This is a genomic window from Paenibacillus apiarius (assembly GCF_017052585.1).
Taxonomy (GTDB): Bacteria; Bacillota; Bacilli; order Paenibacillales; family Paenibacillaceae; genus Paenibacillus_B; species Paenibacillus_B apiarius.
Window position 1 is genome coordinate 3,503,358 of the sequence record NZ_JAFFHZ010000001.1, and the last position, 115,343, is coordinate 3,618,700.

The following is a 115,343-nucleotide window of genomic DNA, read 5'->3' on the forward strand; positions in this document are numbered from 1 at the left end:
GCTCCGGGAAGTGTGGGCGCAGCAGAAGGGATAGCCACGGCAGACAGGTTAGGAGAGTGAAGCAAATGGCATATGAAACAATTGCAGGCGTGCGGGTATGGGGCAAGCCGGAGGAGAGCGCAGTCGCCCAAGCGAAGACGTGCGCGCGTAACGGCCGCGTCGTGCAGGCGCTCTTAATGGCAGACCATCATAAGGGCTACAGCCAACCGATTGGGGGCGTCGTCGTCTATGACGGCCAAATCTCCCCTTCCGGCGTCGGCTACGATATCGGATGCGGCAACAAGGCGGTGCGGACGAACTTGTCCGCTGCCGACATCAAGCCGCGCATCGGCGCCATCATGGACGAGATAGCGAAGAAGATATCGTTCGGCGTTGGCCGGCACAACGATGAGAAGGTGGACCACGAGCTGTTCGACGACCCGGATTGGAACGTCTATATGTCCATCGGGCGTCAAGAGCATGACAAGCTGAAGGCGCTGGCCCGCGGCCAGCTGGGAACGGTCGGCAGCGGCAACCACTATGTCGATCTGTTCGAGGAATACGGAACGGGCGCGCTATGGATCGGGAATCACTTCGGGAGCCGCGGCTTCGGGCACAAGACGGCCAGCGGATTCTTGAATTTGGCTGCGGGGCGGGACTTTCTGGGCAAGGCGCCCGGCGAAAGCATGGATCAGCCGCCGGTGCTGCTTGAGCTGGAGAGCGAGCTTGGCGATATGTACTATCGGGCAATGAAGCTGGCAGGACGTTACGCATACGCGGGACGGGACTATGTCATCCGTCAGGTGCTGTCTCTCCTCGGTGCGGAGGCTGATTTTGAAGTGCACAACCATCACAACTACGCGTGGAAAGAGCAGCATGGCGGCCGCGGCACGATTGTCGTGCGCAAAGGAGCCACTCCGTCGGCGCCAGGCCAGCTCGGCTTCATCGGCGGCAGCATGGGCGACATCTCGGTCATTATCCGCGGGAAGGATACGGACGAGAACCGGGATTCCTATTATAGCACCGTGCATGGAGCGGGCCGCATCATGAGCCGCACCCAAGCAGCCGGCAAAATGAACTGGAAGACGCGGACCCGAACGGGCGGACAGATTGCGCCAGAGCAAATGCGCGCGGCCGTTCGGAGCTTCGGCGTCGAGCTGCGCGGAGCGGGCACTGACGAGAGCCCGTTCGTGTACCGCAAGCTGCAGGATGTGCTGGACGCCCATCAGAACACGATCGAAGTGCTGCACGTGCTGAAGCCGATTGGCGTCTGCATGGCCGGGGCTGACGAGTTCGATCCGTACAAGGATTAATATGAGCCTTTGAAGCGGCCACTTGGGCGGGACAAGGGCTCATTGCATTGCGGAATGCGCCGGTAAGAAAAAAACTGAGGAGTGGTATTATCCCCTTTAAGTAGACACTCAAAAAAAACCTTGTGCTATCATGAGGAACAAGAGTGAACTTGGAGGGGATTTTTCTATGGCTAGAAAGGGACAAGTGTTTCAACAGTATACCGAAGAATTCAAACTAGCAGCAGTCAAAGCGTATTTAGAAGGGAAGTCCAGCTATAAAACGGTAGCGGAAAAGTTAGAAATCAGAAACTGTACCCAATTAAAAGTATGGGTAAGGAAGTGGCAGCATGGAGAAGCGTTCGATATCCGTAAAGGGGTATCGAATCCTCTTAAGGGACGTCCGCGTACAGCCTTTGACACTGTGGAACAAGAACGGGATTATTTGAAAGCACAGGTCGATTACTTAAAAAAGCGGTATCCAAATCTGGTAAAGGAGGCACGCTCCGTTCGCAGGATAACTACCAAGTGATTGAAGAGCTGCGTGATCTCTATGATGTTACGCGTTTGTTAGCCATTGCGGGGGTACCTAGGGCTAGTTATTACAAGTGGCGAGCGACACGGTCATTAAGGGCCGAAAGACAAACAAGGGATCACGAGATCAAGGAGCACATGATGGCTATTCACTTTGCGCACCCCTATTTTGGATATCCTCGTATGATGACAGCTTTATGGGAGGCTGGTTATCGTATTAACCATAAAAAAGTATGGCGGCTTATGAAGGAATTATCTATCCAGTCCGTCATTCGCAAGAAACGAAAGCGTTCTAGTTCTACGCCTTCCGTCGTGTATCCTAACCGATTGAAGCGTCAATTCCATGCTGTAGGTCCGCAGCAGAAGCTAGTCACCGATATTACGTATATCTCCGACGGCACACGCTTTTATTACCTGTCGGCGATACAAGATCTGTTCAACAATGAAATTGTGGCTTGGCAATTATCCGAGCGAAACGACGTAAAGCTGGTGCTGGATACGATTGAGCAGTGGACACGAAAAAGAGACGTTTCGGAAGCCGTGCTCCATTCGGATCAGGGCTTCCAGTACACGTCTCAGGCCTACAACTCACGATTGGAAGCATTCAGCGTCAAAGGCAGCCACTCTCGCAAAGCAACCTGCCTGGATAACGCCTGCATCGAATCCTTCTTTTCGCATCTCAAAACAGAGAAGTTGTATCTTCACCAGTGTACGTCAGAAGCTGAGATTCTTCAAGCTGTAGAAGAGTATATCTACTTTTATAATTATCAGCGCTTTCAAGCCAAACTCAAACAGCGCGCGCCAATTGAGTATCGGCACGCGCTGGCTGCATAGCTTTTTTCATCTGTCTACTTGACAGGGGTATGACCAGGAGGCAAACAACCTCAGTTTTTTTTCTTATTGCTTAAATCGCAGGAAGACTGGCCGGATTAGTCGGCTCTTGCGGTCTTTCCAGCAATCCGCCAATCCCGTATTCATATAGGTTCTTCACGAACTGCAATGCTTCTGCACGAGTCAATTCTTTATCGCCATTGAAGCTTGTGAGCGACATTTGATTCGGATCACTGCCGTTTGCAAGGCCGAATGCAAGCGTATAATGAATGGCATCATCACCCTTGAAGTTAACGCCTTCGGCAGCAGCAAGCAACTCAGCCACTTGTTGGCGGAGAATCGTCTTGTTTCTCGGCTCAACATCGGCATAGCTTTTTACAGGATAATTCATTTCTTTTGCTTTTTCATAGTAAGCATCTGACCAAATCTGATTTTGTCCGGTTGTCAGGTTTGGCTCGAAAGTGCGGAGCAGCATGGCAAGGAATTCAGCTTCCGTAACCGTTTTGTTGGGTTTGAATGAGCCATCCGCATAACCGGTGACTACGCCTTGCGATAACCCCCATTGTACTGCAGCTTCATACCATGCCCCTTGCGTGCCATCGGCAAATGAGACGGCGCCTGCTGCATGAAGGGCTTGAGGAGCAGCAGCTCCAATAAGAGATATAATAAGTGCTGCAGCGGCTGCCTTAGAGAATGCTGTCGTTTTCATGGTGAAATCTCCTGTCCTGGTGCATAAAATATTCATGAATTCCTTACAAGAGAGCTGGATCGCATCAGCTCTCTTTAGATTTTATCGAGTGGTAAACTCTAAAGTCAGAGGATTTTTCAAGTCGTAGGCAACATTCGAATTTAAGCTTGGTTTGCCTTGTACCGTCTTGTCTATGACAAGGGTGAATGTTTCTTGCGAAGGAAACGTTCCGCTTCCTGGCGTGACGAAAATGCGATTCCACAGGACATAGATGTTGATATCTTTCACCACTTCGCCTTTTCCATTTACAACAAAGACATTTTCGCCCGGTTTAATGGATGACGGATCGATATATTTGTAGTTCGGGCTCTTCATGGCAACTTGAAGACTGACACTGATCGGAGTGTGTGGATGAACCTGACTTTTTGCCGGAATATCTTTCACGCCCAGCTTCTGCTTGATTGTCTCCAATTTCTCTTGGTATTCCTTGCGTTTTTCCTTATTGAATAGAGCTTTAAACGCAAACTTGGCTTCCATGAAGTCAGCAATGGTTGGCTCCTTTTCCGCTTGCTCAGTCTTGGTGGTTCCTGCATGCGACTGTATTTTTTTTGGCTGCGAGGCAACGGAATCACCGCCAGCAGCAGCAGGGGAACTGCCACCCGATGGAGGAGTTGTGCGGTTCATCGGCATAGCTTCTTTGTAGGGAAGCGGTACAGGTGCCGTTGTAACTGGCGCTTGTGGCACGTTTGGGCCGGTTGCAGGAGCTGTAATATCCACTGGCGTCTTGGAAGATATACTATCACTCGTCGTTCCGGCAATGAATTGACCGAAGGATTCTGTTCCTGAAGCATCAACGGTTGTTAACCGGAAGTTATAGGTGGTAGAAGGAGCAAGTCCCCTTACTTCGTATACAGTTCCGGTAACGGAATGAACGAACTCCCCATTCATGTAGAGATGCACTTTGTCGTATTTTGCATGAAGCGGATTCGTCCATGAGAGAGATAGTGTAGTTTCCGTGTTACCCGTCACTTGCAAGTTGGTGACTTCTGCTGGCGGGACTTCGCCGATGTGCGCAAACGTAGCCAAACCATATCCGTAATCATCATCCCGGCCCGGCGCCCCCAGATCAATGGCATGCTTCTTCAATTCTTCACGCAATTGAACGTTTGTCATGAAAGGATACTCCTGCTTCAGCAGAGCCAGCATGCCTGTAACGTGAGGGGCGGCCTGTGACGTTCCGGAAGTAATCCCGTAGCGATTATTGAGATATGTTGAAAGGATGTCATCGCCTGGAGCCGCAAACTCAAGCTCTGATCCTCTGGATGAAGAGGCGGATTGAATATTGTTTTCGTCGATAGACCCGACTGCAATTACGCTATCGTATTTTGCCGGATATTGCACGGGGGTTGTACCTGTGTTTCCTGCCGCAGCAACAATAATGATTCCTTGGGCATAAGCCTGCTCAAGCAGATCGCGAAAAAGCTGAACATCCTTGTCGATTTCAAACGACAGGTTGATAATGTCCATCTTGTTTTGAATGGACCATTCAATTCCCTTCATAACATCGGAAAGGCTTCCTTTACCGTCTTGTTTTACTGATTTTACGGCATATAGTTCGATGTCTGGCGCGATTCCTGCTATCCCCCTGCCGTTATGCTTGGAGGCGATAATGCCTGCAACATGGGTTCCATGACCATTATCATCGTCGTAAGAGGACGTATAGCTTACGGTCGAAATACCGCCTGCAATCGTTAATTCGTCATGTGCGGCAATACCAGAGTCGATTACGGCAACTTTGACGCCTGCTCCCTTATATCCTCTATCCCACATTTTTGTAGGTTGGACAGCTTGGAAGTTCCATTTGAACAGCTCCTGTGGAATAGGCGTTGTTACGCTTGCAGATGCAACATCATCTTCAGCGAGTTGAATGGGGGCATTTCGCTCTATATACGAAATGTTGGGATCGGATGCCAACGCTTTAATGTTCGCGCTTGTAACCGTAGCGGATATGGCTGGAATCAAATCGAACGCATGGTTGATATTTACGCTTTCCTTAATTATGGCGGACTTGCCCGCTTCATTTTTATACATGACAATTACTTTTTGTTCCGTTCCTGCTTGCCGGTCCCTTGCATGCGCGAATCCTGCGTGAAACAGCAGCAGAAAAATCGTGAGGACAGCTGCGGCGATTTTACTTGATCTCCTGCTCATGTGTTCATATTTCTCCCCTCGTTATTTTTGTCTGAAATTTGGTTAGTTCATTTGAATCATCCTTTCTCCTATGAGTTTGGCAGATTCCCTTTATAGATCATAATAGTTTATATAGAAATAAAGGGAGCTAAATAGAGTAATCGGAAGATAAAAGATGCAATTTAAGTGGAATATGTAACCAAATCCCAGTAAATCATGGCAATGACCGCTTTACCTTGTTCGGTTGTCCCCTGACCACAAAAGAGCGGCATCAGCGCGTCCTAATTCGTTGCTGCCCGCGCTTGTTTCAACTCTCATGCATGACCGCATTTCTCATCCGCTGCACATGAAAAAAGACTAACGACGGAAGCCCATCGTTAGTCTTAATCGTTATGGATATATACGTTGGCGTTAATTTACGGCGAGCCATACGTCAGACTTGCCTGGCTCTTCGCCCTGTGTCCACCAGCGCGCTTCATAGGAGACGCCCTTGTGCGTCACCCGGTTGCCGGTGACATACACTTTGCCAGCTTCCCAGGCTGGATAGACACTGCTATCGTTCGACGTCTTGACCGTCAGCCCAGCGGATGGGGCCGACTTGTTCCCGCTTGTGTCCACGGCGAGGACGGTATACGTATATGACGTATTCGCGGTTAGCCCAGAATCGGTATAGGAGGTTCCGGTTGCCTTGCCGACGAGTTGCCCGTTGCGGTACACTTCATATTCCTTAATCCCGTTCGGTGAAGAAGAGGCGGTCCAATTGAGTGTGACGCTTGTCGTCGTGTGAGATGGGGATGCGACATTTACCGGTACTGTCGGCAATTGTCCGCCGGAGCCGTCGTTAACCAAGTTAACGTCGATGACTTGGTAGAAGGCATTGACAGTATCGGCGATCTCCCAGACGCCAAGAATAACATGGTAGCCGCTGCGGTCGGTAGGCACGCTGCATTGATGCGTGACCTTATTCGACGGTTTTGCGCCGCCATCATTGAAGGAACAGAACAGCTCCAGATTGGCGCGGGCGAGCGGCTGATTCGGATTCCAATCTTTTTTTGTAATGTAATATTTCCATTCTCTCGTAGCGTGCGGCGCGGTCAAATGCCATTTGAATGTGTTGGTGCCGCCATTCAAGGTGACTTTGTTCCAACGCGTCGCAGTTTGCGCGTCAAGCTCCGGGAATACGCCGCCGCCGGCGATGTGTCCGTCAGCAGGGCCGCCCAATGGGAACGAGCCCGGCCCTTCTACGCTTTGCGGTTCATATTGCACTTGACCGCAGTTCGTGTTCAGCCCTTGCTTGCATTGAAGAGCGCGGCTGGCAGGCGATTCGATATATCCATGTGCTGATGCGGTGTCTGCGAACGCGAGCGTACAGGCTATACCGAGCAGCATAGCGGCAAAAGCGACGAATAATGGCGATACTTTGGATAACATGTGGTTCCAAACGCGTGAATCAGTCATTTCATTTACCTCCTTGTTTTGGGTGGATTAAGAAACACAAGAAACAGGGTGACTGTTCTCTATGAATACTCTGCTGCATCACCTCCTTCATAAAATTAAAGCGTTTATGTTCGTGTTGCATAACACTTGGCCGTTCTAAGGCGGGAGACAATAACAATAACGATAAGCAACTTGGTGTAATTAAGTAAGCGTTTGCAGTGAGTGCGGCAAGTGAAGAATAACCATTTCTGAAAAAAACGCATGTCAATTGCGGATAATTAGCGAGATTGTTGGATGGGATAGTGCTGCGAAAAAGAAGCTGTTCATAATAGTTGGGTCGTAATCCAGTTATTTCAACACAGATTATACTAAAGTTTAACCGCTTATGCTATAGCTATTTTTGATTATTTTTAAACGGGGTGAAAACGGTTCCACTGCAAGCGGAAGTGCATCAAAATGATGCAGCGGCAGCGGGGCGAGCGTAAGGAGAAATGGGGACTTCGGCACAAGCGCGCTGTCTTGTAGGAACATGGGGATGTTGATATGATGGTGGTATTATTACCCAATCTATTTCATCATTCGAGGCAACCGTCCTGATGAGCAGGGAAGGAGTCGATAAGATATTATGAACGAGTGCCGCAATAAAATGAAACCAGAAGTGCGAGCCTATTTAGAGCGGATCGGATATGAAGGAGCGGTGGACGTCAGCTCTGCCGCGTTGGCTGACTTGCAGGAGTGCCATTTGCATGCGGTTCCGTACGAAAATCTCGATATTTTGCGCCGTGTTCCGCTGTCGTTACATATTCCCGATCTATTCGATAAAATTGTCGTTCGCCGCCGCGGAGGCTACTGCTTTGAGCTTAATGCCCTATTTGGCTGGCTGCTGCGAGAGCTTGGCTATCCGGTGACCGACCTTATGTCCCGCTTTTGGCGCGATGAACCGAATCCGCCGCCGAAACGCCGTCATCATGTGCTGAAAGTGGAAGCGGGAGGGGCTTTTTACCTATGTGATGTCGGAGTGGGCGGCATTGTGCCGCGCCGGCCGATTCAAATGACCGAAGGACTGAAGCACCACCAGGGCGAAGAATGCTACCGCTTGGTTCGCGATCCCCAATATGGCTGGATGCTGTGCGAGCTCAAACGCGGCGAATGGTGTCAGCTTTATTCCTTTACGGAGGAGCCACAGCTTGCCAAAGATTTCATTATGGCCACGTATTGGTGCGAGAATGCGCCGGACTCGATTTTTATTCAGGATGCGATGGTGGCGATCCGTACCCGCGAGGGGCGCAGTACGGTTGCCGGACGGGAATTTCGTATCTATGCCTCCGATCAGGTGAGCACCTTTATTCCACAGACGGAGGCGGAGTATGAGGAAGCGCTGCGGTCTTATTTCGGCATCAGTCTCAATGAAATTACAAAGATGAAGAAACATTAAACAAGCTAAACAGAGAGGAACTTGCTTATGATTTCTATAATGGCCAACATCCTAACTGGTTAGTTGAAATCGCCCAGGTCCCCGATCGAGAAATATTTATCGATGATGTTGCAAGATGGATCGACAAGCAGATACCTAAGTCTTTTTTGAAGTGGAAATATGAGCTTCACGACCTATCGCCGAGGCAAATAGATCCGGATCAATTTGATCATGGGCTAATTTATCATTACCAATTTGATATTAATCAATTTACAGAAAAATACATGCAGAAAATCGAAGAAAATCAAAGATAACGGGAGATCGTAAATGTTGCGATTCGCCCGTTATTTTGTGATGTTCCACGGAAGCAAAATCGCCGCTCACGGCTGAATTTGCCCGAATACGGCGATCGAGGGGCTGGACTATTTCACAAAATCCCGAATTTTGTGAAATAGTCCCGATACGAATACCGTCGTAATTCCCACAATATGGTCAGTCCCTTTTTCTGAAAATATTTTTAATTAAAGAAAACATTTTATCAAAGAAGTCACTTAGATATTTTTTGACTAGAAAACCTACCAGAGCAAAGAATAGTGAAATACCTATTATAAACACAAATAGTTTTAGTCCTATTTCTATAAATTCCATTTAGATACAGCACCTCCTTTTCATTTATTAAGCCTCTCGGAATTTATAATTCCGCATCGGCTCTGGCCTTCGGCCAGGGTCTTTTATTGTTTCACCCCCAGAACGGGAGTGCGAACAAACTTTCCTCTTGACTTTTCCGGATCGCCCCAATAATCGCTGAGAAGGCATTTTTTTGCCTATCTCTTGAGCATTGGGTGATCGTTATGAAGCTTGTTTCTCGCTCTCATCAGGACTACTTGGCCTTTGTAGGCGAACAACTGAGAAAGGAGTATGATGCACCGGAAGCCCTGCTGTTTTTGGAGCACTTCTACAGCGACTTACTCTTTTGGATTACGGCGATTTATCTGTCCGCCACCGCTTCCTTGATGCGTTCGGCTTACTCCGCCAATCCCAGAGGCCGCAAGCCTCATGATCCCGCCGACATGCTCCGCTGCTTGCTCCTTATTACCAAGCTCGGGCTGAGCGTGGATGACGGAGTCGTTGCGCTGCGCACGACGCCCGTCTATGCCATTCTCTGCGGCTTTCAGCCTGGCAAGACGCCGGGGGTCGGGACCTTCTACGACTTCTTTGCGCGGCTTTGGCGGGCATTCACCCCGCATAAAACCGGACGCATCAAACGCCGTTTGAAGAAGCCCCGAAAGAAAGGCAAAAAGAACGAAAAGCAAGAACCGAAAAATCCAAAAATTACAGAGAAACTCGTCTCCCGCGCCCTGCGCCAGGGGAAGATTCACTACTCCCCCAAGGAACACGACCTGTTGCAGCAGCTGTTCCAACACATGTTTCTCCTGCCTTCTGCCGCAAAAGGTTTGCTTGGCGATATGAACGCCTTTCGCGTCATCGGCGACGGTTCCCCGGTTGAAACCGGAGCGCGTTCCTATGGCAAGTTCCTTTGCGATTGCCGAAAGTCGGGCAATTGGAAATGCTCTTGCAAACGGCAGTTTTCGGATCCCGATGCCGATTGGGGCTGGGACAGCTATCGTGAGAAATATTACTACGGCCGTACGCTCTACATGTTCACGGCAGCGGACAGTCCGTACAATCTGCCTGTGTACGCGCGACTGTTCCGCGCCAGCCAGCATGACTCCGTGCGGCTACCGGGAACTGCGTCATTGGTACCGGGATTGGAAAGTGGGAGAGGCGATCTTGGATTCCGCCCACGACATCCTCCCGATCTATACCATGCTGGAACACGATGATGTTAGCAGTATCATCGACCTGAATCTCAGGCGTTCCGGGCATACGGTATACAATGAGATGAAAATTGGCGCCGACGGCGTGCCCGTCTGCCCGATCGGACGCAAAATGGTCTGCTGGGGCAAGTGTCCGGGCCGGCAGCCATCAAGTGGCGCTGTCCCGCCAAAGTCGGTAAATGGGAATGCCCGACTCCGTGTTCGCCTTCCGAGTACAGAAGGACATTCTACACATCCACTGCGGATAACCCGCGATTATTTCCGCGCATCCGCCGCGACAGCAAGGAGTGGAGAAAGCGTTATGCGCTCCGAACCGGGGTCGAACGTTGCATCAAGCGCCAAAAAGTCGACTACAAACTGGAAGCTTCACGCGGGCGCAGTTCCCGCCACTGGAACATTCGCGTGTACTTGATCGCCATGTGCCAGCATGCCGACGCATGGCGGGAAGAAGCAAAGAAGCATCAACAGCAAATGTCCGTACTGGATTGGTTGAATGAAGTTACAGCATGATGCATTTGGATTACATAGCGATTTTTTTAAAACACCCTTCATTAGGGTTCTTTGGCATACACATTTTTGTAAACAGCTTTCATTTAGGCCATTTCATTGACGTTGCTGCCTCTGATTCCCCTCATCCATGCTCGGAACTACCACTTAATTCCGAGCGTCTATTTTATGATTATACACATAACATCCACTTCAAGTGAAATTTACACTTTCGTATTAATAGGTCAGCCAGAATTACGTCTATTTACAATTTGTAAAAATATACTAGAAAATATGTGCATATTGTGATAGTGTGGTAAAAAAAGGAGGATGGTAGTCCAATGGTAAGAAAATCTATTAGTTTATGTATCGCTTTATGTCTATCTATCGCTCTATTTTTACCGGTTGGTGGACTGGCGAGCGCAAGTGGAGCACTATCAACGGACACAATTGTAACTGAAGAGAATGTAAACCAAGTTATTGAATATCTAGGATTAGATCCTAGAGATCTAAAAAAAGCTGAAGCTGATGCTTTTTCAGATGATTCCGTTACTGTTACTGTCGGGGAATTGGAACAAGCCCTTAATCAATTAAAACAACTTCCTAAAGAAGTTACATCAACAGAAAACCCTAATGCAATAGCTCCTCTAGCTTCGTCTGATTTTTGTACTGGATTACAAATGTTATATTATACAACTAATCTTGGTGGATCGTTTGAATTATCTTATGAAGTAAGTGCAAATTACTCGTGGAACAAATTTACTGCTGCAAATAATGCGACCGTTTCAGTAATAGATAACGATGATAATTTATTAACATCTTTCACAATAGCTAGTAAAGATGTTGGAGCTAAAGTTATTGATGACGGCAAAAAAGTTGAACTGAAAGCTAAAGTTAAAGTAGATTCGTGGATATCAGTTGGAAACATAGGACTTGTTAAGGTAACGACAACAACAGTTAATACAACAAAGGAATGGACTACTACATCAATTCCAGGCTGCGTTTAGTAGAATATTAAGCCTTGGTTTGGCTCCAATTGTGGGTTACGATCTGTTAGATCGTAGCTCTTTTTATTGTTTGGAGAAATTTTCAACGATTTTTGGACTGTTAATGACGATTTTTAGGCTAGTAGATGGTACTATAGAATAGACAAGTGAGTTCGGTGGGGTCGCGGCGAAGCCTTTCGCAAGGGAGGTGATAGCCGTGACATTCTTGTTAGGTGTCCTGATGCGGTTGAGAAGACCGTCAGCATCGCAGCTGGCGTGTATGCTTTGTATCAAGCGATTCAAGCGGCGTACAACAAGCGAAAAAACCACCGAGATTAGGTTGGTCTCCTGATCGGTGGCTTTTCGCTTTAGAGTGAATATGCTCGCCGTGGTTGCCCACCGGCTCTTTTGTTAAAGGGGCTACGATCTGGCAGGATCGTAGTCTCTTTTTATTGTATCCAGTAATCGGATCAAGTAGTCCAAATTTTGTATCATATATCCACGTGACATATGATAGGAAATCCTATCTTTAATATACCATTCTGAGGGAAAATGCGCAAATCCGTACAAAGTCACGTAAATACGTCGAATGTCGTTCAAATTTCGTACAGTACGGTTTAAAATCCGCATTTAAAAAATCCCCGTGGTTGTGCAGACCAACGGAGATGCTGATGGAGTATCTATCATAGCATGAAATTCGTTGATCTGTACACTGCATGAGGATTTGCACTATTTTCTTTCGAAACGATGTAATACAAATGTATTACACGCCGTTAATTTGATCGCAATAATGTATTACGGTGTGAATATAGGTATTGTATTGTAAAAATGCTTCGAATCTAGCGATTTTTTCCCGAATTTGAATCGGGAAGAGGTCGCTTTTTTTGACATAGGAAACCAAATTATGACTTTATTTTTGCATTAGGACAAAAGTATTGTGTTTACACAACAAATTTTATTTAGTACAATTCTATCAGTTTCCAAGAGGGAATGAGGAATCTGGAAACAGGAGGGTGAACAAGCATTCATCTGCTATAAAAATTTGATAGATTTGTTGGATAAGGAGGAATTCATCGTGTTTTACAAATCTGTGCTTCATCGATGGTTGGCGCTTGCGTTAACTATCATCCTGTTCGTAACGTCCGCTCCGGGGGCGTTCGCCATGAGCGGAGAGCCGAACGATTCCGCGATGCTGATGATGTCGGAATCCCGGCAAGCTCAAGCGGACACACCAGGCGGCAAGGTAGATGCCGCGCTCTATGAACAATTTGCGAACCAGCGATACGTTACGTATATCGTGAAGCTGAAAGAGCAGGTAAATGTGGAGGCGGCATCGTCTCTTGCGGCGACATATTCCGTTTTCTCCGGAGAGACCTCGGCGAAGCGGAAGCAGACGGTGCGCAGCTTCGTCCTTAATTCCTTGATGGAGACGGCCGACCGCGCACAATCTCCGTTGCTCGATGAATTGGAAGCAGGAGAGCGTTCCGGAACGGTACAGGACTTCCGGCCCTATTACATCGTTAATGCGGTGGCCGTTACCAGCACGCGGGACGTGATGGAGCGACTGTCCGCCCGTTCTGATGTGGAGGCTATTTCTCCTAACCATACATATACGTTGGACACGCTTAAGAGTCCTGAGGAGGAGCCGGTGCAGCCGCAATCCTTCCAAGCGAATGGCATGAATGGTGTGAGTGGCGCTGAGGGCAAGCCGAACATTCCTTGGAATTTACGGAACATTAACGCGCCTCAAGTGTGGGAGATGGGGATTGACGGCACAGGCATCGTCGTCGCGAATATGGACTCTGGCGTTGACTGGACCCATCCTGCGCTGCAGCGCAAGTGGAGAGGATATAACGCTCAAGGCGAATTGGACAAGCCTGAGCTGCATTGGTACGATGCTACGCTCGAACAGAAAAAGCTGCCTTATGATGGCGTCGGACATGGCACCCATGTTATGGGCACGATGGTCGGTTCCGAAGCGGATGGCAACAACCCGATTGGCGTTGCCCCGCAGGCGAAGTGGATTGCGGTGCGCATCTTTGACTCGGCGGGAGCGGCGACCGACGCCGGCATTTTGGCTGCCGGCGAATGGCTGATGGCGCCTACCGACAAGAGCGGGCGCTCCTATCCTGAGCTGGCGCCGGACGTTGTCAACAATTCATGGGGCAACGTGCAGGCCGGGAAGAATGAGTTCTTTCAGGATATTGTGAGAGCATGGCGGTCAGCCGGCATTTTCCCGGCCTTTTCTGCGGGAAATACGAAGCCTCCGGAGAACAATGGCGGACCAGGCTCGATCACGCCTCCGGGGAACTACCCGGAATCGTTCGCGACCGGAGCCATTGATATCGATAACAGACTGGCCAGCTTCTCGCTGCAAGGACCGACTCCGTATGGACAGATGAAGCCGGAAGTGTCTGCCCCGGGCGTTCATATCCGTTCGTCGATGCCGGATGGGAAGTACGGGCTCATGAACGGGACGTCAATGGCCAGTCCGCATACGGCAGGGGTTGCCGCTTTGCTGCTGCAGGCCAATCATTCGTTGACGGTGGAAAAATTAGAGACCATTTTAAAGAATACAGCTGTACCGCTAACAGACGATGAATTCCCTCAGACGCCGAACAACGGCTTTGGCTGGGGCATCGTCAATGCTTTCAATGCGGTATCCACGCTCAAGGGCGGACTCGGCTCGGTGGAAGGGACGATCACGATCGATGGAGAGGATGACGGCAAGCCTGTCATCGAGCATACGCCGATTACACTGACCTTCAATGCGATGGAGCTGGATATCTTTGCTCGTGTCATGGACGATAACAGTGTCGTCGGCGTTGAGCTTATGGTGCGCACGATTGGTGACAAGGACTGGACTGCGCTTCCGATGCGCCGCATCTCGGGCAATCATCAAGATGGGAAGTATGAAGGGAACATCCCAGTGTCTTCGCTTGTGAAGGAGGGCATTGAATATCGGATTCGCGCGGTTGATTTCAGCGGCAACGACGTCGAGACGGATATTTATCCGGTGAAGGTATCAGAAGGGGTTAAGCGGGGATACAAGCAGGATTTCGAACGCGATATTGATGGATTCGACTTTGGCGGAGAGCTAGGCATTTGGGAATGGGGCGAGCCGACAACAGGTCCCGGCAAGGCTTATTCCGGCAGCAAGCTTATGGCTACGCGGCTGCATGGCAATTATCCGGAAGGCGTGAAGGAGACATTCTTCGTGCTGCCGTTAATCGACTTGAGAGACGGCGAGCATGCCATATTGTCGTTCAAGCATTGGCACAAGCTTGGCGATTGGTTTTTCGCCTTGTTCGACAAAGCGGAGGTGTTCATCGGACGTGAATCGAACGGTTTTCAATATGAATTGGTGAAAGATTTCAGAATGAGCAGCAGAGGCTGGCAAACGGAGTACATCGATTTATCACCGTACAAGGGCGATAAAATCTACGTCATCTTCAACTTGCGGGGCGAAAACGGCAGTGACGAAGGCTGGTATGTCGATGACATTGAACTCATTGAGCCGGACCAAACCCAGCCATCTGCGCCAAAGGTGAAAGCAAGAAGCAATGCTCCCGGCCGTGTTATTGTGGAATGGGACAAGGACCCTCAGGGCGATGTGATGGACTATGTCATCTACCGCTCCACGACATCAGGAGGAGGATATGAAGAAATCGGCTCAAGCAAAGGCCGGAATTACGGCGACTATCCGGTGCAGGAAGGCACGTACTACTATATCGTTAAGGCGAGAACGTACAGCCAGGTGCTGAGCGAGGCCTCGAATGAAGTGTCATGGACATTTACGGGCGGCACGCCGATTTTTAGCGACAACTTCGAGGGAGAAGATAAAGGCTGGACGTTGGAAGGAGAGAACAACCAGTGGGAGCACGGCGAGCCTAATCCGAAGTATGGTCCGGAGAAGGCGGTGTCCGGCAGCAAGGCCTGGGGAACGAATTTGTCTGGTTACTATGCAAAAAACACGGATCAAAGTCTTATTTCCCCGGAAATTGACTTGACGGGCGCGCAGCATGCTTCCATCTATTTTCAGCAGTGGTACGATATCGACGCGCCTGACAAGGGAATGGTGGAAATAAGTTCAGATGGCGGAGTGACGTGGCGCCAGCTGAGTTCTTATCCTAAGCCGTCGTATGACAGCAATCACCCGCGCATGTTCTGGTATTTGGAGGAACTCGGGATTGACGATTACGCAGGCAAAAAAGTGAAAATCCGCTTCCGTTTGAAGAGTGGCAACACGACTCTCGGCAAAGGCTGGTATATCGATGACTTCCAAGTTAGGGATACACCGCCGGTGAAGACGGTCATATCCCCGTTGAACGCTGCAGAGGAAGCATCGCCGGGGGATGGACCGCCTATGCCGGATATAACGGATGATCCGAAAACGGCAGACATGCTGAAAACATCTCCAACCGGGCCGAATCGCCTGCATATGGCGGATGTGCTGAATGGTCCGGACGATCAAGAAGGAGCGGCGACGCCAAGCCAGATCATCTCTGCATGGAAAGCAGCGAAGCAGGCTGCGCAAACAGCGCAAACGCAAGGCGCCGGCCAATCTCGTCTGCCGGCAGCGGCGACGGTCACGATTGTAGAGACCGACCGTTCCGCGAAGACGGACTTGGGCACGGGACGCTACAAGCTTCAACACCCGCCTGGGGATTACCAGATGAGAGTGGAAGCTTACGGATATCGGACCGTCAATCAAGACGTAACCATTGCGGACAAGCAGCCGACGGTAGTTGATATTCATCTGCAGCCGCTGCCTAAGGGAACGCTTACGGGCACCGTTACAGATGAGGAGACGGGCACGCCGATTGCCGATGCCAGCGTGCGGGTTATGGAGGATGCCCATGTGCCTTCCGTCATGACCGATGCCAATGGGAATTATACGATCGAAGCATATGAAGGAAACTATCGGCTTCTCGTATCTTCATTGGGCTACTTATCCTCTGAACAGCAAGTAAGCGTAACAGGAGAGCGGAACGTTACGAAGAATATCGCGTTGAAGTCCTTTATGGGAACGGCTGGCGAGCTCGTCTATGACAGCGGCAAGGGAGATAATGCGCTCGCATATTATAGCCCGGGAAATGGTTACGCCGTACGAATGACAACGGAAGGTCCGGCCCAAGTGACGGGAGCCCGTCTGTTCTTCTGGGATGAAGGCTGGCCGCTGCCGGGCGGGACGGAGTTCCAATATGCGATGTACGATGCGGAAGGTCCAGACGGCTTGCCGGGAGCCATGATTGCCGGCCCGCATACGGGGACGGCCCGGTTGGACGGAACGTGGACCGAGGTGGATTTCCCCAATACGCCAGTCGTTAATGGGGATTTCTATATTGCCTACATTCAACCGGGAGTTTATCCCGATGTTCCAGGCCTTGCTGTCGATCAGACAGGAATCAACCACAATCGTTCCTGGAAGCTTGAAAGTGGATTATGGAAGCAGGCGCCTGCCTCGCAAGGCAATTATATGATTCGGGCCCGGATTACGAAGATCGGCGGCGATTCAGCGGCTGCGGAGATCACAGTGGAGCCGCGGGATATAACGCTGTTCGCGGGACAACAGACGCAATTGACTGTGAAGGCGCGCAATCAAGCGGGCTACGAACGAGAAGTGACGCATCTGGCGTCTTACCATATCGAAGCAGATCACGTGGCCGTAGCAGACAGCGTTGGGATAATTACTGCGCTTGCTGAAGGCGAAGCGATTGTCACCGTTACCTATAACGGGCTGCAGGACACGGTTCGCGTGACGGTAGAGAAAGCGCCGGATATTCCGGATGGAGAAGTTCGATCCATTGCGGTACAGCCGTCGAGCTTGACGCTAAGCGAAGGAAAATCGGCACAGTTGAGCGTTACTGCGGTGGTGTATGCCGATGGGGAACTGAAGAGCGTTCCGCTTGTGCAAGGGTTGACATTCGTTTCTTCCGATTCCGATATTGCTGCGGTGAACGATGCAGGATGGGTCACTGCCCGTCAAGCTGGCCACGCAACAATCACCGCCCGGTATGGGGAACTGCAGGATGCCGTGCATGTTACGGTAGAAGAGAATGCGGAACCGCCTCGGGAAGAAGTAAGATCAATCTCGGTTCAACCGTCCGCGCTTGCATTGACGGCAGGAGAATCTGCACAATTGAGCGTTACGGCGTCCGTATATGCCAATGGCGAGTTGAAGACCGTACCGGTTACGGAAGGGCTGAGGTTCTCCTCCTCGAATCCGGAGGTGGCCAAGGTCGGCGGCACGGGCCGGGTCAGCGCTCATCGTTCTGGACAAGCTCGTATCAATGTGGAATATGGAACGTTGCGAACGTCCGCGGCAGTGACGGTGAACAAGCCGGATACATCCGTACCGCCTGCGCCACGGCCTGGTACGGCTGCTCCTGCTTCATCTTCTGGCACCGGCGCCGGAGCTGTGTCCGCTCCCGTTCCGGGCAAAGGGACTCCGATCATTGTAAATGGCAAAACGATCGGCAGCTTGAAAGAGGAGTTAAAAGAGGGAGTCAAGAACGCGCGTGCTGTCATCGCTCAAGCGTGGCTGGACGATGAGCTTGCCAAGGCGAAGCAAGAAGGATACGATACTCTTACACTCGACTTGTCGTCCGTGGCATTTGAGGATTATGGCGCTGTCAAGCTTGAACTGGCTTCATCGTTAGCCAAGCAGCTAAGCGCGCCGCGCAAGACTGTCAAAATTATGGGCGCACGGTTCGCATTGACCATACCTGCTGAAGCGTTGCCGGACTTTATTGGTCAGAGCGGGCTGGGGATGACGATCGCTGTGAATCGGGGCATGGCAGGACAGAACGACAGCATAGCTCAAGGAGACAAAGCGTCTGTCGTGTCGGATATCGTCACGATTGGGGCGGAGCGTGAGACGTTAAGCAAGCCGCTTCACCTTGCGATGAAGCTGGATGACAAAGCTGGCCGAGATGTGCGCAAGGCCGGGATATATTATCGCAATGAGACGAAAGATCGCATTCAGTGGGAGTTTGTCGGATTGGCTGCCCGCAGCGGGCAGCAGGACGGCCAAGCAGAGCTTCTCGTTACGATTCAGCAGCTCGGCTCCTATGCCGCATTGGAGTACGGGAAGACGTTTGCGGATATCGCCAATCATTGGGGCAGAAAAGAAATTGAAGTGTTGGCTGCCCAGCATATTGCCGTTGGCCGGAATGAGTACCAATTCGCTCCGAACGATCAGGTCACCCGGGCAGAGTTCATGACTTTGTTGGACCGCGTTCTGGGCAAGGAAGCGAATTGGGCGAAACGGGCAAGCGAACCGGGAGCGCACGACATCTTGCGGCGTGAGGAGATGATCGTCATGCTTGTAACAGCGCTGGAGGCAGAATTGCCAAGCGGGCAAGTGGATGACGGATGGCTCGTTCAAGACAACGTTTCCCCGGAAGCCCGCGCTGCTGTGGAGTATGCTTACCGCAATGGACTCGTGAAGGGAATCGGGAACAATCGATTTGCGGGTGACGCGCCGACATCTCGCGCACAGGTTGCAACTATCCTGCACCGAGTGTTGGAGATGCTTCATCGACTATGATGTGCGGAGCAATGCGCGGCTCTGTATGGAGTCAATAGTAACAGCAAAGGCACTTCTGAACGAATCGTTCGGGAGTGCCTTTTTTCAGCGCTGGCATCTATCTGGAACATGTCGGAAGCAATGCGGTCCGCCACACCTACTAACGGACTATGTACAGTTAACGATAACTAGCGAACCATGTGCGACCTGCAAACGGGAGGAAGGATGCTTGCTTGAGTGACTTGAGCGAATGTATTCTTGTTCTGACCCTTATGCGCACTCTCCCATTTGCTCAGAAACTGTTTAACCAAGGTTTGCAGTTCCCTTTAGTGCTCGCAATGGAGAACCGTTCTACTATTGAACCGGAAGCCTTCAATCCTCAAGTAAGGATAAGGAGGACAGCCGCAGCCGCTGTTCAACGCTTAAAAAGAACCCGAGGCAGCAACCCCGGGTTCTCTCTGGTAGCTTTATTATTATAAGCGCAACGCGTCGAGATCGAACTGTGGCACGAGCCCCTCTTCCGCTGCACGGCCGAGCAGGGCTGTAATGGCGCCATAGCCGTCCTCGCCGAGATTTCTCGTGAATTCGTTGACGTACAGGTTGATGTGTGCCTGCGCGACCTCCGGGTCCATCTCTTGCGCATGGCTCAGGATGTAATCCCGCGATGCTTCAGGATGAGCCCACGCGTATTCGACCGAGGCGCGGGTCCAGTTAGTGATGGCCGCGAGGTCCATGCCGCGGCGGGCGATAATCGCCCCGAGCGGAATCGGCAATCCAGTGTCGGCTTCCCACCAGTTGCCCATATCAGCCAGCAGGGTCAGGCCATAATTCTGGTAGGTGAAGCGTGCCTCATGGATGACGAGTCCAGCATCAACGTCACCGCTCTGCACTGCCGGCATAATTTCGTTAAATGGCATGACTACGATGTCGCCAACACCTCCCGGCACATGCTGTGCCGCCCACAGACGGAACAGCAGATAGGCGGTCGAGCGCTCGCTAGGCACTGCCACCTGCCGGCCAGACAGCGCAGCCGGATCATTGGAGCCGCTTTTCGTCAGCACGAGCGGTCCGCAGCCTCTGCCCAATGCTCCGCCGCATGGCAGCAGCGCGTATTCTGACAGGACCCACGGCAACGCCGCGTAAGAGATCTTGAGCACCTCGGGGCCATTGCCGCTGGCTGCCAGCCCGTTCGTAATATCAATATCCGCGTACATGACGGCAAGCTGCGGCGCATCCGGGATGAGGCCGTGCACCCAAGCGTGAAAGACGAATGTATCATTCGGACATGGTGAAAAAGCAATGTTCATTATAACACCTCCATTAATACGGCGCTTGCCGCTTCCAATGCTTTCAATGCCTCCGGGATACGCCATGCGTCTCGATTGCGCGGTCCGACGGCGTTGGAGACGGAGCGGAGCTCAAGCACGGGTACGCCGCACGCTTGAGCGGCCACGGCCACGCCGTAGCCCTCCATCGCTTCGGCGGCTGCGCCCGGTACTCGCGCGGCCAATTCGGCCGCCGTCGCGGCAGTGCCGGTCACGGTCGCCAGCGTGAGCACCGGACCGGAAGCGGCCGGCAATCCGGCCGCCCGCAGCGCCTCCGTCAAGCGCGCCGTCAAGCCGGCGTCGACCGGAACGCGGGCGGAGCCGAATCCGAGCTCGTCCACGCTGCAGAAGCCTTCCGGCGTTTCAGCGCCCAGGTCGGCGGCCACGATCTCGCTCGCTACGACGAGCGAGCCCAGGTCGGCCTGACCGGCGAAGCCGCCTGCGATGCCGGCACAGACGACCAGCCTATACTCCGCGGCCGCCAGTGCCCGTGCCGTACTCGCGGCTGCCGCGGCGGTGCCGACGCCGCCGATCGCGACGTCGCAACGGGCGTCGCCCTTCAGTCCGCGCAGCACCGCATCCCGCTCGGCGGGAACCGAGGTCATGATAAGCACGCGCGGGGTCGAATCTTTCGGTATATCTTGATTCATGCTTATATTCTCCTTTAATAGGATTCGTTATGGATTTCTTATATTCCTTACTCCAAATTATCCCGATCTGCGGCTCCGTGTAAAGTGCCCGAGCGGGTTAGGCTGAATCAATGAAAACGGAAGCCTTTGGTGCGCACTGCAAATATATGTTTATTCTAACATATAACATGACCTATGTACTCAGAGGTAAACTTTATTGAATTTCCAGTTTGGGCGTAGCCCACAGAAACATCAAAATGCTCCGGCCAAAACAACTCAAAAAGTCCTCCAAATTGCTGCACGTGTATGTCTCTCTATAGAGATTCGTTGAATGGTCCATGACTTTACGCAGCAGCAATAAAAAATCAGAGTGGCCGCTCTCCCACGGTCACTCTGAATGTCTGCTCCTTCCCTGCATTGTTACTCCGATAGATGCGTTCACGGCCCTAACTCGTAATTGTTACCGCAAGCCTACTCTCCAGTGTTCCAGCGCATGATATATTTACGCAAAGGCCGTATAATCATTTGCTCGATAACGACAATCAGGGCAATGCTTACCGCTGACCAAGCAAATACCTTAGCCGTATCCATATTGACTCTTGCCAGCGCGAGGGAATAACCTATCCCCTTGTCACTGCCCATCAGTTCGGCCATAATCGTAATTCGCACGGCTGAACCGACAGCCAGGGTAATTCCCGTAAACACCGGAACAGCAAGGCCCGGAATAATAATATGCACAAGTCTGTGTATGAACGGGACACGGTAGACCTGAGACATTTCAAGCAGGCCGTGATCAATACTCCGCATCCCGTCTGCCGTATTAAGATACATTGCCGGAAAGATAAGCAAGGCCACGACAAATAGGGGGACCCCGGAGCCGGTTCCGAACCAGACCATAGCCAGGACAACAAGAATAATCGGAGGTACTCCCATGAGTAAAGACAGGACAGGGCGCATTGCTTCATAGACGACCGGAAGCCCTCCTGCCAGAAGTCCACAGAGCATACCCGATCCTACACCCAGTGACAGGCCATACAACATCCGTGAACCGGAGATGAGAAGCTGTGCACCAAACTCCCCGCTGCGGAGAATGTTTCCGAAAGATGCCAGCGTCTCCAACGGTGAGGCAAACAAGATGTCAGGCAGAGACATAGACAAAAGCTGCCAGAGCAGAATGAGAACGGCAATGCTTGCACCCTGAATCCACAGCCGCCGGTTACGGCTTATAATAGAAGTCTTCATCCGGCAACTTCCCTCCGATAATTTCGGGCGAAAGAACGGACAGCTCCGTATAGAAGAATTCAAGCTCCTCTTTGGCATCTTGAGCCGGTACAAATTGCAGGTTAATGGAAGGGAGCAGATTGGCAATCAGTTCCGGTGTCAGGCCGTCCTGATATTTGATGATTCCCTTTGCCGCTTCCTGCGGCTGCTTATTCAAATAACTGACAGATTGCTCAAATGCCTGCTGCAGAGCGGCAACGGTCTCCGGATGTTCCTTGACCAGCTTGCCTGAGACAAGAATACCCGCCTGTGGAATCCGCGCCGGCAGTCCGGTGACCTTGGCCCATTCTTCCTGGAGGTTCATCGCCTTGAAGGTTCCCTTAACCTTTTTCGTAGCCATCGTAGCCAAGTGCTCCGGAATAACGGCATACTTCGCCTTGCCTGTAGCAAGCATCGCAACCAGTTCCTGGGGAGCACTGACATATTCCAGCTTCAAATCTTTAGAGGCATCAAGCCCGTTCTTTTTCAATAAATAACGGAATACGAGATCAGGCATATCGCCTTTCAGCGGCACATATACGGTCTGTCCGCGCAGTGTTTCCCAATCGACAGGCTCACCTTCGGGACCGACGACATAGAGAATACCCCATATGAGCACGTTCAACAGCTTCACGTCCATCCCTCTGTTGTAGAGGTTGGCGCCAACATACGAGGGAACCGCAGATATATCCGCTTGTCCGCTCGTTATTCTCGCCCGCAGCTCATCGGGAGATTTCCATGGCGTGTATTCAATGGTGTCCGCATACGGCTCCAACAGATGCTGCTCCAAAATATGATAAACAGGTGAAGAGATGGAGATGCCAAGCGGAGCCTGAATCGTCAGCTTAGCCAGCTTGGCTGCCTCTGTTGCGGCAGGAGAAGCAGATTCAGCAGCAGACGCTTCAGGGGAAGAAGTCTGCTGTACCTGCTGATGTTCCAATGAGGAAGCCGGCTTCTCTGCGTCTGCCCCGCAGCCAGAGATTAACATGGCACATAAGGAAATGGCTGTAACAATGATGGGAAACCGTTTGATTTTTAATGAATATGACATAGGTTCATGTATCCTTCCATTCACCAATCTTGATTAATATGAGTAAGAAGCACTTGCTTCACTTCCTGGATGTAAGCCTCCGTACGCAGAGCACGGGGAATCCTTAAATCGTCCTCCGGAATAAAAGCTGCCCTGGAGGGTGAAAAGCGGAGAATGCGATCCGCCAGCCGCGCGATTTCTTCAGGATCATGGGATACATAGACAACTCCGGTTTCCCGGTCTTCAATTAAGGTAATAAGCTCCTCCTGCAGCTCCCGCTTGAGTGAAACATCGAGTGCGGAGAAAGGCTCATCCATCAGAATGATTTCCGGATCGGTTGCTAATGCCCTTGCTATGGCTGCACGCTGCTTCATTCCTCCGGATAATTGCCGCGGATAGCTGTTCTGCACATGTGCGAGGCCGACCTTCCGAAGTATATCGGCTGCCTTGTTCATCTTGGATTTATCGTTTGCCTTGTTCATGACGTATTGCACATTATCCAGGACGGATTTCCACGGGATAAGGCGGGGCTCCTGAAAAATATAACCGATGCTGTCGGAATACATTTCAATAGTGCCTGAGGTAGGGTCTGCGAGCCCGGCCGCCATATTCAAAAGGGTTGTCTTGCCACAACCGGAAGGCCCCAGCAAGCCGATAACTTCTCCACTGTGGAGCTTACAGGAGAAGTCAGACAGAACCGTATTTCCGTCAAACATCTTGCTGACCGCGATAAATTCCAACAGAAGATGATTTTGGGCATGTTCCTGCCGCATCGGCCTATTTGACCGCGACAAATGTAATATGGCCGTACAAATCGGCATTGTCGTCAAAGAGGCTTATAAGGTCAAACAACCGCTGCTTGCTATGCTCGTCTTGAACGGCCTTGCTCAGAAGCTGAAGGGTTCCCTCCCAGCCTTCATCGACAATGAGCCCTTTTAACGAAAGCAGCGTCATTGGTCCGGTATGAGCATCGATACTGCTGAATCCTGCCTCGTTGAACAGCGCACTCCAGGCCGATTCCGTAAGAGGCTGAGCATTCACAAACAACACCTTGCGGAGATCACTCAGCCGGGTACGGTTTCCTTCTGCCTCCGGATCAAGCCGCAGCAGCAAATCATGCGTTGCCAACCGTCCTCCAGGCTTCAGCACCCTCCTATATTCTTTAAGAGCTTGCCGCTTATGCTCCAGTGGAAGCATCGATAACATAGCTTCATTAATAACAACGTCAAATGATTCATCGGCAAAAGGAAGAGAAAGCGCATTGCCCAACTCGATCCGGACGGAATTCTCCAGGCCATGGCTCCTGATATTTTCACGAGCCTTCTGCACGCTAGGTTCATGAAGGTCAACTCCAGTCACGTCACAGCCATAGGTTTGTGCTATATGAATGGCAGTCGTGCCCATATTGGGAGCTACCTCAAGCAGCTTGGTATCGGAAGTGATTTGACAGGCTCCCAAAATTCTTTCAGTCGCCGTTTTTCCTCCCGGACGCAATCTGGTTTTCCCCAGTGAAGCCAAAAATAAATGCGCAGCCTTTTCGTTGGCGGTGTTACTCATGGATAGGGCACCTCTTTCATTTTGATTGATAATAATTATCATTATCATTAGTTACAGTATAAAGGCTCTTTATCTTTCACTCATGTGATTTGAATCACTGGTGTTGCCATTATCAGTGTAATAATATGATATTGATTATCACTATCATTAACGGAGGGGATATGAATGAATCTCCAAGCTGATTATAAAAACATGCCCGGGCACTGGGTACTGGCCAGTCTGGGCAAGAAGGTGCTGCGTCCGGGAGGTCTGCAAATGACACGTCAAATGCTCGCCGATCTCAATATCGACGAACAGGACGAGGTTATTGAATTCGCTCCCGGTCTTGGCGTAACCGCGCAGATCACATTGCGCAAGAATCCCCTTAAATACGTTGCCATTGAGCAGAATGAGGAAGCAGCTGGTATCGTTCGATCCTATGTAAACGGCAATAACCGTGATGTCCTTATCGCCAATGCCGAGCATGTGCCTCTTCCCGATGCCTCCGCTACGATTATTTATGGCGAAGCCATGCTGACGATGCAGACTCCGGCACAGAAATCACGAATTATTGCGGAAGCCAAACGTCTTCTGAAACCAGGCGGCAGGTACGGTATCCACGAAATGAATATGACACCGGTTGATCTGGAGGAGTCTGCCAGAAAGGAAATCCGTCAGCATTTGGCTAAATCAATCCGGGTAAATGTTGCTCCATTGACGGAAGCAGAATGGCAGCAACTGCTTATTCAGCAGGGATTCAAAATCATATCCGTGCATACTGCACCTATGCATTTGCTGCATCTCCGCCGGCTGATCCAGGATGAAGGATTAAAAGGTGTTCTAAAGATTGCAGGAAATATCGTGAAAAACCGGCAAGCAAGAGACAGAGTGCTGACGATGCGCAAGCAGTTTGTAAAGCACGCGGCACATCTGCAAGGGATCAGCATTGTAGCTGAGTTATTGCCTGTGGGGCATACAAAATGAGCACATTTTATGAAGTTCTGCTCCCATTTTACGATGAGATCTTTCCTGCAAACGACAAGCAGATCAGCTTTCTGTCCTCCTGCTTTCCGGCTGCCTCCACTTTGCTTGATGTGGGTGCAGGAACGGGCAATACAGCCATTGCCCTGGCAGCGGCTGGCTATCATCTTACGGCCACGGAACCTGAACAAGGCATGCTTCCCAAAATCATTGAAAAGGCAGCTCGGGACAGGCTGCCTATAAGAGTGTTACCGCATAGCATGCAGCAGGTCTCCCGTGTGAACGAAAGGTTTGACGGTATCTACTGCATCGGCAATACTCTGCCTCATCTGGATAATTTGCAGGAAGTGCGCGTATTTCTTCAAGATGCATATCATCGGATTAAGGAGAATGGAAAGCTGGTCATTCAAACTGTGAATTTTGAAAAAGTTCTGCTCCGGCATGCTTATTCCTTTCCTGTGATAGAAAAGGAAACCTTTAGATTTACTCGTCAGTATAAGCTTCAGAATGGCAAAATTCGATTCACTGCCACCCTGGAAGACCATTCGGACATCTATTCGAACACCCTTCTCCTTTATCCCGTTACCAAAAATCAGCTGCAGAGCGAACTGCAAGAGTGCGGCTTTCATTCCATCACAGCATATGGTGATTATGCAAAGTCTCCTTATAATTCAGAAGCACCCGGACTCGTTCTAGTTGCAGTCAAATAGAGATAGCTTTATTCATATTATGGTGTTGCCGCTTCGTTTTCTTGTCGGGAAACGAGCGGCTTTTTCTTTCGACGACATAGAGGAAGCAAATGGTTTATGATATAGGTGAGTATAGAGAATATAGATGAGTAACCCAGCTTACTCTTCGATAAGCACCAGCACCAGTAACTGGAATGAACAAGCAAAGCGGCTGCAGGGCAAGAAGGTGTTGCTGAGTTGAGACACAGAAATCCTGAACAGGAGAGGGATGGACATGGGAACACGTTGGCGCGAAACACATGATATACAATCGGACAATGCCGATTATAAAAGAGATTGCAGGCTGTCGACACTGCTCGAATGGATGCAGCGGGCGGCCGATGCCCAGATTGCGTCGTTCGGCGTCTCGCTGGACGAAATGATACGGCAAGGGATGGCTTGGATGCTGGTGACGGTCGATCTGGAACTGGAACGGTTGCCCCGTTATGGCGAGACGATTGATATCGAGACATGGAACAGAGGGGCCAAGGGCGTCCAGTGGCAGCGGGATTACCAAATTTACGGACCCGAACGCAAGCTGCTTGCCGAGGCCAGAACGATATGGGTGCTGGTCGACTTGAACAAGCGCCGGATTCTCCGCGCGTCAGCCTTGCCTTATGAAATTCCGGTGAATGCCGAGGATTCCGCCGGCGAGGCGCCGCGCAAAACGGACATTCCGGCCGACACCGTGCTGGAGCATGCTTACGACTTGAAGGTGCGGCTAAGCAGCATCGATATGAACGGACACTTGAACAATGCGCGTTTTGCCGATATTTGTCTGGACGCCCTGACGCAGGAACAACTGGATCGCGGCATCGCGCGCTTTCATATCACTTATCACCGAGAGGTCGCACCGGGTGACGAGATGACCGTGCTGCGTTCCGGTGAGAACGGAGCCAGCTGCTTCATCTGCGGAACGTCTGCTGAGGGCAGCCGCTTCTTCGATGCTTGTGTCGTTCTCCGTTAGCGCAAGCAAGCTCACTTATGCTTCGCCCGAACATAGCCACAACCAGCCGGACCAAGGGCAGCGTCGTCCGGCTGATTGTGATGGAAAATTTACAAAAGAAAACCATTGTTCTAAAAGACCAGCATATGGTAACCTGTTCTATGTTTGCACTGATATATAGCGACTTTGGATAGAGGACCTGTGCTCTCGAACAATACACAGCCGCTGAACAAGGAGCAACGAGTACTACGATACTATACATACTTGGGAGCAGAGAGAAATGAAGAGAACAATCATTGCCGCATTGGGAATCACCTTGATTGCGGGGACATTGCTGCAGAGCGGGCAAGCTGAAGCGGGGGCAAGAAGCTACGGATATATGGATCTGAAGTCGAATCGCGCGTTCGTGCCGATCCGTTACCTGAGCGAGCAATTGAAGTACGATGTAAAGTGGGATCCGAATACGAAGGGGATTGAGGTAAGCAAAGGCGAAGATAAGGTATCCTTTACGCTTGGACAGAAAAAAGCGAAGGTCAACGACACCGTCAAGGAGATGGATGCCGTGCCATTCAGGGAAGGCGGAACGACTTACGTGCCGATCCGCTTCGTCAGCGATGCGCTGAAGCTGCAGCTGGAGTGGGACAAGTCTGGATCAGCCCTTATATTCCGGAACGGGCAAGCCGAAGCTGCACAGAAGCTTCCCGTCATTTCGACGGAGCGGAAGATATCCGCGAGCACTCCGATTAAACAGAAGCATCAAACCTTTGCCGTAGGCTCCAGACGGATCTCCGCCACGATTGTGGAAATAGACCTGCTGCACCCTAATATCCAGCTCGGCATCGGCATTGCTAATGGCAAAACCGGATCGGTCGACAGCCTGAAGCATATGGCGAAGGTCAACGGTGCGAAAGTGGCGATGAACGGCACGTTTTTCGATGCATATACGAAATCAAGCGTGAAGGTTCCATACGGATACATCGTAAACAAAGGCAAGATGGTGCATAAAAGCTCGGGAGATAAGCGGAGCGCGCTCATCTTCACGGAGGACAATCAAGTGGAGATTATATCTGGAGAAGCGTTCCCGGAGCGCTTCGAAGAAGGCGGCGTATATGGCGGATTGCAAGCAGGCCCGCGCCTCGTGACGAACGGCAAAGTAACGGTCCATCCCGTGAAGGAAGGCTTCAAGGATCCGAAGATTTTGACCAATGGCGGAGCCCGCAGCGCGGTTGGCGTTACGAAGGACCACAAGCTGATTCTGATGACAACGTCCAGCGCGACGATTCCCCAATTGGCCAATGCCATGAAGCAGGCCGGCGCTTATGATGCGATGAATTTGGACGGCGGCGCATCCAGCGGATTATACTATAACGGCAAATATTTAACATCTCCGGGCAGGGAGATCAGCAATGCGCTGCTCGTATTATAGAGGAAAATAAAAAAACTCTAATTAGGCCGGTCTGGTTTACCCAGGCCGGCCTTTTCGCTCGCCTAAAAGCGATAAGAAATACTTTTTTTACTATTTAACTTTACCTGAGTAAAAAAAGTTTACCATGTACAAAACTTTTTCAATGAGATACAATGGGCATAAGCAACCCATTAAATGTTAAGTTGATTGATGAAAAAGGAGATGAACGAAATGGGACAATTCACACTCCCGGAACTGCCATATGCATACGATGAACTGGAACCTTACTTGGATGCGAGAACGCTGGAAATACATCATGGAAAACATCATGCCGCCTATGTCGCCACCTTGAATCAAGCTTTGGATGGGAAGTCTCCATATCAAAATGCTTCCGTCGAGGAATTGATCTCGAACTTGAACGATGTGTCGGAGGACATTCGCACGACGGTGCGCAATCACGGCGGCGGACACTATGGCCACAGCGTGTTCTGGTCCATCATGAGCCCTAATGGAGGCGGCAAGCCGTTTGGTGATATCAGCAAAGGAATCGAGAAGCATTTCGGAAGCTTTGAGCAGTTCAAGGATGATTTGAGCAAAGCTGCCGTCAGCCGCTTCGGTTCGGGCTGGGGCTGGCTTGTCGTGAACGGAGATAAGCTGGAAGTGATGAGCACGTCGAATCAGGATACCCCATTTATGGAGAACAAGACTCCGATCCTGGTCGTCGATGTATGGGAGCATGCTTATTATTTGCAGTATCAGAACAAGCGTCCCGACTTTGTGTCGGCATGGTGGAATGTGGTGAACTGGGAGGAAGTCAATCGCCGCTATAATGAAGCGTTTGACTCTTAGCTTGAGTGGAGCAGCGGAGGATTCGAGTTAAAGCCGATTGCCGGGATAATCCCCGGCAGGAAGGGGTGTAGATGATGATTGCGCATGAAGCCCGTCTTCTGAAACAATCAACGCGCAGAGACATCCTGATGATACTGAAGCAGCAAGGGCCAATTACTGTTCAGCTGATGGCGGAGCAGCTGCATATTACGGGTATGGCCGTCCGCAGGCATTTATACGAGCTGCAGAAGGGCGGCTATGTCCATATCCAGCTGGTCCGCCAAAGCGTCGGCAGGCCGAACTATGAATACAGCTTGTCGGACAAGGCGAACTCGTTGTTCGTGAACAAGTACGACGCGCTCGCGCTGGACATGATTGAAGAGATGCAAGCCATGGCTGGCCATGCATTCGTGGAGCAGTTGTTCGAACGGCGCAAGCTGAAGCTGGAGCAAAAATATGCGCGCAAGCTGAAGGGGTTGAAGCTCGAGCAGCGGGTGCAGGTATTGGCGGATATTCAAGACAGGGAAGGATACATGGTCAAATGGGGAAGAAACGTGAATGGCTCGTTCTGGCTCGAAGAGGCCAACTGTCCGATCTCATATGTCGCCGCCAAGTACTCCCCTCCTTGCCAGTGCGAGTTGGCGCTGTTTGCAGATTTGCTTGAAGCCGAAGTGGAGCGCACGGAATGTATGGCCCAAGGAGGCAGAAAGTGTATGTACCGCATTACAGAGAAGCAAGCGTGCACGCCTCTTGCCAAGCAGGCAGACGGGGATTCTGGCGGATGACGCCCCGCTGCGCTTTCCGGTCTGCCGATCCTAAATAACGGAAAGGAGCATAACGGAGTGGAGGGAGCTCTATTCGCCAATATGGACGATACGAACCGCCTTATCGTTGACGATCCCTATTTCATGGATATTGTCCAATCCCTGATGAATCTGACCACGGCTTGGAAGGATAAAGTGAAGGGCGGCGGCATCAAGCTGCAGCTTGCCGTTCAGATTGGTTCCAAGCTTGATCCGTACCAGCAGGAGCGGTTCATGGAGTTCATCCAAGAGACGCCAGTGCCGGAGAAGGATATGGGCAAAGTGCTGCATGCCTGCGCGTTGGAAATGCCGGAATGGTCGATTCGGCACATATTGCGCATCTACAGGCTGGCAGAGCGCACGAAGGCCGCCCTTATTATGTTTAACGATCTGATGGAGCGGCTGGAGCATGAGACGAGGCAGTTTGAATTCGATTTTTGGGAAGGCAATCTTCCTCGGGAGGAAGACAGGCTGGAGAGCGTCTTGGAAGAAATGCATAACAAGCTGGCCGCATTGGCAGAGCAGGCCCCACGCCGGGAGAAGACGGCATACAACGGCTCTTACGGCGACAGTTCTTCTCATTCGTGGGAGCATCGGGAAGAACGCGCGAGCGTTTCCTTTTGCGCTTTGATCGGTGTTCCGGAAGAAGCTGATGCCGCGCAGGTTCGGAAGCAGTCGAAGAAGCTGTTGAAGCTGCTGCATCCGGATCACGGAGGCAGCGCCTACCTGTTCGATTGGGTGAAAAAAGCATATGATGCCTACAACGCCAGCAGTCTCAAAGAGCAGTAGAAAGACAGCCATACGGCGCCCTTGAACGGCAGCCGGGCGGATGGAGATGGCCCGGCTGCCGTTATCGTTCCGGGGCCGGCAATGGCCATGCAGATGATTTCCCTTAATCCACTTTAGCGCCGTGAGCGCGCGCAAAGGCGACGGCCTGTCCCATATCGATGCGTACGCCCTTGAGCTCCAACGCTTTCCAATCCATGCCGTCCAGCTTGGCACCTCTCAAGTCCGCTCCATTCCACGACACCTTGGACAGAATCGCATGGGTCAAATCGGCATCTCTCAAATCTGCTTTCATTAAATTGCTGTTGGATAGATCCGCTTCGACCAACCGGACATGGCGTAAATTTTGCTTCACGAGATTCGCATGGCGCATGTTCGTATACGACCAATCCCCGCCCACAATCGTCATTCCGTCCCAGTTCGCATTTGAAAAGTCAGTTCCGACCATTTTGCACTCCTCGAACTTGGCGGAGAATAGATTGACAGAGGTAAAGCGGCAGTTCGTAAAGGCGCTGCGCGTATGCACCGATCCGTTCAAGGCAGCCCCTGCGAAATCGCAATCAATGAATTGGCAGCTCGTCGTCCACGCCTCCTCCAGCCGGGCCGAGCGAAAACGGCAGCGTGTAAAAATACAATTGCGCAATTCGCCTTCTCTCAAGTCGGCTTGGTTGAAGTCAATTTCCTCATATTGCTGATCCGAATACTGATACAATGAGTCAACCTCCTCTACATATATTCCATACTAGCAAGTGTCCATCTCTAATAGCAACGGGACACGTGAATAGGTAAAAGTAGGGTAGCGGCAGAGTTACGCTATCTTATGATATAGTAGGATAACATCATATTTAAAGTATACTATCACGAGAAAGAGGGATTATTTTGTTACGCTTTAACAAGAAAGTACATACTATTCTTGCAGCTATCCTGCTGCTGGCGTTCTGTATGCCTGCATCAGCGCAGCCGTCCTCCGCACATCCGAACAATAATCAATGGTCCAGACATTCGGATTACTCATCACCCGTCACCAAACCGAAAATTGCGTGGGCTGTTCCCATTGATGATAGCATAACGAACATGGTCATTGATTCAAAAGGAACAATATACACGGTATCTTCCACTTCCAGCCACTCAAAAAGCCGGTTGACCGCAGTATCTCCCCAAGGCAAGATCCAATGGAAAGCGGAGCTGGACTCAAAAGGCAAGGATTTGGTTCTATTCCGCGACAACATGCTTATCGTGAGCGGATACAATAGCGCTGAAGAAGGCGTCTTCTCCACCTTGTCCGCCTATTCGACGGATGGGCAGTTGCAATGGGAGAGCACCTTTCCAGGCATGGATAATACCGGACAGGGGAGCATAGGTGTAGACGATGACGGTATGTTTGTGATGTCTGGCTTGCAAGCGGGCGAGGACGGCAATCAGGATATCGTGATTGTCGCTGTGAACACTTTAGGCGGAACGTTATGGAGCAAAACGCATCAACTTAAGTCGCCGCATACGGCAGCTTCATCGCCGATCGTCATTAAGGACGGGATTTATCTTACCGTATCCAAGGACGCATCGGAATCAAGCGGCAAGGGCGCTTCTGCCATCCAATACAACGATGGACGCTTGCTTAGACTGGATAAAGAAGGCAACGTTGTCTGGTCCAGATTTTATCATGGATATCATCACGCTTCGCCGGTGTACGCCGAGAATACGTTGTATGTCCCGGCAGGCAAGCATCTGTATCTATATGATCGGAACGGCAAGCGCAAGCAAAAGATCGAAATAGAAGGCGCCATTAGCAATTGGATAGGGCCGTCTATCGGCAAGAACGGCAACTTCTATTACGGACAGCGGATGATCGCGCCTTCCGGCAACACGCTGTGGTCCTTCAGTCCGCTCGATATCCCGTTCAGCAATGAGCAGCCGGTGAATACGGTGGCGATCGACAGCAAATACAATGTGCTGTACGGGTATAACAGCGTGAAGGGCAAGGGGGGAGGCCTCATATCGGCTAATTCCGCAACGAAAAAGGTCAATTGGAAGCTGCCGCTCTATCAATCGTTGTCTTCGCCTCCGGTTATCGGCAAGGATGGGACGATTTATATCGGCGGAAGCAAGCTGTTCGCCATTAAAGCGGCCGCTAAGTAGAGCCAATCTTTATCATGTTGGACGAACGGGATGGATGAATCAGTCCCGTTCGGCTCCATATTGAGATAGGCGCATGCTGCGAATGCGGTGAAGGTTAGTGTTCTTCAGAATTTCCCCTTTCCTTTCGAAATGGAAATTATGTTTTAACGCTCCATGCGATACGGTCTATGGTCTTTTTTTTCTTTTGTCCAATATCCCCTATAGTCAGGGGAACGGGAACGACGTCGATGATTCAGATACATGCATTTAACATCACGTTGCACTAGAGTGAGCAATTCCAATGGCAGTTATGCAAGCGAGGTCAGAGGAGCGCTGTCTGCTAATGGCGGATAGCAGAGATGTCAGAGGAAGCGCCGTCTGCTGGCGGCGGAGGGATATTGGACAAGAGCAACCCCTTGGCGCGCTGCCTCCTGATCGAAGGGGAGAATGAAGCAAAGGGGCAATTGAAGCGAGTTTATCTACGCCTGAGTTACTCTATATCCCGTTTGCCACCGTCACCCTAGGAGCATGTGATAAAGTATCGCCGCTCTTATGTATGGCATGGCCTTTCGGGAAGAATGATCCCGGGGTGGCCGCCCCAATTCGCGGCGGCCATCAGTGTCCATTTGTCTCGTCGGCACCAGCCGCGCTCAGATTCATCAGCTTCCTCAGCTTGAATTCGGTCGAAGATTCCGGGGCCGGCGTATAGATGCTGCAGCGCAGGTCGGCGCTGCCCTGCACCTGCAGCGAGGTCAGATGGAACAGCATTTTGCCCGCCTTGGCATGCCGGAATTCGATGACGACCTCGGGCGCCGAGCTGACTTGACTCTGGTTCCAGAGATGGTGGAAGTCGGGATGGGCTTCCTTCATTTCTTCGAGAAACCGGTCATACCATCCATCCTCCACATATTGGCCATAGTACGCGCGAAAGATCGACAAAAATCCTTTGACGAAATGCTCCCAATTCACAGCCAGGCTCTTGAATTCCTTGCGTGTGAACAATAATCGAATCATATTCCGTTCTTCCGGCGGGATGAGGGTAAAGTCCAAGAAGACATGGGAAGCCGCCTGATTCCAGCCGACGATATGACAGCGCCTGTCGGATATAATGGTCGGACAATGCTGAAGCTCCTGCACAATCCGCTGCAGAGCCGGACTAATCTGAGCCTCTTCTTCCTGCCTTGCATTGGCTCCGGCACCGCCCTCCAACGCCAAGGCGTACAAGTATTTGCGCTCATCCACGGTCAACTGCAGCGCCGCCGCCACATTGTCCAGCACGGATGAGGACACTTTGATGTCGCGTCCTTGCTCCAGCCACGTGTACCAAGTCGTGCTCACCCCCGCTAATTGCGCGACTTCCTCTCTGCGCAGCCCTGGGGTTCGGCGGCGGGTTCCCTCTGGCAGGCCAACGGATTGGGGGAGAATTTTGGCGCGTTGGGATTTGAGAAAGTCGGACAGCATTTGCAGCCTTGATTGGTGATTCATCGGATCATCCCTTTCCAGTCTTTCATCTGCTTTATGATAGTACATATTATACTAGGATAAACAACAACTTGTAATATGATAATGACTATGCAACGATAGTATTATTATCATTTAGATTGTGCAGGAGGGAAATAAGATGAACAGAGTCGTCATTACGGGAATGGGGATTATCTCGCCGCTTGGCAATGAGGTAGACGTATTTTGGAAGCGGCTCAGCCATGGGGAATCGGGAATTTCTCTTATCGATGCATTTGATACAGCAAACTATAAAACAAAAATAGCGGGCCAAGTCCGGGACTTCGATGCGGACGCGCGCTTCGGCCGCAAGGAGGCGCGGCGCTTGGATCGCTTCTGCCAGTTCGCCTTGGCGGCGGCGGAGCAAGCTTATGAAGATGCCGGGCTCTCCGCCTGGGAACAGCTCGATCGGGAGCGGATGGGCGTATACGTGGGCTCGGGCATCGGCGGCATTCACACGATGATGGAGCAGCAATCCATCTTGAATAGCCGCGGCCCTGAACGGGTCAGTCCGACATTGGTGCCGATGATGATTGCGAATATGGCTGCCGCCCAGATTAGCATTAAATATGGCGCGCTGGGCCCGAGCTTATCGCCCGTGACAGCCTGTTCAATCGGCAACACGGCTATCGGCGAAGCGTTCCGGCTCATTCGGTACGGCGGAGCGGACGTCGTATTTGCCGGGGGCACGGAAGCGGCGATTACGCAATTGTCGCTCTCCAGCTTCAGCAACGCCACCGCCTTATCGGCGCGGAATGACGAGCCTTCCCGGGCGAGCCGGCCTTTTGATAAGGATCGGGACGGGTTCGTGATGGCCGAGGGTGCAGGCATCATGATTATGGAGTCACTGCCGCACGCCTTGCGCAGAAATGCCCGCATTTACGCGGAAGTGATTGGCTATGGAGCTAGCTCGGATGCGTATCACATGGTCGCGACCCATCCGGAGGGGCGCGGGGCGACGCAAGCGATGCGGCTGGCGCTCCGAGAGGCGGGCATCGAGCCCGCGCAAGTGGACGTCATCAGCGCGCACGCGACGAGCACCGGAATCGGCGACCTGTCGGAGACGACGGCAATTAAGCGGCTGTTCGCCGAACAGGCTTACCGAATACCAGTCACCGCCAACAAATCAATGCTCGGCCATATGTTGGGTGCTGCCGGCGGGGCCGAGGCGATCGCGCTCATCAAAACATTGCAGGAAGGCATCATTCCGCCGACCATCAATTTGGAGGAGCCAGATGCCGAATGTGACCTGGACTACGTGCCGAACAAGGCTCGTTCCGCTACTGTCCGCATCGGAATGTCGAATTCTTTCGGATTCGGCGGACATAATGCCGTTATCGTTTTAAAGGCATATGAAGATGATGTCAGTGCTTAATTTCGTTTTGTGCAAGACCGCTCCACAATAGTGGGGCGGTCTTCAGCTTGTCGAGAAACCCTGTCTTTTACAAGACGAGGGTTTCTCTTTGTTTTCATCCAGCTACATGAGTAAAGAAAAGAGGGGGAATTACCCTCTTTCCAGGCGATCCAGGTGGATCGCTATCTTCTTCATATTCTGCACGGCCGCCGTCATCAAGGCTTGTTCCCTGACGTTTTGCAGTCCGCGTAAACGGCAATAGCGAAACCCATGGAGCTCTTTAGCATCCGCGAAGCTTCGCTCAATTGTTTCTTTTCGTTTGCGGTACAACCATTTGCCTGACTTGCTAAGCCGGTTGTTCCGTACCCACTCTTTGCTGTCCTCCCATACATGCCGGGCAATCACCTTTCGGTGATTTCGAGAGCGTGTACATTCGTTCAGTAAAGGGCAGCTCTTGCAATGTTCTGGATCAGAGGCATATTGCCGGTAACCCTCTCGGTTGGTTGTCCGGTAAGAAAGCTCCTGCTTAGCTGGACAGACGTAAATATTCCGCTCAGCATCATAAGTGAATTTCCATTTTGGAAATAATCCTTGCGTAGGATGAAATCTTCGGTGAGCAATCACAGCAAAAATCCCTCGTTTTTGCAGACCTTTACAAATAGGCGTAGTCAAATAACCTGAATCTAAGGCGACAGCTTCTACTTCAAAACCGAATCGTTCACTTTGGCGATCTAAGCGTGACAAATACGGCACAGAATCATGGACATTTCCGGGCGTGACATGTACATCCGTAATCAGATTGTATTTCACATCTACGGTGCGGTGATCTAAATAAAAGAATCCTTCCGGTTTACCGTCTCGAATCATATATCCACTGTCGGGATCCGTCTTGCTCACTTTTATCTCTTTTTCTACTCTCACGTCCTCTCTGGTTTTCAGGGCTTTTTTCCGTTTGCCTTCCGGTCTACTTCAACCGCAGCGTTGAGCTCGCCAATGTAATCTTTGGTGTTTTGCAGCACTTGTTGCTTGGTATACTGGTGTTTATTAGCGTTCGCTTTGACATGTGTGGAGTCGGAAATCAGCACACGTCCTCCGACCATCCGGTGTTGAATCGCTTGCAGTACAATTTCATCAAAGACCTCTTGAAAAATATCCGTATTTTTAAAACGGGTACGTCGATTCCAGCTAATCGTTGTATGGTCAGGAACTCTATCGGTAAGCCCTAGCCCTAAGAACCAGCGATAGGCCAGGTTGGTTTGAATTTCACGTTCAAGTTGGCGTTCGGAGCGAATGCCATAGAAATAACCGAGAAAGATCATCTTGAAGAGGACTGCAGGATCAATTGCAGGCCGACCATTGTCCTCGCAGTACAAGGGACGAACCTTCTTATCTATAAACGAGAAGTCAATGTATCTGTCCACCTTACGCAGCAAATGATCTTGGGGAACCAAATCCTCAATTGAAACGAATTCGTAAGATTGTTGTCTTTCCCGATTGGAACGCAACATAACCAAGCACCTTCCGTCATGAGTATTGTTACCTATATTATACAATATTAACGCGGTGTCGTGTTGAATTAAGTCAAATAAAAATAGCTGTCGAGAACTTTCTCGACAGCCTGAAGACCGCTCCACAATAGTGGGGCGGTCTTGTTCTTGTTTCAGGAGCGCTGCCGCAGACTAAAACAGAGCAATTTAGAAGATCTTCGACAATATCGGAAAATTTTCCAAATAGTGAGAAGGAATTTACAAAAATTTGTTGAAATACTGCGAATGACCCTTTAGGTCTCGATCATACAAAATGTGATAGAGGTGCTGTATGGAAATCCTTCGCAAAGGTATCGCATTAGGGGTGCTCTTTCTTATTATAGGTATTTTGATTCAGTCATCTTGCTTCTGGGCGGCATCGTCAGATTCAGAACAGTTGAAGCTGTCGAAGTGGGACGTGCTGTGGGAAGCAAGCCCTCTGCAATGGGAGGAGGTGGCGAACATGGAGGAAGGGTGGAGAGAGGTGGATCTCGCCCGGGGCATTCCATCGAAGCCGGAACAAATCCATTCGGCTTGGTTCCGCATTGCGCTGCCGGCTACGCCTTGGGATGAGCCCGGACTATTCATCGACAAGCTGTATGCGTTTGATCTGGAGGTTTATACCGAGGACGGACGGAAGGTATTCGAAGCTTCACGTGACTATACCTATGATGTGTACCACATTCTTGTGCCTCTCGTTGCCAATCCCGCAGGGCAGGATATATTTATTCATGCTTCGACATCAAGCGATAGATTTGGCATTCACAGTGAAATCACGATCGGAAATTATCAAGACATGATTCCATTATATGTGAATAAGGGGCTGCTGGATATCATCTTGGGCGGCGCCCTGGTATTTGCCGCCGCCGTCATGTTAAGCTGCACTTTGTTCTTGCGAAATATCGATGTGCCGAGCTGGCTGTCGCTTAGTCTGGTCATTTTATCCTCCGGTGTTCTGATGATCACGTATTCCAGATTTACGTACACCTTCTTCAGTGAGTATGGAAAGATTTTTGCTATTCTGTTCGACCTGGGTTTAATGATATTATTTCCTGCTTTAAGCTACTACTTCGAGATAATAACAGGTCCCGGACCCCGTGGTATTATTACAAAATTCCGCAAATTTCAAGTGGGCTATGCAACATTTATTCTCTTGCTGCTTGTTGCCAATCTGATTTCGGATAATGCCATTTATAGCGTTTATTTTTTTGTGACGGTAACGGTTCTGGCTTTTATCATTGTCATTCAACTTATCGTGCTGCTTAGCTTTTCTGTTTTGTATGTGCTGCGGAAAAATAAAGATGTCGTTCTATTTGCGGTTGGTTTCACCATATTCGCAATGACATCCATCGCAGAATTGATATGGTTTCTCGTACGGTACGCTCAATATGAATTGTCATTGTGGAAGTGGGGGATGGTGTGTTTCGTTCTTTCGCTCATCCTTATTTTGGGAAGACGGATTGCTTTGAATCATGAGCGGGTCATCCAGTATTCGAAAGAACTCGAAATGTATAACGGTAAGCTGCAACATTCGGAGAAGATGGAAATATTAAGCGAACTTGCCGCTTCGGTGGCCCATGAAGTGCGCAATCCGCTCCAGGTGACGCGCGGTTTCCTGCAGCTGCTGGACAGCAAGGCGGTGACGAAGGAGAAGGAATATTTGAAGCTGGCGCTGACCGAGCTGGATCGGGCTTCCGCCATTATTACCGATTTCCTTACCTTTGCCAAGCCGGAGCTGGAGGACATCACGGTGCTGAATGTGGGCGAAGAACTGAGCCATATCGAAGGCATTCTCATTCCTCTCGCCAACATGCAGGGCGGCGTCATAACGTTGAATGTTCCGCCGCACCTGTGCATTAACGGGAACTCCTCCAAGTTCAAGCAAGCGTTCATCAACCTGATTAAAAACAGCATCGAGGCTTTAACCGATAAAGGATGGATCCGCATATGGGGATATGAGCAGGAAGGCGCAGTCACCATTCATATTCAGGATAATGGCGTCGGCATGGACGAACAGGAGCTGAGCCGGTTGGGAGAACCTTATTTTTCGAATAAAACGAAAGGTACCGGACTCGGTCTCATGGTGACGTTGCGGATTATCGAGGTCATGCAGGGGGAAATCAAATTCACCAGCAAGAAAGGCGTCGGCACCGAAGTGGTTGTTCGCTTCCCCTCCGTCTATGAGAAAGCGATGTGAAGCGGGGCAATTAAAAAGAAGAGGGCGCGTCCCTCTTCTTAAAGCATGGATATATGGTTAGTTTACCAATATCCCATCCGCACACGCCCTGCTGTGATGACATCTGTCGGATTCGGAGGGATAACCAAAACGAAACTGTCCGCGGTTTCTTCTACGGCTTTCATGTTAATATGTTCGGGAATGGAGATGCCCAGCACTTCCTTGATAGCGGACTTCGGATCAGATAGCAGCTTCTGCTTGAATGACGGATCCTCCCAAGCCTTCTGTACAATTTGATTTCTGACCAGTTGTTCGGTGCTCATGATACTCATCCCTCCATAAATTGGAATTTTCTTGATTTCTAGTTTATCATGCTTAATTTGTAGAATCCACTACTTTTTTACCGTTTTTCGACAGCCAATGATTCAATCCGCCTAGCATTAAAGTCTCCCGCTCTTGCCGAACGCGGCTGGCTTCACCGACGAGACCATCAACGAGAAATTGATGAAATTGATACAGGTGCGCGATGTCGAGGTTGAACGCCTGCAACCGGTGGTGATGTTCTTGCGCCTGTTCTGCGTAGCCGCCCATGCAGTCGTGCACGGCTATTGCTGTCTTCACCGTATCTGGCGACAACGGTTCCATAGCCGGCAGATTCAGCTCGAAGCGGATCCACGACAAGAGGCAATTGTAGCTCCCTTCCCGCAAATCCTCCTCCCAATCTTCCCAGTCATCGGCCATTTGCAGCGTCACGAGCACGGTGTCAACCGCATTCGTCATCGCGTCGATCAGATGAGTCCGCCCGGCAAGCTGTAGAGCTCCAGTGCTGGCAAATTTGACGGGGGCTGCTTTTCTCGCAACCATGACGCGATGCGTCAGGAAAATATCTTCCTCCCGCTCCTTTGCCACGGCTTCCGCCCATTCGGTAATATATTGATGGAACGATGCCCAGAAGGGAGAATGAGGAGGATAGATCTGACGGTATATTTGCAAAAATTCCAAATAGAACAAGTTCCCGAGAATAAGCTGTTCATTCCGGTTTTCCGGCACCGTATCCATTAAGTCGTCCTGAAGGAAAAAGTATAGCATGACGAATACGTTGGCTATGGACAACTGGCGGCATTGCTCCCGCGTCAAGCCTGCCGTTGCTTGCACCCAGTAAGGAAGCAAGTAGCATATGTAGTTGGTTGTGCTATCCCGTATCAATGGGTTGAATTTCTCCATATATCGTTGCCCCGACACGTTCATGGGAGCAGGAAAGACTTCTATTCTCCGTTCCGCCTCCGCGAAGACTTCGTGCAATTCCGCTTTGTATTCATCGAACCATATCATGCGAATCATTCTCCTTTGCTTAGAGGTTGGGAACTCGCCCGAATGGCTTCCAAGCCGAACATGCGAATGTTCAGGTTCAGGTCCGAATGGTACCACTCGTCCAGCTCCCGTGCCCTTTCTTGAGATAGAACGGTTCCGGTGAACAGTTGAGATACGAGCTGCAGGTAACGAAGAACCTTCCTTCTCATCTGCATGTTGTCGGTTGAGATGTCGTAAGATGTGATGTTGATGGGGTGAAATTGAAAATGTGCCAGCTCCATTTTGAGTATGTCTTTGAGGGCCAGAAGCGAGGGCCTGCGAATGCGGCGGCGAGCTGCTTCATACATGCTGGCGAACAATGGAAGCCCATCTGCATGCAAAATGCCGGCTTCTTCAATATCGATAATGATGATGCGGGCTCCATCATCTGTGCGCTCTTGCAGCCAGCGGAAGAAATGCGCCCTGTCGGGAATGTGATCGATGACGAGCCTGGCGATGATGGTGTCGAAGGTGCCGCTCGCGGGCAACTCTTCGTAGCTGCCGTGATAGCAGGCGATTGGCTGGTTCGGCTGAGCATGGGCTCTGTGCAAAATGGCATCATTGAGGTCGATGCCCGTGCATGCCGATTCGGGGAAGGCTGCTTTGAGCCGATTCAGATAGGCGCCGTTCCCGCAGCCCACATCAAGCACGCTTCCGGGTGCGGAATCGCGGAAATACAGCAGCTTCTCCGTGTCGAACAAGAGGTCCGCGGTCAACTCAAGCATGTCGTCGAAGATGTCGATGATGTCGATTTGCGGCGTCATTGTAAGCCCTCCTCAACATTTGCTGGGATGAAAGTCATATTCAGTATAGATTACAGGGCGAGTGGAAGGCAATATCAGGAAAATAAAAATGCCGTCGATTCATGAGAGCGGAATCGACAGCAATTAGGAATAGGCGTTATTTTCGATAGCCGTTGGCAAACCATTCAACCGCCGTTTGTTCGAATTCTTCGGGCACTCGGCCCAACAGCTGCGTAATCGATGCAGTTACGGCATCTTTATTGCCGTCATGTTGTTCCGTCAGATCACAGAGCAGTTGCAGCTGTCCGGCAAATTGTTGAAATTCGGCTTTGGACAGCGGCAGCTCGTGCGACAGGACATAGATGTCGGCCTCATATTTCTGTATCCGCGCCAGCAGCGCGCGAGTGCCGGGGACGGTATACTGAACCGGATTGCTGTACAAGTCCTGATACAGGCAATCTCCAAGCAGCAGGACGCGCTCTTCTTGGACATAAATGATGGAGGAGTCATGGGCGTGATCGCCGCCGACGTGCTCGATGCTGCAATGCAAGCCGCCCAAATCAAGCTCCAACGAATCTTGGAACGTCATCGCAGGGACCTCGATCGCAACGTCGCGATTGGGGCCGAGCTCTTTTTTTATCATATCTGCGCAAAAAGGAATTTCCGTTCCATTGCGAACTCTTTCATCCAAAGCGTCGTCGGTCCAAGACAGCGGCACGAGCTGCTCAATCGCCTGCTTCGTCGCCTCGTGGGCGATGAGAGGGATACCCATGCGGTGGCTTCCGAAAATATGATCCCAATGCCAGTGGGTAAGTACGGCTGCATACGGTTGTGGCCATTGACGTTCAGTCAACAGAGAAAGGAAGAGAGCAGCGTGTGCGGGCGAATTCCCCGCATCTACGACAAGCGTCCGCTCTGTACCGCGTATCGCCGCGATAATTGGACGGTCGGTCTCCTCCTCTGGAGGCAAGAACACGATATGATCCGTTAATTGTTTCAAAATTCGTTCATGCTTCATTTGTCTTCCTCCTTAGACCGTGTTTTTCCGGATTCGTCGCCGAGAAGGCCATTCAGCTTCGTAAGGGTGTCAAGCACTTGCTGTAATTCCCTCAGTTCGACCTTGGAATAATATTTGCGGACCAGCATCTCGTCAATGTCTTCCAGCACCGCCCGATATTCCTCGCCGCGCTTGCCGAGACGGATGAGCGCTTCCCTTCGGTTGCGCGGATTGGGATCGCGGACAATCATATCCCGGCTCTCCAGCTTCGCCATCGTCTGGCTGACCGCGCTCTTCGTCACGTTCATGTAAGCTGCGATCATGTGTGCGGTAATAGGCTGAGACCGAATGATGTGGAACATAATGAGCTCTTGCTGCGGCGTCAATTTGAAGTCATTCAACCGTTCCACTTCCGGAGAGCCGGACGTAATGTTCATTTTGAAACGTTCGAATTGCTCATTGATCCGATCCATGACGCGGCGATACTCGTCATACATGGACGAACAACCTCCTTCCGCCTCGTTGCAACAAATTGTTTAGTTAACTTAACTTAATTATTGTTTTAATATAAACCGGATTTCTGGAGCTGTCAATTGCGATCACAGGGGTCGGAGACAGATCATGGAGCGGTATCGCGCGGCGCAGCAATGTGAGTGCGATGGCTTGCTGGACGATCGGGAAAAGGCAGAGGCCCAATCGTTGAAGGAATTAATTTACGGCGGGCACGTGTAAAACATACGAAACGATATCCTTCATGCAGCGTACAATTGTTAATCAAACATATGGGTATGTGTGCGCACATCGTGGAGGTTGGAGCCAAGGATGATACAGGAACAACGTGCAGAGCTGGAGCAAGCGCTAAAGGAAATCGAAACGTGGGAGCGGGAACAGCGCGATTTGTCGTTTTTCGAAAAAATCGGGCGGATGCCGTTCACGCTGCTGGATCGATTTACGCCGAAAGGGATCCAGCAGAAGATTGCGGAGCTGCTGGATGAATTGGGCAGCTATTTGCATACCGGCGGCAATTACTTGGTACAGGAGAAGAGCGTGCTCAAGAAGCTGCATGCGAATTGGCAAGCAGCCGCCCCGGCAACGGCTGGGCAGTATGCGGAGCCGGACATTGCGCTCGTTCAGGCCATGCCGCTCGCCGTGTGCGATCGTGTGGCGGAACAGGTGCGGGAAGCGAACAAGACGATGGCGTTCGCCCAAGGGGCGACAACCGGGTTCGGCGGCATCTTTACGCTTGCGATCGATATTCCCGCCGTGCTCGGGTTGGCGCTGAAGGTGCTGCAGGAGACGGCGATTTGCTACGGCTATCATCCGAACGATGTGAGGGAGCGCGTCTTTATCGTCAAGTGCATGCAGCTCGCCACGTCGGACGTCGTCGGGAAGCGGGCGATCTTGAAGGATCTGGCTGATTATGATAATCCGGACCGGGATCGGGACGCTATCTCCGAAGTGCAGGGCTGGCGGGAGACGATGGCCTCGTTCACCGACAGCTTCGGGTGGAAGAAGCTGTTTCAGACGATTCCCGTGCTTGGCATGGTACTCGGATCCTTCATGAACCGTTCCATGATTCACGATATGGCCGAGACGGCGCAGCACATGTACCGCAAGCGGGCGGTTAAAGCGCGGTTGCGGGAATTGGAGTCAAGCCTTTAATATGTTGACAAAATATTTTTACTGCTATTTCATCTCATTTTCAGGTTAATGGATTACAATGGGGCCTTACCTTCAACTATGAAAATGAGAGGATTGGGGCAATGACAACGAAATCACCTATCCCATCAGGCAAAAAAGAACGCATTGATGAACTTACGATTATGCGGGCGCTTGCCTTCTTTGCTATCGTTCTGCAGCATAGCATTGGCGAGTACATCTATCGTGCCGATATTTTGCCTGAGGATGCTATCATGTTGGGGATGCTGTATCACTTTACGCGATACGGAACTTTGACTTTCGTCTTCTTGTCGACCGTCATCTTGTTCCATAATTACGATGCTTCTCTTGATTACGGGCGGTTCGTCAAGCGGCGCGCGCAGTCCGTGCTCGTGCCTTTCGCGGTGTGGACCTTGGTATACGGCGTATTCTCGCTGCAAGGGCAATTGCTGACCAAGGATGGCTGGGTGCTGCTGAGCAAGCAGTTCCTCGTGCCGACTTACGGCTATCAATTGTGGTTTATTCCGATGATATTCCAGTTGTATCTCCTCTACCCATTACTAGTTCGGTTTGTACAGACTATGCATGAGCGGCTGGTCAAGTGGTTCGGAGTCATATCCGTACGCCATGTGACGGGGATATTGCTCGGGCTCGGAGCGGCTTATGCAGGTCTCATGTACTGGTCATATTATAAGGCCGCAGGGTGGGCAGAATCCGTCGGCGGAATCGGACAAGTATTGGCCGGGCACCGGACGATGATCGTCGTGTTTTACTTTTTCTACATTGCGCTTGGCATCGTGTGCGCGCTTCATCTGCAGCGCTGGCGGCATTGGGTGCAGCAGGCAGCTTCTTGGAACTTGTGGATTTTTGCCGTGTGCTATATTCTCATCGGTTACGATCTGCTGTCCGTGGGAGTGCAACCGATTAATTTGAATATTTCGACCTATTTGAAGCCGACTGTTTTCGTGCTTATCGTAGCGCAGATGCTGCTCATCTATGCGATTGCGCTGCACATCCAGAAGCGCGGCGGCATCATGCAGCGGTTCCTGCAGATGGTGGGAACGTACTCATTCGGCGGATATTTGGCGCATGCGCTCGTGTTGGCGCTTGTGTCCCAATTTACCCGCAAGCTGCCTCTGGAAGGCTTGCACCTAATCGCAACCGTATTGACGTTTGTGGTGGTCGCCGCGTTATCGTTAGTTATCGCCAGATGGCTGCAGCGCTCTCCGTTCGCAGCGGTATTTATCGGGGCGAAGCGCAGGAAAGCAAGATCGGCAGAGGGGGCCCGAAACCGGCGGAGCGTGGCGAGTTCTTCTTACTCCTAGCGCGGCATGCTTTCTTTTTTTGCTAAAATAAGGGTTGACATGAACGGCTTTACCATTTTATGATGAATATACATTTTGGAAAAGGAGGCTGATGAAGATGACATGGAATCAATATGTGACGCTGCAACTGCATAATGTTAGTGAACGGTCTCTCGTCGGCCTCTACGGAGTGAGAACAAGATAATCGAGTGATCCCCCTCGGGGGAGGCTTAATCGGTTGCTTGGCCACGGACGATGAAGTCTGTGGCTTTTTTGTATGCTATATGCTGGAATGCCGCATGACGAGAGTCTGCGGCCTTTTTTTGCATTCTTTGTTTGGAGCAAAACAAAACAGACAGAACGGAAACGGGAAGGGAATTTTAAAATATATGTATAAAAACGATTCTTTATATAATTGGCAGGAGCAAGAGCCGGAGTGCTATTATCGAACAATGGAGCTGCCTGCCGGGACGCTGCACGTCTATGCCAATAATGCCCTCTACCATGATTTGGGGGCCAAAGTATTTGAAATGGCAAACAATAATTTGCAAATTCCGAATCGGGTCTATATGAGCTATACCCCGGACGTTCATGTCGGCGTCGGCACCTGCATCGGCACAACGGCGGTTTGGAACGCGAGCGACGGGTATGTATCGCCCTCCATCGTCGGGAGCGATATCGGTTGCGGCATGCGTGTTCATCTAACGAATTTGCACCGCGACACCATGCAGGATGTGAAGCTGCGGCGCAAGCTTGTGAAGGCGATAGAAAAGCTGATTCCTATCGACTCCCATGCGCGCGGTCATTTTTCTGACATCCGCTTGGAGCATGTGCTTGTGAAGGGGCTTCACGGCTTGCCCAAGAAATACGTGCCAGACGCCTATACGCCGAAAAAGGCGACGTCCCTGACCCATGTGGAGCATAGCAAGTTTGCGTTTGACGAGGACGTGCTGGATGCGATGCCGGCAGCGGCGTGGCACCGCTCTCACCGCCAGCTGGGAACACTCGGCAGCGGCAATCACTTTGCGGAGATCCAAGCGGTTGAAATCGACGAGTCGAACCGGGAGGTCGCGGAAGCTTGGGGATTGTTCGATGGCCAAGTCATCGTCATGATTCATTCAGGTTCTCGAGCTTGGGGCGGTGCCGTCAGCCAGCTATGCAGCAAGGAAATGGCGCAGTGGATGCGTTCGATCGGGAGCGGCACGGCCGATCCGAAGCTTGTGTTCGCGCCGCTTGCCGAGCCGGTGGCAGAACGCTATGTTAATTTGATGTATTCGGCGCTCAATTATGCCGTGGTGAACCGGCACCTGATGGCTTACGGCATCCGCGAGGCGTTCCGCGAAGTGTTCGGCACGAAGGTGGAGATGAGCACGCTGTACGACTTAATGCATAACTATGCGTGGGAAGAAAGCCATGGCGGACGCCGCATGTTCGTGCACCGCAAGGGGGCGACCCGCGCGCTGCCGCCGCAGCATCCGGACAATCCGAAGCCGTATGCGGCAACGGGGCATCCGGCGCTCATCCCGGGCTCGATGGGCAGTGCGTCCTACCTTATGGTTGGCCGTGAGGCGGGGGCAGCGAACTATTATTCGATCTGCCATGGCGCGGGGCGCGTCCGGTCTCGCAGCGCCACGAAGCAGCTGGTGACGGTTGACGAGTTCGCGGCTTCGCTGCGGGTCGGCACGGAGGACGAGGTGGTCGTGAACCAGCGCACGCTGGAGTCGATTATCGACGAATCGCCGCAGGCCTACAAAGATGTGGAGCAAATTATAGAGAGCGTCGTTGGGGCCGGACTTGCCGGCGTTGTGGCAAGATGCAAGCCTTTGGCGACGGTCAAAGGCGGGTAGCATACGGCTCGCGCGCCCGCTTTGAACAAGATAACCCGCATTCCTTCTGGGGATGCGGGCTATCGCCGTTGAGAAGCACCCGCCGCCGGCCGAATGCCACCTAGCACAAGGTTCCCCTCCTTGCCCGTCTAGCACAAGGTTCTGCACAAGATAGCGACGGGCGAGGAAGCAGCGCCGGCAATGGCTATTTCTAGCGGGATGGTAAGCTCGCTACGGGCCCTTACCGTTACATTCAAGAGTTCACACGCTTCATGCGGGGCTTTGATGACAGGAACGCCGTATGTCACGCCCTTTATTTTGACGGCCCCTGCAAATGTCCCGCCGCGCGGGTTAAGGTAGACCGCCACTTGCCTCGCTTTGTGCGTGCGGTTGACGAGACGCACGGGCACTATATATTTGGCTCCATATTGCCCTTTATTATCAAAGGCGCGCTCCGGGTCATAGCTTGCGGCAGCTTTGTACAGAAAATCATTCCCTTTGCTCATGATGCTTACACTCTGCTCCCCCTGCCTTACATCGAAGGAAATGGGATTGCCCCGAATATCCGCAAAACCCCATGATCCCCGCGGGTGAGTGGAGTTCGGCGTTACGGGCGGCTCGCGGTGCGTTCTGAGCTCTGCGCACTCGTGGTTCGCCAATACCGAACGCACCATAAACTGCAACGATCTCTTCTTTTTCTTCTTTTGCTTCAATGTAAATTCCACAACAGCACCGCTCAATGTATTGGGCTTCATCGGCATTTCGTACACGATGCCAATGTCCCCGTCTTGAACTGACTTGTCCAAGGGAGGGCGAATATTCCATGTTCCGCCGATGAGCGCTTTGGCCATGCACAATCCTGCCGCAAGAAAGTCTTCCGTGTGAAGCACTTCCTGCACGCTTACTTTGGAAATTTGAATCGGGTTAGAAGCATCGGAAGCGCCATCATTGCTGACCGTGACTGCCGCCCGCAAGGGAATGTCCAACTGATTATAATGCCATACAAACATGCGGTACGATACGCTCCCGCTATGCTTCACCGTATCATGCCATACCGTGGCCATATGGTTGACGAACGGCACGTTGTCATTAATTGATTCGGGATTATCACTCAGAAACAACCGTCTGTTGCCGCTTCCTCGCGCGCCTGAAATATCCGACGGTACCGGCACGGCGCTTAATTCAATCTTTTGTTTGTCAGGCTGTGTGCAAGACATGAATATCCCTCCTTGGAAATAAATGAACGTGCAGTGTACAAGATCATTGTATGAGCGATGCCGGCGAGACAAGACGATAAATCTATTTTTCTTCTCTTGCGGTTGGATAGCAGAGTATGCTTAAGTGAAAGTATCGAAATAGACCGCTCCCTTGGGAAAGGGCGGTCTATAACTTGGTGCGGCGGTTAGTCGTCATTTTGTTCGTCTGGAGGCCTGGGTTCTTTCAGAAAATGCACATAATCCGCACCCGTTTGCAGGAAAAAGGAGTATGCATCGAGCGGGTGCTCGTCCGATGCGAATGAGATGCATATGCGATAATTGCTATCCGTCTTGAATTCGTTGTACGTAAAGGCAATCAGCCTGAGCGGGGCCGTATGTGTGATGGTCGATTCTTGGAGGTCGTGGAACACGGTGGGATGCTTCTTTTTTAATAGGCAGATTCGATGATAGGACAGCTGCTGTAAATAACTGCTGTTGTCTTGTTCAATAATTTCGAATCCGTAATTGAAGTCCCCTTTATGAAGCACAACGATATGTTCATTCCCAAGCATATACATCGCTTTGAATTGGTACCATAGGTGTTCATCCCGTCCATTACACAGCACGACGTCCTGAACGTTATGAATTTTGGGTATCACACGATCACCTCGAAGACTTATATTACTTCTATATTGCCATAATAACATTTATATATTTTAAACACAATAATAGCATTCATAATGGTGTTTTGATCGCGATAGCTTTCTTATATGCTAAGGATGAGGTGAACGGAATGGCGGACTTGAAAGTATTTTTAGGGTATCGGATTCGACAGCTGCGCAAGCTGAAAGGATATACCCAAGCGGAGCTTGGAGACAAATGCGGAATGAAGGCTTCCTACATCGGAGGTGCCGAGCGCGGCAGCATTAATATTTCGCTAGATTCGCTAGAACGGATGATTCGGGCGCTTGACGTAAGCATCGAGGATTTCTTCGCGTTCGATACAGCCAATGTAGATGCCGGACGTCTCGGTATCGCCGGCACACTTGAGCTGCATGTGAAGCTGCTCAAAGGCAGGGAACCGGGCGACGTGAAGCTTGTCCATCGCATTGCCAAAGATATGCTCGAGACATTTGACCGCAGAATGAAACATTAGATAGAGGTAAGAGGCCCGCGCAAGGCCTCTTTTTGGTATTGGCGTGCAGCTGGGCTTGGGGCATGCGTACGGCGAAATCTGCGCAGAAGCGCTATGTGCTCAATTGTAGAGCAATGATTCATGCTTTAGTGCGTTTTAAGTCGCCTCGAAGACATATATTACTTCTATACGGAAATAATGGAACTTATATATATTAAATGTAATAATGGCATTCATAATGGTATTTTGATCGCGATAGCTTTCTTATATGCTTAGGATGAGGTGAACGGAATGGCGGACTTGAAAATATTTTTAGGGCATCGGATTCGACAGCTGCGCAAGTTGAAAGGATATACCCAAGCCGATCTCGGAGACAAATGCGGAATGAAGGCTTCCTACATTGGAGGCGCTGAGCGCGGCAGCATTAATATTTCGTTGGACTCGCTGGAGCGGATGATTCGGGCGCTTGACGTAAGCATTGAGGATTTCTTCGCGTTCGATACAGCTAACGTAAACGCGGAGCGTCTCGGCATCGCCGGCACACTTGAACTGCATGTCAAGCTGCTTAGGGGCAGGGAACCGGACGACGTGAAGCTTGTCCATCGCATTGCCAAAGATATGCTCGAGACATTTGACCGCAGAATGAATACATAAATGGAGGAAGGGGCCCGCAAGGCCTCTTTTTTGTATGGCTTCACTCTCCCCATCATTCAGATGGCGCCTTTCTTTCTCTTCAAACGAAAATGTGATGTGGCGGCGCTCGGTGAGAGGGTTATGTTTCATGCGCTTATGTGCATTCTCCCCTACAATCAGGAAAGAAAACATCTAATGATCATTTGTAGACGAATGCCTCATGCTTTTGCGCGTGTTATGCTGCTGCGCCTTATCTGTTGGATTTCGTACATTAGATTGGTGAGGTTGAGCCTCGAAAGGAAGCTTCCATTGGAAACTGCACAGTCAAATGACCTTACACTCGGCTGCTTCACTGGCGCAGGGCTGATTTGACTGGAATTTTTACAGTGGATTGTACGCTTTCTGCTTAACATGCGAATTACCAATGGATGCTTTCCAATGACAGGCCGGCGCCTCCTTCTGATGAAAGGGGATAATGAAGCAAAGTGCCGGATGAAGCCCCCATCGTCAGTCTGAACATGCAATGCCGCTGCACACAGGGAACATTCATGACATCCTTTACCCGAGATATATGACAATCTTGGAAATGTGAGGCATGCAATATACATAATTTCACTGCAACGACCGATAAAAGAAAGTGAAGGAGCGGCCGCTTCTGAATGATAAATTTCGTGCAAGACGGTAATTTTCAATATTATGTATATGAATATATGAACAGATCTATATGATTCAATGTCTAGGTCGTCTTTTTTATTTTTTGATTCCACAATATGCGCACGATGGAAGGGGAACGACGTTATCATGCGGTTTACCTTTAAAAAGTGGTCTATGTTGCTAATGTCTTGTCTGCTCTTCGTAACTTCCTTCTCAGCAGCCGGCGCGGCAAACCGTCCGACGACGATGGCCCAGAACGGAATGGTAACTACGCCTCACTATTTGGCATCTGCGGCGGCTCTGCAGGCGCTTGAGGATGGGGGCAACGCCGTGGACGCCGCCATTGCGGCCGCATCTACGCTCGCCGTCGTCTATCCGCACTATACGAGCATCGGCGGGGACAGCTTCTGGCTAATCTACAACGCCAAGACGAAAGAAGTGAAGGCGCTGAACGCGAGCGGGCGTTCGGGGGAGAACGTCACCATCGATTTTTATAAAAATAAAGGGTATGACAAAATTCCATCGCGCGGATATCTTGCGGCCAATACCGTTCCCGGAGCGGTATCCGGCTGGGGAGAAGCCTATGAGTACGCCAAAAAGTCGATGGACCGCCATTTGCCATGGGACAAAGTGCTGGAGCGGGCCATTGGATATGCGGAGCATGGGTATCCGGTAACGCCGAACCAGGAGTACTGGACGAAGCTGAATCTGGATACGAGCGACAAGGAATTGAAAAATCTGCAGCGGTTCGAAAGCTTCCGCAACATCTTCCTGAAGCCGAACGGAGAGGCGTATAAACCGGGGGAAGTCATGGTGCAGAAGGACCTGGCCAATACATTGCAGACGATTGCGGACAAAGGGGCGGACGCCTTCTACAAAGGTGAAATCGCCGACAAAATCGTGAAGGACATTCAGGCGAATGGCGGCGTCTTGACGAAAAAGGATTTTGCCGGGCACAAAGCGGATTGGGTCAAGCCGATTTCTGTCGATTATCGCGGGTATACAGCTTACAACGTCCCACCGAACTCACAGGGCATGGCTTCTTTGTCCATCCTCAACATTTTGAATCATTTTGACTTGAAAAGCATGGGCGAAGGGACAGCAGATTACTATCATGTCATCGTAGAGGCGACGAAGCAGGCGTTTGCCGATCGGGACAAATGGCTGACAGACCCTGATTTCGTCGACATTCCGCTTGACCAGCTGCTGTCTAAGCAGCACGGCAAAGACATGGCTGCCCGTATTGATATGAAAAAAGCAGCAGAATCCGTCAAGCCGCTTGATCCAAAAGGGGATACGGTATGGCTCGGCTTCGTGGATAAGGACGGCAACGCCGTATCTTTGATTCAGAGCCATTACTTTGACTACGGTGCAGGCGTCGTTGCCAAGGATACCGGCGTTATTTTGCAGAATCGGGGCAGCTTCTTCTCCTTGGACCCGACTCACATTAACAAGCTGGAACCTAAAAAACGCACCTTCCATACGCTGAATCCGGCGATGCTCTTAAAAGGGAACAAGCCTTACATGCTGTATGGCACGCAGGGCGGCGAAGGGCAGCCGCAGACGCAGACGGCGCTTGTCACTCGGGTTGTAGACTTCGGATTTACGGTACAGGATGCGATCGAAGCGCCGCGATGGCTGCACGGCCGCAATTGGGGATCATCGTCGAACGATCTGAAGATGGAAGGGCGCGTGCCGCAGGCGGTGCGGGACGAACTTGTAAAACGCGGCCATCCGGTGCAGCCGGTTGCCGACTATACGGATACGGTTGGCCAATCGGGCATTATTATGATTAATCCGGACACCAACGTCAAATTCGGCGGCGCCGATCCGCGGGGAGAAGGAGCGGCGTTGGGCTATTAATAGATTGACGCAAGAGACGGAAGACTGCCGGGCGAGCACCGGCAGTCTGCTGCCGTCGTTGCGTAATGGCAGGCGCTAGAGGTAAGGAATGGAGATGACACCGATGGGAAAGTTGGAGCCGTTTCTCAATAAAGCGATGTATAGAAACGGGTTGGTATCACGGTTTACAGGGAAGCTGGGGAACAAGCTGGCGGCGTGGTTTCTCATTGTCGCATTAATTCCGCTGTTGCTGACCTCCCTTTATTTATTTCAGTTCAGCTCGAAGCAGTTGGTAGACAAACAAACAGAATCATACGTCAAATTAGTTTCGAGCACGTCGCTTATTATGAACCAATGGTTAACGGAGCGAATGTCGCAAATGGATATTTTGTCCCTTACTACAGACATTCGCTCTACTGATCAAGCGGCGAAGGCTGAGTTTATTGGGCAATTTACGAAGAGTGCGAATGTGTTTGACGGCAACACGTATATCGGTCCGGACGGCATCGTCGTTGCGGATACGTTCCCGGACAGTGTCGGCATCGACTTGTCCGAGCGTCCTTTTTTCCAGGACGGATTGAAAGGCAAATCAAGCTATACGGACGTTATCTTGGCGAAGACTACGGGCAAGCGCTCGATTATTGTCGCCTCGCCGGTCAAAGGGAAGGAAGAGAACGTGATCGGAGTGCTGACCGGGCTCATTAACTTCGAGGCGTTCACCGATCGCTTTCTGAAGGATCTGTACATCGATAACGGAGCGGTGTATCCGATTGTAGTCGACAATCGCGGACAGATTCAGCTGCATCCGAACAAGGAATGGATCGGCAAAAAAGTGAGCGAACTTGAGCTTGCTTCGGATTTGGGCGGCATTTTGCAGAAGCAGGAGAAAGAGGCTGCATCTTACCATTATGCAGATAGCGGCGAATCCTACGTAGTGGCCTATTCTCCGATTCAGGCTACAGGCTATGGCCTTTATCTGCATATCCCGGAAAGCTCTATAACCTCGGCAGTATCTTCAATGAAGATCAATGTGACGGTCATCATGCTCTTCGTCACTATATTGGTCATGATCATCGCAATCATCCTTTCCCGCAGCATTACAAGACCTATTGCTAAAGTGGCCGTTGTAGCGGAGCAGGTATCGATTGGCGAATTAACCGTTGAACCGCTGGCTGTCCGTTCCAAGGATGAGGTAGGGATGTTGTCTCAGGCGGTCAACAAGATGGTAGAGCAATTGCGCAACTTTATAATGGAAATTAACGCCACGGCGCAGCAGGTGGCTGTGTCCGCCGAAGAGCTCTCCGCCAATGCGGAGCATACGAGCAAGGCGACCGAGCATATTGCCGTTACGATTCAGGAAGTTGCAGATGGCACGGAGCAGCAAGTGCGCAACGTTGAAAATAGTGTGCAGTCCATTCACGATGTGTCGGTAGGCGTGCAGCAAATAGCCTTGAACGCCCGTCAGGTCGCCGATTCAGCGGGGAATGCCTCCGATAGCGCGCAAGAAGGCCATCAATCGATGGAATCGATGACGAAGCAGATGGGCGCCATTCATGATACGGTGCAGCAACTGGCGGAAATCGTGAAACGCCTCGGGCATCGATCCGCCGAGATTGACAACATCGCACAGGTCATTCACGGCGTTGCCTCGCAAACGAACCTGCTCGCGCTCAACGCGTCGATCGAAGCGGCACGGGCTGGCGAACAAGGCCGCGGATTCGCTGTCGTTGCCGGCGAAGTGAAGAATCTGTCCGAACAGACGGCGCAATCCGCGCAGCAAATCGCAACCTTGATTGATGCGATTCAATCGGAGACGAATCAAGCCGTGCAATCGATGGAGCAGGGAACGAAGGAAGTGGCGGTCGGAATCGATGTGGTTCAACAGGCTGGGGATTATTTCGAACAGATTTTGCAGGCGATCCGTCAGGTCGCAGATCAAATTCAGAACGTAAGTGTCTATGCGCATCAGATGTCCCAGGATACGGACCAAGCGGTCAACCGGGTACAGCAAATTACGGCGGTAGCTGAGCAATCGGCGGAAGGGACGCAAAATGTGTCTGCCGCAACCGAAGAACAGCTTGCCGCAATGGAGCAGGTCAGCTCCTCGTCCACGGCGCTTGCCCAGATGGCGGAAGATCTGCAGGCGCATGTGGCGCGTTTTAAGGTATAGCGATTGGCAGGTTGAACGGAGAACGGTGATGCTTCGGATCGCTTCGAGGCTCCTGTTCTCCGTTTATTATGCCAAAAAAGACGCAGCCTTGGATGGCTGCGTCATGCTGGCGAGAAACCCGGTTAAGATTGACTATGACCCAAATTGGGACGAGGGTATCCGCTAGGCATTCGGAGCCGGGGAAGTCGAAAGCGTAACCCTTTTTTGCTTGTTGTTCCATTCAATTCGAATATCGTATAACGTGCAGAATTCACGCAATGGAACCATAACCTCGTTCCCTTTCATGCTTGGTGTCTTCTTCGTGAAGATGACCTCCTTGCCGTCGATCGTAACGTTCAGAGGAACGTTCGAACGATTGCCGGCGTCCTGCCCTTTTCCTTGTTTTTTGAGCAGCTTAATCAAGTCCTCCGGCGACTGCTTGCTGTTTCCCGCATCGAAGCGGAACGCATTTTTGTCCTTCCGCGTCGTCATCCCCTTCTTGATGGTAAAGGAGAGATCGATCTTAAGGGATTTCATGACGCCCATCACATCCTTGTTGAAAGCGCCGTAAGGAAATGCGATGATGCCCTGCGTGTTGCCGAGCTCTTGGTGCAGTCGTTTCTCCGCTGTCGCCAAATCGCCCGTAATGCGGCCGATATATTCTTCATCGCTCTCCAACCGTTTTTTATCAGTCAAGTACAGATGGCGAGTCAGCATCGGCTTTGTTTTCCCATTGGCATTGATCGGACCGTATTTGTGGGAATTATACGTATGGCTGTAGAAGCTCATGCCCTCTTTTTTCATTTCCCGCATCTGATCCCAGGTCAATTTAGGGCGTCCTTCACGGTTGTCGATGAAGGATACGATGACAAAATTGGTGGCGGTATAGTTGTATTTTTTCAAAATAGGAAAGGCGTGAGTATAAAAGCTCTCATACCCGTCGTCGAACGTAAGCAAGATGGCGTTATCCGGAATCGCTGCCCCTTTCGTCATGAAGTTGACATAGTCGTCCATGCTGATGACGTTGAAGCCGTTCGTCTTGAACAGCTCCATCTGGCTCTCGAATTGCTGCACGGGCAGCATATGAGGCTTTTCCGGCTTATCTACGATATCATGATACATGAGCACTGCTACCTGATCCGAATAATAGGTTGCCGTGGAGGCGGTTGGACTAGCGGCATCCACGCTCATGCCAAGCGCATTCTTAATGAAGGAAGCCGAGGCCATCAATTGTCCATTATCCATCGTGACGGCCGCGGAATCTTTTATTTCTTTCCCATCTACCACAACGGAGATGGCTTGGACGGTATCGTTCTGCACACAACCAGTCAGCAGATACAATAACGGCAGACATACAAGTATAGCTTTGAATGAACGGGGAAGGTGAACCTTCATGGATGAATCCTCCTCTAGTGTTTCTTCTATATGACGCGTGTTCAAAAAGGACACTTTTCAGCACCGAGAAGGTTGTAAGAACCCGAAGAAGGAGGAGCGGAGTGTAGGCGAGACTACACGAGCACCGGACTTCAAGGGTGAGTGCAAGATTCGATGTCGACTTACCTCTTGAGATGCTTCGTGATCAAAAGAGGACTTTTTGAACAACTTCTATATAGGAGTGTAAAAGGAGGATCTTAACGAATACGTACCTCATTCCTTAACGATTGCTTATCATTAGACAAATAAATCGTGTTTATCTTAAGAATTTGTTAATGAATGCGGCAATAAAAAACTCCTCATCCGCACTAGGCGGAACGGAGTTATGCAATCCTTTATTCCAACTTGTAGCCGATACCCCATACCGTCTTAATATATTTTGGGCTTTGGCTGTCCTTTTCGATTTTTTCACGGAGCTTGCGAATGTGGACCATAACGGTATTTTTTGACTCCATAAACGGCTCGTTCCACACTTCTTGATAAATTTTCTCCATGCTCATCACGATGCCGTGATTCTGCGCCAATATCTTCAGGATGGCGAACTCGCGCGGCGTCAGCCTTACGGGGTTGCCGTCCACGGTTACGGAGTGGGTGGATATATTGATGTTCAAACCGCCGATTTGGATCTCGTTCTCATCCGGAAGACGTCTTGGATTGAACTGATTGTGCCTGCGCAGTTGGGATTTCACCTTCGCCATCAGGACGAGCGGATTGAACGGCTTAGTTACATAATCGTCCGCTCCAACGCTGAGTCCGGCAATTTTATCGATATCCCGGCTTTTGGCGGACAGCATAATGATCGGGGTCGTGTTTTGCTCCCGTATTTTCATGCATGTCTGAATGCCATCCATCTGCGGCATCATGACGTCCAAAATAATGAGATCGATCGGATGTTTTTGAAGCAGCTCCAATGCGGCCAATCCATTGTTCGTTTTCAGCAGCTCGTACCCCTCGTTCTTCAAATAAATCTCGATCAACTCCACAATTTCATTCTCGTCATCTACCAACAATATGGTTTCTCTGGACATCGGATAAGCTCCTTTACATATTCCTTACTGTTAGCAAGTGTAGAAGGGAGATCTTAATAAATTCGTGTCCCAAAACTTAAAGATAGCTTATCAATTTCGAAATAAATCCAAATGTTGTTAAGATATTGTTAATATATTCCCCTCCCCCGGCAAAAACTCCGGCCTCCCATTGAATGGCGAGCCGGAGCTATGTAATCCCTGGAAGGGGGATCGGAATAAATTGAATGATACGAATCCAATGCCGGATTAATGACCGCTTGCGGCAACCGTAATGGGCCGCTGCGGCTTCCGCGCGGGAACATTCCCGAACAGGAGCCAGGAGTGGGGCAATACCCGTACAGTCAAGGCAACGATAATCCACGAGCACACGAGCGCAAACAGGAAGCCTCCTGCGTACCACAGATGATGGAGTTGCGATATGGAAGTGTGCGGTGGAAACATTCGGTACACGAGCAAAAAGAACGGATGAATGAGATAGATGCCGAACGAGAGTTCTCCGAGCCGGTTCATCCACTGAGTAAGCCAGGCCCATCCATGCCGGTGCAGCAGATGCGCCGCTTGAAACGCGATTAAGGCAAACGCATACGTATGCACATTCCACAACAGCTCGTACAAGAGCGAATTATATTGAATGCCGAGCAAACGGGTGCTATGCCAAATATATACATGTCCCAGACCGGCTGCCAATCCGATAGACCATAGCGCTATCCATGACGCCACGCGGGCGGTGTTCGCGTTCTCCCGGCTAACGATGAGCCAGGCTTTCAGCTTCGGATAGTAGATGCCTATAAATGCGCCTAGCATGAAGTAAGACATGTAGGATAATGACCAGCTTCCCTTATTGGGTACTTGGAGAGCGTATTTGTTCAGCAGAATGAACGTCCACTGCAAGGCCAACCCGAGCGGAACGCTCCACTTGGCGATGACAGGCTTGCGCTGGAACAGCCACAGGAACAATGGAAACAGCAGATAGAACTGGATACTGATAAAGACGAAATACAAATGCGTATATGCTTTCCCCGTCGCCAGCTGCATAATGAACTTCATCATCGATTCTTCCAAGGAGCGATCACGATAATGAATAACGTGCAGCAGAACGAAATAAAACACGGAAAATAGGCAGTACGGAACGATAATGTACTTCAATCTTTTTTTGTAGAAATTGGCGATAAGGCGTTTGTCCAACGGACGCGAAGCATAATTGTAGAACAGAACGAAGCTGCTCAGAAACAGAAATGTCGGTGTCCCTATCTTTGTGAAAATGTTGAAAAAGTTATACAGGAAATAAAAGTTGGATTCCTTCATGGCAAGCGTTGCGAACGATGTTGAGTGCACGCACAGAACCCCGAGAATCGCCATGGCTCGGACGAGTTGCACTTCGGACAGCTTTTCTCTCACAAGACTTCACTACTCCCTCTTTGTTTGCTATTTAGCGAAGTATAAGGGAGTGATCTTAACGAATCCGTACAGCAATTCTTAGCATTTGCTTAGCAAAAGATTAAAAAAGAGCTCACGCCCTTAAAGGTGTATGAATCACCTTCAAACAGCGTGAGCTCCGGGAAGAGGGAACCTCGTTTCGAACGTTGTCTGTCGTTCGTCGCTATATACGGATATTTTACCGCCATGCACCTCGATAATGCTTTTCGTAATCGCGAGCCCGAGACCGGTGCCGCCTGTTTCCTTCGAGCGGGATTGTTCTACCCGGTAGAAGCGGTCAAATATGAATGGCAGGTCTCTCTCCGAAATCGGCTCTCCGTAATTTGTAATTTTGACAAACGTCTCATCTCTTTCTTCACCGATAAAAATGTCGATGTATTTGCTTTTGTTGCCATATTTTATTGCATTAGATATCAGATTCTCGTAGGCGCGAACGAGTCTGTCTCCGTCGGCGGCGATCTTGAAAGGCTGATCCGCCGCATGAATGCGGCAGGTCATCTCTGCGCGTTCCAAGCTGGGCACGAACTCTTCGATTAACTGCCTGATGAAGCCCTCCATGTCCAATTCGGCAATTTCAAGCGGAAAGCCGTTGTTGATGCGTGTATACTCGAACAGATCGTCTATCAATTTTTTCAAGCTCAACGCTTTCTCGTAAGCGATGTTGACGTAATAGCGCAGCTCGATCTCATCCTTATAGCGATCGTTTTCAATGAGCTCCAAGAAGCCGAGGATGGAGGTCAGCGGCGTCCGTAAATCGTGCGATACGCCGGTAATGAGATCATTTTTCGTCTTTTCGGCATTTCGTTCTTCCTGGATGGAATGGCTTAACTGGGCGCTCATTTGATTGATGCTGTCCGCGACCAAGCCTAGATCGTGATCGGGCTTGACCGGTATGGCATGCACGAACTGTCCCTTCGCTATTTCTTGCAGGCCAAACGTAATTTCCTGCAAATAGCTGTTCAACTCCTCTGCCATCACATTGACTTGGCCGGCGATCATGCCAAGCTCATCCGAAGTTTTGATTGGAATGGTATAATCGAAATGTCCGTTGGAAATTTCCCGCAATCCGTGGTTGATCTGCTCGATGTAAGCGATAATGGAACGGCTCAACACAAAATAAAAGAAAAGGAACAATACGATGCCGGTCACGATGAAGACCGGGGTAGAGCCGATGTTGTTCACGACCCACTTAATCGGAATGTTGAAAGGCCTGAAAGCGAGCATATACGTAGACAACAAGCGGCCAAGCAATAGAAAGAGAGCCGTGCCGGCCAGACTTGCGACGAACACGAGCAGGAACTTCCACCGGACCGTATAAATCAGTTTGTTTTTTTCCATTCCGGCACCTCCCTGTTCAGAAGTTGTTCAAATAGTCCTCTTATGATCACGCGCTAGTTAAGAATCCATCTTATAGCCGATGCCCCATACCGTCTTAATATATTTCGGACTCTGGTTGTCCTTTTCGATTTTTTCACGGATTTTGCGAATATGGACCATGACGGTATTTTTCGATTCCATGAACGGTTCGTTCCATACTTCCTGATAAATTTTCTCCATGCTGAGCACGATGCCGCGGTTCATTGCCAATAGCTTCAGGATGGAGAATTCCCGCGGCGTCAGCTTCACGGGGGTATCGTCCACCGTTACGGAATGGGTGGCGATATTGATAACCAGGTCGTCGATTTGAATCTCGTTCTCGTTCGGGAGACGTCTGGTGTTGAATTGCTTGTACCTGCGCAGCTGGGATTTCACCCGCGCCATCAGGACGAGCGGGTTGAACGGCTTCGCCACATAGTCATCCGCTCCGATGCTGAGTCCCGCGATCTTATCGATGTCTTGGCTTTTGGCGGACAACATAATGATCGGGATGGTGTTTTGCTCGCGTATTTTCATGCATGCCTGAATGCCGTCCATGTGCGGCATCATGACGTCCAAAATAATCAAATCGACCGAATGGTTCTGCAACAGCTCCAGAGCCACCAATCCGTTGCTTGCTTTCAAGAGTTGATACCCTTCGTTTTTTAAATAAATTTCGATGAGTTCTGCAATTTCTTTCTCGTCGTCTACCAATAATATCGTCTCTCTAGTCATCGGACAGACTCCTTTTCGACATATGCTGCCATTTTCCTTATCGGGTAAACGCCGACAAGACGCCCCTTGTCACAGGAAGCGTCTTGACATATCGTTCATCCGATTCTTCTTGTCATCACTGACTTATTCCTTCGCATCCGGCATCGGCAAAAACACCATATGGATCGGCAGATTGCTGCCAGAGGCGAGAACGAATGAAATTTGGACCGTTTCTTCCTTGTTGCCGGTGCGGTACAGCACGCCGGCTTCTTCCGGATTGATCAAGATGCTTTCCTCCGTCATATTGACCACCTTGCCGTTAACCAGAAAGGCTCCGGCATAGTGTCCGCCGCGCGCATTCAAGGCGATGACGGTCCGGGGGGCGACTTTGATTTGCGTACTGTACAGTACGCCCGTATTGCCGATGTTTCGTTCTTCCTGCCCTGTAATGCGGTCTTCACCGATTACGAAATCATCGTTGTTATCGTCTCCGATAATAATCCGCTGCGGCTTCTCTCCAAGCGTGCCGCTTATCTCCAGCGACCGGTTGCCTTGCGGGAACGTGCCCCGCACATGCCTGCCGTCCCGTTCCAAGTGGCTCAGCTGCGGCAGAGAGGCGATAGGGTCCTTCTCTGGATCGAGAATGACAACGGAAAATTCAATCTCCTGATCGGTATGAAACTCCGAATATGACGTCATGGTCAAGCCCGGCTTGAGGGTCACCTTGCTAATATCGGGCAGCACGATGGCCGTCTCGCCTGCCGGCACCTTGAATGCATTCACAGGCTCGGACACGGTCAAGGATCCGAGAAATCGCGATACGGCTGTTTTTCCGCTCGTAGATACGTATTTCGTCGGTCCGCCCATCCCGAACGATTTCAAGGTGACATTTGCATCTGCCGTGCCGTGGTTCGTCGCCAGCAAATATACCGACAGCTCCTTCTGCGACCGGTTCTGGTTGTGAATGTTAATCCGGAAGTCGCCGGTCAGCTTATCCTGGTAGCCGATGCCTTCCTCTCCGTACAGATGCTCGGGGCTGTTGCTGCGCACGAACGTCATCGGATTGGAAATGGCGTTGTATGTAACCTGCTCATAGCCCAGCACGCCATAGTTTTCCACCGAGATTTTGCTTCCCGGCGGCGTGAAGAGCAGGCCGTGCTCCTCAGGTGTGTACAAGATTTCATCCGTTACCGACACCGTCTTGGTGACCGAGTGGGTCAAGCCATGCTTGTTCTCCACTTCCAGCGTGATCTCGTGATCGCGCGGTTCGAAGAAGGCAGACGCCTTGCCGGTCCACGTTCTCTTCACAATCTCGCCGTCCTCGTCATGACTGTGGTCCTCGTAACGAATGTTCTCGCCCATCTTGTAGACGGTCTTATCCGTCGAGAAATCGGCCACGGGCGCGGAATGGGTCTCGGGGCCCGAGCTCCAGGACAAGCTATAGCCTGCTTCGGATGCGCTCAGCTTGCTGTCCGTCAGATCGGCCCATGTGCGCAGCGGAACCATCAGGCTGCCTTTCTGAATGTATAGAACGCCCGCCGAAGTGACGGCAGAGCCGTTGACGTCGATGTTCTTCGTATTCGGTGTGAAGCGGATAGACACGTCATCTTTCGTAACTATTGCATCTTTTGTCTCTGCATCATAGGAGAGCGAGAAGCCGTACACCTGCGCGATGCTCTTCAGAGGGACATAGGCTCTGTCCTTTTTTTGGGTAACTGGCTGATCGGCTTTGATCGTCTGGCCATTGTAGTTCATGCTGCTGCTATTTTCCGTTAAGTTGAGACTGTGGCTGGAACTGCCTGCTGCGTCCGCGGTCGGTCCGAAGGCAAATAGCTGCCAAGACAGCGCCGTTCCTATCGCGATTGCTTTAAAGCTTTTTGAGATGTATGCATTCATGTTTCCACTCCTTCATTATAGTCGATTTTTAACATATGGGACATGTGAATATATATTTAACGCTTGTTTGCCGGAAAAGTTTCGCTCGAAAGTCGAATGCTGGAATAAGCGGGGAGGCGAGGAGGTGTGGCGCGCCGCGGCACATGGGCAGAAATAAATTTCTTTTCAAAATTTTGCTCATCGAGCTTCAACAAATAAAAACCAGGGTCCATGACCGGGGAAAAAACGGGCTTTGTGCCGGATGTAAAACAGATGGCGTCAAAGCAGCCCTGTGGACTGCTTTGACATCGATGTCTGGGCCATAAATCCGTCCCGAATGCTGAACCCAATCATTACCACGCCGCAGCGCGCAAAATAAAGAACAATTTTCACGGGTTCGAGGTTCATTGCAACGTCATATGGTTGAGCTTCTTGCGGCCGTTGTCTGAAAAACGGGATCCCATTCATACTTTTCATGATAGATGCGGTTCACTTCTGCGGCCAAGCGGCTCCAGTCTTCGTTCGGATACTGTTGAATCATCCGGTACAGGCGGAGGAACCGATCTTTGGGCAGCCGATGCGCGTAACGCCGCACCAATCCTGGATAAGCCTGCACGTAGCGCTTCATGCGCACGGCCGCTCCGGCCGCCCCGGCGAGAATGTCTTGCCCGTTATCGAGTCCGAGAATTTCAACTTCATGATTGATGACATATTGAAACGTTTTGTCTTTAATCAAATCGCGTTTAATTTTCGCTATTTCGCCGATGTAATCTGCCAGCAGCGGATCATACTGGCTGATGAGCAGCGGCTCCAGCACTAAGTCCATATCTTTGCGCAGCGCGAAAAAATGGAGCAGCGCGACCTGCTGCAGCCGAATCGTATCATTATGAAGCAGCGTGCCGAGCTCGCGCAGCAGCTCATAGGTTAGCTGCTTGTCCGTATCCCAGTTGGAAAAGGCGGTTTCCCAGTCGCGGTACACATCCTGCCCGATTCGTTCCCGCTCGCGCTGCAGCAGCTTATCGAGCGCCCGGTTCACTGCGAACGGCTTCATCCGCCGCTGCATGAGCCAGAGGAGCGATACGAACAGAAGTCCGGCGGCTCCGCAGAGCGCCATCTGCAAGGGGCCATCGCCCAGCAGCACGCCTGCAAGCGCAATGAGCGCGGAGATGAGCAGCGTGGCGATGCCCGCTCGGCTCACTTCCGCCTCCGCCTGCCGTTCGACCGGGATGATGGAGGATTTCCCGCATGACGGGCATTCCTCCTCCGCTAACACCGTAAAGGTTTGACAATGTTTGCACACCCTTAACTTTTGATAGGCGTATCTCGTTGTATGATAGGGTCTAAAAAACACGGGTATCTTTTTCATCATGATGGACCGCTTTCGCCATTTAGTATCGTCAACAAGGTCTGATCGATATCGGCATGGGAGGGCGTCGACTTGCGGCGGACCCAGTACAGTATCGATTTGACGGCGACAAATAGAAACAAAATACCCAAACATCCGTAAGCTAACATATGAAAATCCTTCCTTTTGCTATAGAGGGTATGGAAAAATTCACTTTTTGAACATGCACTTATAGACAATGATTATATCATAACGGGCGAATCGTGGTAGAATTAGTAAATAAATTGTCATATCAGGGAGACTTATGACGGGGAAGGAAATTTTTTATTCAGAAAATCTTCATATAATATTAAGAATTATGAGGTATAAACATATAGTACCGATCCGTCTATTAGACTTTATACCTATCATTACACATTTTTTCATAAAGGAGTGCAACTATGCTTCGTAGAAATCATTTCGCTTTTATTATGTTGTTGACTCTATCTATATTATTGCTGCCGTTGACAGGGCAACCTCCCGCAGCGCATGCGGCTCAGCAATCGTCCAAAATCGACTCCGTCCTCGTCGTGGACGTGAGCAACTCGATGGATACAAGCGATAAGGACAAGATCGGCAATGAGGCGATGAAGATGTTCATCGACATGTTGTCGGCAGCGGGCGACAAAGTCGGGATTGTCGCTTATACCGATAAAATAGAACGCGAGAAAGCCTTGCTGGAAATTCAATCCGATGCGGACAAGCAGGATTTGAAGCAGTTCATCGATCAGTTGAACCGCGGCCCTTACACGGACATTGCCGTAGGCGTGAAGGAAGCGGTCAAGGTGCTGCAGCACGGTGCCGATCCGGCGCATGAACCGATGATTGTGCTGCTCGCTGACGGCAACAATTATTTGAATAAAAACGGAAGCCGGACGCAGGAGCAGTCTGACCAAGAGCTCAACGAGGCCGTAGCCGATGCCCAAAAGAAAGGCATTCCGATCTATACGATCGGGCTGAATGCCGATGGACAGCTGAACAAGGACGCGCTGGCGGAGCTGTCGAAGCAGACGGGCGGCAAATCATTCGTGACGGCGTCGGCGGACGAGCTGCCGCAAATCTTAAGTGAAATCTTCGCCAGTCATTTGAAGCTGAAGATCGTGCCGATCCAATCGATTACGGCCAACGGCAGCTATCAAGATGTCATCGTGAATGTGCCGAACGCCAACGTCATGGAGGCGAACATCTCCCTTATGTCGTCCAAGCCGATTGATGTAAAATTATTCGATCCGTCAGGCAAGGAAGCAGCCATTCCCGCGGATGACGCGCAGTTGTCCCGCTCCAAGAGCTATTCGCTCATCAAGCTGATCCAGCCGGTTCAGGGCGACTGGAAGCTGCAAGTCAAAGGGGTAGCCAAAGACAAAATCGATATCAATCTCGTCTTTAACTATGATCTGGAGCTGGCGATGGATCCGCTGCCGGCGCAAGCCTACAAGAAGGGCGACAAAATCGAAATCAGCTCGTACCTGACGAGCAACGGCCAGAAGCTGCAGAACAATGCGCTCTATCAAAATATGAATGCCGTATTGACCGTGAAGGATCTCGACACAGGGGCTACGAAGGAAATTCCGCTTGACAATCTTGGGGATCGCTTCAAGGGCGCTTATGAGATTGAGGATAAGCATGAATATGAGTTGAAGGTGCGGGCGGAAGAGAAAAGCTTCTACCGGGAGACGAAGCCGGTCAATGTGAGCGCGAAGCCCGGTGGAGCGGGCGGCACCACTGCGGCAGGCTCGGCTGAAGAGAAGAAGCCTTTCCCGGTATGGCCCGTAGTCATCGGAGCTATCGTGCTGGCGGCGATTGCCGCCGCGGCCTATTTCATTATGGCGGCCGTGAAGAAGGCGACGCGCGGCTTCGTTGGCCAGATGGTGCTTGAAGTACGCGACGAGAACACGGGGGAGAAGACATACCCGCAGTATAAAAAGCTGACGGCCTTTAAGGGCAAATTCACGCTCCATCAGCTGCTGCAGCTGGCGCCTGAGCTGAAGGAAACCGAAACGATCGTGTTTGTGCCGAGCAAGGGCGACCGCGTCCTGCTGAAAAACGGATCGGCAGTCACGATTGAGAAATCCGGACGAGCAGTGGACGCGAGCAGCGGCCTGGAATTGAAGACCGGCGACCGGATTGCCGTACCGTTAAGCAGCGTCGACAAAACGGTATTGATCGAATATCTCGTATAGGGGGAACCATAATGAAACCGATAGTAAGAGAACATATTCAGCAGTTGGACGTGTCGCTCGGCGGAGGAATCGTCAGCGATAAGATTCGGGTTGAAACGATCGACAATCCGATTCTCATTATCGGGCTCGGCGGCACCGGGATTGACGCGCTGCTGCGCTTGAAATATCAGATTAACCGCCGCTTCAAGCTGCCTGAGGACCCGATTTCGAAGAAGAAGCGCGAGAAGCCGGACAATGTGGAGTTCCTGGCGTTCGAGACGAACGAACAGGATCGCAACAAAAAATATAAAGGAATCGGACTCGATCCGCTCAATGAATTCGTGCTGCTGTCGAATGCGGAAATCGGCGGATTGCTGCAGAACCGCAGCATTCTGGAGCCGTACATTACCGAATGGCTGTCGCCCGAGCTGAGCATCACCGACGGGATGAACGGCGCGGCCGGCGTCCGCCAGGCGGGACGGCTGCTGCTGTTCACGAAGATCAACCAAGTCGTGCAATCGATTGACAAAAAAATCAAGACGCTGTCCGTCGGCACGAACAAAAAGCTGATGGTGTTCCTGCTGTCTGGCTTGTCCGGCGGCACGGGGAGCGGCTGCTTCCTCGACATCTCGTACATCGTGCGGGGCATCATCGAGCGCGATCACGGCTCTGCAGGCATCGATCGCGTCAATACGCTCGGCTATTTGTTCACGCCGGATGTGAACTTGGCGAACAAAAGCTTGAGCGAGCATACGCGCGAATATGTCAAGAAGAACGGCTATGCCGCGCTTAAAGAGCTCGACTATTGGATGAATGTCGACAGCCGCGGCGAACGGTTCCGGCAGAAGTACGGCAACATTTTGACGGTTAATTCGCCGCTGCCGCCGTTCAATCTATGCCATCTCATCTCGGCGACGAATACGGAAGGCAAGCTGCTCGAGAACGCTTATGATTATTGCATGAACGTCACGGCGGAGAACATTACGAACTTCATGGCGAGCGAGGAGAAGCAGTCCGGCGAGGAATTCGCGATTCACGACTATATCAGCAACATCCGGACGAACATCGCACAGATGAACAAGGCGTATCCGGCCAACTACGAGTACAACATTATCGGAGCCTCTTCGGCGGTGCTGCCGATTGAAGAGATGACAACGTATCTGGGCTATCGCTTGTTCAACAAGATGGAGAAAATGTTCGAGAAGGCGCCAAGCCAGGAGGATGTCGAGAAGTTCGCGCGCAAGCTGGGCATCGATCTCGACACGATGGTGAAGACGTTCGAATCGCGTGTTCCCGAGCCGCTGCCGGGTTATGAGAACAGCGAACGCTTAAGCTATCACAATGTCATCAAAATGCAGGTCGTGAACATGGATACCGAGCTGGAGCAGAGCTTCCTGGCACGGGCCCGCGAAGAATATATCAAGGCGAAGAAGCAACTGCCGGGCGAGATCGTCGGGCAATTCACGGACCAGATCCGCAGAATGTTCCTTCATCCGGAGCAGGGGCCATTCTATGTATCGCGCCTCATCTACACGGAGAAGGGCTTCTGTCTCCTGAAGATGCTGCTCTCCTATATCGAGACGCTGCGCGAGAATCTGCACCGGATTCCGCGCGACATTGAGTCGGCGCAGGAGCAGGCGAACGATAGGCTCGGCGACGCGAAGAGCGCGTTTATTTCCAAGGATAAGAAGAAGAACAACTACATCGAGGCCAAAATCAACGAATATTGGCTGCATGCCGACGTCGAGCGCACGGAGCAGATGATCGAATTTTATGAGGATCTGCATGAGCTGCTGAACCGGGAGAACAACCGCATTTATAGCGTATTTACCGAAATTTTGAACGCGTTGAACGCTATTTTCGAGAAGAACGGCGACATCCTGATCAATGGCGAGGAGCAGGCCGATCATAAAGGCAACCGCACTTACTACTGGAATATCGTCAGCGTGCCGGACATCTCGAAGGTCATTAGCAACATCATGGAGCAGAAGGAAGTGGACGATCTGATCCGCGATTTCTCCATGGAGCTGTTAAACCGCTCGAACCAGTGGATTAAGGAGCAGGAGCTTGATATCGTCAGCTCGATTTCCGACTTCCTGTCGGACAAGTTCGGAGACTTGATTACGCAATCGATGGAAGAGTTCCTTGTGATGAAATTCGGCAACGACGAGTCGATCGACAAGTTCGTTGAACGCAGCATCGCAAGCAAGCTGGATGGAGAAGCGGTGCCCGTGTTCCACCTGAGCAACAGCTCCGGCAACCTGCATTTCCCGCGCTGGGGCTTCGTGTCTGTTCCGGTGAAAGCCCCGAGCATTTTGAAAGGCATTCGCAACTACCAGAACAATGCGGTCGGCAAGTCCAACTTCACGGTGAAGGAGAGCGAAGTGAAGAATCGCATCTTCTGGCTGAACACGCACAACGGGGTGCCGCTCTTCGTGTATACGCCGCTGAAGGTATATGAGGAGAGCTATGAACGGACGATTCTCGACAAAGAGGGCATCGGCCGCCATCTTGTGCAGACCGACAAAGTGAACTGGACGTACTTGCCGTCTCCGATTCCGGAGAAGTCTTGGGGCGATACCTATATGAACGCGCGCGTGCAGAAGTATAATTCCCGCGTGCGTGCGGAGTTCGACAAGGCGCTGCAGTCCAAGGTCATCATCGAAAAAGGCATGGATGAGAATACGAGCAATCGCTATGCCGCCATCTTCACGAAGCCGTTTGACTTGAATGGCGTTCTGAATGCGTATGATCTGCAGCTTCAGGCAGCCAAGCCGAACCTGGGCGAGGTGAAGCGGGCTTATCTTGATCTGAAGCGCATGCTCGAGGATGGATTGGAACAAGAGGGAGCCAAGGATATATTCGGCAGCATTAGCGAAGAGCTGGCGAAGGAGAATCTCATTCGCTCGCCGGAGCTTATTTTGCGCATGCGCGAGGAGCTCGCCAAATACGACGCTATCCGCGCGAAGGCATCCGAATTCGAGGAGCTGATCGGGCAGCATCAAGATGAAGAGAAATGGCAGGACCAGTTCATCGAAGCGCTTTACACCGGAACGATTTGCAAGAAGGGCGCGCTCTATGTCTATGACCGCGACGCAGAGGAGGAAGCTTGGGAACCGTTCGCCAATCTGGTGAAGAGCCGCGATTATGTAGAATTCGAGGTATTCGAGAGCTTCCGCAAGCTGAATGAGAAGCAGCGCAGCACGCTGCTGCGCAAGGCGGCCCGCCGTTCGGCGGAATTGACCGCTTCGGAGGATGTGACTCCCCTCTTGACGAAGCTGGATGAATTGTACGAGGCGTTCCTGGAAGCGCGCGAACGCTTGGAGTATGAGAAGATCGAATTGACGAATGGCGAAGATGCGTATCAATTCTATAAGCAGCTGACCACGAAGCTTAACGCGATTCGCAGAAAGTTGAAGTAAGCGGATGAACGAATATGTGGAACGGTTCGCATCCGAATATGCGATGGCAGAAGAAAGGTTGACTGGACAAGGGGACGGCCAGAGCAGCATCCATTATCCGACCGTGTTCTTGTTCGTCGGAGACAAGACGGCGGATGCGATTGAACCGATGATTCGGATTAATGAACGCAAGTGGGATAATAGCGCCGGTGTCATGTACGTGCACGCAGTAGCGCGTGACGGCGCTGCGCCTGGCGCGCTGGCTGCAGCCGGCTCCGGCACGGCGGGGGACGGGTCGGACGCGCGCTCCGGCGGTTCTCGGCAGCACAATCCGAATCATCCGCAGGTGACCCGGCTTGTGCTCCCTGTCAGCGCAGAGCAAGGGAAAGAAAAAGGAAAGACGATGCGTAAAGAGCTATATCAGCAGCTGTACCAGAATGAAGGCAGCCTGTTCGAGCTGAACCGCGCCCTGCGCCAAGTCAGTCACAATATTGCCGAGTATGGCCGTTTGTACGCTTCTTTCGATCGGATCCATCTGGCTGTCATTACGCGGGTTGATGACCCGCTTAATGTGTTCATTGCAGAAATCGCGCTGCTTGCCGAAGCCATCTTCAGCCAATCGTTCAAGTCGGTGCAGAAGGATCTGTATGCGCTGATTAGCGAACGCGAACAGGTTGAGGTATTCGGATATGCCAGCTCCGTGGGCGTCGCGTTCCTGCGCGAGCTGGACTACATGCAGAGCGCGGATTACGCATTTTCAGCCCGCTTGCACGTGACGGAGGACGGCATCTCGATTCCGGTCACGCACTCCGCCTCGCCTTTGTTCGATCTCGTGTACGTGCTGTCGGACAAAAATGAACGCGGCATATCGTCTTTCCATGACATGGACGACAATTACGACATTATATGCCATATGAATTTGCTGAAAAACCGCAAGCTAAAAGATTCGAGTCAAGACTTCAATAGTAGCGGCTATAACAACACGTCCTTCAAAAATAACATCATGACCGAAACGGGCCGTCAAGGCTATGTATCGGCTGGCTTCTCCAGAGTAAAACGCCCGAATCAATCTATTGCGCTTGCCGTGCTGTACCATTTCTGCAGAGAGCTGGTCTTGCGGATGGAAGGCGGACCGGACTGGAGCGCTGCGGAGAAGCTGGCCTTCTTCGGGCTGGATCCGAATGCGATGGCTGCCCGCGTGGCTCATGCCTTGCCTGATGACAGCAGAATCAGCGATATGAACGGCATCATGACTCACGATGTGAGCTTCGGCCAATTGAAGCGGATGACGCTGCGGGAGGCGGAGTCTGCCTTGTTCGGAAGCGGCTGCCATGTTTATTTCCAGGACAACTATGCCAAGGAAGCCGAGAAATATATGATGCAGCTAAATGCGGCGGAAGAGCTGAGCCGCACGATTCAAAGGCGGATGTCCGAGCAAGCCCAGGTCGGATTTCATCAAGTGTGCGAATGGACGAATGAAGCCAACGAGTCGGGGAGCGTATGGAAGGATCTGCATGCCCGCATGCGCGATCTTGCGCGGGCGCTCGATTCGGCGCGGGCCGAACTGGAACAGGTGTATCAGGAGCGGGTGGAGGAACAATCGTTCCAGCGCCTGCCATTGATGGACAAGCACAATGTGCGCAGCTTCGTGCGCAGCTTCTTCGATACGGTATACCGCAGGAAGCTGGAGCTCTTGCGGATGGAGACGGAGCTTCAGCTGTACCGGCGTCATGAAGCCGAGCTGGAGCGGCTGCACGCGGTTTATAAGCAGCAGGTGCAGCAGCTGAATAAGCTGGAGCATGCGCTGCGGGAAGCCGCGCTGGATAGCATTCGCCATGCCGACGATTATATTGGCCAAAACATAATGGAGTATTACGAGCGTGTCACGGCAACGATTATGCAGGACATCGAAGCCAAGCGAGGCCAAGGCGTCTTCTTCGAAGAGCGGTACATGGGCGGCATTGCGCAGCTCCTGGAGTCAGGAATCGAAGCTTTCACCGCGAGGCTGATTGCCGTGTGCAGACAGCATATTTTGACAGCTGAGCCGTTCAAGCAGACATTCGAGGAGGAACTGCTGCGCCGGGCGAACGTGACGATCGATTACAGCAACCGCGAGGTGCTGTCGAAGGACGAGCTGTTCAAGAAGCTGTATCGAACGTTGGAGGACCATGCAGGGATTAACATCCGCCTGTTGGACTATACGCACGAACACCGCTATGAGGAGAAATACTTTTTCGGAGACGCTGCGAGCGAGTTTATCGGTTATGCGCTGAGCGCCGACGATACGTCCCGCATATACAAGCTTGGCTGCGTGCATGAGCAACGGAGCAGCGGCGTCGAGAAGCTGAACATTATGGGCGGATTCCATATCGAAGATATTATGTATTACCGGAACGGCAAAGTGTACTACGAAAGCTACCTTGAGAACGGATATGAGTTCCATGGCATTGATCCAGGGCTGCTGCCGGAGCTTCGGTGATCGGGCTGCATCGGGCTAGGCCGGGCTAAATCAAGGCCGGGCCAACGCGGCATCAGACTGAACAAGGCTAGCGGACGGAACTGTAACTTCTAAATTCCATATGAAAGGAGGCAGACCATATGAATCGCAAAGTGAACATGCTCATGCTGCTGTTCAGCTTAATCGGGGGCGCGGTCGGCTTTGCCTGCGGTGAATGGCTGCTGCACAGCCTGCTCGGGGAGTGGCCGAATATCGTCGTCGTCGGCCTTTACTTTGGCATCATCGCGTTTTTTATCGGATTATTCTGCTTAATCGCCGAGCTGATATCTCCCCGCTTGAACGGTTCGTCCTGGCGGCAGCGGTACGCAGGCGCTTCTTGGAAGCTGCTCGTTCCGGCAACCTTGGTCATGCTGTTCGTGGCGGGACTGGCGCTGGAATTCGTGTATCAACTGGACGTCGGCGGATCTAAGCCGATCAAAGACATTGCGCTCGTCATTGATCATTCCGGAAGCATGCAGCAGAACGATCCGCACAATCAAAGATATGAAGCCGCAAAGCGCATGATTGCCGAGATGGACAGTGACAAGCGCGTTGCGGTTATCGCTTTTGACGATAGAGCCGAGCTGCTGCAGCCGTTCACGCAAGTGAAAGGCCAAGCGGAGAAAGACGCGATATACGCCAAGATGGATGCAATCGATTCATTGGGAGGCGGGACGGATATCGGACTGGCTCTCTCCGAAGCGATGAAGCAGATTCAGGACAACGAGGACGCGGGACGAGGCACGATGGTTGTGCTGCTGTCGGACGGCGTCAGCGACTTGAATACAAGCCAAGCGCTGGCGGAGTACCGGCAGCGGAGCATTGCGGTGAACACGATTGGACTCAATCTTGTCAACGGAGACGGAGCGATCCTGCTGAAGGAGATTGCAAGCCTTACCGGCGGGCAGTACTATGATGTTGCAAAAGCAGACGAATTGTCGTTCGTCTTCAATACGATTTACAGCACCATCGGAGACCGTACATTGGTTACGGAACGCACAGGAACGGTGCAGGACAGCGGTTACTACATGGCGCTGCGCCTCGTGGCGCTCACCCTTATCGGGGCGGCTCTCGGCCTGGCGCTCGGCTTGGTGTTCGACAACCGCTACTTGGCGCGAAGCTTCGCCATCGGCGGAGCGGTGGCCGGTCTCATAGCCGGCGCGCTGCTGGAGGCGGGGTTGACCGGGCGTCCGTTCACGGACGGTCTGTGCCGCCTGCTCGCCGATCTGGTGCTCGCGGGCGTTACCTCGTTGTTCACCTTGATCGTGCCGGTCAAGGAGAGTTATGTGCCGCGTGAAGAGCGTCACCGGCGGATCTCGGCTGGACGTGCCGCGGACGGAGTGGCGGAACGGAAGCAGGACAGCCGCAGCAGCAGAGGATTCTAGTCTCGGGGAGGCCGATTACAGATGCAGTATATCGAAGCGGATTCAACGGCTCCAGTCATCCGCGGATTAACTCACGGCGTTGATGAAGACCGCTGCACGCTGCGGTGGCTGTGGCCGGACGGCGTTCAGGCCGTCTACATTCACAAGGCCGGCGCGGATGAAGGGCTGGACGGACAGCCGCCGGCCGCCGGCTTGAAGCTGTATACCAAAGATGAATATAAAGCCAACAACGGCTATTACGATCGGATTGAAGGAATAGGGCGGCTCGTATATACGGTATACGCCTGTATCATGACGGGCGGCGAGACGCGGCTCATCTTGCAGCCGGATGGCGCGAACCGCATCGTGCTGAGCACGGGCAAGGCCAAAATTTATGTTTCGATCCGTCAAAAAAGCGGGTTGTTCAAAAAGTACAAGACGGTTCAAATCCAAGTGAGGGCAGAGGTTCCGGTTGACCAGGACGTGCTGTGCTACGTGAAAAAACAAGGCGGATACCCCGCCAACAAGGAGGATGGGACGGTATATCCATTCGTCGAGCCATTTGCCCCGGGGCGGAATGTGCTGCCTGTCATTGAGATCGGCAAGGACGACTACATCCGCTTATTTTTCACCGACGGCCGCCTATACGGTCAATTGTATGAGTTGATACCGGAATAAGGAGGACAAGAACATGGGGATTTTTGATATTTTTAAGAAAAAGCCGCAGGCGGCGCCCAAACCGCTGTTCTACGATATCGTATGTCCGTACTGCTTCAGCAAGTTCTCGCCGGAGGACGTCGTATTCCGTGCGGCCCATCATCGGGAAGATGACGAGAACTACGCGCTGCAGGAAGACGAGAAGCTGAATAAATACCGGGAACGATTCGGTCTGGACACGGTATATGACATGGAGGCGGTCATCGATCCGCGCGAGATCCCGGAGGAGCATCATATTCATTCGGATCATGTGCTGATCGGTCTGAACGACCGCTACGGTGTCGTAACGCGGAGAAGACTGTGCCCGCATTGCCACAATGAGCTGCCGGTGACGGCAGGCAAAGTGCCGAGCAACATCATTTCGATTATCGGCGCATCCCAGGTAGGCAAATCCGTGTACATGACTTCTTTGATTCATACGCTGCAGCATATGACGGCCGATCATTTCGATGCCGCCTGCATGCCGCTGAACGCGGAGATTAGCCGCAAGTTCCGCACGATGTACGAGGAGCCGCTGTTCGAACGCGGGGATCTGCTCGCTTCGACGCAGAAGGAGAAGATGCAGGAGCCGTTTATTTTCCAATTCGTGTTCAAGGATGAAGCGAAGCCTCCGCTGACGCTGGTGTTTTTCGACGTCGCGGGCGAAGGTATGGTTGATCAGGACTACTTGGGCCTGCACGGCCAGCATATTAAAAATTCCGCCGGCATTCTATTCATGGTGGATCCGCTCCAGATCCGTTCGATTCGCGAGAAGATCCGGATTAAATACGGGGACACGTCGGGCGAATGGGTGCCGCAATATGACGAGCCCCGCGACGTGGTGCTGACGATGTTTGGTGACTTCATCGCCTATGAGGACAAGAACAAGACAGACATTCCTACCGCGGTCGTGCTGACGAAGAGCGATATGCTGCATTCGTTGAAAGACGAGGACGGCGAATACATTAAATCAAACAGCAATATTTTTAACAACATGGTTCACCGCAAGCATTTGGATTTGACCGAATTCGAGAATATCGACGGGGAAATCCGGCGTTTTATCGAGAAGGTAGACCGTCCGTTCAAAGGAACGATGGATGTATATTTCTCCGATACCGCCTACTTCGCCGTGTCCGCGCTCGGCAGCAATCCGGTCAATCAGAAGCTGCAGGGCGTCGTCAGCCCGATTCGTGTAGACGAGCCGTTCATTTGGCTCTTGTATAAATTGAATTACATCGAGGGGAGAGAACAGCTGTGACGCCTAAGACTCCCACACCGATCCAGCAGCAGATGTATACGCGAGAGCGGCACGGGATATTCCGCTCGACGGAAGGCTATGACACAATTGCCAAATCTGACGGGCTAGACCCTAACTTTGTTAAAAAAGTGCTGCATCCGTTCTGTGTCTATGATGCCCCCGCGGAGCTAACCGCTCGCGGCGAGAAGGACGAAGCCGTTTATCCAAAGGCGGTGCATCTGTTCCATACGGACACGGGGCAGATGGTGCTCGGCTGCAGCGCCTACCTAGCTGCTGATTTTACAGGGCTGCGCAGCGCCTTCTTCTCCCATAACTATGTCATTCCTGCGGAGCGCGCGGCAGAAGCGGCCAAAGACTATGCCTCTCTGCTGAATGCATCGTTTGCCGAAAGCTACGATATCGAGACAGGCATGTCGCTTCCGGAATTGGATCGCTTGCCCGCCTCAGCAGAGCCGTCTCCTCCGGATTCGCCCGCCGAGCTGCTCGCCAGCCTCGGCATCGATGAGAAGCTGTTCAAGCAGCTGCTGTTCGCGATTATGTCTTCGGTTGCAACGAAGCGGAAGGTGTACGTTGCGCTGGATGTCCCCGTGGAATCCATATCGGAGAACGCAAGGCAACTGCTTGGCGTACTTTATGCCAGCCTGCCTTATGCGTTCCGCAGCGTGCTTGGATTCATCACCTATGCGATGGAGCCGCAGAGCAAGAAGGGCATTCATCTTACCTTTGTCGAGCAAGGAAGCTTGCGTCCGAACGACCGCAATGTCGACAAAGATTATACGTTCGATCTCGCTTCGCAGCGCGTCACGAATGTGGACATCGACTTTGCGAAGCAGCCTTTTTTGAACTTTGCCTGGGCCAATGTGGGGCGTCCGGAGCGCGCGGACAGCTTCTATCAATTTGCCGAGCGAATGTTGGCGGATATGGATCCGAAGCGGCATACCGCGATCGCTAGCTATCATGAGCTTGCCGTGTTTTTTCAGATCGAAGAAGGCAACGAGGCGTTGTATGATGCGAATCGAAGCATGGTGCTGCGGTCGATGCTCGAATATTTGTCTCCCGAGGGGGCGCTTGCGGCCAAGGAGCGTCTGAACGAACTGTTTCTAGGCCGATTCAACCGCGAATTCGGGCTGGCGAAGCAGCGGCAGGTGGCGGATCTGTCCATTGTGAAGTGCTTCAAGGAGTACAATGAGCTGGACGGCGCCGATATGGGCAATAATTTGATTGGCTACTTGATCTGCGCCATTTATAATGCCGTGATGGAGAAGGGCAAGGAACGGGGCGAAGCGTTCTATGGCCTGATTGAGAGCGAGCCGGAATTGAGCCGGGCGTTCTTTGATACGGTATTGCGGGGCGGAAAAGCCAAAGAGCTGTTCGAGCCCTACATTCAACACAAATTCCATGCCGCGCAGAAGGCGATTGACGTCGTGCAGCTGGCGCATCATTGGTCAAGCACGCACCCGCTCGTGCTGCGGGATGATTCTTTCGTGGAGCTGGCTGCGACACAACTGGTGGAGAAGCTGCGCCGGGAAGCAGAGCCAGTCGCGGCGGTGAACGAGGTGCTGGAACGGATTGCGCGGCTGCCGATCGATGACAGCCGTTCTTCGGGGGCGAGCCATGCGGTGTTTATGGAGCGCCTGTCTTATGCGGCGAACGTGTTCCTGCTGACCGATTTGAACTTGGAGCAGGTGCGGAAGGAGCCGTTTCTGCAAATTCAATTTTTGCAGCATCCGCATGAGGTGAAGCAGTGGGTAGCGCGCTTCAATCAGCAGGTGCAGAACCAGGCGGCGGTAATGCTGTCTGCTTATCGCTGGTTCAGCGAACGGGACCCGGACCCGGCGGTGTTCGACGATCTGTCGCTGACGGAAATGGATCGTGTCCAACAGTTAGGCCGCAGATGGCTGCAGAAGGAGATTGAGCCATCCCAATTCGGCAGGCTGGTGCTTGCCTTCTATCGCGAAGCGGATAAGGGGTTGGTCGAATACGGGGCGCTGCTTCATTATTTGAGCCAGCATGCTCCGGATAAGGAGACGGTGTACCAGTTCATGAACTGGTCTGAGAAGCATCCGCTCTTTGCCGGTTCGAGAAAGCTTATTCCAGCCTATGCAACGGCGATTGTGGCGTACTTCAAAAAATATGATCGCGATGCGTTCAAGAAGCGGACGAATCGCCACTATTTCGCCCAGGCAGGCGCTGCGCTTCAAGCTGTATATGACAAGGCGCGGCTGGAGCTGTCCTCTCCGTTCATGAAGCTGATAAGACGGAACCGAAAGGCAAGTTTATTTTCGCTAGCGGCTGTCGTCGTTATTGGCGGGACGCTAATCGGTCTGCTTGCCGCAGGGGGATTTGAGAAGGACAAGCCGGTGTTGGCGGACAAGCCTGCAGATGATGCCAAGACGCAAGGGGATGCGCAGACAACTGCGGACAAGCAGCCGGCGGTATTCGCGCGCGACACGGAGGAAGACGTTGACGGCGTGAAAAAGACGGCGACGGAGCTGGTGTTCGACTTCGGTACGGCAGCTGAGTGTACGGCATTTCAGGCCAAGACGATTATCGTGAAGCTGGATGACGGCACGGAACGGGCGTTCACGGATAAGCGGCTGCAGCATGCTTGCGCGTCCGCTGCAGGGGCTGCAGAGACGCCGCCAGCCGATGCTGCCGGCGGTGCAATGGGAAGCGCGGCAGATGCCTCATCCCCGGCCTCGCAGGATAGCGGCGATACCGAAGCAGCCAACGGCGCTGACAATGCAGCTGGCAGCAATTCCGCACCGGAGATGGATGCGGCTCAGCCGGCTGCTCAACCATCGGGCGATCCGTTATATCAAGTCGTCGTTCCATTGGGGGAGCAGCTTACGCTCGCGAACATCAATCAGGTCATCGTGGATGACAAATTGATTCCATACATTGTGAAATAGGGGGCGCTTGTGCCCCTATTTTTCTGTTTTCTATTCCATATAGATATAAGGTTTTACCGAAATAGTGCCTTCTCGACCATATAATTTCATCGGGATTTATAATATAATATGTCGATATGTTTGTGTGAAGGTAGATATAGTAATGTTTGCAAAGGGGTTTAAAAAGCATTGAACGTGAATTTAGAACCTACCAATCGATCGTTGATTACTTCCTCGGCGAAGAGCAGCAATGTGCTGACGCTGCTGTTCACACAGTTGAGGCCGAAGCAGTGGACCAAAAATTTGCTTGTGTTCGCGGCCCTTCTATTTTCTTTGAAAGCGGTCGATCTATCGGCGTTCATCCGATCGCTAGCCGTTTTTTTTCTGTTCAGTTTTGTGTCGGGGTGCGTCTATATCATTAATGACTACGCAGACAGGGAAGCCGATCGTATACATCCGATCAAAAAAAATCGGCCTATGGCTTCCGGAGCTTTGAATCCGGTATTGGCATTATGGTTTGGCGGGGTGCTGCTGGCGGCTTCGCTGGTTGCATCGTATTTTATCAACCCGCTTCTGACAGTCCTGCTGGTTGTATACTTTGCCTTGAATGTATCCTATTCTTTCAAGTTGAAACATATGGTCATTCTGGACATCATGGTCATCGCTTCTGGCTTTGTCCTGCGCGCTATTGCGGGCGGGCTGGCCATTCACGTCCATTTAACGCCGTGGTTTTTGTTGTGTACGATGCTGCTGTCGCTATTTCTCGCTATCGGAAAACGGCGGCATGAGTTGTTTTTGCTTGAGGATCAAAAAGGCACTCACCGGAAAGTGCTCGAAAAATATTCCTTTGCGCTGCTGGATCAGCTGACTGGCATTGTCGCTACGGCGACGATTATAAGCTACTCGCTTTTTACTTTTACAGCCGGACGAACGATCTATCTCATGTGGACAATACCGCTCGTCATCTATGGCATTTTCAGATATTTGTACCTCGTTCATATGGAGAATAAAGGCGGGGCGCCAGACCGGATGCTGCTGGAGGACAAACACATCCTAGCAACCGTTGTTTTATACGTGATCAGCGTTTTGGCTATCTTGCTCCTGTTTGAGTAAGGAGCAGTAAGGGGTTGATACATACATATGCCGACAAAAATAGCTTTTTTTGATATAGATAAAACGATTACCCGGCATGATTCCATGCTTTTGTTCGTCAAGTACGGCATTGCGAAGAAACCGAGGGCTGCAATCCATTTGTTCTCGATTGCTTGGAATCTATTGCTTTACAAGCTGAGAAGGATACCTGCCGATAAAGCAAAGCAGGCGTTTTTTCATGCGATTGCTTACATGGACGAGGCTGATTTAGAAGCTTTTTATGATGATGTTCTTGTGAAAGATATGTACCAGGACGCCGTGGCCGAATTGAAGAGCAAGAAAGCGCAAGGCTTCCGTGTTTTACTCGTCACGGCTTCACCCCATGCCTATATGAAATACTTCACTAAGCTGGGCTGTGTGGACGAAGTCATCGCAACCCGGCTTGAAATGCGGGGCGGACGCTACACCCGAAACATTCAGGGAGTGAACTGCAAAGGGGAAGAAAAGGCGGTGCGGATTCAAGAATATTTGAATCTGCACCAACTTGCCATTGATTATGAGGCGTCATGCGCTTATTCAGACTGCATGAGCGATCTGCCCATGTTCAAGCTAGTCAAAAATGGCTACTTAATCCACAGCAATCAAGGTCAAAGTGAAGGGCTGGAGGAAATAAGATGGAACTCATGACTGCCCGGCACACGGGGAAGGTGCTGATGATCATTTCGGCTTTTTGCACAGCGACGGGACAGCTGTTCTGGAAATGGGGAGTGCACCAGCTGATTTATCTCGGAGTAGGATTTGTGTTCTACGGCGTCGGCGCACTGCTCATGATTAAGTCCCTCTCTCTGGAGAAGCTGTCCGTCGCTTACCCGCTCATGTCCAGCAGTTATATTTTTGCGCTCATCTATGGGGGGCTGCTCTTGAACGAAACCGTCAATCTGCAAAAGGGGATCGCCGTTCTGCTATTGATGATCGGAGTGGTGTTGATAAGCTATGAGAAGTGAATGGTTATGGGGTCTGCTTATATTGATGACGTTGTTCGGCTCGTTCGGAAGCGCGTGCTTCAAAATGTTTTCCCTGCGCAAAAAAAAGTGGATTCTGCTCGCCGGATTTCTGCTCTATGGGATTGGAGCACTGCTCAATATATATCTGCTGCGTTTTCTTCCATACACGGTTGTTCTTCCGGCTAACGCGTTAACCTATATTTGGACGATGTATTTGGCGAAAGTTTTATTCAAAGAAACGATCGGATTTTATAAGATGGCCGGCATTGCTTTTATTTTTGCCGGATTGCTGCTGCTCGTGTTGTAATCGGGATATCGGGATAGGACCAACTGATTTAAATGGAGGAAGAGATAATGGGGTTTTGGAAATCAGTGTTTTCCGAAAGGCAAGACAACCGGAAAGCGCTGCTGCTGCTTTTGTTTTTTTTCATATTTTACATAACGGTGAATATTCCTTTTTTGACGTATATGGAACAAAATAAAGCCGTTTTAAATCCGCTCAGTCCTTTTTATGGAGCGCCTTTTACGCTGAATTTATTCAATTTCGATCCTTCTCTTTATTATGCGCCGCAATCTTCTGTGATCCACCCGCTGCTTAATTACTTGTCAACACCGCTGAAGCAGCTTGCCGCTCTAACCTTTGGCAATGCCCTCTTTCTCGGTATTCAAAGCTTGATTAATGCGGCAGGCGTAGCCATCATGTATTACTATTTGCGCAAAAATAAATGCGGCAATGTATTGGCTGCGGGAACGGCGGCATTCTATGGAACCAGCTCTTATAGCCTTTTTACAGCCCTGATTCCGGATTCCTACCCTTATGCCATGTTCCTCCTTCTGCTAACGGTATTATACTGCCAATATTGCAGGCTGAATGATAGGCTTGATATATTGCCGGCTGCATTGCTGCTATTTCTTAACTTCGGCATTACGGTTACCAATGTGGTCACAGCAGCAGGAGCATTATTCTTCGGCACGCTCGGCAAGGGCAAGCAGTTTTGGTTCAGATGGATAAAGATAGCGATCGTATCCTTGCTGCTTGTCGCTCTCTTTACGATGCTGCAATTCTTTATTTTTTCGGGCAACTCTTGGATTACGACGTGGAAGCAAAATATACATGCCGGCGGTTTTAGCTACGTTGCTCCGTTTTCGTTGCAGCATCATTGGAAAGCGGTATACACGATGATTGAGAGCCCCATTATCACGCCACATCTGACTATGATTAACGAATCTATTATGGCGTTTGTCACGAATATGACCAATCCATTTGCGTTGCATGGCCATCTTATCGGAGCGATTGTCATCGGATTGACACTGCTGGCGCTGGCGAGAGGATATGCTGACAAAGAAGTTCAATCGCTTGCTGTATTTCCTCTCTTTGCACTGCTGCTGCACATTGTCGTCGGCTTTGGGCTGGGCGCATTTGAATATGATATGTATTTGTACGCAGGCCATTATCTGTTTGCCCTTTTTCTGCTGAGCGCGTGGTTCATTCACAGCCTGAGGGGCAAAGCCCGCAGCATTCTCACAGGGATCATCGTCATCTGTACGATAATTACGTTCACGGGCAATATTGCCGGTCACATGAAAGCGTTGGATAGCGTGAAGCAAATCTATCATCAAGTGGAATATTCTAGTGAATTTGTAGAGTAAATGGCCCACATTATGATAAGATAGTGAACGGAATGTAATATTATTGTAAAGGAAGTACGGCAAGTGAATAAAATGCATGAAATCAATTTGGAATCAAGACGCTCCCTGCTGCCAACAGTGACGGTTATGTCATTCCTGTTACTGGCCAAACTATCAATTCTTCGTTTATTCTTTTTTGGCGAAATCAGTGCAAGCGGATTGCTGAAGGATGCGGTATCCTTGCTGGTTATTATGAGCTTGCTGGAGCTCACGCTGCCCCGCAGAGTAAAGAGCACCATGTTTTGGGCGTTTAATGTTGTTTTTTCGCTCACTCTGTTTGCGGCTACTTTGTATCAGATTCATTTTAATTCGGTGCCGACGTATACGGCCCTTGGAGAATTGGGGCAGGTGCCTCAAATTCATTCCAGCATTCGCCCGCTGATCAAGCCTTCACATTTTCTGTTTTTCGGAGATTTTGCAATTGCCGCAATCATTGGGGGAATTCGCTTTTTCGGCAGCCGCCGGGCCATGCGTAATCGGGCTTCGGGCATCTCATTTGGTTCCTCTCGAAGCGTTGCATACAGATGGAAGGTTGCTGCTGCCTTCATGTTGGTGCTCAGCATCGGTTTTTCAATACTTTTCATTCATAATGGAGAAGCCATTGACAATGAACTTGTGAAGGCCGAAAATCTCGGCTTTTTGAATTTCCAGGTAGCTGCCGCTATTAAAAATAAAAGAGAGAATGACTTGATTGCCAATGGAAATCTGCAGCTGACGAAAGCGCAAGCGAAGTCGCTGCAATCGACCTACCCTTATCAGGAAGACGGATTCAATGCAGCCAAGCCTGCCTATTTTGGTTCAGCCAAAAACATGAACCTAATTATTGTACAAATGGAAGCATTTCAGAACTTCCCTATTCATTTAAAATTAGAGCAGCGGGAAATTACACCTGTACTGAACACCCTTGCTAAAGAAAGTTATTATTTCCCGTTCTTTTATCAGCAAATCGGCCAAGGCAATACATCGGATGCGGAGTTCTTGTCCAACACTTCTATCTACCCGACCGGGAAGGTCGCCATGTCAACGGGTTTTGGAAACAGACAGCTGCCGAGTCTGCCGCGACTCCTGCATGAGCATGACTATCACGCGGCAACATTTCATATCAATGATGTTCAGTTTTGGAGCCGTGATTTATTGTACCCTGGACTTGCCTTTGATCGTTATTATGATAAGCCTTTTTATAAAAATGACTATTTTAATGATTTTGGCGCTTCGGATGAAGAAATGTACCGGGTCGGCATAGAGAAATTGAGCGAGATGTCCAGCGACGGCAAGCCGTTCTATGCGCAGTTTGTTACGACGTCCAGTCATGCCCCGTTTGTCATTCCGGAAGATCGCCGGAGATTGAAGGTCCCGGCAGATATGAAAGGAACACAGCTGGGCAATTATTTGGAAGCTATCAACTATACCGATTACGCGCTTGGGCAATTCATTGAACAATTAAAACAAAAAGGGCTCTGGGATCATACGATGCTTGTTGTCTACGGCGATCACTCCGGAGTCAACCCGAAAGAGACGGACGGGAAGGAAATTACGGAGCGGCTGGGCATTCCCTATGATAATCAGGTCAGTCGCTTCAACATTCCGCTCTTGATTCACGTTCCGGGTCAGGGCGAAGGCAAGGTCGTTGAACGGATAGGCGGACAGATTGATATATTGCCGACTGTAGCCAATCTGATGGGAATATCGCTCGAGGAGCAACAGTTTACTGCGTTTGGACGCGATCTGTTGAACACGGATAACAACGTTATCGGCATGCGCTATTATTTGCCTACGGGCTCATTTTTCAATAATGACGTGTTGTTTGTTCCGGGTAAAGGCTTTGATGATGGAACGGCAATCTCTTTAAAGACGCTCGAACCTGTCCAGGTTCAGAACTCATATCGCAAAGACTATGATTATATTATGGCGCTGATGAAATTATCGGACGAATACGTTCAACTATTGCCAAAACGATAGGAACGAATGAACTGTGCGGCGGTCGGAGGCATCCTCGGCTTTTCAGACAAGGTGATGTGGTGTACTCTTAAGGAAGAAAACTGTATGCTCCGCTTGATTGCTCCGAGCATATTGTCTATTTTGACGACAGACGCATCACATGCTCTGACTGTATGGGCTGATCAAGCAGAAAGCGTCATCGGATACTATTTCTATGAAAAAGGAGACGAGATCAACCATGGCACACTTTGCAGCAATATTGGAAATGAAGGACGCATCCAAAAACCAGACGTTTCGCCAACAGCATTTAGATTATTTGGACAAGCTGAAGGAGCAAGGCAAGCTGTTCGCTAAAGGTCCGTTCGGCGACGGCTCGGGCGGCATGGTTGTATACATCGCCGATTCGATGGAGGAAGCGCGGCAGATTGCGGAGAACGATCCGTACGTAGTGGAAGGCGTAAGAGAGCTCAACCTGCGTGAGTGGAAAATCTAGGAATATTCGGCGGTATGCAACGAAAGCTCTAAGCATTTAAGACTCAAGAATCGAAAACTCAAGCAGCCAAAGGTGCGAAGTAAAGAAACCGCTCCTGCTCGGGAGGCTCGACATGAAGGATGAATTGGATCGATTGACTGAGATCGGCATGGAAAACCAAGAGCAAGATGGCGATGTCAACGGCGGGCTAGACAATCTGCTACTGCTGGATCGGACGAATGATCTTGCGGAAGCGGATGCGCTCTATCCGTTTGCGCTTGATGAACTGCTTTGCAGGCATGTCGGCAAGGGCGGCTCCCCGTTGTGCCATCTATGGCGCCATCCCCGTGCCTTTGTCATGGGGCAGCGCGACAGCCGCCTGCCCGGAGCCGCGGATGCGCAGCGCTGGCTGCAGTCGCTCGGGTATTCGACCCTTGTGCGCAATACCGGCGGCGCAGCTGTGCCGCTCGACCTGGGTGTGGTCAACATTTCGCTCATATTGCCAAAGCATGAGCGGGGAGACAAGCATTTTCACACCGACTTCGAGCGGATGTACCGCCTGATTCAGCTTGCGCTCCACGAGACCGGCTGCCAGGTGGACAAGGGCGAAGTCGAAGGCGCCTACTGCCCGGGTGACTTCGATCTGAGCATTGGCGGCCGCAAGTTCTGCGGAATCGCCCAGCGGCGCCAAGCGCACGCGTATATCGTGCAGGCGTTCGTCATCGCTGCTGGCTCGGGACGGGAGAGCACGCAGCTGGTGCGCGCGTTTTACGAACGAGCGGCCGCTGGAGCGGAGAGGCTGGATCACCCCGTCGTCACCGAGGAGAGCACGGCAAGCCTGGCGGAATCGGCTGGACTTGGCTCTGGGGCGGCTGAGGTGTTCACGGAAGCGGTCAAGCGCGTCATTCGCGCTCGGCAGACGGCGCAAGGTTTGAACGAAGCTGCAGCCAAGCTGTGGCTTCCGGATCCGGAGCAGGTGCGGGAGACGATGGGCTTGCTTCGTCGCCGGTATGGGATTGCACCGTAGACTGGGTAAACATCCTAACGAAACAGTAACAAGGGACGGGATAATGATATCCGGTCCTTTGTTTGCATTAAACAGCCATTGGATTCGAAAACAAAGAAATGAATGTCGAAAGCATGCAACCACTAAGTAGGAAAATAGGTAATAATTCATAGTCCGAGCAGGCTTGCGATAATCCGAGAGAGGGACTCCGCCATTACGCCTTTGTGCCACTCTGTCCGAGCATCAGGAGCTTCAAAATGAGCAGACCTCAGAGACTTCCCACCCGGTAAGGTATTGTCTTTAGACCTTTGTGCCACTCTGTCCGAGCATCAGGAGCTTCAAAATGAGCAGACCTCAGAGTACTTCCCACCGGTAAGGTATTGCCTTTAGACCTTTGTGCCACTCTGTCCGAGCATCAGGAGCTTCAAAATGAGCAGACCTCAGAGACTTCCCACCCGGTAAGGTATTGTCTTTAGACCTTTGTGCCACTCTGTCCAAGCATCAGGAGCTTCAAAATGAGCAGACCTCAGAGACTTCCCACCCGGTAAGGTATTGTCTTTAGACCTTTGTGCCACTCTGTCCAAGCATCAGGAGCTTCAAAATGAGCAGACCTCAGAGTACTTCCCACCGGTAAGGTATTGTCTTTAGACCTTTGTGCCACTCTGTCCAAGCATCAGGAGCTTTAAAATGACCTGAACCACACTTCCCTTCCCTTCCCTTCCGAGAGAAGACTCTCTGTCCGCTCCTTTGCATCATTCTCCCTTCTATTCAGCCCAGCAGGCTTGCCCTTGCAAATAAATAAATTTCATAATCTTTAGGAAATTAGCTTGAAATGAGAACGTGTGTTCCTTATAATGTATATAAGAACATTTGTTCTGAATCCGGAAAATCCCGTTGGCGAGGAGGATGTCTTAATGGAAGTCTTGCAATCTATCGTCACATTGGAAGAGTTACAGCGTCACTTTCACACTGAATCGGCTTGCGTTCCTTTTCTATATAAGTTGAAGTGGCCTGAAGGCTTTGTCTGTCCACGCTGTCAGCACACGCATACCTATGTCATACGGACACGAAGGCTTCCACTGTACGAGTGCCGCGTTTGCCGCCATCAGACATCGCTTATAGCCGGTACGGTCATGGAAGGCAGTCGGACGTCCTTGCAGAAGTGGCTGACTGCATTCTGGCTTGTCTCCCGTTCCGATATCGGCATCAATGCCGTCCGGCTCAGCTCGATAATTGAGGTGACATATAAGACTGCCTGGTTGATGCTGCATAAGATCCGGACTGCGATTAGTCGTGCCGATATTGAACGGCCGCTCGCGGGGCTGGTTCATGGCTTTGTAGCCTTCTATGGCCGCCATTCTTCAAGACAATTCAACCCGCGGGAATGCCCTCTAATCGTTGCCGAATCTGTCACATCAGACGGACAAACGGGTGAACTCAAGATGAAGCTTGTGGATCCGACCCATCTCTCCGACAATTTGCTGTTTCGTTCCGACTGTGAACACTTCGCCGAATTGCATCTTGCCAAGACTGCAACCGAGACATCTATCATCCGACACAATTGTCGGATTCGCCGCAATAGCCCCTTATATCAATCCTTCAAAAGGGCATGGCAGTGGATGAACGACACCTTTCACGGGATAGGTGCCAAATATCTTCAGACCTACCTAGATGAATTCTGCTTTCGATTCAATACATCACGCCATCATACGTCTGCTTGGGAGCAACTAGTGTGCTTATGCATGGCGGTGTTTTCTCCTGCCTCGGCTGCCTCTTGCACCCGATATGACGAGTCCTTCGTTTCAAGCACACCAACTGCAGCATGACCAAATTTGATTGAGTTGTTTCTTGTACGGAACGTTGTTCCGAAACGTATTAGACCTCAAGAAATAGCTCCGTTTCCGCTGTGATTCGTTTGTTTATTTTAGTTGTAGATCTCGAACTGTATGTGCTGTGACTATTTGCTTGTAAAGAATATGTACTTTGCTTTTCTCCTGTTGAGTCTGTTTGTCGTTTTGCTTGTACATTTTGCTCTATTCTTGCTGTGATTCGTTTGTTTATTTTAGTTGTAGATCTCGAACTGTATGTGCTGTGACTATTTGCTTGTAAAGAATATGTACTTTGCTCTTCTCCTGTTGAGTCTGTTTGTCGTTTTACTTGTACATTTTGCTCTATCCTCGCTATGATTCGTTTTTAACGATAAATCTTACTCTGTCTCACCTGAGGCCAATCGAAAAGTTAGACTAACATATTTTACTTCATTCAGTAATAACTTCCGTTGTCAATCTTTACGTTGAAAACCTTTTTATGAAATATTCATCCCATGTAATTTGTTGTTTTTTCTTGTCTTAAAGAAAACAATCATCATGCACGGGTATTGTTCGATATCAACTTTTTTTGGTTTCTGAATGAAGGGGATAATGGAGCTAAGAACTGAAATAGAGACCTGCTATGAGCACTATGATCGTAGCACCGAAAGGTTTGCACTATTTCCCTCATAGAGTTCGAGAGGGGAGGGGGCCGCGCCATATGAATAGGCATCACGCTAAATGAAATAGGTAAATAGTAGGACAGATAAACGAGATCAGTTTCTGTCTCCATGAGAGGGGCTGCTTCTGTTCTGGAAAAGGGCGACAACTGTTAGTGTTCACATTTTTATCACATTATCGTTTTCGCTCACGATAATATCATGGAACTGGATAATTGTACTGCTTCAATTAAACGTTTTATCGCACAAAAAAGCCCAAAATACCCGATAATTCATCATTTTTTGACAAAACTTGATTTGCATTGTCGAAAAATCGAAAGTAATATGTAAGAGAGGCGTTTAAGTTTTCATCTTAACGATCCGATGTATCATATGGGTCTTGAGTTCGATTCTTTCTCTGTTTTCTCAAGCGTATAACCATGTTTTGTATACTTTAGTCCTAATCGGCGCAGCATGTCGCGAATGCCGGTACGTGACATTTCAAGATGAAATTCCGACTGCAGCAAGGCACGAATGTCGCGCATGCTCCAAAGGGAAGCGCCATGAGCGGAAGGCGAAGGAGTGGAGACGATCCGACGAATCAATTCTCGCTCCTGCTCCGGAGACAGGTACCTGGCTTTGCCTGGAGCAAGTCTGCGGGCGATTAATTGCTCCATGCCGCCTTCGTTGAACTCCTTGACATAACCGGAGACGGATTGGCGATGGATGCCCAACTGCGCGGCTGCCTCTTTGGCGAAAGCGCCGGACATGATGAGGCGAATAGCCCGTACTCGATTGGCGAGTTGAACATCGTCCAAGCTGGCTGCCAGTTTTTCTAGCGAGTTCTCGTCCCACCCATGATTATTGGAGATAGATAGCTTTTTCATCATGATCACTCACTCTTGGGGTTTTATTCTAGTATTGGTCTTCATGAATGAAGGTATTCATTTCCAGTGGGTGATGTGCAAACAAATACGTATGAAAACCAAAATATAACTTGATAAAGGCAAACTTATCGAAAGGTAAGGACGCAAAGCCTCGGGCCTAACATCCATTGGATTATGGCGGCCGGGTTGCCATTCTATGTTGAAATACAACAACATTTATTTGGTGACGAGGCTATTGGGGACAATAGTCTTTTTTTTGCGTTTAGAGGGCGAATCGGATTATGAATATTGTCTTGTTGAAATTGGAGGGCGGTTCTCCTCGCGATGAGATGGATCGGCTGATTGACAGACTAATCCCGTATATTACTCCTGAAAAATACAAAAGACTGGACAGGCTCCGTAAGCATAAAGAGCGACAGCGCTTGGTGGCCGCGGACATTATAGTCCGCAGTCTGCTTTGTCGCAAATTGGGCCAACGCAACGACGAGCTTGTCTTCCGCACCAATAGATACGGCAAACCCTATCTTAAAGGGAATCCGGTATATTTCAACGTATCCCATTCGGGCGATATCGTAGCAGCGGCGCTTGATGATGCGCCAGTAGGCATTGATATTGAACGATTGAGAGAGTGGGACATGGACGTGGCCCGTCTTATATGCGCGCCGCGCGAGTGGGACATGCTCCTATGTGCAGATGGCGATCGCGCGCGCCAGGAACAGTTCTTCACCATTTGGACGGCGAAAAAAAGCTGTCTCAAGGCGATCGGCACGGGGTTTGGCATGTCTCCGAGCTTGCTTGAAATCGTGACGGAAACTGCTGCTGAACCGAATGGCTGCAATCCCGTCTGGAGCGTTGATGATTACTATGTGAAACAGTACTCCGGGCTTGAAGCAGGCTACTGCATGGCTGTTTGTGCACGGCATTCGGAGTTTGCCGAACAAGTGGAATACATAACATTGGAACAATTGGCTCATCGATTTATGAATTATCGTTGAAAGAGATAAAGGAGTGGACATAGAGTGGCTTCAATTCAATTGACAGTAGAAAAATTGGCCGGACATGACGCCTATCCTATCGAGATGCCAGCGGAGACGGCACGTCTCCTGACCGAGCGTTCAGGCGAGCATTCCGTCAAGCTGGAATCCGTTATATGCGGAGCTTGGGCTGCTCTGCTTTCCCGGTTTTACAATTCGGAACAAGTGGCTCTTCACATAGTTGGAGCAGAGAACGGCAACTGCATCCATACGGTAGTCAGCCAGAACGACGTAACGTTAACCGGCATCCAGAGCATTCATGCCAGTCTGTCGTCCTCTGATGACGCAGATGGCGAGTCTTGCTCAGCAGCATTGGAGGAAGGCGGCGTTGCATCATATTGCTGGTGCGGCACCGGAATTTGCCCTGAGCTTCCTGAAACTCAACACGTAAGCGGACTGCATGGCAGATTTCAGTATGCTGGCGCAGATGGCGCGACTTTACCGGTATTTACGATTTATTATGAACAAAATCATTTTCAGCAAACGACGATAGAACGGTTGGCAGTCTATTTCCTGCAGCTCCTCCAAGAAGCTGCACGGCACCCGCAGAAAAAAATCGGCGAGCTGGAGATGCTGACCGAGCAAGATAAACTTCAGCTGATTCGCGATATGAACCGGACGCAGGCGGATTATCCAAAAACTTTTACCGTACAGGCGCTGTTCGAACAGCAGGTGCTTCAAGCGCCAGACCGAGTTGCCGTTGTGGAAGAAGGGCGGGAGCTTACATACCGGGAAGTGAATAAAAAGGCGAATCAATTAGCCCGCCGTCTGCGGAAGCAGGGGGTGACCCGCGAGAAAACCGTCGGGATTATGGCAGAGCGAACCGCGGAAATGGTCATCGGCATTTTGGCGATTCTGAAAGCTGGAGGAACTTATGTCCCGCTTGATCCGGATCATCCGCAAGACCGCATTCAATATGTGTTGGAGGATAGTGCCACGCGCTTGGTACTGACAAGCCGATTAGCGGCCGATTATTTACCGGGCGACATCGAACGCATCATCATCGACGATCCGGATATGGCCGCTGAGCCGGAGGACAATCTGCCTTCTGTCAATCAGCCTGAGGATCTCATCTATATCATTTACACGTCGGGCTCGACGGGGCGGCCGAAAGGCGTGATGGTCACGCACCGCAACGTCATTAGACTCGTCAAACAAACGAACTATGTGAAGTTCGGCCAAGACGATCGCATCCTGCAGACGGGATCGCTGGTGTTCGATGCATCGACCTTTGAAATCTGGGGCTCGCTCTTGAACGGATTGGGCTTGGTGCTGGTTGACAAGACGACGATCTTGGATGCGGAGCAGTTGGAACAAGCCATTGTCCGTCACGGCGTGACGATTATGTTTCTGACGACGGCGTTGTTCATCCAATTGGTGGACCGCAACCCGCGCATATTCGCTCCGCTTCGCCAATTGCTCGTCGGTGGAGAACTGATGTCGCCGAAGCACTTTTACCGCGCGGCGAAAGATTGTGCGCCAATCGCGATATCGAATATTTACGGTCCGACCGAGAATACGACATTTTCCACCTCCTTCGAGCTAAAGCATGAGGTGGACGGCACGATACCCATCGGTACGCCGATAACGAACTCGACCGCTTATGTGGTGAACGAGTACGGCATGCTGCAGCCAATAGGGGCGGTAGGCGAACTGTGGGTCGGCGGCGAGGGCGTTGCGCGCGGTTATCTGAATCAGGAAGAGCTGACGCAGGAAAAGTTCATCGATAGCCCGTTCGTGCCAGGGGAGCGGATTTATAAGACGGGCGACCTAGTGCGGATGCTGCCGAATGGCAGTATTGAATTCGTAGGCCGCAAGGATCACCAAGTGAAGATTCGCGGCTACCGAATGGAGCTCGGCGAGATTGAAGCGCAAATTCATGCTCACGAGCAGGTGACGGAAGCGATTGTCATCGATTTCGAAGAAACTCCGGGGCAAAAGGCGCTCTGTGCCTACATCGTGGCAGAAGGAGGCATGGCGGCGGCCGAGATCCGGGAGTATTTGTCACAGCATTTGCCGGAATATATGGTGCCTGCCTATTTCATGTTTTTGGATCGGATGCCGCTTACGATTAACGGCAAGATCGACCGGGCGAAGCTGCCGCAGCCAGAGAAGCGGGAGCGGGCTGCCGCTGGTTACACGGCTCCCGTCAGCGAGACGGAAATGAAGCTAGCGGACATGTGGGCGGAACTGCTTGGCATAGCGCCCATCGGAACGGAGGACCATTTCTTCGAACTGGGAGGCCACTCGTTGAAGATGGCTCAGCTGCAGGCGAAGATAGCGGCTGCATTCCATGTCACGCTGTCCTTCAAAGAGCTGTTCGCGAATCCATACATCGGCAAGCTGGCCGCGCTCATCGATGGGGGCGAAGAAGGGCGGTTCGAGGCGATTGAACCGGCGGAGGCGAAGCCGCATTACCGGCTGGCTCCGGCGCAGACACGAATGTTCGCGCTGCAACAGCGGGGCGGAGTCGGCATGGCTTACCACATACCGCTCGTGTATCAAATAAGTGGCAAGCTGGACGCAGGACGGCTTGAGCAGGCGTTGGACCAACTGGTGGAACGGCACGAGGCATTCCGGACCTCCTTTCATTGGGAGCAGGATGAAATAATCCAGAAGGTGCATGCCCATGCCGGCTTCCAGCTGCAGTTCATTGAGGCGGAAGGCCGCAGCGCAGCGGACCTTGCCAACGAATTTGTCCAGCCGTTCCAATTGGAGGAGGCGCCTTTGCTCCGGGCAGCATTGGCTAAGCTTGGGGAAGATGATTATGTGCTTCTGCTGGACATCCACCATATTGTCTTTGACGGTACGTCGCTCAGCATTTTCGCCGAAGAGCTATCAGCGTTGTACGAGGGCAAGCAGCTTGAGCCAATACGACTGCAGTATAAAGACTACGCCGAATGGCAGTCGCAGCGGAAGCAAGATATAGATGGCCATGAACGGCATTGGCTGCGTGTGTTAGAGGGAGAGCTTCCGGTACTGGAGCTTCCGGCCGATTTCCCCCGTCCGAACGTGCAATCGTTCGAGGGGGATATCGTGCGTGTAACGCTGCCTGCTGAAGCGGCGGCAGGCTTGAAGCAGATGGCTCTTGATCAGGGAACGACGCTATATATGACGTTGTTGTCCGTTTATAATGTGCTGTTGTCCAAATATGCGGATAAAGAAGATGTCATCGTCGGCTGTGCGATTGCCGCACGGACGCATGCCGATTTGAACCGGATGATGGGCATGTTCGTCAATACGCTGCCGATTCGGAGCTATCCAGAGGGCGAGAAAACGTTCGCCGCTTATTTGGAAGAAATGAAGGATACTCTTCTGTCGGCATATGAGCACCAGGATTATCCTCTCGACAGCCTGATTGATCGTCTGCAGCTGAAGCGGGATGTAAGCCGCAATCCGCTGTTCGATACGGTGTTCGTCATGCAGAACATGGGGGATACGTCGCTCCATGCCGGGGACGCCGCCTTCACGTCAGTGCCCTATCACAACGGCACGTCGAAGTTTGATTTAACGCTGGAAGCGGTGGAGAACGGAGAGGTTTTATCGCTTAACTTCGAATTTTGCTCGAAGCTGTTCAAGCGGGCTACGGTGGAACGGATGGCCGAGCACTTCGTGCAGCTGGCCGAACAAGCGTCAGAGCAGCCGGATCGCAAAATCGGCGAGCTGGAGATGATCACCGCGCAAGAACAGCAGCAACTGATTCACGAGTTCAATCAGACGGCGGCAGATTATCCGCGTAATTCCACAGTGCACGCTCTGTTCGAGGAACAGGCGCGTCTCACGCCGGATCGCATCGCTCTAGTGGCGGGCGAACGGGAACTAACGTACGGGGATCTTAACGCGGAGGCGAACCGGTTGGCCCGATATTTGCGGCAGCAAGGGACGAAACCCGAACAACCGGTAGGTCTGTTCACGGAACGGACAGCAGACATGATTATCGGCGTGCTTGCAATCATGAAGGCGGGCGGAGCTTATGTTCCGATCGATCCGGATTACCCGCAGGAACGGATTCAGTATTTGCTGGAAGACAGCGGCGCGGCAATCGTGCTCACAAGCGGGCATTTGGCCGATCGGCTGCCTGAAGGCTTGAAGCGCCTCGGCTTCTCCGATCCGGAGCTGTCCCGTGAGTCGTCGGATAACCTGGAGCATGTGAACCGTCAAGACCATTTGATTTATTTGATGTACACGTCCGGCTCAACGGGCAAGCCAAAAGGAGTTATGGTCACGCATCGCAACGTGGTTCGCTTGGTGAAGAATACGAATTTCGTGACGTTTCAACCGGATGACTGCATTTTGCAGACGGGATCGCTCGTATTCGATGCCTCGACGTTTGAAATCTGGGGAGCGCTGCTGAACGGACTCCGGCTTGTGTTGGTGGACAAGACGACGATCTTGGATGCTGAGCAGTTGGAGCGAGCCATCGCTCGGCATGGCATCACGATGATGTGGCTCACATCGCCGCTGTTTACCCAACTGGTGGAGAAAAATGAGCGTCTCTTCGAACCGGTGCGGACGCTGCTCGTCGGCGGTGATGTCTTGTCGCCGAAGCATATTTATCGCGTGCTGCATGCGTGTGCGCCGATATCGATTGTGAACGGCTACGGCCCTACAGAGAATACCACCTTCTCGTGCTGCCACCACATTACGGCGGAACGGGACGGCTCGATCCCGATTGGGAAGCCCATTGCGAACTCGGCTGCTTACGTGGTGAACGGATATGGCAAGCTACAGCCGATTGGCGTGGCAGGCGAGCTGTGGGTTGGCGGCGACGGCGTGGCGCGCGGTTATTTGAACCGGGATGATCTGACGCAGGAAAAATTCATCGACAGCCCGTTCATTTCCGGCGAGAAGCTGTACAAGACGGGGGACCTCGTGCGGTGGCTGCCAGACGGCACCATCGAGTTTCTTGGACGGAAAGACCATCAGGTCAAAATTCGCGGTTACCGGATGGAATTGGGTGAGATTGAAGCGCAAATCCGCACCCATGAGCTGGTGAAGGAAACGCTTGTTACGGATATCGAGGAGTCTCCGGGGCAAAAGGCGCTGTGCGCCTATATTGTGGCCGAGGGCACATTGACAGCTGCCGACATCAGACAGCATCTGCTCTCACACTTGCCGGATTATATGATACCGACCTACTATGCGTTTTTGGAGCAAATGCCGCTAACGACGAACGGGAAAATCGATCGGCCGAAGCTGCCGGCGCCTTCGAAGCAGGAATGGACCGCGGCGAACTATGTGCCTCCAGCCAATGACACCGAAATGAAGCTGGCGGATATGTGGCAGGAGCTGTTAGGGATTGCGTCGGTCGGAGTATGCGACAACTTCTTTGAATTGGGCGGCCATTCTTTGAAGGCCATCACGCTCGTGGCCCAATTAAAGCAGGAGTTCGAAGTCGATGTCAGCGATATATTTGCGTATCCGACAATTCGGGAGCTGGCACAGCATATGAAGTACCGTCCGAATCATATGAAAGACAAGCTCGAACAGATTCGGGAAGCTTATCTGCAAGCAGCATCCGGTGAAGAAGATCGGATGGTAAGTGAAGGCTGGACCCGTTACCGGAATCGAAATGAACGGTATGGCCAGATGGATTTATCGGAACGGGCACAATACCGCAATGTTCTGCTGACCGGAGCGACAGGATATTTGGGCGCTTACTTGCTTCGTGATCTGCTCGTCGGCACGGATAGCGCGATTATTGCCATTGTCCGCGGGGAATCGCCCGAACAGTCGCGGCAAAGATTATACGATAAGCTTGCTTATTATTTCGGAGCTTCCTTGGCGCAGCAGCATGGGCAGCGAATTGAGGTTATCAACGGCAATTTGAGCGAAGAGCGTCTTGGACTGGAAGAGGACGTATACGCCAAGCTGGCGGACGAAGTTGACTGCATCATTCATGCGGCCGCCAATGTGAAGCATTACGGGCATTATTCCGAATTCGTGCTGAACAATGTGACCGCAACGGAGCGTTTGTTGGAATTAGCCGCTGCCGGGAACAAGAAAGAGTTCCATCATGTATCTACGATGTCCGTTGGAATGGGAACGATCGAAGGGAAGGCAGAGGTGCTCTTTACCGAAGACGCGCTGGACATCGGTCAGCGGCATGACAACTATTACGTGCAGACGAAGTTTGCGGCAGAGAAGCAGGTGGAGAAGGCCCGGGAGAATGGCGTGAATGCCAACATTTATCGAATCGGCAACATCGTGTTCAATTCCGAGACCGGTCATTTCCAAGAAAATATCCAGGACAATGGCTTCTATAACACAGTGAAAGCCTTCATCCGGTTGGGTGCTGTCCCAGAGACCGGGCAAGATACGGATTTGTCTTACGTAGATCAGGTGAGTCAAGCGATCATTACGCTGTTTGACAAGCCTGAGCTGCGCAACGAAACGTTCCACATTTATAATCCGAACCGCATCGGCATGTCAGACATGCTTGCGGAGCGGGATGAATGTTCCGTGGTGCCGCTGCCGATGGATCGCTTTTTGGATTATTTGTTCGAGCGCTACGAGCAGAAAGCGGACAGAGAAGCGGTAGAGAATGTCATGCTGCACAGCGGTTGGATGGATGAAGGGACGGCACAGACTTCATTCGTTCATTCCGCCGAGCGGACGACGGCCGTGCTGGGCTATCTCGGATTCTCTTGGACAGAACCGGGAGATGCGCAAATTACGAGCATGCTGAAGCATTGCCGCGAAGTTGGCTTCCTGTCGTAACCGGGTAAATAAATCGGTTTCGAGACTACATATGGGAGGGATGGCATCGAGAATAGGGGCAATAATGGAAGCACTGTGAAAGGTAACAAGCAGCAACAGCGATTTACACAATAGACGTGGTTATGGAACCACAACATCTGAGGAGGAACGATACGATGTTTGAAACAAATTTTGACGCAGCAAAGAACCGTGTATATGTAAAACTTGAAGGCATGATGGCAATGGACGAGGCAAAAGATTACGATAAAGCCGTTCGCGGTCAAGTTGATAAAGCCAAGGAAGGATACACGTTCTGCATCGATATGGCGAATGCCCAGCCGGCACCCGCGGAAGTAAACGATTATTTGGCAGGATTGCGTGAGTACATGGCGCGCAAAAACACGAAAGGTTCCGCGATGATCGTGAGCTCCGCCTTGACGAAGCTTCAACTGTCCCGCTTGGTGAAAGATCTTGGCGGCGCGTACGGCGTGGTGCAAAGCTATGAAGAAGCGGAGCGTTATTTGGACACTCTCTAGGAAGCACTCATAAATTAACGTTTCATAGAAAGCATATTGGCTAAAAAGACTTGCCCGTTTTCGGACGGGGAGTCTTTTTTATCACTAGCCTCTAAACGCGGCCGCTCATCTTTGAAAGGCCCGATGGGGAGATTTTCTCATCACATGAACATCGCTACGTGCCGGCATGGCACTCTATTACAAAGAAGGTGAGATCCTAATGAAACTTCAGTCTATCAACGAACGATTTCGAGCAGTATGGAGCCGCTGTTTTCAATCTCTTTTGGCACGCATTTTATTGCCAATCAGCCTGTTGACCTTCCTTGTCATTCAGGCGACATGCTGGGTAAATTTAAGTTATATGAAGAATATCGTCAACGATCTCATGGTAGAAGATGCGCAGACGGTAGTGCGGCAAATCGGCAAGCTCATAGTGGAGCATAAAGGAGAAAATCCGAAGGTCATTTTGAACTCGATAGCCTACAAAGATCACAGCTATGCTTTACTAGTTAAAGACGGCAAAGTTATCGCACGGGCAGGCATGGGGCTGTCAAACGGGAAAGATGATTTAAGTCCGCTCTATTCGGGAGGACAGCATGAGTTGTTTCTTGATACCGGGTTAGGGGGTTACGCTTTTGCTGCCAAAGCCGGCGATTACACCGTCATTTCCGTGGCCGACTTCGACGACTTTGATAACGGACTCAATAGTTATAATTGGATTATGTTTGGCGTCACGGTCGGAGCATTGATAGTCATAGCAGGGGTAACTTGGCTGCTTGTCCGAAGATTATTTGTGACTCCGATTCGGAGCGTGTCACACACGATAGAACATATTGGCGAAGGCGACTTTACGAAGCGTGTTGCTTTAGCTACAGATCGCAAAGATGTTTGGGGAGCCGTTGCACGCAGCTTCTCGGGCATGAGGACTAATCTGAAGAGCTTAGTGGATCATGTTGTAGACACGAGTGAGAAGATTACGCTGACGTCGAATGAGTTCGCGATTAGCTCCCAAGAAACGAGTAAATCGTCTGAACAGATTACGATATCGCTGCAAGATATTTCGATGGGCGTCGATGAAGGCTCCAAGAAGCTGGCGGAGGTCAGCCAAATGATTGAGGACGTCACGATGGCGATTGGAGAGGTTGATCAAGTAGTCAAGACGATAACCGATGAATTTGCGAAAGCGAATGACAAGGTTGTGCTTGGAAATGACATCGTAAATGAAACGGTCAACCAGATGAATCAACTGTCTGAAAATGTTGAATCGAGCTCCAAGATTATGAACAATCTGGAGCAGAAATCCGGTAAGGTCGGTGAAATTCTGAAAATTATTACCGATATTGCCGGTCAGACGAATTTACTTGCGCTTAATGCTGCGATCGAAGCGGCGCGCGCCGGGGAACATGGAAGAGGGTTTGCCGTAGTGGCCGACGAGGTGCGCGTGTTGGCGGATCAATCGAACAAGGCCGCAATGGAAATTCACGAAATTATATCGGAAGTCCAATCCGAAACGGGAAAAGCGGTCGAAGCGATGGACAAAGGCTATCAATTCGTCAAATCGGGGATTGGCAGCGTAAACGAGACTGGCGACGTATTTCACGCGATGGTCGCCATGATGAAGGAAATATCCAATCTGGCCAGCATGGTGGAGGCCATTGTCCAAGAAGTGAATACCAGTTCGCAAGAGATGCTTGAGCGAGTGCAGGGTGTCGTCCAGATTTCCGAAGAATCGGCGGCGAGCGTTCAATCGATCGCGGCTGCGACCGAAGAACAGAATGCGGTAATGGAAGAGCTGGCGAGCTCGGCTGAAGAATTCAAGCGGATGTCCCATGGCCTGCAAGCGGCTCTTGGCAAGTTCAAGTTCTAGAGACTTTAGATTCAGCTTTATATTGGAGCACGAGAACCGGTACCTATGGCGGGTATCGGTTCTCTGCTTATCTCACGCAGAAAATGGTTACATTTGAACGACTGAGTTGACGGCGCTATCCTGAGCCTGATCGAAGTGATGGCGATACTCGACGCGCCCGATCTCGCAGCCGGGGCCAATCTTGACGTGATTGCCGCGCACGATGCCTGCGGTCGTATGCTCAAGTTCGATATGGTCGCCCTCAATGATATCGGCGGTCAGCCGCGCATCGGGCATGGCTTGGAAGATGCCCGGAATAAATTTGAGCATATTGGTGAGTCCGCCTCCCTTGCGGACCATGATGCTTTCGCCGCCGATTTCCTTCGCTTGACAGTGCCAATTGATGCGTAAATCCAAGCTGCCCACATTGAGCAGACCGTGCACTGCAAAGGAGCCGACTGCGGATATGGTCTCGATTTCACAATCGCCTTGTACCTCGACCGAGCCCCTCAATTTCAAGCGTTCGCCTTGCAGGCTGCCGCCGATATTCACCATGCCGCTGATGTTAGCTTCCTGCGCCTTCACGCTACCCGTAAAGTCGCTTTGCCCCTGAACGGCAAGCTTGCGCGCAAGCAGGCTTCCTTCCATATGTGAGGTGCCGCGAATCTTCATCTCCTCGGACTTTACGTGGCCATGCACCCTCGCCGTGCCCGCACAGGTAAACAGGCGGCATTCCACATTTCCGTTCACCTCTCCGTCACCCAAAATGCTGACTTTGTCGTATGTGCCTCCTTCAGCGCAGGACGATCCCATTATTTTTAAATGCTGACGCTGTTCCATTCGCGTACCTCCCGAATAACCATATGCGGATTATAGCCTAATATGGTTGTTTACTCGCGCACTTTCATGCAGCTGCACGGACTGCTTATATTCAACCAAATCAATCTCGCAGCCAGGGCCGATAATAACCTGCGTCCCGCGTACGACGCGAGCTTTGGTGTATTCCAGAACAACTTTGTCGCCTTCGATCGTATCTGTCTCCAGATGCGGGCTGCTGAACAAGGTAGAGAATAGCTTGCTGAAAACGGACAACGGTTTGCCTTGCATAACGGAGATGTGCTCGCCGCCAATTTCCCGCGCGCGGCAGCTGTGAAGCAGCTTGATATCTATGGCCCCGGCATTGAGCAATCCGCCGATGTCGAAGCTTCCATGGGATTTGAAGCGTTCTGCTTCACAGTCGAATGCTACCGATGCCGTTCCGTTTATCTCAATCGTTTCCCCAGTAAGGCGGCCGCCGATGCTGATCGTCCCGTCAATGCGGCTATGGTCGGCCTGCATGCTACCTTTAACCGTACACATGCCGCGGACTTCGAACTTATCGGCTTGAATGCTCCCTGTTATTTTGCCTTTGCCGTTGCTCACGAACGAAGCGCAAGCAACATCACCGTTTATTTCTCCCATTCCATCAATGCGAACGCGCTGGAACGTCCCCCCAGATGAGTTTCCGAATCCAGATATGCTGATATCTCTCAAATGCTGACTCATGAGAGCTTCCCCCAATCAAGTAAGTTTGACCTTTAATTCTTCCAAGCAGCTCGCGAGCGAGATATGAGACACAAGCTTGGTTCCGCTATCGAAATATACTTCGCCCGGACTGGAGGTGAGCAAGAAGAACGAGACGCCCATCTTCCGCACGAGCATCAGCTCGCAGCTTCTCCCATCGAATCGCTTGTAGTGATCGCGAAGCACCTGGAGCAGGCTTGTGCCTTCCGCCAGGCTCATTTCTCCGGTCTGTAGCATTCGATCAAGCACGTACATATGAATCAGTTTCTCAAATGTAAAAGCATCGGCATCGCCCGTCTGGTCCGTGAAATATTGCAGCGTCAACGGTGACACAATGCCGCGGTTTACAATGTCTGATTTATGGAGTGCCGTCTCAGCCAAGTTGGGCGAGAACATGTCTGCCAGCTCGTCAAGGGACAAATTGTCTTTCATGTCGATGATTTTATCGATACGCGCCAATATTTTATCTTTCGGAAAAAAGGTCTCCTGACCGGTAAACGTCGACTTGCGAATGAACCATTCTTCTGGAATCAGATCTTTGCGCTTCCACCGATACAACTGGCCGTAAGAGATGCCGGTCATCTCAAGCAATTCTTTTTTTGAGATAAGTTGTTCATCCATAACATGCGGAAGCCTCCTTCATCGTCCTCTAATGTAACAATGTTACGAAATTATCGTAACACTGTTTCGTTATCATTGCAATCAGGCACCGACGATGATATCGCCGAGACTGTACTCCATTATAGGCAGTGCCGCCATCTGATGGAAGGGGAGGGCGGAGCAAAGAGGCGAATGAAGCGGATCTCCGTCAGTTCGAGCGTACTCAAGACGAAAGGAGCATTTCGTGTAATTAGCCAAAATATCGAGGTCTTGATCGAGATTCTTCTTCATTAAATTTGTTGACAAGATGTTAACAAATGGATTGAAGCCGCGCTATAATTGATCTATTATATCTATCTGAAAACATATTTGGTCCCGAAAGGAGGCGACTTAGCCGAACGGGAGCATGGAATCGATCGTCTTATGAAGCGGGCGGCCACCGCAGCCGACTTCTGTCTCCAGATCCCTCCGGCACCGGACTCGAAAACTGGTACGGGAAGTGAATTCATGAAAGAAAAGACGTTGTTATTCGGCCATGTTCGGTCTCATTTGCCTCTTTATGTGACAGCGGTATTGTTTATGGCGGCAGCCAACGTCATTTATGCTTATTTTCCAAGTTTGCTCGGACAATTTACGGATGAGCTGCAGCAGAACGGATTGACGAAGCCGTCCATCGTCCGCTACAGCTTGTGGCTGCTCGCTATCGGAGTCGGTTATGGAACACTGTTCGGCATGGGTCAATATTTGAATCACCGGCTTGGCCGCTGGTTCGAATTCAATACCCGGCAACGGTTGTTTCAGCAGTTTACGCGTCTTAGCGAGCATTACTTTTCCAACAACGGGGTTGGCAAGCTCCTTAGTTACTTCATGAATGACGTAACCTCTGTAAGAGAAACGATTGCCAATGGCCTCAACCAGATGACGAATGCGACGATTCTATTAATTTCTGTTATCGTCATGATGAGCATGAGCAACATCCCGCTTTATCTGGTGTTCGTCTGTGTGCTGCCTTTGCTCTTCATCCCGCTGTTTGTCGTCTACTTCGGTCCCCGGATTCGGTTGCGTTCGCGGGCGGTGCAGGATTCCTTGGCATCGATGACCGAATCGGCAGAGGAGCAGTTCGGCGGCATTAAGGTGACGAAGACGTTCGCAGTCGAGCATATCGCCCGGGAACGGTTCGGGGAAACGGTGGACCGCATCCGCGACAATCAACTGAGTCTCGTCCGCATGACATCGCTGTTTCAAGCGCTGATTCCTTTCGCCGGATCGCTTTCATTAGTTATCGCGATAACGTACGGAGGCATTTTGTCCATTCACGGTCAGCTTTCTCTCGGTAATTTCGTTACATTGACGCTTTATTTGCGGATGATTATTACACCGCTCCAGCAGATCGGCAACGTCATCAACGTCATGTTGCGTTCGCGGGCGTCGCTTGATCGGTTGAACCGGCTGCTTGGGGAAGAACCGGACATCCGCGAGGCGGAACATGCCGTTCCGATCAATCCAGACAAGACGGGGATTGACATCCGGCAGTTGTCTTTCGCTTATCCAGATACCGATACCACATCGCTCAAAAACTTGAATATCCAGGTGCCGGCAGGCAAGACTCTAGGCATTGTCGGCAAGACAGGGAGCGGCAAGACGACTTTAGTCAAGCTGCTGCTGAGAGTATACGATCCGCCGCAGGGAACGATCTTCATTGGCGGGCAGGACATCTGCGGACTGACGTTGGAAAGCTTGCGCACGCAGGTGGCGTATGTGCCGCAGGACGGCTTCTTGTTCAGCACGACAATACGGGACAACATTGCGTTTTACGACCGCGGTGTAGATGATGAGCCCGTTGAGGAAGCGTCCAGGCTGGCAGATGTGTATGACAATATTGCGGACCTTCCGGATCAGTTCGGCACAAAGCTCGGTGAACGGGGATTGACCTTGTCGGGCGGGCAGCGCCAGCGGACCAGCCTGGCCCGTGGACTCATCAAGAATGCGCCGATTCTCATTCTGGACGACAGCGTCAGCGCAGTCGATGTCGTCACGGAGACGAATATACTGCGCAACTTGCGCGAAGCGCGCCAATGCAAGACCAATATTATTATTGCCCATCGCATCAGTGCCGTCCGATATGCTGATGAGATCATCGTGCTGGAAGACGGCGCCGTCAAGGAACGCGGAACGCATGCAGAGCTGCTCAAGCAGGGCGGTTATTATTCCTCGCTCTATGCCATTCAAGAGGAGGGGATGCTCGATGCATGAACCGAAAGGCAATGAAGCGCGGAGCGCCTATGACGTGTCTCCCGAGGATCGCAAGCAGTCGTTCAAGGCGATGCTCTCCTATGCGAAGCCGCACCGCTTTACGTTTCTTACCGTGTTTGTATGCACATTTTTCGCCATCGGCGCGGATTTGCTGCAGCCTTATCTGGTGAAGATCGCCATCGATGATAATGTGTTGACGGGTCAGCACGGCGTCAGGACACTCTTGCTGCTCGGCGGGTGTTATTTGCTGCTCGCGGCGATAAGCATGATATTTTCGTACGTGCAGGCGAATCTGCTGCAGAGGGTCGGTCAGAGCATCGTCGGGCAGCTGCGGAAGGATTTGTTCCGGCACATTTCGAAGCAGTCGATGTCATTCTTCGACCGCAATCCGATAGGCAGCCTCGTTACGAATGTATCGAGCGATACGGAGACGATTAACCAATTTTTCACGCAAGTGCTGTTGAGCATCGTGCGGGACGGACTGTCGCTTATATTGATCGTGGCATTCATGTTCTCGCTTGATGCGAAGCTGGCTTTATTCTGTCTTATCCTGTTCCCGATTATATTCGCCATCGCGATTGCTTTCCGCTCGAGGCTGCGATCCGCTTATCAGCGGACGCGGGCCGAGCTTTCCCGGTTGATTGCGTTTCTGGCGGAAAACTTATCTGGCATGAGCCTTATCCAAGCGTTCCATCAGGAAAAGGAGCAGACCGAGCGATTTACGGAGCAGAACCAGAAATATTTGCGCGAAAATCTGCGTGAGGTGCGCACGAGCATCATGTTCAACCGCTCATTCGATATTCTCGGCAACGTATCAGTCGCCTTCATCGTCTGGATCGGCGGCTTCGCCGTGCTGGATACCGCGTTAGAATTCGGCGTGCTGTATGCCTTCATTAACTATATCCGGCAATTTTTCCAGCCGATTAACCAAATTACACAGCAATGGAATACGCTCCAATCAACGATCGTATCCATGGACCGCTTGTGGCGCATCTTCCGCGTACAGCCGGAGGTTCGCGATCCGGAGCCGGAGCAGGCACAGGAAATCGATGCGTCCGATGTGCAGGGACAGGTCGATTTCAACCGCATCCGCTTCGCCTACGTTGATGATCGGGATGTGCTGCATGATTTGGATTTGCACATCTCGCCGGGGGAATTCGTCGGCATCGTGGGCACGACGGGGGCAGGCAAGAGCTCGCTCGTCAACCTGCTGGCGCGCTTCTATGATGTGAAGCGGGGCAGTGTGGAGATCGACGGCGTTGACATCCGGAGTGTGCCTCAAGAGACATTGCATCGCATCGTCGGGCTTGTCCAGCAGGATCCGTATCTGTACTCGGGCACGATACTGGACAATGTGCGGCTGTTCCAAGATGACGTCTCACGGGAAGAAGTGATATGGGCCTGCAAGTCGGTTGGGGCGCATGGCATGATTAAACGCTTGAAGCATGGGTATGATACGCGGCTGTCTGAGCGCGGCAGCGGGTTATCCGCCGGGGAGCGGCAGCTGATTTCCTTTGCCCGCATTCTCGTGTTCCAGCCTCGCATCCTTATTCTGGATGAGGCGACTGCGCATCTCGATTCCCATACCGAGCGGTTGATTCAGCAAGCGCTGAGCGTCGTGTCGGAAGGAAGAACGACTCTTGTCATTGCGCACAGACTGTCCACGATTCAACATGCGGATCGCATTATCGTCATGCGTCATGGACGCGTCGCCGAACAAGGCACGCATGAGACGCTGATTGCCCAGGACGGATTCTACGCGGAGTTGGTTCATCATTCGCGTCCGATGAAGCTCCATGCGCAGCATATGTGACCGTAAGATAAGCAGAATAACAACCTCCGCCAGACACCATGTTACTGCCGGAGGTTGTTGCGTCATAAACCCTGCCTGCTTGCGGGGATTAATGAAACAGCGCCTCCCCGATAAAGCTTCCTGCCTGTGCGCCAGGCGGACAGGCAAACACGGCGCTGGAGAGATGGGACGTATATTTATTCAAGGCATCATGCTGCGCGAGAATGGAGAGCATGGGGATGAACTGGTTTTTGATGCTCTGCTGAAAACTGATAAAAAGAAGACCGGCGTCCAATTCGCCAGTATTTGCATCCAGGCCGCTGGAGTAAGAGTAAGATCGCCGCCACATTTTCGTTCCTGTGCCGCGGGCAAGCCACACGTGCGAATCTGTCGGCATATGGCGCATGGACACGGCATCCGCTTCGTTTAGTTTGCCGAACGGGGCGCCACTTTCTTTGAGACGGCCGAACGTTGCTTCTTGCTTTTGCAATGCTGTATGATCCCAGGCATCGATAAACATGCGAATTTTCCGGACGGCTAAATAGGTGCCCCCAGCCATCCACGGCGGATTATTTGACGGTGAAGCCCATACATAGCGATCCATGGCTTGATCATTTTCAAGCTCGTGGTTTGCCGTACCGTCTTTAAATCCAAACAGGTTCCGAGGTGTTTGTCCCTCAGGAGCACTCAAGTAACCTTCCTGCACCCAACGAATCTTCGCAGTTCCTTGGGCAACTCTGGCCAAGCTGCGTATCGCATGGAAGCTGACGACCGGATCATCTGAGCAAGCTTGGATACAAATATCGCCGCCCGATTGCTGTCCGTTCAATGCGTCGCCAGGCATAGCCGGAATGTCAACGAGCTCATCCGGTTGTTTTGCGGCCAATCCGAAGCGGTCAACACCGTCTTTGCGAAATAAAGTGGGGCCGAAGCCATACGTGATCGTAAGCTTTGCGGGGGACAACTCTTGCGCTTCCCCGGAGTCAGACGGCGGCGCAAGTCCATTTTGGCCAGCTTCTCCAACCGGTTGGCCGGCCGTCATGTGTGCGCTATAATCGGTCCACGTTTTGCATAATTGCTCTAATTTCATTCTGTCCGCTTGCGTGATGTCGAAGGCGGCAAAGCATATATATTTTTGCGGAGGTGTTGCAATGCCCGCTTGCTTCGTCCCGTGGAAGGGAATGGAGCCGACAGCGCCGGTTTGGCCTGTTTGATGCTCCTTCGTTGCCATGCCAGGCTCTTGGCTTGGTCCTGAACCCTTAAGGATACCGCTAAAGGACATAAAGGCGCCCATGCCGCCCATGCCGACAAACATTCCTGTCCCCGCAGCGGCGCTTAGCTTCAACAACTCTCTGCGGCTCATTTTGCTTTTGTCGGATTCATTGCGCTCTTGCTGCGTCTCCGATCCTTTCTCATTCTCAAGCTTCATCTTATCCCTCCTCATGAACAGCTTCGGTCTCATGTTCAGGTTAGTTTAAGAATCATTGCTCTTCAATTGAAATGTGTTACAAATTCCCAACAAAAGATGCCGAAGCTTTGAAATATATGCTTCTCGCCCCCAGTAGTAATGAACGGTCTAATCAGATTGTTCATTTATTTGTGACATTTTATAGCTAGGTTGAGTCATGTGCATATAACCGCATTGCTTTACAATTTTCTATGACATTAATCACATTTGTGTTGAAAAGGGGCGGGTTATATGAAAAAGTTAGCGAGCATTGCGATAAGCACCTTATTGTCATTGTCCATCGCCATTCCGGCGTTTGCGCATGACGGTTGGTCACAGACGAACAGTCCGATTATTGGCGAAGGTGAAGTCTCCTATGTTGAAATGATGCTGGGCAATCACTCTAACGAGCATCGCAGCTACCGCATCGCCGGACAGTGGAGCACTGACTCGTCTAAAGTGTACGTCCTGAATCCGTCAGGGAAGAAGACGGATATTACAGACACGAGATTTTACACGGGTGAAGCGGCAACCGAGGAAGAGCCAGCGGTCAACAATTACTTCGTCTCTTCTTTCTCGGCGTCGAAGCCGGGAGCCTATATCGTATCGGTCGAAGGCGACAGCATCTTCAAGCATGACGGAAAGGCAAGCCGCACGCTTCGCAGCGCCAAATCGTTCGTCGCGGTGATGGATATTCCCGTGTTGAAACGGGCCTCGCTTCTGAAGGGCTTCGAACGGCTAGTGAGCCCAGATCGGGCGGAGCTGGTTCCGCTCTTCAGTCCGGCGGCGGTCAGACCGAATCAAGAAATATCGGCACAGCTGATGCTGAAAGGCAAGCCGCTGGCCGACACGGAGGTATCTCTCATTCGCCGCAGCAATTCGGAAGCGAAGACGCTGAAGACGGACGCTAAAGGCACCATCTCATTCAAGACAGGTCCTGCCGACTATTATTTGCTGCGCGCCAAGCCGACTATGAACGAACAGGTCGAAGGCCAATACGATTCGGTAAGCTATGAAGCGACGATGACTTTCATTGTACAGAACGGCTCGAACCAGCTTCTTGGCCAACCGGCTGCGGCACAGCCGCAAGTATTCGTGAACGGAAAAGCAGCGGCTGATCAATCGTTCAGATTCGTTGATGGAACCTTGAAGGCAGATGCCGCATGGGTCAAATCAACGCTCGGCGATGTGACAGGGACAGGTTTCGTCTCCTTGCGCGATGCGGCAGAGAAGACAGGGGCGGTGCTGGAATTTTTGCCTGCAGTCGGAGCGAATCGGGCAGCCGTCCTTCTCTATACGAAGTAAGACAATGAGAATTCAATCCGCAGAGGCCGTTGGAGCTCCAACGGCTTTTGCATTCCAAGAGTAAATCAACCTTGGTGTGAAAGGAGGAAGAATGACACAATGACAACGCTGAACAGAGCGGCAAAGCTTGCGCTAATATTTATGGTTTTTCTTGTTCCGTTTATACTCTTGCCGCAGCCTGTTTCCGCTCATGCCAACATGGCATCATCCTCGCCGCTCTCGAATTCGGAATTGGCTGATGCGCCGACGGAAATCCGGATTACGTACACGGAAGGCATCGATGCGAAGCTGAGCTCGATGACCCTATGGAACGCGGATGGCGCAGAGATCGCCGGCGAGGTCAAGAGCGACGGAGACAAGACGCTGGTGAAATCAATTTCGTCCTTGCCGAACGGGGTTTATAAAGTAAAGTGGCAAGTGCTCTCGGTAGACACCCATGTGACGGAGGGCTCGTTCGAATTTGCCGTCGGCGTGAAGCTGAACCAAGCAGGACCTGCAGCTACGAAATCGTTGGATGACGATGAGCCGGCGTCCGCGACAGAGGATAAGACGCCGGCCCCAGTCAAGCCTGAGACGAACGGAGCAAAGAACGCCGGCGGATCCGCCAATAAGCCGGCGAACAAGGATTCCGGAAAGGGGCAGCCTGCTTCGCAGCCGGAACCATCCAAGTCTGGCGGCGCAACATCAGGGGACAACACGGCTGCAGACGTTGCCGGGCGGAAGGAGCCTCCAAATCCATCGACTGAACCGCAATCCACAGCGGAGCGGAAGCCGAACGATGCGCAGCGTCAAGAGAAACGGGACGATACGAATGATACGGATAGCGCGGCGGAACAGTCCGGGAAGGAGAAAGAGGCCGTACCAGCCGCACCAGCCGCACCGGACGCATCGTCCCGGGCGGGGGATGGAGAGGAAGGGCAAGGCGCCATTGATTCAGCATCCCCGGTTCAAGCAGAGAAGGTGCCGGCGGATGCAGGCAGCGAAGCAGCTTCCGAAGAAGGGGAAGCTGATCATAGCCGCCATCATGGCCATGAAGCTGAAGAAGCCGCGTCAGCACATGCGGCCGCAGCCAATCATACGAACCATAATCATGGGGATGGCAAGCTTGATGGTTGGAACGCGTTGATCCGCATCGTCAATATCGTTGTGACCGTATTGTTATTCGCCATATTGTATTATCGCATGATGTTGGCGGACGGAGTGAACGCTCGCTTTCCAACATTCCATCGCGCGCTGAAGCGCCTGTGCGGAAGCATAACGCTTGGCGCGGTTCTCATATTCGCGGTTGCTTATGCGGCGCATATGCTGCTTATTGCGCAGCAGCTGAGCGGCGGCAGGGCGGATACATCAGCTGCGTCAACCGCTCTAACTCTTGCCGTATCAACCCGAGTAGGCTTGGCGGATGGCGCGCGCGTAATGCTTGCATCATTGCTCGTCCTTACGCTGCTGTTCAAAAACCGCGCAGCTGCGCTCTGTAAACCAGCGCAGTGGCTCATCCTGCTTGGAATCGCCCTAACCTTTCCGCTCACGGGACATGCGATAGCCTCCGATTCTGGGCTATTGTCCTTCGTGACGGTTATCTCTCATACGCTTCATATCATTACGGCATCCGTCTGGTTCGGGGGACTGCTGGGCATGGGTATGCTAACGGCAGGCTGGCGGCGAAGCAAGCTTGGCGCGGAACATGTTCATGAGATCAACGGGCAATGGGGACGATTTTCACGGGCAGCCTTGCCGCTTACCATCCTTACGACAGCGACAGGAATCCTGCTCGCCGCGATGCGGTTAGGGACATGGTCCGCTTTCATTGCATCATCGTATGGGCAAATTTTGCTCGTCAAGAGCGGACTCTTTCTCTTCATCCTCATCATTGCGGCGTTTCACCGCTATTACTGGCTGCCCCGGTTCGCAAAGCATAATGGTGATGCTCGCCTGCTGCGTCAATTCCTGATTGGAGTGCAGGTCGAAATCGCGATCGGAATCGCGGTATTCATTGCGGCCGGCATGCTGTCGACCAGTCCGCCGCCCGGCATGTGAGCGATTGATTTCAATACAAGCTTCTAAATCCTCCTTCGAACGAGATGATGCATCTGCGTCAATCGCGTTCGGGGAGGATTTTTTTTGGCGGATTTGACGAAACTAAATGTTAAATTAGAATTATTATTGATTAAATACAATTACTATGTTAAATTGATACCACATGAATGATTCTTATTATCATAAAAGAGTGTGCTTCGGGAAGGAACGGCCATGCGGCGCATGATTACGATGGCATTTTTGATTTCGTGAATAACATTTCCACAGGAAAGGAATGGGGCCCTTGAATAGTCGGCACATGATAACGTTTATGAAAAAGAAGCGTGAAAGTAGGCCAGTGCATATGACACAGCAGAGAGAAGCGGTTTTGTCTTGCATCAATCAAGCCGTGTCCCCAAAGACCGCAATGGAAATTTATATTGATCTGAAGTCGGATATGACACGCATCTCCCTTTCTACCGTCTATTGCAGCTTGAAATATTTCGTCAAGAACGAGATTGTACGCGAATTGGACGATGACGGCCTGTCCAAACGATATGAATATGCCGGGACTGGCAGCATCTACCGCGAAGCTTGACCGATAACGATATAACTGAATAGCGATACAAGTGCCAAGCCCTTTGCAGACGGATCTGCAGAGGGCTTGCCTGTGTGCGGACGGGAGGCCACGCTTACATGCTGCTGCTGCTCTCCTTTTTGCTGCGGGAGACGGCAAGGTTAAGCCAGAAGATTTACAACCCTTGCAAGGAGTAGAGGAGTACGCCAGCAGGGAGCGGGATATAGAGAAAGTATCAACGAACAGCTAATATTTCACGGCATGGCGGTTGTGGTATATTAAGTAAAGAGGCTTTGTGACAAGTAAGGGGAAATTCGTTTGAAATCCAGTAGGGTTGAGGCGCTCATCGCACAAGTTGAGCTTACGCTCCTTCCGGAGCTTGATATCCGCAGCCATAACGGGAACGATCCCGTCGAGGTGAAAGCTGTGCCAGACGGCTGGGCAGTAATGGGGAACGGGAATTATGCCGTTGTGTTTGCGCATGCTGATTTTCCCAATATGGTTGTGAAGGTATACGCAGACGGTCGCCCGGGTTTGGAGGATGAGGCGGAAGTGTATCGGCGCTTGGGCCGCCACCCTTCTTTTTCGGAATGCTACTATGTGGGCGCAGCTTACCTAATCATGAAGCGGATGCCAGGCTATACATTATACGATTGCTTGCTGGAAGGAATCCCGATACCGCCCTCCGTCATCCGCGATGTGGATGAGGCTCTCGCTTACGCGATCAAGAAAGGCATGTCTCCGCGCGATATCCATGGGAAGAACGTCATGAATGATAACGGCAAAGGATATGTCGTGGATGTGTCCGACTTTCTGCTGCGGGGCAGCGACGGGATATGGGAGGATTTTAAACGCGCCTATCATTGGCTGTATAAGCCGGTGTTGTTGAGGTGGAATCTGCCCGTGCCCGCCAGATTATTGGAGTGGTGCCGCAAAGGGTATCGCTTCTACCGCAGAAACGGGAAGAAACGGCGTCTATCTTGACAATGGCGGAGGGTTTGAATAAACGCGCTACCCTTTGTTATGATGGACTCGGTATACACAATCCCAAATTCTGCAATTCTAAATTCTATGGATCGGGTTCTTCCGGCTCGTTCCACCTGTTGAAGGAAGTAACGACGGGCCGCATGCAGCCGGAACGAACGACAGCGAAAGGATCGAATGGACAATGTCAATAGAGAAACAGCCTTCCTCGCCCTGCAAGACGTGGGACAAACAGACGATCGTCGTGCACGATTGCCATGATGAACGTCATTACGGCGCGGTGACGATGCCGCTGTATCAGAACAGCTTATTCACATTTCCGTGTCATGAAGAATTTTATGAGGCGCTTGATTCTCCGCTTCATTACCATCTATACTCGCGAGGGAACAATCCGAGCGTCAATGAGCTGGAACGGCGGCTCGCGCTGCTTGAAGGCGGGGAAGCGGCACGCTGCTTCGCTTCGGGAATGGCGGCGATCTCCGCATCCATCATGTCGGCGGTCAAAGCGGGCGACCACGTCATTTGCGTGGAGAGCGTGTACGGACCGACACGGCAATTTCTAAGCAGCTATTTGCTGCGCTTCGGGATTGAAACGACGTTCGTGAACGGGGAGTGCATGGCGAGCATCGAAGCGGCTGTGCGTCCGAACACGACGCTTCTGTTTCTGGAAAGTCCGACGAGCATGACGATTCGTCTGCAGGACCTGCGCGCTTGCGGGGAACTCGCGCAGCGGATTGGCGCGACTACGATTATCGACAATACCTGGGCAACGCCGATCCATCAGAATCCGCTGGCGCTCGGTATCGACTTGGTCGTGCATTCCTTGACCAAGTATGTAGGCGGGCACAGTGATATTATGGGGGGCGTCATCATCGGCTCCAAGGAGCGGCTTGAACGGATTGGGCAAGAGGAATTTCTGCTGTTCGGCGGCATCATGACGCCGCAGACCGCCTGCTTGGCCATGCGCGGGTTGCGCACGCTGCCATTGCGCATGGAGCGGCTCGGGCAGAATGGACTTCAGGTCGCTGCGTATTTGGAGCAGCTTCCATTCGTAAAGCGTGTCAATCATCCAGGACTGCCAAGCTACCCGCAGTACGAGCTCGCGCAGCGGCAGATGAGCGGGTGCGGCAGCTTGTTTTCTTTCGAGGCGGAGCTCCCGGTCGAGCAATTGCAGGCGTGGGCGGACCGGCTGGAGTTTTTCCGCATTGGCGTCAGCTGGGGCGGTTATGAGAGCTTGGTGCAGGTTGTGCGTCCGCAAACAGCGGAAGAGAACGAACCGTTCGTGCTGGTCCGCTTGTATGTCGGATTGGAGGATCCGAACCTGCTGATCGGGGACATGAGCCGTTCTTTTCAGGCGCTTGATCTGTAACGAACGGCCGGACGGTCAAGCTTGGAGAGCCGGCGAGGAATACTGATCCTTCAATGCGCTAGAGCGGGGAAAAGGAAAGAGAACAAGTACATGGCTGCGGTTCCGATGCGGGATCGGCAGCCTTTTTGACTTTTGAAGAAGATGTTCCCGGAGCAAAGCATGGCTGATCCATCCTTTGCTTCATTCTCCCCTTTAGTCAGAATAGCGGTACTTCCGCCTCTTGGATGCTCAGCTTCGCAAGGCCTCGAAAGAGTTTTTTCGCATTGCTGACGGACAGATTCAGGTGGACAGGTGTTGGAAGTTATTTTAAAATGAGGCTGAAAACTTCAATGCTGCACTACAACGCAATGAAATGAAAACGCTTGCTTGTGGTCAGGGATCGATGTTTATGGGGAGGGCTGCGAGATGTATAAGCTGCTGCTTGTGGATGACGAGGAAGATGTGCGCGAAGGGCTGCTGCGTGAAATCGATTGGAACGGCTGCGGCTACGAGATAATAGGCACCGCCGAGAACGGACGGGAAGCGCTCGAAGCGGTGGATAAGCTGCAGCCGGACGTCGTGGTAACCGACATCCAAATGCCGTTTCTGAACGGCCTGCAGTTGTCGGAAGGGATACGTGAGCAGTTCCCTACAATTAAAATCATCATTTTGACGGGCTATGACGAGTTCGAATATGCGCAAAAGGCGGTCAAGCTGCATATCGACGAATATGTGCTGAAGCCGTTTTCTTCCCAAGAGCTGGTTAATGTGCTGGTCAAGGTCAAGGGGAGCATGGACGAGGAGCAGGCTCAGCGGGAAAACGTACACCTTCTGCAGGAGCACTATCGCAGCAGTCTGCCTGTCTTGAAGGAAGTGTTCCTCGCATCGCTTTTCGCGCGCAAAGTGAGCCGCAAGGAGATTGAGGAGAAATCCAAGCTTTATGATTTGCCGCTCTTCGGCAGTCAGTTCATGCTGTCGGTCATCAGTCTTGACACCCCGTGCACATTCCGATCGAACCTCAAGGAGGAAGAGCCGGCTATACGGCAGTCTCTGCAGAGGGACGCTGAGGTGCCGCAGCAGTCGCTGTCGCTTAAGGATACGGGGGATTCCCGGTTGCAGCTGTTCGCGGTATATAACATCGCCGAAGAAATCGCTTATAAGCGCCAGCTTGGGTTAGTGATCATTCATAACGAAGAAGTCGTGCTCATAAGCTGCGATGGATCGCCGGATACGGAACCAATCCGCAGGCGGACGCTACTTGCTCTGGAGGAAGTTCGGCAAAGTGTGGAACGATATTTGCGATTTACGGTAACAGCGGGAGCCGGCACCGTCATTCATTCGTTGGAAGAAGCGCCGTACGCGTACAAAGATGCAATCGCAGCGCTTGATTACCGCGTCATTCTCGGGAGTAACCGAATCATCTGCATTGATGATGTGGAGATGCGCATGAAGGAGAAGCTATGCTTCGATCATTGGAAGGAAGAGGCGCTCACCCGCTGCTTGAAGGTGGGGACGGCGGAGGAATTGAGGGAGATGCTCGATTCTCTTTTTCAAGGGCTGACGGAGGCTCATATTTCTGTCAAGGATTTTCAGATTTATGTGATGGAGATGTTAATCGCTCTGATGAAGGTTGCGCGGGATGCGGGTCAAGCGGCGGATGCCGCCGTCGGCGACGAGCTGGCCTCGTTCGGACGCA

At 51.4% G+C, this 115,343-nt stretch carries 86 protein-coding genes and 1 riboswitch (2 of these 87 cut by a window edge); of the genes, 54 read left to right on the top strand and 32 right to left on the bottom strand.

Translation table 11 applies throughout. The features are described from left to right. The 3 genes from JSQ80_RS15685 to JSQ80_RS15695 form a co-directional block, all read left to right on the top strand. Positions 1-34: the end of a nucleotidyltransferase domain-containing protein gene (locus tag JSQ80_RS15685; protein WP_206095956.1), read on the top strand. Its footprint begins 767 nt before the window's first position; only the last 34 of its 801 coding nucleotides appear in the window; its start codon lies beyond the left edge, outside the window; the stop codon is at positions 32-34. 31 nt (positions 35-65) lie between these two features. Continuing rightward, positions 66-1,292: an RtcB family protein gene (locus tag JSQ80_RS15690; protein WP_206095957.1), complete on the top strand. Its 1,227-nt coding sequence runs from the start codon at positions 66-68 to the stop codon at positions 1,290-1,292. A gap of 166 nt (positions 1,293-1,458) precedes the next feature. After that, positions 1,459-2,636, top strand: a protein-coding gene (locus JSQ80_RS15695; protein ID WP_206095731.1) for an IS3 family transposase whose coding sequence is annotated in 2 segments (ribosomal slippage) — positions 1,459-1,747 and positions 1,747-2,636 — 1,179 coding nt in all. Because the reading frame shifts where the segments join, the coding sequence is not laid out codon by codon here. A gap of 70 nt (positions 2,637-2,706) precedes the next feature. On the opposite strand, the gene JSQ80_RS15700 is transcribed toward JSQ80_RS15695, so the two are convergent. The 3 genes from JSQ80_RS15700 to JSQ80_RS15710 all read right to left on the bottom strand — a co-directional run bounded on the left by JSQ80_RS15700 (position 2,707) and on the right by JSQ80_RS15710 (position 6,969). Further along, a complete protein-coding gene (locus JSQ80_RS15700; protein ID WP_206095958.1) occupies positions 2,707-3,342 on the bottom strand; it encodes an S-layer homology domain-containing protein in 636 nt (211 codons plus the stop codon). An 81-nt stretch (positions 3,343-3,423) separates the two neighbouring features. After that, complete coding sequence (locus tag JSQ80_RS15705) at positions 3,424-5,412, bottom strand: S8 family serine peptidase (protein ID WP_206095959.1); 1,989 nt, start codon at positions 5,410-5,412, stop codon at positions 3,424-3,426. Between the two features lie 510 nt (positions 5,413-5,922). Continuing rightward, on the bottom strand, positions 5,923-6,969 hold the full coding sequence (locus tag JSQ80_RS15710; RefSeq protein ID WP_206095960.1) for a lytic polysaccharide monooxygenase: 1,047 nt from the start codon (positions 6,967-6,969) through the stop codon (positions 5,923-5,925). A gap of 604 nt (positions 6,970-7,573) precedes the next feature. On the opposite strand from JSQ80_RS15710, the gene JSQ80_RS15715 reads away from it, so the two are divergent. The 5 genes from JSQ80_RS15715 to JSQ80_RS15730 all read left to right on the top strand — a co-directional run bounded on the left by JSQ80_RS15715 (position 7,574) and on the right by JSQ80_RS15730 (position 19,224). Continuing rightward, the gene (locus tag JSQ80_RS15715; RefSeq protein ID WP_206095961.1) at positions 7,574-8,383 is read left to right on the top strand and encodes an arylamine N-acetyltransferase family protein; all 810 of its coding nucleotides are present in this window, start codon (positions 7,574-7,576) and stop codon (positions 8,381-8,383) included. An 830-nt stretch (positions 8,384-9,213) separates the two neighbouring features. After that, complete coding sequence (locus tag JSQ80_RS15720; protein ID WP_240463682.1) at positions 9,214-10,206, top strand: transposase; 993 nt, start codon at positions 9,214-9,216, stop codon at positions 10,204-10,206. A gap of 123 nt (positions 10,207-10,329) precedes the next feature. Beyond that, on the top strand, positions 10,330-10,710 hold the full coding sequence (locus tag JSQ80_RS29145) for a hypothetical protein (RefSeq protein WP_240463683.1): 381 nt from the start codon (positions 10,330-10,332) through the stop codon (positions 10,708-10,710). 317 nt (positions 10,711-11,027) lie between these two features. Beyond that, positions 11,028-11,693, top strand: a complete 666-nt coding sequence (locus JSQ80_RS15725) for a hypothetical protein (RefSeq protein ID WP_206095962.1) — start codon at positions 11,028-11,030, stop codon at positions 11,691-11,693. Positions 11,694-12,747: 1,054 nt separating this feature from the next. Continuing rightward, entirely contained in the window at positions 12,748-19,224 is a 6,477-nt protein-coding gene (locus tag JSQ80_RS15730; protein WP_336245746.1) for a S8 family serine peptidase, read from the top strand. Positions 19,225-19,676: 452 nt separating this feature from the next. On the opposite strand, the gene JSQ80_RS15735 is transcribed toward JSQ80_RS15730, so the two are convergent. The 6 genes from JSQ80_RS15735 to JSQ80_RS15760 all read right to left on the bottom strand — a co-directional run bounded on the left by JSQ80_RS15735 (position 19,677) and on the right by JSQ80_RS15760 (position 25,004). Further along, positions 19,677-20,510, bottom strand: coding sequence for a 1,4-dihydroxy-6-naphthoate synthase (locus JSQ80_RS15735; RefSeq protein WP_206097622.1), 834 nt, complete (start codon positions 20,508-20,510; stop codon positions 19,677-19,679). Then, entirely contained in the window at positions 20,510-21,178 is a 669-nt protein-coding gene (locus tag JSQ80_RS15740; protein WP_206095964.1) for a futalosine hydrolase, read from the bottom strand. The genes JSQ80_RS15735 and JSQ80_RS15740 overlap by 1 nt, the downstream gene beginning before the upstream one ends. Positions 21,179-21,628: 450 nt before the next feature. After that, positions 21,629-22,399, bottom strand: coding sequence for an ABC transporter permease (locus tag JSQ80_RS15745; protein ID WP_206095965.1), 771 nt, complete (start codon positions 22,397-22,399; stop codon positions 21,629-21,631). Beyond that, positions 22,374-23,468, bottom strand: coding sequence for an ABC transporter substrate-binding protein (locus JSQ80_RS15750; RefSeq protein WP_206095966.1), 1,095 nt, complete (start codon positions 23,466-23,468; stop codon positions 22,374-22,376). Before JSQ80_RS15750 ends, JSQ80_RS15745 begins: the two co-directional genes overlap by 26 nt. Positions 23,469-23,488: 20 nt before the next feature. Continuing rightward, positions 23,489-24,220, bottom strand: a complete 732-nt coding sequence (locus tag JSQ80_RS15755; protein WP_206095967.1) for an ABC transporter ATP-binding protein — start codon at positions 24,218-24,220, stop codon at positions 23,489-23,491. A 4-nt stretch (positions 24,221-24,224) separates the two neighbouring features. Continuing rightward, complete coding sequence (locus tag JSQ80_RS15760) at positions 24,225-25,004, bottom strand: SAM-dependent methyltransferase (RefSeq protein WP_206095968.1); 780 nt, start codon at positions 25,002-25,004, stop codon at positions 24,225-24,227. A gap of 165 nt (positions 25,005-25,169) precedes the next feature. On the opposite strand from JSQ80_RS15760, the gene JSQ80_RS15765 reads away from it, so the two are divergent. From JSQ80_RS15765 to JSQ80_RS15795, 7 genes are all read left to right on the top strand, one after another. Then, positions 25,170-25,967: a class I SAM-dependent methyltransferase gene (locus tag JSQ80_RS15765; RefSeq protein ID WP_206095969.1), complete on the top strand. Its 798-nt coding sequence runs from the start codon at positions 25,170-25,172 to the stop codon at positions 25,965-25,967. Further along, positions 25,964-26,674, top strand: coding sequence for a class I SAM-dependent methyltransferase (locus tag JSQ80_RS15770; protein WP_206095970.1), 711 nt, complete (start codon positions 25,964-25,966; stop codon positions 26,672-26,674). Before JSQ80_RS15765 ends, JSQ80_RS15770 begins: the two co-directional genes overlap by 4 nt. Before the next feature lie 253 nt (positions 26,675-26,927). Then, entirely contained in the window at positions 26,928-27,659 is a 732-nt protein-coding gene (locus JSQ80_RS15775; RefSeq protein ID WP_206095971.1) for an acyl-[acyl-carrier-protein] thioesterase, read from the top strand. Between the two features lie 259 nt (positions 27,660-27,918). Then, positions 27,919-29,064 (top strand): phosphodiester glycosidase family protein, encoded by a 1,146-nt coding sequence (locus JSQ80_RS15780; RefSeq protein ID WP_206095972.1) that lies wholly within the window; start codon positions 27,919-27,921, stop codon positions 29,062-29,064. Positions 29,065-29,274: 210 nt separating this feature from the next. Next, positions 29,275-29,892 carry a superoxide dismutase gene (locus JSQ80_RS15785; protein ID WP_206095973.1) on the top strand — a complete coding sequence of 206 codons (618 nt, stop codon included), beginning with the start codon at positions 29,275-29,277 and terminating at the stop codon, positions 29,890-29,892. 71 nt (positions 29,893-29,963) lie between these two features. After that, a complete protein-coding gene (locus JSQ80_RS15790; RefSeq protein WP_206095974.1) occupies positions 29,964-30,656 on the top strand; it encodes a helix-turn-helix transcriptional regulator in 693 nt (230 codons plus the stop codon). Between the two features lie 57 nt (positions 30,657-30,713). Then, positions 30,714-31,463: a molecular chaperone DnaJ gene (locus JSQ80_RS15795; protein ID WP_336245748.1), complete on the top strand. Its 750-nt coding sequence runs from the start codon at positions 30,714-30,716 to the stop codon at positions 31,461-31,463. A 103-nt stretch (positions 31,464-31,566) separates the two neighbouring features. On the opposite strand, the gene JSQ80_RS15800 is transcribed toward JSQ80_RS15795, so the two are convergent. Next, positions 31,567-32,172 (bottom strand): pentapeptide repeat-containing protein, encoded by a 606-nt coding sequence (locus JSQ80_RS15800; RefSeq protein WP_206095975.1) that lies wholly within the window; start codon positions 32,170-32,172, stop codon positions 31,567-31,569. A gap of 167 nt (positions 32,173-32,339) precedes the next feature. Here JSQ80_RS15800 and JSQ80_RS15805 point away from each other — a divergent pair, with 167 nt between their 5' ends. Further along, the gene (locus JSQ80_RS15805) at positions 32,340-33,596 is read left to right on the top strand and encodes an outer membrane protein assembly factor BamB family protein (protein WP_206095976.1); all 1,257 of its coding nucleotides are present in this window, start codon (positions 32,340-32,342) and stop codon (positions 33,594-33,596) included. A 594-nt stretch (positions 33,597-34,190) separates the two neighbouring features. Here the strand turns inward: JSQ80_RS15805 and JSQ80_RS15810 are convergent. Then, positions 34,191-35,060, bottom strand: a complete 870-nt coding sequence (locus JSQ80_RS15810; RefSeq protein WP_206095977.1) for a helix-turn-helix transcriptional regulator — start codon at positions 35,058-35,060, stop codon at positions 34,191-34,193. A 136-nt stretch (positions 35,061-35,196) separates the two neighbouring features. Between JSQ80_RS15810 and fabF the strand changes: the two genes are divergently transcribed. Then, positions 35,197-36,450 (top strand): beta-ketoacyl-ACP synthase II, encoded by a 1,254-nt coding sequence (gene fabF / locus JSQ80_RS15815; protein ID WP_206095978.1) that lies wholly within the window; start codon positions 35,197-35,199, stop codon positions 36,448-36,450. A gap of 129 nt (positions 36,451-36,579) precedes the next feature. Here the strand turns inward: fabF and JSQ80_RS15820 are convergent. Then, positions 36,580-37,937, bottom strand: a protein-coding gene (locus tag JSQ80_RS15820) for an IS1182 family transposase (RefSeq protein ID WP_240463666.1) whose coding sequence is annotated in 2 segments (ribosomal slippage) — positions 36,580-37,367 and positions 37,367-37,937 — 1,359 coding nt in all. Because the reading frame shifts where the segments join, the coding sequence is not laid out codon by codon here. Positions 37,938-38,247: 310 nt separating this feature from the next. Between JSQ80_RS15820 and JSQ80_RS15825 the strand changes: the two genes are divergently transcribed. Continuing rightward, positions 38,248-40,152, top strand: a complete 1,905-nt coding sequence (locus JSQ80_RS15825) for a sensor histidine kinase (RefSeq protein ID WP_206095979.1) — start codon at positions 38,248-38,250, stop codon at positions 40,150-40,152. Positions 40,153-40,214: 62 nt separating this feature from the next. On the opposite strand, the gene JSQ80_RS15830 is transcribed toward JSQ80_RS15825, so the two are convergent. The 5 genes from JSQ80_RS15830 to JSQ80_RS15850 all read right to left on the bottom strand — a co-directional run bounded on the left by JSQ80_RS15830 (position 40,215) and on the right by JSQ80_RS15850 (position 43,718). Next, complete coding sequence (locus JSQ80_RS15830) at positions 40,215-40,454, bottom strand: NHLP leader peptide family RiPP precursor (protein WP_206095980.1); 240 nt, start codon at positions 40,452-40,454, stop codon at positions 40,215-40,217. 52 nt (positions 40,455-40,506) lie between these two features. Next, positions 40,507-41,463, bottom strand: coding sequence for a hypothetical protein (locus tag JSQ80_RS15835; protein ID WP_206095981.1), 957 nt, complete (start codon positions 41,461-41,463; stop codon positions 40,507-40,509). A 5-nt stretch (positions 41,464-41,468) separates the two neighbouring features. After that, a complete protein-coding gene (locus tag JSQ80_RS15840) occupies positions 41,469-42,245 on the bottom strand; it encodes a class I SAM-dependent methyltransferase (protein WP_206095982.1) in 777 nt (258 codons plus the stop codon). 136 nt (positions 42,246-42,381) lie between these two features. Continuing rightward, complete coding sequence (locus JSQ80_RS15845) at positions 42,382-43,242, bottom strand: MBL fold metallo-hydrolase (protein ID WP_206095983.1); 861 nt, start codon at positions 43,240-43,242, stop codon at positions 42,382-42,384. Beyond that, positions 43,239-43,718 carry a MarR family winged helix-turn-helix transcriptional regulator gene (locus JSQ80_RS15850; RefSeq protein ID WP_087435073.1) on the bottom strand — a complete coding sequence of 160 codons (480 nt, stop codon included), beginning with the start codon at positions 43,716-43,718 and terminating at the stop codon, positions 43,239-43,241. Before JSQ80_RS15850 ends, JSQ80_RS15845 begins: the two co-directional genes overlap by 4 nt. A gap of 325 nt (positions 43,719-44,043) precedes the next feature. Between JSQ80_RS15850 and JSQ80_RS15855 the strand changes: the two genes are divergently transcribed. The 3 genes from JSQ80_RS15855 to JSQ80_RS15865 all read left to right on the top strand — a co-directional run bounded on the left by JSQ80_RS15855 (position 44,044) and on the right by JSQ80_RS15865 (position 48,031). Further along, positions 44,044-44,883, top strand: coding sequence for an EcsC family protein (locus JSQ80_RS15855; RefSeq protein ID WP_206095984.1), 840 nt, complete (start codon positions 44,044-44,046; stop codon positions 44,881-44,883). A gap of 101 nt (positions 44,884-44,984) precedes the next feature. After that, entirely contained in the window at positions 44,985-46,205 is a 1,221-nt protein-coding gene (locus JSQ80_RS15860; RefSeq protein WP_206095985.1) for an acyltransferase, read from the top strand. 431 nt (positions 46,206-46,636) lie between these two features. Then, on the top strand, positions 46,637-48,031 hold the full coding sequence (locus JSQ80_RS15865; protein ID WP_240464131.1) for an RtcB family protein: 1,395 nt from the start codon (positions 46,637-46,639) through the stop codon (positions 48,029-48,031). 128 nt (positions 48,032-48,159) lie between these two features. Here the strand turns inward: JSQ80_RS15865 and JSQ80_RS15870 are convergent, their stop codons facing one another. Beyond that, the gene (locus JSQ80_RS15870; protein WP_206095987.1) at positions 48,160-49,227 is read right to left on the bottom strand and encodes a hypothetical protein; all 1,068 of its coding nucleotides are present in this window, start codon (positions 49,225-49,227) and stop codon (positions 48,160-48,162) included. Positions 49,228-49,412: 185 nt separating this feature from the next. Next, positions 49,413-49,865 (bottom strand): arylsulfatase regulator, encoded by a 453-nt coding sequence (locus JSQ80_RS15875; protein WP_254912274.1) that lies wholly within the window; start codon positions 49,863-49,865, stop codon positions 49,413-49,415. Positions 49,866-49,999: 134 nt separating this feature from the next. Here JSQ80_RS15875 and JSQ80_RS15880 point away from each other — a divergent pair, with 134 nt between their 5' ends. From JSQ80_RS15880 to JSQ80_RS15900, 5 genes are all read left to right on the top strand, one after another. Further along, positions 50,000-50,362, top strand: a complete 363-nt coding sequence (locus JSQ80_RS15880) for a helix-turn-helix domain-containing protein (RefSeq protein ID WP_087435069.1) — start codon at positions 50,000-50,002, stop codon at positions 50,360-50,362. A gap of 270 nt (positions 50,363-50,632) precedes the next feature. After that, positions 50,633-50,995 carry a helix-turn-helix domain-containing protein gene (locus JSQ80_RS15885; protein ID WP_087435068.1) on the top strand — a complete coding sequence of 121 codons (363 nt, stop codon included), beginning with the start codon at positions 50,633-50,635 and terminating at the stop codon, positions 50,993-50,995. 780 nt (positions 50,996-51,775) lie between these two features. Further along, positions 51,776-53,491, top strand: coding sequence for a gamma-glutamyltransferase (gene ggt, locus JSQ80_RS15890; RefSeq protein WP_206095988.1), 1,716 nt, complete (start codon positions 51,776-51,778; stop codon positions 53,489-53,491). Between the two features lie 103 nt (positions 53,492-53,594). Continuing rightward, entirely contained in the window at positions 53,595-55,640 is a 2,046-nt protein-coding gene (locus JSQ80_RS15895; protein WP_240463684.1) for a methyl-accepting chemotaxis protein, read from the top strand. Between the two features lie 28 nt (positions 55,641-55,668). Beyond that, entirely contained in the window at positions 55,669-55,806 is a 138-nt protein-coding gene (locus JSQ80_RS15900) for a hypothetical protein (RefSeq protein ID WP_176392905.1), read from the top strand. On the opposite strand, the gene JSQ80_RS15905 is transcribed toward JSQ80_RS15900, so the two are convergent. The 8 genes from JSQ80_RS15905 to JSQ80_RS15940 form a co-directional block, all read right to left on the bottom strand. Beyond that, positions 55,803-57,014 carry a polysaccharide deacetylase family protein gene (locus JSQ80_RS15905; RefSeq protein ID WP_206095989.1) on the bottom strand — a complete coding sequence of 404 codons (1,212 nt, stop codon included), beginning with the start codon at positions 57,012-57,014 and terminating at the stop codon, positions 55,803-55,805. The two genes, JSQ80_RS15900 and JSQ80_RS15905, sit on opposite strands and share 4 nt — an antisense overlap. Before the next feature lie 374 nt (positions 57,015-57,388). Beyond that, entirely contained in the window at positions 57,389-58,081 is a 693-nt protein-coding gene (locus JSQ80_RS15910) for a response regulator transcription factor (protein ID WP_087435065.1), read from the bottom strand. 246 nt (positions 58,082-58,327) lie between these two features. Next, the gene (locus JSQ80_RS15915; RefSeq protein ID WP_336245750.1) at positions 58,328-59,479 is read right to left on the bottom strand and encodes an acyltransferase; all 1,152 of its coding nucleotides are present in this window, start codon (positions 59,477-59,479) and stop codon (positions 58,328-58,330) included. 141 nt (positions 59,480-59,620) lie between these two features. Further along, complete coding sequence (locus JSQ80_RS15920; protein WP_087435064.1) at positions 59,621-60,856, bottom strand: sensor histidine kinase; 1,236 nt, start codon at positions 60,854-60,856, stop codon at positions 59,621-59,623. Positions 60,857-60,913: 57 nt separating this feature from the next. After that, positions 60,914-61,609 (bottom strand): response regulator transcription factor, encoded by a 696-nt coding sequence (locus JSQ80_RS15925; RefSeq protein WP_206095990.1) that lies wholly within the window; start codon positions 61,607-61,609, stop codon positions 60,914-60,916. A gap of 123 nt (positions 61,610-61,732) precedes the next feature. Further along, complete coding sequence (locus tag JSQ80_RS15930) at positions 61,733-63,484, bottom strand: copper amine oxidase N-terminal domain-containing protein (RefSeq protein WP_206095991.1); 1,752 nt, start codon at positions 63,482-63,484, stop codon at positions 61,733-61,735. A gap of 394 nt (positions 63,485-63,878) precedes the next feature. Then, positions 63,879-64,832, bottom strand: coding sequence for an FmdB family zinc ribbon protein (locus JSQ80_RS15935; protein WP_240463685.1), 954 nt, complete (start codon positions 64,830-64,832; stop codon positions 63,879-63,881). After that, positions 64,829-64,978, bottom strand: coding sequence for a hypothetical protein (locus tag JSQ80_RS15940; RefSeq protein ID WP_206095992.1), 150 nt, complete (start codon positions 64,976-64,978; stop codon positions 64,829-64,831). Before JSQ80_RS15940 ends, JSQ80_RS15935 begins: the two co-directional genes overlap by 4 nt. Positions 64,979-65,248: 270 nt before the next feature. Between JSQ80_RS15940 and JSQ80_RS15945 the strand changes: the two genes are divergently transcribed. The 16 genes from JSQ80_RS15945 to JSQ80_RS16020 all read left to right on the top strand — a co-directional run bounded on the left by JSQ80_RS15945 (position 65,249) and on the right by JSQ80_RS16020 (position 88,140). Continuing rightward, the gene (locus tag JSQ80_RS15945; RefSeq protein ID WP_206095993.1) at positions 65,249-67,027 is read left to right on the top strand and encodes a VWA domain-containing protein; all 1,779 of its coding nucleotides are present in this window, start codon (positions 65,249-65,251) and stop codon (positions 67,025-67,027) included. A gap of 11 nt (positions 67,028-67,038) precedes the next feature. Further along, a complete protein-coding gene (locus JSQ80_RS15950) occupies positions 67,039-70,428 on the top strand; it encodes a tubulin-like doman-containing protein (protein ID WP_206095994.1) in 3,390 nt (1,129 codons plus the stop codon). 4 nt (positions 70,429-70,432) lie between these two features. Next, positions 70,433-72,886 (top strand): transcription initiation factor TFIID, encoded by a 2,454-nt coding sequence (locus tag JSQ80_RS15955; RefSeq protein ID WP_206095995.1) that lies wholly within the window; start codon positions 70,433-70,435, stop codon positions 72,884-72,886. Positions 72,887-73,005: 119 nt separating this feature from the next. Next, positions 73,006-74,289 (top strand): vWA domain-containing protein, encoded by a 1,284-nt coding sequence (locus JSQ80_RS15960; protein WP_206095996.1) that lies wholly within the window; start codon positions 73,006-73,008, stop codon positions 74,287-74,289. A gap of 21 nt (positions 74,290-74,310) precedes the next feature. Continuing rightward, positions 74,311-74,946, top strand: a complete 636-nt coding sequence (locus JSQ80_RS15965; protein WP_206095997.1) for a beta-mannanase — start codon at positions 74,311-74,313, stop codon at positions 74,944-74,946. Positions 74,947-74,959: 13 nt separating this feature from the next. Then, on the top strand, positions 74,960-76,222 hold the full coding sequence (locus tag JSQ80_RS15970) for a hypothetical protein (protein ID WP_206095998.1): 1,263 nt from the start codon (positions 74,960-74,962) through the stop codon (positions 76,220-76,222). Further along, a complete protein-coding gene (locus JSQ80_RS15975) occupies positions 76,219-79,134 on the top strand; it encodes a GAP1-N2 domain-containing protein (protein ID WP_206095999.1) in 2,916 nt (971 codons plus the stop codon). Before JSQ80_RS15970 ends, JSQ80_RS15975 begins: the two co-directional genes overlap by 4 nt. 201 nt (positions 79,135-79,335) lie before the next feature. Next, positions 79,336-80,226, top strand: a complete 891-nt coding sequence (locus JSQ80_RS15980) for a decaprenyl-phosphate phosphoribosyltransferase (RefSeq protein ID WP_206097627.1) — start codon at positions 79,336-79,338, stop codon at positions 80,224-80,226. Between the two features lie 27 nt (positions 80,227-80,253). Next, positions 80,254-80,892, top strand: a complete 639-nt coding sequence (locus JSQ80_RS15985) for an HAD family hydrolase (RefSeq protein ID WP_087435054.1) — start codon at positions 80,254-80,256, stop codon at positions 80,890-80,892. Further along, on the top strand, positions 80,880-81,209 hold the full coding sequence (locus tag JSQ80_RS15990; RefSeq protein ID WP_087435053.1) for an EamA family transporter: 330 nt from the start codon (positions 80,880-80,882) through the stop codon (positions 81,207-81,209). Before JSQ80_RS15985 ends, JSQ80_RS15990 begins: the two co-directional genes overlap by 13 nt. Next, a complete protein-coding gene (locus JSQ80_RS15995) occupies positions 81,199-81,516 on the top strand; it encodes an EamA family transporter (RefSeq protein WP_087435052.1) in 318 nt (105 codons plus the stop codon). Before JSQ80_RS15990 ends, JSQ80_RS15995 begins: the two co-directional genes overlap by 11 nt. Positions 81,517-81,563: 47 nt before the next feature. After that, positions 81,564-82,859 carry a DUF6080 domain-containing protein gene (locus tag JSQ80_RS16000; protein WP_087435051.1) on the top strand — a complete coding sequence of 432 codons (1,296 nt, stop codon included), beginning with the start codon at positions 81,564-81,566 and terminating at the stop codon, positions 82,857-82,859. Positions 82,860-82,931: 72 nt separating this feature from the next. Beyond that, on the top strand, positions 82,932-84,857 hold the full coding sequence (locus JSQ80_RS16005) for an LTA synthase family protein (RefSeq protein ID WP_206097628.1): 1,926 nt from the start codon (positions 82,932-82,934) through the stop codon (positions 84,855-84,857). 217 nt (positions 84,858-85,074) lie between these two features. After that, positions 85,075-85,329, top strand: a complete 255-nt coding sequence (locus JSQ80_RS16010; RefSeq protein ID WP_206096000.1) for a YciI family protein — start codon at positions 85,075-85,077, stop codon at positions 85,327-85,329. Positions 85,330-85,477: 148 nt separating this feature from the next. Further along, entirely contained in the window at positions 85,478-86,335 is an 858-nt protein-coding gene (locus JSQ80_RS16015) for a lipoate--protein ligase family protein (protein ID WP_206097629.1), read from the top strand. 893 nt (positions 86,336-87,228) lie between these two features. Continuing rightward, positions 87,229-88,140, top strand: a complete 912-nt coding sequence (locus JSQ80_RS16020; RefSeq protein ID WP_206096001.1) for a transposase — start codon at positions 87,229-87,231, stop codon at positions 88,138-88,140. A 1,030-nt stretch (positions 88,141-89,170) separates the two neighbouring features. Here the strand turns inward: JSQ80_RS16020 and JSQ80_RS16025 are convergent. Next, entirely contained in the window at positions 89,171-89,671 is a 501-nt protein-coding gene (locus JSQ80_RS16025; protein WP_240463687.1) for a helix-turn-helix domain-containing protein, read from the bottom strand. 105 nt (positions 89,672-89,776) lie between these two features. Further along, positions 89,777-89,862, top strand: a riboswitch (cyclic di-GMP riboswitch). An 87-nt stretch (positions 89,863-89,949) separates the two neighbouring features. Here JSQ80_RS16025 and JSQ80_RS16030 point away from each other — a divergent pair. The 4 genes from JSQ80_RS16030 (at position 89,950) to JSQ80_RS16045 (ending at position 99,783) form a co-directional block, all read left to right on the top strand. Further along, the gene (locus tag JSQ80_RS16030) at positions 89,950-90,663 is read left to right on the top strand and encodes a 4'-phosphopantetheinyl transferase family protein (protein ID WP_087435048.1); all 714 of its coding nucleotides are present in this window, start codon (positions 89,950-89,952) and stop codon (positions 90,661-90,663) included. Positions 90,664-90,687: 24 nt separating this feature from the next. Continuing rightward, positions 90,688-97,422, top strand: coding sequence for an amino acid adenylation domain-containing protein (locus tag JSQ80_RS16035; RefSeq protein ID WP_206096002.1), 6,735 nt, complete (start codon positions 90,688-90,690; stop codon positions 97,420-97,422). Positions 97,423-97,577: 155 nt separating this feature from the next. Next, positions 97,578-97,937 (top strand): protein kinase, encoded by a 360-nt coding sequence (locus JSQ80_RS16040; protein ID WP_087435046.1) that lies wholly within the window; start codon positions 97,578-97,580, stop codon positions 97,935-97,937. Between the two features lie 199 nt (positions 97,938-98,136). Beyond that, positions 98,137-99,783, top strand: a complete 1,647-nt coding sequence (locus tag JSQ80_RS16045) for a methyl-accepting chemotaxis protein (protein ID WP_240463688.1) — start codon at positions 98,137-98,139, stop codon at positions 99,781-99,783. 87 nt (positions 99,784-99,870) lie between these two features. Here JSQ80_RS16045 and JSQ80_RS16050 read toward each other — a convergent pair whose 3' ends face one another. Genes JSQ80_RS16050 through JSQ80_RS16060 form a run of 3 tightly spaced genes read right to left on the bottom strand, consistent with a single transcriptional unit; the run spans position 99,871 to position 101,946 of the window. Further along, positions 99,871-100,602 carry a polymer-forming cytoskeletal protein gene (locus JSQ80_RS16050; RefSeq protein ID WP_206096004.1) on the bottom strand — a complete coding sequence of 244 codons (732 nt, stop codon included), beginning with the start codon at positions 100,600-100,602 and terminating at the stop codon, positions 99,871-99,873. Between the two features lie 30 nt (positions 100,603-100,632). Further along, positions 100,633-101,307, bottom strand: a complete 675-nt coding sequence (locus tag JSQ80_RS16055; protein ID WP_206096005.1) for a polymer-forming cytoskeletal protein — start codon at positions 101,305-101,307, stop codon at positions 100,633-100,635. A 15-nt stretch (positions 101,308-101,322) separates the two neighbouring features. After that, positions 101,323-101,946 carry a YhbD family protein gene (locus JSQ80_RS16060; RefSeq protein WP_206096006.1) on the bottom strand — a complete coding sequence of 208 codons (624 nt, stop codon included), beginning with the start codon at positions 101,944-101,946 and terminating at the stop codon, positions 101,323-101,325. A gap of 486 nt (positions 101,947-102,432) precedes the next feature. On the opposite strand from JSQ80_RS16060, the gene JSQ80_RS16065 reads away from it, so the two are divergent. Together JSQ80_RS16065 and JSQ80_RS16070 are read left to right on the top strand one after the other, a co-directional pair. Continuing rightward, the gene (locus JSQ80_RS16065; protein WP_206096007.1) at positions 102,433-104,178 is read left to right on the top strand and encodes an ABC transporter ATP-binding protein; all 1,746 of its coding nucleotides are present in this window, start codon (positions 102,433-102,435) and stop codon (positions 104,176-104,178) included. Beyond that, the gene (locus JSQ80_RS16070; protein ID WP_206096008.1) at positions 104,171-105,991 is read left to right on the top strand and encodes an ABC transporter ATP-binding protein; all 1,821 of its coding nucleotides are present in this window, start codon (positions 104,171-104,173) and stop codon (positions 105,989-105,991) included. The genes JSQ80_RS16065 and JSQ80_RS16070 overlap by 8 nt, the downstream gene beginning before the upstream one ends. 88 nt (positions 105,992-106,079) lie before the next feature. Here the strand turns inward: JSQ80_RS16070 and efeB are convergent, their stop codons facing one another. After that, a complete protein-coding gene (efeB, locus tag JSQ80_RS16075) occupies positions 106,080-107,399 on the bottom strand; it encodes an iron uptake transporter deferrochelatase/peroxidase subunit (protein ID WP_206096009.1) in 1,320 nt (439 codons plus the stop codon). Between the two features lie 270 nt (positions 107,400-107,669). On the opposite strand from efeB, the gene JSQ80_RS16080 reads away from it, so the two are divergent. From JSQ80_RS16080 to JSQ80_RS16105, 6 genes are all read left to right on the top strand, one after another. Continuing rightward, on the top strand, positions 107,670-108,722 hold the full coding sequence (locus JSQ80_RS16080) for a DUF4198 domain-containing protein (protein WP_206096010.1): 1,053 nt from the start codon (positions 107,670-107,672) through the stop codon (positions 108,720-108,722). A gap of 99 nt (positions 108,723-108,821) precedes the next feature. Further along, positions 108,822-110,759, top strand: a complete 1,938-nt coding sequence (locus tag JSQ80_RS16085) for a copper resistance protein CopC (RefSeq protein WP_206096011.1) — start codon at positions 108,822-108,824, stop codon at positions 110,757-110,759. A gap of 343 nt (positions 110,760-111,102) precedes the next feature. Next, complete coding sequence (locus JSQ80_RS16090) at positions 111,103-111,336, top strand: transcriptional repressor (protein ID WP_240463689.1); 234 nt, start codon at positions 111,103-111,105, stop codon at positions 111,334-111,336. 297 nt (positions 111,337-111,633) lie between these two features. After that, the gene (locus JSQ80_RS16095) at positions 111,634-112,299 is read left to right on the top strand and encodes a serine/threonine protein kinase (RefSeq protein WP_087435036.1); all 666 of its coding nucleotides are present in this window, start codon (positions 111,634-111,636) and stop codon (positions 112,297-112,299) included. Positions 112,300-112,483: 184 nt separating this feature from the next. Then, positions 112,484-113,668 carry a trans-sulfuration enzyme family protein gene (locus JSQ80_RS16100; RefSeq protein WP_087435035.1) on the top strand — a complete coding sequence of 395 codons (1,185 nt, stop codon included), beginning with the start codon at positions 112,484-112,486 and terminating at the stop codon, positions 113,666-113,668. A gap of 405 nt (positions 113,669-114,073) precedes the next feature. Beyond that, positions 114,074-115,343, top strand: the 5' portion of a protein-coding gene (locus JSQ80_RS16105; protein WP_206096012.1) for a response regulator transcription factor. The gene runs 425 nt beyond the window's last position; only the first 1,270 of its 1,695 coding nucleotides appear in the window; the start codon lies at positions 114,074-114,076; the stop codon falls past the right edge of the window.

Coding starts and splice junctions, on each gene's coding strand:
- JSQ80_RS15690 (WP_206095957.1), top strand. CDS start 66: ATGGCATATGAAACAATTGCAGGCGTGCGGGTATGGGGCAAGCCGGAG.
- JSQ80_RS15700 (WP_206095958.1), bottom strand. CDS start 3,342: ATGAAAACGACAGCATTCTCTAAGGCAGCCGCTGCAGCACTTATTATA.
- JSQ80_RS15705 (WP_206095959.1), bottom strand. CDS start 5,412: ATGTATAAAAATGAAGCGGGCAAGTCCGCCATAATTAAGGAAAGCGTA.
- JSQ80_RS15710 (WP_206095960.1), bottom strand. CDS start 6,969: ATGACTGATTCACGCGTTTGGAACCACATGTTATCCAAAGTATCGCCA.
- JSQ80_RS15715 (WP_206095961.1), top strand. CDS start 7,574: ATGAACGAGTGCCGCAATAAAATGAAACCAGAAGTGCGAGCCTATTTA.
- JSQ80_RS15720 (WP_240463682.1), top strand. CDS start 9,214: ATGAAGCTTGTTTCTCGCTCTCATCAGGACTACTTGGCCTTTGTAGGC.
- JSQ80_RS15725 (WP_206095962.1), top strand. CDS start 11,028: ATGGTAAGAAAATCTATTAGTTTATGTATCGCTTTATGTCTATCTATC.
- JSQ80_RS15735 (WP_206097622.1), bottom strand. CDS start 20,510: ATGAACATTGCTTTTTCACCATGTCCGAATGATACATTCGTCTTTCAC.
- JSQ80_RS15740 (WP_206095964.1), bottom strand. CDS start 21,178: ATGAATCAAGATATACCGAAAGATTCGACCCCGCGCGTGCTTATCATG.
- JSQ80_RS15745 (WP_206095965.1), bottom strand. CDS start 22,399: ATGAAGACTTCTATTATAAGCCGTAACCGGCGGCTGTGGATTCAGGGT.
- JSQ80_RS15750 (WP_206095966.1), bottom strand. CDS start 23,468: ATGTCATATTCATTAAAAATCAAACGGTTTCCCATCATTGTTACAGCC.
- JSQ80_RS15755 (WP_206095967.1), bottom strand. CDS start 24,220: ATGCGGCAGGAACATGCCCAAAATCATCTTCTGTTGGAATTTATCGCG.
- JSQ80_RS15760 (WP_206095968.1), bottom strand. CDS start 25,004: ATGAGTAACACCGCCAACGAAAAGGCTGCGCATTTATTTTTGGCTTCA.
- JSQ80_RS15765 (WP_206095969.1), top strand. CDS start 25,170: ATGAATCTCCAAGCTGATTATAAAAACATGCCCGGGCACTGGGTACTG.
- JSQ80_RS15770 (WP_206095970.1), top strand. CDS start 25,964: ATGAGCACATTTTATGAAGTTCTGCTCCCATTTTACGATGAGATCTTT.
- JSQ80_RS15775 (WP_206095971.1), top strand. CDS start 26,928: ATGGGAACACGTTGGCGCGAAACACATGATATACAATCGGACAATGCC.
- JSQ80_RS15780 (WP_206095972.1), top strand. CDS start 27,919: ATGAAGAGAACAATCATTGCCGCATTGGGAATCACCTTGATTGCGGGG.
- JSQ80_RS15785 (WP_206095973.1), top strand. CDS start 29,275: ATGGGACAATTCACACTCCCGGAACTGCCATATGCATACGATGAACTG.
- JSQ80_RS15790 (WP_206095974.1), top strand. CDS start 29,964: ATGATGATTGCGCATGAAGCCCGTCTTCTGAAACAATCAACGCGCAGA.
- JSQ80_RS15810 (WP_206095977.1), bottom strand. CDS start 35,060: ATGAATCACCAATCAAGGCTGCAAATGCTGTCCGACTTTCTCAAATCC.
- fabF (WP_206095978.1), top strand. CDS start 35,197: ATGAACAGAGTCGTCATTACGGGAATGGGGATTATCTCGCCGCTTGGC.
- JSQ80_RS15825 (WP_206095979.1), top strand. CDS start 38,248: ATGGAAATCCTTCGCAAAGGTATCGCATTAGGGGTGCTCTTTCTTATT.
- JSQ80_RS15830 (WP_206095980.1), bottom strand. CDS start 40,454: ATGAGCACCGAACAACTGGTCAGAAATCAAATTGTACAGAAGGCTTGG.
- JSQ80_RS15835 (WP_206095981.1), bottom strand. CDS start 41,463: ATGATATGGTTCGATGAATACAAAGCGGAATTGCACGAAGTCTTCGCG.
- JSQ80_RS15840 (WP_206095982.1), bottom strand. CDS start 42,245: ATGACGCCGCAAATCGACATCATCGACATCTTCGACGACATGCTTGAG.
- JSQ80_RS15845 (WP_206095983.1), bottom strand. CDS start 43,242: ATGAAGCATGAACGAATTTTGAAACAATTAACGGATCATATCGTGTTC.
- JSQ80_RS15850 (WP_087435073.1), bottom strand. CDS start 43,718: ATGTATGACGAGTATCGCCGCGTCATGGATCGGATCAATGAGCAATTC.
- JSQ80_RS15855 (WP_206095984.1), top strand. CDS start 44,044: ATGATACAGGAACAACGTGCAGAGCTGGAGCAAGCGCTAAAGGAAATC.
- JSQ80_RS15860 (WP_206095985.1), top strand. CDS start 44,985: ATGACAACGAAATCACCTATCCCATCAGGCAAAAAAGAACGCATTGAT.
- JSQ80_RS15865 (WP_240464131.1), top strand. CDS start 46,637: ATGGAGCTGCCTGCCGGGACGCTGCACGTCTATGCCAATAATGCCCTC.
- JSQ80_RS15870 (WP_206095987.1), bottom strand. CDS start 49,227: ATGTCTTGCACACAGCCTGACAAACAAAAGATTGAATTAAGCGCCGTG.
- JSQ80_RS15880 (WP_087435069.1), top strand. CDS start 50,000: ATGGCGGACTTGAAAGTATTTTTAGGGTATCGGATTCGACAGCTGCGC.
- JSQ80_RS15885 (WP_087435068.1), top strand. CDS start 50,633: ATGGCGGACTTGAAAATATTTTTAGGGCATCGGATTCGACAGCTGCGC.
- ggt (WP_206095988.1), top strand. CDS start 51,776: ATGCGGTTTACCTTTAAAAAGTGGTCTATGTTGCTAATGTCTTGTCTG.
- JSQ80_RS15895 (WP_240463684.1), top strand. CDS start 53,595: ATGGGAAAGTTGGAGCCGTTTCTCAATAAAGCGATGTATAGAAACGGG.
- JSQ80_RS15900 (WP_176392905.1), top strand. CDS start 55,669: ATGCTTCGGATCGCTTCGAGGCTCCTGTTCTCCGTTTATTATGCCAAA.
- JSQ80_RS15905 (WP_206095989.1), bottom strand. CDS start 57,014: ATGAAGGTTCACCTTCCCCGTTCATTCAAAGCTATACTTGTATGTCTG.
- JSQ80_RS15910 (WP_087435065.1), bottom strand. CDS start 58,081: ATGTCCAGAGAAACCATATTGTTGGTAGATGACGAGAATGAAATTGTG.
- JSQ80_RS15920 (WP_087435064.1), bottom strand. CDS start 60,856: ATGGAAAAAAACAAACTGATTTATACGGTCCGGTGGAAGTTCCTGCTC.
- JSQ80_RS15925 (WP_206095990.1), bottom strand. CDS start 61,609: ATGACTAGAGAGACGATATTATTGGTAGACGACGAGAAAGAAATTGCA.
- JSQ80_RS15930 (WP_206095991.1), bottom strand. CDS start 63,484: ATGAATGCATACATCTCAAAAAGCTTTAAAGCAATCGCGATAGGAACG.
- JSQ80_RS15935 (WP_240463685.1), bottom strand. CDS start 64,832: ATGATGAAAAAGATACCCGTGTTTTTTAGACCCTATCATACAACGAGA.
- JSQ80_RS15940 (WP_206095992.1), bottom strand. CDS start 64,978: ATGTTAGCTTACGGATGTTTGGGTATTTTGTTTCTATTTGTCGCCGTC.
- JSQ80_RS15945 (WP_206095993.1), top strand. CDS start 65,249: ATGCTTCGTAGAAATCATTTCGCTTTTATTATGTTGTTGACTCTATCT.
- JSQ80_RS15950 (WP_206095994.1), top strand. CDS start 67,039: ATGAAACCGATAGTAAGAGAACATATTCAGCAGTTGGACGTGTCGCTC.
- JSQ80_RS15955 (WP_206095995.1), top strand. CDS start 70,433: ATGAACGAATATGTGGAACGGTTCGCATCCGAATATGCGATGGCAGAA.
- JSQ80_RS15960 (WP_206095996.1), top strand. CDS start 73,006: ATGAATCGCAAAGTGAACATGCTCATGCTGCTGTTCAGCTTAATCGGG.
- JSQ80_RS15965 (WP_206095997.1), top strand. CDS start 74,311: ATGCAGTATATCGAAGCGGATTCAACGGCTCCAGTCATCCGCGGATTA.
- JSQ80_RS15970 (WP_206095998.1), top strand. CDS start 74,960: ATGGGGATTTTTGATATTTTTAAGAAAAAGCCGCAGGCGGCGCCCAAA.
- JSQ80_RS15985 (WP_087435054.1), top strand. CDS start 80,254: ATGCCGACAAAAATAGCTTTTTTTGATATAGATAAAACGATTACCCGG.
- JSQ80_RS15990 (WP_087435053.1), top strand. CDS start 80,880: ATGGAACTCATGACTGCCCGGCACACGGGGAAGGTGCTGATGATCATT.
- JSQ80_RS15995 (WP_087435052.1), top strand. CDS start 81,199: ATGAGAAGTGAATGGTTATGGGGTCTGCTTATATTGATGACGTTGTTC.
- JSQ80_RS16000 (WP_087435051.1), top strand. CDS start 81,564: ATGGGGTTTTGGAAATCAGTGTTTTCCGAAAGGCAAGACAACCGGAAA.
- JSQ80_RS16005 (WP_206097628.1), top strand. CDS start 82,932: ATGCATGAAATCAATTTGGAATCAAGACGCTCCCTGCTGCCAACAGTG.
- JSQ80_RS16010 (WP_206096000.1), top strand. CDS start 85,075: ATGGCACACTTTGCAGCAATATTGGAAATGAAGGACGCATCCAAAAAC.
- JSQ80_RS16015 (WP_206097629.1), top strand. CDS start 85,478: ATGGAAAACCAAGAGCAAGATGGCGATGTCAACGGCGGGCTAGACAAT.
- JSQ80_RS16020 (WP_206096001.1), top strand. CDS start 87,229: ATGGAAGTCTTGCAATCTATCGTCACATTGGAAGAGTTACAGCGTCAC.
- JSQ80_RS16025 (WP_240463687.1), bottom strand. CDS start 89,671: ATGATGAAAAAGCTATCTATCTCCAATAATCATGGGTGGGACGAGAAC.
- JSQ80_RS16030 (WP_087435048.1), top strand. CDS start 89,950: ATGAATATTGTCTTGTTGAAATTGGAGGGCGGTTCTCCTCGCGATGAG.
- JSQ80_RS16040 (WP_087435046.1), top strand. CDS start 97,578: ATGTTTGAAACAAATTTTGACGCAGCAAAGAACCGTGTATATGTAAAA.
- JSQ80_RS16045 (WP_240463688.1), top strand. CDS start 98,137: ATGAAACTTCAGTCTATCAACGAACGATTTCGAGCAGTATGGAGCCGC.
- JSQ80_RS16050 (WP_206096004.1), bottom strand. CDS start 100,602: ATGGAACAGCGTCAGCATTTAAAAATAATGGGATCGTCCTGCGCTGAA.
- JSQ80_RS16055 (WP_206096005.1), bottom strand. CDS start 101,307: ATGAGTCAGCATTTGAGAGATATCAGCATATCTGGATTCGGAAACTCA.
- JSQ80_RS16060 (WP_206096006.1), bottom strand. CDS start 101,946: ATGGATGAACAACTTATCTCAAAAAAAGAATTGCTTGAGATGACCGGC.
- JSQ80_RS16065 (WP_206096007.1), top strand. CDS start 102,433: ATGAAAGAAAAGACGTTGTTATTCGGCCATGTTCGGTCTCATTTGCCT.
- JSQ80_RS16070 (WP_206096008.1), top strand. CDS start 104,171: ATGCATGAACCGAAAGGCAATGAAGCGCGGAGCGCCTATGACGTGTCT.
- efeB (WP_206096009.1), bottom strand. CDS start 107,399: ATGAAGCTTGAGAATGAGAAAGGATCGGAGACGCAGCAAGAGCGCAAT.
- JSQ80_RS16080 (WP_206096010.1), top strand. CDS start 107,670: ATGAAAAAGTTAGCGAGCATTGCGATAAGCACCTTATTGTCATTGTCC.
- JSQ80_RS16085 (WP_206096011.1), top strand. CDS start 108,822: ATGACAACGCTGAACAGAGCGGCAAAGCTTGCGCTAATATTTATGGTT.
- JSQ80_RS16090 (WP_240463689.1), top strand. CDS start 111,103: ATGACACAGCAGAGAGAAGCGGTTTTGTCTTGCATCAATCAAGCCGTG.
- JSQ80_RS16100 (WP_087435035.1), top strand. CDS start 112,484: ATGTCAATAGAGAAACAGCCTTCCTCGCCCTGCAAGACGTGGGACAAA.